Annotated in this window: 90 protein-coding genes and 1 pseudogene; 50 read left to right on the top strand and 41 right to left on the bottom strand. The window is 67.3% G+C overall.

Annotated features, from left to right (window positions below; translation table 11 throughout):
* Nucleotides 1-32: 32 nt before the first annotated feature.
* The 4 genes from ACNJ7E_RS38620 to ACNJ7E_RS38605 form a co-directional block, all read right to left on the bottom strand.
* The gene (locus tag ACNJ7E_RS38620; protein WP_280781364.1) at nt 33-461 is read right to left on the bottom strand and encodes a DUF2834 domain-containing protein; all 429 of its coding nucleotides are present in this window, start codon (nt 459-461) and stop codon (nt 33-35) included.
* 1 nt (nt 462) lies between these two features.
* Nucleotides 463-780 (bottom strand): 2Fe-2S iron-sulfur cluster-binding protein, encoded by a 318-nt coding sequence (locus ACNJ7E_RS38615; RefSeq protein ID WP_037231397.1) that lies wholly within the window; start codon nt 778-780, stop codon nt 463-465.
* Nucleotides 781-848: 68 nt separating this feature from the next.
* Nucleotides 849-2,171 (bottom strand): cytochrome P450, encoded by a 1,323-nt coding sequence (locus ACNJ7E_RS38610; protein ID WP_280781278.1) that lies wholly within the window; start codon nt 2,169-2,171, stop codon nt 849-851.
* Between the two features lie 1,179 nt (nt 2,172-3,350).
* A complete protein-coding gene (locus ACNJ7E_RS38605; protein ID WP_280781280.1) occupies nt 3,351-3,623 on the bottom strand; it encodes a lipase family protein in 273 nt (90 codons plus the stop codon).
* Between the two features lie 652 nt (nt 3,624-4,275).
* Here ACNJ7E_RS38605 and ACNJ7E_RS38600 point away from each other — a divergent pair.
* The 5 genes and pseudogenes from ACNJ7E_RS38600 to ACNJ7E_RS38580 all read left to right on the top strand — a co-directional run.
* Nucleotides 4,276-4,464 carry a hypothetical protein gene (locus tag ACNJ7E_RS38600; RefSeq protein WP_237735143.1) on the top strand — a complete coding sequence of 63 codons (189 nt, stop codon included), beginning with the start codon at nt 4,276-4,278 and terminating at the stop codon, nt 4,462-4,464.
* Entirely contained in the window at nt 4,461-4,805 is a 345-nt protein-coding gene (locus ACNJ7E_RS38595; RefSeq protein WP_268789439.1) for a hypothetical protein, read from the top strand. The genes ACNJ7E_RS38600 and ACNJ7E_RS38595 overlap by 4 nt, the downstream gene beginning before the upstream one ends.
* A gap of 69 nt (nt 4,806-4,874) precedes the next feature.
* Nucleotides 4,875-5,501 carry a hypothetical protein gene (locus ACNJ7E_RS38590; protein ID WP_418342393.1) on the top strand — a complete coding sequence of 209 codons (627 nt, stop codon included), beginning with the start codon at nt 4,875-4,877 and terminating at the stop codon, nt 5,499-5,501.
* Complete coding sequence (locus ACNJ7E_RS38585; protein WP_418342301.1) at nt 5,502-6,146, top strand: RES family NAD+ phosphorylase; 645 nt, start codon at nt 5,502-5,504, stop codon at nt 6,144-6,146. It abuts the gene before it with no gap.
* A gap of 125 nt (nt 6,147-6,271) precedes the next feature.
* Nucleotides 6,272-6,466 (top strand): annotated as a pseudogene (locus tag ACNJ7E_RS38580) (hypothetical protein); the annotation flags it as partial.
* 559 nt (nt 6,467-7,025) lie between these two features.
* On the opposite strand, the gene ACNJ7E_RS38575 reads toward ACNJ7E_RS38580, so the two are convergent.
* Together ACNJ7E_RS38575 and ACNJ7E_RS38570 are read right to left on the bottom strand one after the other, a co-directional pair.
* On the bottom strand, nt 7,026-8,435 hold the full coding sequence (locus ACNJ7E_RS38575; protein ID WP_418342300.1) for an FAD-binding oxidoreductase: 1,410 nt from the start codon (nt 8,433-8,435) through the stop codon (nt 7,026-7,028).
* 9 nt (nt 8,436-8,444) lie between these two features.
* Complete coding sequence (locus tag ACNJ7E_RS38570; RefSeq protein ID WP_418342299.1) at nt 8,445-9,641, bottom strand: L,D-transpeptidase; 1,197 nt, start codon at nt 9,639-9,641, stop codon at nt 8,445-8,447.
* 258 nt (nt 9,642-9,899) lie between these two features.
* Here ACNJ7E_RS38570 and ACNJ7E_RS38565 point away from each other — a divergent pair, with 258 nt between their 5' ends.
* Both ACNJ7E_RS38565 and ACNJ7E_RS38560 read left to right on the top strand, forming a co-directional pair.
* Nucleotides 9,900-10,352, top strand: coding sequence for a MarR family winged helix-turn-helix transcriptional regulator (locus ACNJ7E_RS38565; protein ID WP_418342298.1), 453 nt, complete (start codon nt 9,900-9,902; stop codon nt 10,350-10,352).
* Nucleotides 10,349-11,764, top strand: coding sequence for an MFS transporter (locus ACNJ7E_RS38560; protein ID WP_418342297.1), 1,416 nt, complete (start codon nt 10,349-10,351; stop codon nt 11,762-11,764). The genes ACNJ7E_RS38565 and ACNJ7E_RS38560 overlap by 4 nt, the downstream gene beginning before the upstream one ends.
* Nucleotides 11,765-11,781: 17 nt before the next feature.
* Here the strand turns inward: ACNJ7E_RS38560 and ACNJ7E_RS38555 are convergent, their stop codons facing one another.
* The gene (locus ACNJ7E_RS38555; protein ID WP_418342296.1) at nt 11,782-12,360 is read right to left on the bottom strand and encodes a TetR/AcrR family transcriptional regulator; all 579 of its coding nucleotides are present in this window, start codon (nt 12,358-12,360) and stop codon (nt 11,782-11,784) included.
* 70 nt (nt 12,361-12,430) lie between these two features.
* Here ACNJ7E_RS38555 and ACNJ7E_RS38550 point away from each other — a divergent pair, with 70 nt between their 5' ends.
* Complete coding sequence (locus ACNJ7E_RS38550) at nt 12,431-12,901, top strand: group II truncated hemoglobin (protein ID WP_011595496.1); 471 nt, start codon at nt 12,431-12,433, stop codon at nt 12,899-12,901.
* Here ACNJ7E_RS38550 and ACNJ7E_RS38545 read toward each other — a convergent pair.
* Nucleotides 12,889-14,016: a nitric oxide synthase oxygenase gene (locus ACNJ7E_RS38545; RefSeq protein WP_418342392.1), complete on the bottom strand. Its 1,128-nt coding sequence runs from the start codon at nt 14,014-14,016 to the stop codon at nt 12,889-12,891. The two genes, ACNJ7E_RS38550 and ACNJ7E_RS38545, sit on opposite strands and share 13 nt — an antisense overlap.
* 141 nt (nt 14,017-14,157) lie before the next feature.
* On the opposite strand from ACNJ7E_RS38545, the gene ACNJ7E_RS38540 reads away from it, so the two are divergent.
* The 10 genes from ACNJ7E_RS38540 to ACNJ7E_RS38495 all read left to right on the top strand — a co-directional run bounded on the left by ACNJ7E_RS38540 (nt 14,158) and on the right by ACNJ7E_RS38495 (nt 25,196).
* Nucleotides 14,158-15,132, top strand: coding sequence for an MsnO8 family LLM class oxidoreductase (locus ACNJ7E_RS38540; protein WP_418342295.1), 975 nt, complete (start codon nt 14,158-14,160; stop codon nt 15,130-15,132).
* 112 nt (nt 15,133-15,244) lie between these two features.
* Nucleotides 15,245-16,261 (top strand): LacI family DNA-binding transcriptional regulator, encoded by a 1,017-nt coding sequence (locus tag ACNJ7E_RS38535; RefSeq protein ID WP_418342294.1) that lies wholly within the window; start codon nt 15,245-15,247, stop codon nt 16,259-16,261.
* Nucleotides 16,262-17,266 carry a 2-hydroxyacid dehydrogenase gene (locus ACNJ7E_RS38530; protein ID WP_418342293.1) on the top strand — a complete coding sequence of 335 codons (1,005 nt, stop codon included), beginning with the start codon at nt 16,262-16,264 and terminating at the stop codon, nt 17,264-17,266.
* Complete coding sequence (gene manD / locus ACNJ7E_RS38525) at nt 17,263-18,480, top strand: D-mannonate dehydratase ManD (RefSeq protein WP_418342292.1); 1,218 nt, start codon at nt 17,263-17,265, stop codon at nt 18,478-18,480. The genes ACNJ7E_RS38530 and manD overlap by 4 nt, the downstream gene beginning before the upstream one ends.
* A gap of 5 nt (nt 18,481-18,485) precedes the next feature.
* The gene (locus ACNJ7E_RS38520) at nt 18,486-20,021 is read left to right on the top strand and encodes a mannitol dehydrogenase family protein (protein ID WP_418342291.1); all 1,536 of its coding nucleotides are present in this window, start codon (nt 18,486-18,488) and stop codon (nt 20,019-20,021) included.
* 50 nt (nt 20,022-20,071) lie between these two features.
* The gene (locus tag ACNJ7E_RS38515) at nt 20,072-21,451 is read left to right on the top strand and encodes an MFS transporter (RefSeq protein WP_280781293.1); all 1,380 of its coding nucleotides are present in this window, start codon (nt 20,072-20,074) and stop codon (nt 21,449-21,451) included.
* On the top strand, nt 21,448-22,062 hold the full coding sequence (locus ACNJ7E_RS38510; protein WP_418342290.1) for a bifunctional 4-hydroxy-2-oxoglutarate aldolase/2-dehydro-3-deoxy-phosphogluconate aldolase: 615 nt from the start codon (nt 21,448-21,450) through the stop codon (nt 22,060-22,062). Before ACNJ7E_RS38515 ends, ACNJ7E_RS38510 begins: the two co-directional genes overlap by 4 nt.
* The gene (locus ACNJ7E_RS38505; RefSeq protein WP_418342289.1) at nt 22,062-23,000 is read left to right on the top strand and encodes a sugar kinase; all 939 of its coding nucleotides are present in this window, start codon (nt 22,062-22,064) and stop codon (nt 22,998-23,000) included. Before ACNJ7E_RS38510 ends, ACNJ7E_RS38505 begins: the two co-directional genes overlap by 1 nt.
* A gap of 35 nt (nt 23,001-23,035) precedes the next feature.
* On the top strand, nt 23,036-24,106 hold the full coding sequence (locus ACNJ7E_RS38500; protein WP_280781296.1) for an L-idonate 5-dehydrogenase: 1,071 nt from the start codon (nt 23,036-23,038) through the stop codon (nt 24,104-24,106).
* Between the two features lie 88 nt (nt 24,107-24,194).
* The gene (locus tag ACNJ7E_RS38495) at nt 24,195-25,196 is read left to right on the top strand and encodes an MDR family oxidoreductase (protein ID WP_418342288.1); all 1,002 of its coding nucleotides are present in this window, start codon (nt 24,195-24,197) and stop codon (nt 25,194-25,196) included.
* A gap of 21 nt (nt 25,197-25,217) precedes the next feature.
* Here ACNJ7E_RS38495 and ACNJ7E_RS38490 read toward each other — a convergent pair whose 3' ends face one another.
* Genes ACNJ7E_RS38490 through ACNJ7E_RS38475 form a run of 4 tightly spaced genes read right to left on the bottom strand, consistent with a single transcriptional unit; the run spans nt 25,218 to nt 32,070 of the window.
* The gene (locus ACNJ7E_RS38490; RefSeq protein ID WP_418342287.1) at nt 25,218-28,439 is read right to left on the bottom strand and encodes an acetyl-CoA carboxylase family protein; all 3,222 of its coding nucleotides are present in this window, start codon (nt 28,437-28,439) and stop codon (nt 25,218-25,220) included.
* Entirely contained in the window at nt 28,436-30,145 is a 1,710-nt protein-coding gene (locus ACNJ7E_RS38485; RefSeq protein WP_418342286.1) for an AMP-binding protein, read from the bottom strand. The genes ACNJ7E_RS38490 and ACNJ7E_RS38485 overlap by 4 nt, the downstream gene beginning before the upstream one ends.
* Nucleotides 30,146-30,178: 33 nt before the next feature.
* Nucleotides 30,179-30,805 (bottom strand): TetR/AcrR family transcriptional regulator, encoded by a 627-nt coding sequence (locus ACNJ7E_RS38480; protein WP_280781300.1) that lies wholly within the window; start codon nt 30,803-30,805, stop codon nt 30,179-30,181.
* A 26-nt stretch (nt 30,806-30,831) separates the two neighbouring features.
* On the bottom strand, nt 30,832-32,070 hold the full coding sequence (locus ACNJ7E_RS38475) for a cytochrome P450 (RefSeq protein WP_418342285.1): 1,239 nt from the start codon (nt 32,068-32,070) through the stop codon (nt 30,832-30,834).
* Between the two features lie 250 nt (nt 32,071-32,320).
* On the opposite strand from ACNJ7E_RS38475, the gene ACNJ7E_RS38470 reads away from it, so the two are divergent.
* Nucleotides 32,321-32,881: a TetR/AcrR family transcriptional regulator gene (locus ACNJ7E_RS38470; RefSeq protein ID WP_280781302.1), complete on the top strand. Its 561-nt coding sequence runs from the start codon at nt 32,321-32,323 to the stop codon at nt 32,879-32,881.
* On the opposite strand, the gene ACNJ7E_RS38465 is transcribed toward ACNJ7E_RS38470, so the two are convergent.
* Nucleotides 32,859-33,398: a nitroreductase family deazaflavin-dependent oxidoreductase gene (locus ACNJ7E_RS38465; protein WP_280781303.1), complete on the bottom strand. Its 540-nt coding sequence runs from the start codon at nt 33,396-33,398 to the stop codon at nt 32,859-32,861. The two genes, ACNJ7E_RS38470 and ACNJ7E_RS38465, sit on opposite strands and share 23 nt — an antisense overlap.
* Before the next feature lie 181 nt (nt 33,399-33,579).
* On the opposite strand from ACNJ7E_RS38465, the gene ACNJ7E_RS38460 reads away from it, so the two are divergent.
* Nucleotides 33,580-34,047, top strand: a complete 468-nt coding sequence (locus tag ACNJ7E_RS38460) for a DUF6069 family protein (protein WP_280781304.1) — start codon at nt 33,580-33,582, stop codon at nt 34,045-34,047.
* On the opposite strand, the gene ACNJ7E_RS38455 is transcribed toward ACNJ7E_RS38460, so the two are convergent.
* The 3 genes from ACNJ7E_RS38455 to ACNJ7E_RS38445 form a co-directional block, all read right to left on the bottom strand.
* Nucleotides 34,044-34,694, bottom strand: a complete 651-nt coding sequence (locus ACNJ7E_RS38455) for a TetR/AcrR family transcriptional regulator (protein ID WP_418342284.1) — start codon at nt 34,692-34,694, stop codon at nt 34,044-34,046. The two genes, ACNJ7E_RS38460 and ACNJ7E_RS38455, sit on opposite strands and share 4 nt — an antisense overlap.
* A 91-nt stretch (nt 34,695-34,785) precedes the next feature.
* Complete coding sequence (locus ACNJ7E_RS38450) at nt 34,786-35,397, bottom strand: TetR/AcrR family transcriptional regulator (protein ID WP_005250938.1); 612 nt, start codon at nt 35,395-35,397, stop codon at nt 34,786-34,788.
* 132 nt (nt 35,398-35,529) lie between these two features.
* Nucleotides 35,530-36,480, bottom strand: a complete 951-nt coding sequence (locus tag ACNJ7E_RS38445; RefSeq protein WP_280781306.1) for a hypothetical protein — start codon at nt 36,478-36,480, stop codon at nt 35,530-35,532.
* A 141-nt stretch (nt 36,481-36,621) separates the two neighbouring features.
* On the opposite strand from ACNJ7E_RS38445, the gene ACNJ7E_RS38440 reads away from it, so the two are divergent.
* The 7 genes from ACNJ7E_RS38440 (at nt 36,622) to ACNJ7E_RS38410 (ending at nt 43,686) form a co-directional block, all read left to right on the top strand.
* A complete protein-coding gene (locus ACNJ7E_RS38440) occupies nt 36,622-37,773 on the top strand; it encodes an acyl-CoA dehydrogenase family protein (RefSeq protein WP_418342283.1) in 1,152 nt (383 codons plus the stop codon).
* A gap of 123 nt (nt 37,774-37,896) precedes the next feature.
* Nucleotides 37,897-38,691, top strand: a complete 795-nt coding sequence (locus tag ACNJ7E_RS38435) for an enoyl-CoA hydratase-related protein (RefSeq protein ID WP_418342282.1) — start codon at nt 37,897-37,899, stop codon at nt 38,689-38,691.
* Between the two features lie 29 nt (nt 38,692-38,720).
* A complete protein-coding gene (locus ACNJ7E_RS38430) occupies nt 38,721-39,455 on the top strand; it encodes an SDR family NAD(P)-dependent oxidoreductase (RefSeq protein WP_280781309.1) in 735 nt (244 codons plus the stop codon).
* Between the two features lie 26 nt (nt 39,456-39,481).
* A complete protein-coding gene (locus ACNJ7E_RS38425; protein WP_283351421.1) occupies nt 39,482-41,161 on the top strand; it encodes a class I adenylate-forming enzyme family protein in 1,680 nt (559 codons plus the stop codon).
* An 11-nt stretch (nt 41,162-41,172) separates the two neighbouring features.
* Entirely contained in the window at nt 41,173-42,315 is a 1,143-nt protein-coding gene (locus ACNJ7E_RS38420; RefSeq protein WP_418342281.1) for an acyl-CoA dehydrogenase family protein, read from the top strand.
* Nucleotides 42,316-42,404: 89 nt separating this feature from the next.
* Nucleotides 42,405-43,067, top strand: a complete 663-nt coding sequence (locus ACNJ7E_RS38415; RefSeq protein ID WP_280781311.1) for a TetR/AcrR family transcriptional regulator — start codon at nt 42,405-42,407, stop codon at nt 43,065-43,067.
* Between the two features lie 19 nt (nt 43,068-43,086).
* Entirely contained in the window at nt 43,087-43,686 is a 600-nt protein-coding gene (locus ACNJ7E_RS38410; RefSeq protein ID WP_280781312.1) for a condensation domain-containing protein, read from the top strand.
* On the opposite strand, the gene ACNJ7E_RS38405 is transcribed toward ACNJ7E_RS38410, so the two are convergent.
* Nucleotides 43,683-43,916 (bottom strand): hypothetical protein, encoded by a 234-nt coding sequence (locus tag ACNJ7E_RS38405; RefSeq protein ID WP_280781313.1) that lies wholly within the window; start codon nt 43,914-43,916, stop codon nt 43,683-43,685. The genes ACNJ7E_RS38410 and ACNJ7E_RS38405 overlap by 4 nt on opposite strands.
* A gap of 257 nt (nt 43,917-44,173) precedes the next feature.
* On the opposite strand from ACNJ7E_RS38405, the gene ACNJ7E_RS38400 reads away from it, so the two are divergent.
* The gene (locus ACNJ7E_RS38400) at nt 44,174-45,715 is read left to right on the top strand and encodes a GAF domain-containing sensor histidine kinase (protein ID WP_418342391.1); all 1,542 of its coding nucleotides are present in this window, start codon (nt 44,174-44,176) and stop codon (nt 45,713-45,715) included.
* Nucleotides 45,716-45,769: 54 nt separating this feature from the next.
* A complete protein-coding gene (locus ACNJ7E_RS38395) occupies nt 45,770-46,204 on the top strand; it encodes a response regulator transcription factor (RefSeq protein ID WP_280781314.1) in 435 nt (144 codons plus the stop codon).
* On the opposite strand, the gene ACNJ7E_RS38390 is transcribed toward ACNJ7E_RS38395, so the two are convergent.
* The gene (locus ACNJ7E_RS38390) at nt 46,182-47,801 is read right to left on the bottom strand and encodes a protein kinase domain-containing protein (RefSeq protein WP_418342280.1); all 1,620 of its coding nucleotides are present in this window, start codon (nt 47,799-47,801) and stop codon (nt 46,182-46,184) included. The two genes, ACNJ7E_RS38395 and ACNJ7E_RS38390, sit on opposite strands and share 23 nt — an antisense overlap.
* A gap of 24 nt (nt 47,802-47,825) precedes the next feature.
* Here ACNJ7E_RS38390 and ACNJ7E_RS38385 point away from each other — a divergent pair, with 24 nt between their 5' ends.
* The gene (locus tag ACNJ7E_RS38385) at nt 47,826-48,425 is read left to right on the top strand and encodes a hypothetical protein (protein WP_317569026.1); all 600 of its coding nucleotides are present in this window, start codon (nt 47,826-47,828) and stop codon (nt 48,423-48,425) included.
* An 82-nt stretch (nt 48,426-48,507) separates the two neighbouring features.
* Here the strand turns inward: ACNJ7E_RS38385 and ACNJ7E_RS38380 are convergent, their stop codons facing one another.
* Nucleotides 48,508-49,074: a peptide deformylase gene (locus ACNJ7E_RS38380; protein ID WP_280781316.1), complete on the bottom strand. Its 567-nt coding sequence runs from the start codon at nt 49,072-49,074 to the stop codon at nt 48,508-48,510.
* Nucleotides 49,075-49,120: 46 nt separating this feature from the next.
* Here ACNJ7E_RS38380 and ACNJ7E_RS38375 point away from each other — a divergent pair, with 46 nt between their 5' ends.
* On the top strand, nt 49,121-49,663 hold the full coding sequence (locus tag ACNJ7E_RS38375) for a PadR family transcriptional regulator (RefSeq protein WP_280781317.1): 543 nt from the start codon (nt 49,121-49,123) through the stop codon (nt 49,661-49,663).
* A gap of 21 nt (nt 49,664-49,684) precedes the next feature.
* On the opposite strand, the gene ACNJ7E_RS38370 is transcribed toward ACNJ7E_RS38375, so the two are convergent.
* The 3 genes from ACNJ7E_RS38370 to ACNJ7E_RS38360 form a co-directional block, all read right to left on the bottom strand.
* A complete protein-coding gene (locus ACNJ7E_RS38370) occupies nt 49,685-49,990 on the bottom strand; it encodes a WhiB family transcriptional regulator (protein WP_280781318.1) in 306 nt (101 codons plus the stop codon).
* Between the two features lie 242 nt (nt 49,991-50,232).
* Entirely contained in the window at nt 50,233-51,216 is a 984-nt protein-coding gene (locus ACNJ7E_RS38365; RefSeq protein WP_280781319.1) for an ABC transporter substrate-binding protein, read from the bottom strand.
* Between the two features lie 84 nt (nt 51,217-51,300).
* Nucleotides 51,301-52,158: an SGNH/GDSL hydrolase family protein gene (locus ACNJ7E_RS38360; RefSeq protein WP_280781368.1), complete on the bottom strand. Its 858-nt coding sequence runs from the start codon at nt 52,156-52,158 to the stop codon at nt 51,301-51,303.
* Between the two features lie 221 nt (nt 52,159-52,379).
* On the opposite strand from ACNJ7E_RS38360, the gene ACNJ7E_RS38355 reads away from it, so the two are divergent.
* Nucleotides 52,380-53,738 carry an LLM class flavin-dependent oxidoreductase gene (locus tag ACNJ7E_RS38355; protein ID WP_418342279.1) on the top strand — a complete coding sequence of 453 codons (1,359 nt, stop codon included), beginning with the start codon at nt 52,380-52,382 and terminating at the stop codon, nt 53,736-53,738.
* A 35-nt stretch (nt 53,739-53,773) separates the two neighbouring features.
* Here the strand turns inward: ACNJ7E_RS38355 and ACNJ7E_RS38350 are convergent, their stop codons facing one another.
* Nucleotides 53,774-54,529, bottom strand: coding sequence for an IclR family transcriptional regulator (locus ACNJ7E_RS38350; protein WP_283332002.1), 756 nt, complete (start codon nt 54,527-54,529; stop codon nt 53,774-53,776).
* Complete coding sequence (locus ACNJ7E_RS38345; protein ID WP_280781322.1) at nt 54,526-55,980, bottom strand: APC family permease; 1,455 nt, start codon at nt 55,978-55,980, stop codon at nt 54,526-54,528. The genes ACNJ7E_RS38350 and ACNJ7E_RS38345 overlap by 4 nt, the downstream gene beginning before the upstream one ends.
* A 422-nt stretch (nt 55,981-56,402) precedes the next feature.
* Between ACNJ7E_RS38345 and ACNJ7E_RS38340 the strand changes: the two genes are divergently transcribed.
* From ACNJ7E_RS38340 to ACNJ7E_RS38325, 4 genes are all read left to right on the top strand, one after another.
* Entirely contained in the window at nt 56,403-57,908 is a 1,506-nt protein-coding gene (locus ACNJ7E_RS38340; RefSeq protein ID WP_418342278.1) for an aldehyde dehydrogenase family protein, read from the top strand.
* Between the two features lie 169 nt (nt 57,909-58,077).
* Nucleotides 58,078-59,574, top strand: a complete 1,497-nt coding sequence (locus ACNJ7E_RS38335) for an APC family permease (protein WP_280781324.1) — start codon at nt 58,078-58,080, stop codon at nt 59,572-59,574.
* Nucleotides 59,571-61,517, top strand: coding sequence for a primary-amine oxidase (locus ACNJ7E_RS38330; protein ID WP_418342277.1), 1,947 nt, complete (start codon nt 59,571-59,573; stop codon nt 61,515-61,517). Before ACNJ7E_RS38335 ends, ACNJ7E_RS38330 begins: the two co-directional genes overlap by 4 nt.
* Nucleotides 61,518-61,522: 5 nt before the next feature.
* Entirely contained in the window at nt 61,523-61,975 is a 453-nt protein-coding gene (locus tag ACNJ7E_RS38325; RefSeq protein ID WP_280781326.1) for a hypothetical protein, read from the top strand.
* Nucleotides 61,976-61,984: 9 nt separating this feature from the next.
* Here ACNJ7E_RS38325 and ACNJ7E_RS38320 read toward each other — a convergent pair whose 3' ends face one another.
* The gene (locus ACNJ7E_RS38320; protein WP_280781327.1) at nt 61,985-62,875 is read right to left on the bottom strand and encodes an alpha/beta fold hydrolase; all 891 of its coding nucleotides are present in this window, start codon (nt 62,873-62,875) and stop codon (nt 61,985-61,987) included.
* Between the two features lie 80 nt (nt 62,876-62,955).
* Nucleotides 62,956-63,867, bottom strand: coding sequence for an amidohydrolase family protein (locus ACNJ7E_RS38315; RefSeq protein ID WP_418342276.1), 912 nt, complete (start codon nt 63,865-63,867; stop codon nt 62,956-62,958).
* 77 nt (nt 63,868-63,944) lie between these two features.
* On the opposite strand from ACNJ7E_RS38315, the gene ACNJ7E_RS38310 reads away from it, so the two are divergent.
* Nucleotides 63,945-64,763: an alpha/beta fold hydrolase gene (locus ACNJ7E_RS38310; protein ID WP_418342275.1), complete on the top strand. Its 819-nt coding sequence runs from the start codon at nt 63,945-63,947 to the stop codon at nt 64,761-64,763.
* Here ACNJ7E_RS38310 and ACNJ7E_RS38305 read toward each other — a convergent pair.
* The 5 genes from ACNJ7E_RS38305 to ACNJ7E_RS38285 form a co-directional block, all read right to left on the bottom strand.
* On the bottom strand, nt 64,738-65,964 hold the full coding sequence (locus tag ACNJ7E_RS38305; RefSeq protein ID WP_283351435.1) for a cytochrome P450: 1,227 nt from the start codon (nt 65,962-65,964) through the stop codon (nt 64,738-64,740). The two genes, ACNJ7E_RS38310 and ACNJ7E_RS38305, sit on opposite strands and share 26 nt — an antisense overlap.
* Nucleotides 65,965-66,006: 42 nt before the next feature.
* Entirely contained in the window at nt 66,007-66,837 is an 831-nt protein-coding gene (locus tag ACNJ7E_RS38300; protein WP_280781331.1) for an ABC transporter permease, read from the bottom strand.
* The gene (locus tag ACNJ7E_RS38295) at nt 66,834-67,790 is read right to left on the bottom strand and encodes an ATP-binding cassette domain-containing protein (protein WP_280781332.1); all 957 of its coding nucleotides are present in this window, start codon (nt 67,788-67,790) and stop codon (nt 66,834-66,836) included. The genes ACNJ7E_RS38300 and ACNJ7E_RS38295 overlap by 4 nt, the downstream gene beginning before the upstream one ends.
* Before the next feature lie 30 nt (nt 67,791-67,820).
* Nucleotides 67,821-68,666 (bottom strand): DUF4097 family beta strand repeat-containing protein, encoded by an 846-nt coding sequence (locus tag ACNJ7E_RS38290; protein WP_005260956.1) that lies wholly within the window; start codon nt 68,664-68,666, stop codon nt 67,821-67,823.
* 73 nt (nt 68,667-68,739) lie between these two features.
* Nucleotides 68,740-69,255: a YlcI/YnfO family protein gene (locus tag ACNJ7E_RS38285; RefSeq protein WP_280781333.1), complete on the bottom strand. Its 516-nt coding sequence runs from the start codon at nt 69,253-69,255 to the stop codon at nt 68,740-68,742.
* A 225-nt stretch (nt 69,256-69,480) separates the two neighbouring features.
* Here ACNJ7E_RS38285 and ACNJ7E_RS38280 point away from each other — a divergent pair, with 225 nt between their 5' ends.
* On the top strand, nt 69,481-70,668 hold the full coding sequence (locus ACNJ7E_RS38280; protein WP_418342274.1) for a serine hydrolase domain-containing protein: 1,188 nt from the start codon (nt 69,481-69,483) through the stop codon (nt 70,666-70,668).
* Nucleotides 70,669-70,731: 63 nt separating this feature from the next.
* Here ACNJ7E_RS38280 and ACNJ7E_RS38275 read toward each other — a convergent pair whose 3' ends face one another.
* A complete protein-coding gene (locus ACNJ7E_RS38275; RefSeq protein WP_418342273.1) occupies nt 70,732-71,409 on the bottom strand; it encodes a GntR family transcriptional regulator in 678 nt (225 codons plus the stop codon).
* 215 nt (nt 71,410-71,624) lie between these two features.
* On the opposite strand from ACNJ7E_RS38275, the gene ACNJ7E_RS38270 reads away from it, so the two are divergent.
* Nucleotides 71,625-73,403, top strand: a complete 1,779-nt coding sequence (locus ACNJ7E_RS38270) for a CocE/NonD family hydrolase (protein ID WP_418342272.1) — start codon at nt 71,625-71,627, stop codon at nt 73,401-73,403.
* Nucleotides 73,404-73,536: 133 nt separating this feature from the next.
* The gene (locus ACNJ7E_RS38265) at nt 73,537-74,676 is read left to right on the top strand and encodes a serine hydrolase domain-containing protein (protein ID WP_280781336.1); all 1,140 of its coding nucleotides are present in this window, start codon (nt 73,537-73,539) and stop codon (nt 74,674-74,676) included.
* A 20-nt stretch (nt 74,677-74,696) separates the two neighbouring features.
* Here the strand turns inward: ACNJ7E_RS38265 and ACNJ7E_RS38260 are convergent, their stop codons facing one another.
* The 5 genes from ACNJ7E_RS38260 to ACNJ7E_RS38240 all read right to left on the bottom strand — a co-directional run bounded on the left by ACNJ7E_RS38260 (nt 74,697) and on the right by ACNJ7E_RS38240 (nt 79,693).
* The gene (locus tag ACNJ7E_RS38260; RefSeq protein WP_280781337.1) at nt 74,697-75,605 is read right to left on the bottom strand and encodes an ABC transporter substrate-binding protein; all 909 of its coding nucleotides are present in this window, start codon (nt 75,603-75,605) and stop codon (nt 74,697-74,699) included.
* A gap of 11 nt (nt 75,606-75,616) precedes the next feature.
* A complete protein-coding gene (locus ACNJ7E_RS38255) occupies nt 75,617-76,372 on the bottom strand; it encodes an ABC transporter permease (protein ID WP_280781339.1) in 756 nt (251 codons plus the stop codon).
* A complete protein-coding gene (locus tag ACNJ7E_RS38250; RefSeq protein ID WP_280781340.1) occupies nt 76,369-77,019 on the bottom strand; it encodes an ABC transporter permease in 651 nt (216 codons plus the stop codon). The genes ACNJ7E_RS38255 and ACNJ7E_RS38250 overlap by 4 nt, the downstream gene beginning before the upstream one ends.
* Nucleotides 77,016-78,131, bottom strand: a complete 1,116-nt coding sequence (locus ACNJ7E_RS38245; protein WP_280781341.1) for an ABC transporter ATP-binding protein — start codon at nt 78,129-78,131, stop codon at nt 77,016-77,018. The genes ACNJ7E_RS38250 and ACNJ7E_RS38245 overlap by 4 nt, the downstream gene beginning before the upstream one ends.
* A gap of 65 nt (nt 78,132-78,196) precedes the next feature.
* Nucleotides 78,197-79,693: an aromatic amino acid ammonia-lyase gene (locus ACNJ7E_RS38240; RefSeq protein WP_418342271.1), complete on the bottom strand. Its 1,497-nt coding sequence runs from the start codon at nt 79,691-79,693 to the stop codon at nt 78,197-78,199.
* Nucleotides 79,694-79,949: 256 nt separating this feature from the next.
* Here ACNJ7E_RS38240 and ACNJ7E_RS38235 point away from each other — a divergent pair, with 256 nt between their 5' ends.
* The 4 genes from ACNJ7E_RS38235 to fdhD are packed head-to-tail and all read left to right on the top strand — an operon-like array spanning nt 79,950 to nt 84,796.
* Entirely contained in the window at nt 79,950-81,035 is a 1,086-nt protein-coding gene (locus ACNJ7E_RS38235; protein ID WP_280781343.1) for an S-(hydroxymethyl)mycothiol dehydrogenase, read from the top strand.
* Nucleotides 81,032-81,664, top strand: coding sequence for an MBL fold metallo-hydrolase (locus ACNJ7E_RS38230; RefSeq protein WP_280781344.1), 633 nt, complete (start codon nt 81,032-81,034; stop codon nt 81,662-81,664). Before ACNJ7E_RS38235 ends, ACNJ7E_RS38230 begins: the two co-directional genes overlap by 4 nt.
* A gap of 4 nt (nt 81,665-81,668) precedes the next feature.
* On the top strand, nt 81,669-83,975 hold the full coding sequence (locus tag ACNJ7E_RS38225) for an FdhF/YdeP family oxidoreductase (protein ID WP_280781345.1): 2,307 nt from the start codon (nt 81,669-81,671) through the stop codon (nt 83,973-83,975).
* Nucleotides 83,975-84,796 carry a formate dehydrogenase accessory sulfurtransferase FdhD gene (fdhD, locus tag ACNJ7E_RS38220; RefSeq protein ID WP_280781346.1) on the top strand — a complete coding sequence of 274 codons (822 nt, stop codon included), beginning with the start codon at nt 83,975-83,977 and terminating at the stop codon, nt 84,794-84,796. Before ACNJ7E_RS38225 ends, fdhD begins: the two co-directional genes overlap by 1 nt.
* Nucleotides 84,797-84,876: 80 nt before the next feature.
* On the opposite strand, the gene ACNJ7E_RS38215 is transcribed toward fdhD, so the two are convergent.
* From ACNJ7E_RS38215 to ACNJ7E_RS38200, 4 genes are all read right to left on the bottom strand, one after another.
* Complete coding sequence (locus ACNJ7E_RS38215; RefSeq protein ID WP_280781369.1) at nt 84,877-86,115, bottom strand: helix-turn-helix transcriptional regulator; 1,239 nt, start codon at nt 86,113-86,115, stop codon at nt 84,877-84,879.
* A 101-nt stretch (nt 86,116-86,216) separates the two neighbouring features.
* Nucleotides 86,217-86,708: a Clp protease N-terminal domain-containing protein gene (locus ACNJ7E_RS38210; protein ID WP_280781347.1), complete on the bottom strand. Its 492-nt coding sequence runs from the start codon at nt 86,706-86,708 to the stop codon at nt 86,217-86,219.
* Nucleotides 86,705-86,920, bottom strand: coding sequence for a hypothetical protein (locus tag ACNJ7E_RS38205; protein WP_009475274.1), 216 nt, complete (start codon nt 86,918-86,920; stop codon nt 86,705-86,707). Before ACNJ7E_RS38205 ends, ACNJ7E_RS38210 begins: the two co-directional genes overlap by 4 nt.
* A gap of 59 nt (nt 86,921-86,979) precedes the next feature.
* A complete protein-coding gene (locus tag ACNJ7E_RS38200) occupies nt 86,980-87,750 on the bottom strand; it encodes an IclR family transcriptional regulator (protein ID WP_005260937.1) in 771 nt (256 codons plus the stop codon).
* A gap of 213 nt (nt 87,751-87,963) precedes the next feature.
* Here ACNJ7E_RS38200 and dctA point away from each other — a divergent pair, with 213 nt between their 5' ends.
* The 6 genes from dctA to ACNJ7E_RS38170 form a co-directional block, all read left to right on the top strand.
* Entirely contained in the window at nt 87,964-89,397 is a 1,434-nt protein-coding gene (gene dctA, locus ACNJ7E_RS38195; protein WP_280781348.1) for a C4-dicarboxylate transporter DctA, read from the top strand.
* Nucleotides 89,390-90,172, top strand: a complete 783-nt coding sequence (locus ACNJ7E_RS38190) for an MTAP family purine nucleoside phosphorylase (RefSeq protein ID WP_418342270.1) — start codon at nt 89,390-89,392, stop codon at nt 90,170-90,172. The genes dctA and ACNJ7E_RS38190 overlap by 8 nt, the downstream gene beginning before the upstream one ends.
* A 4-nt stretch (nt 90,173-90,176) precedes the next feature.
* Complete coding sequence (locus ACNJ7E_RS38185) at nt 90,177-90,584, top strand: gamma-glutamylcyclotransferase (RefSeq protein ID WP_247250968.1); 408 nt, start codon at nt 90,177-90,179, stop codon at nt 90,582-90,584.
* A gap of 26 nt (nt 90,585-90,610) precedes the next feature.
* Nucleotides 90,611-91,432 carry a hydroxypyruvate isomerase family protein gene (locus ACNJ7E_RS38180; RefSeq protein WP_280781350.1) on the top strand — a complete coding sequence of 274 codons (822 nt, stop codon included), beginning with the start codon at nt 90,611-90,613 and terminating at the stop codon, nt 91,430-91,432.
* 34 nt (nt 91,433-91,466) lie between these two features.
* Nucleotides 91,467-92,351: a 2-hydroxy-3-oxopropionate reductase gene (locus tag ACNJ7E_RS38175; RefSeq protein WP_418342269.1), complete on the top strand. Its 885-nt coding sequence runs from the start codon at nt 91,467-91,469 to the stop codon at nt 92,349-92,351.
* Between the two features lie 36 nt (nt 92,352-92,387).
* Nucleotides 92,388-93,166, top strand: a 779-nt coding sequence (locus tag ACNJ7E_RS38170; protein WP_418342141.1) for a thiamine pyrophosphate-binding protein, incomplete at its 3' end; no start/stop codon positions are given.

Genomic DNA, 93,166 nt, shown 5'->3' with positions numbered 1-93,166 from the left:
CGCACTTCGCGTGTTGTGTACCTGCCGGCCGGCTACATGCTTTGCGTGGCGCTGGATTCGCGGCCGTCCGACGGCGGCACCGGTTGTCCGGGAGCGCGGCTCGCCAGGAACCGCTCACGAACAATGAGATAGAACGGAAAGGCCATCGACACGCCGATGTAGGACAGCAGAACGAAGACCACGCCCCATTTGCGGCCCATCCCGATCCGCACGGTGTCGGTGAGAACCCACACGATGAAGACCGCCCACGCGATCAACATGTCGATGCTCAGGAAGGCCGCCGTGCCGCCCGGTTCGATGCCGTCACCGAAGAACTCGACCGGGTTCAAGATGTTGCCGCCGTCGCCGATCCAGTCGAACGCGAACGGCCACGTCAGGAGTAGCGCCGTGATCCCGGCGACGAGGTAGCAGGCATGCCGGACGTTCATCGCCGTGCTGCGGTGTAGTTGCGTCGTCACCATGTCACCTGCTGTCTGCGACTCGGACGTGGATCTCGGCATCGCAGTCACCGACGACGAGCTGGCAGGACAAGCGGGAATCGTCGTCCGCCGCATCCAGATATGCGATCAGGTCCGTCTCCTCGTCGGTTGGTTCGGCGAAGAAGTGGGTGTACTCCTTCGGGAGATGAACGTGGCAGGTCGCGCACGCGCAACTGCCGGCGCATTCGGCAACGATGCCGGGGAGATTGTTTCGGAGCGACGCATTCATGAGCGTCTCGCCGAGTTGGACGTCGACCTGCTCGGTCGTCCCGTCGGGCAGATGGTAGGTAACTTTCGTCATGATGTGGTGGCGCTTTCTCGCGGGAAGGAGTTGCGCCGAAGCGGTTCTCGCCTCGGCGCACCACCGGGTCAGGCGAACGTCAGGTGGACGGGCAGGCGCCGGAGTCCGCCGACGAAGTTCGTCTGGATCATCTTGGGGTCACCGGTCACCTCGATGCGCCGGAGTGTGGGCAGCAGCTCCTCGAGCATGACCTTCATCTCGAGCTTGGCGAGATGCTGTCCGATGCACATGTGCGGGCCGTAGCCGAAGGCGATCTGCTTGTTCGGGCGTCGATCGATGTTGAAGGTGTCCGGATTGTCAAAGACTTCGGCATCCCGGTTGCCCGACTGGAACAGCAGCATCAGGCGGTCGCCGGCCTTGATGGTGCGTCCGCGGAGTTCGTAGTCGCTGAGAGCGACGCGGGTAAACTGCTTCACCGGCGACACGATCCGCAGTGCCTCGTTCACGAGGTGTGGAACCAGGCTGAGGTCGCCCTGGACACGCTCGAGGATGTCGGGACGTGCAGCCAGCTGTTGCAGGCATCCCGCGAGGGTGCTGGCCGTGGTGTCGTGGCCGGCGGTGGCGATGGCCACGAACCATCCGTAGGCGAAGGTCTTGGGGAAGTACTCCCCGCTCGCGTCCTTCGCGACGGCGATGAGGGTGGCCAGATCGTCGCGCGGTTCGGCGCGCCTGCTCTCGACGAGAACATCGAAATACGCGTAGAAGTCCGCGATCGCCGCCGCCCACTGCTGTGCCGCGGCGTCGGGAGAAAGGGTTTCGATGTCGTCGCGCTTCGCGTCCGGGTCGGCGACTCCGAAGAGGTCCTGCGTCAGCGCCATCATGCGTGGTTCGTCTTCCACGGGAACACCGAAGAGTGACATGATGACGTGCAGCGGGAAGAAAACCGCGAACTCGTGCACGGCATCCAGGTCTTGCTTTCCGGACACGAGGCGCGCGACGGATTCCCGCGCGGTCTCGCGAATGCGGTCTTCCCACTTCTTGAGGTTCGCCGGGCGGAACCAGTCGAACGCAACGTCCTTGATCGTGGTGTGTTCCGGCGGGTCGAGGTAGGGCAGCGCGTCGAGGATGCGGAGACTGCCACCGGTGAGTGTCTTCGTGAACTCGTCACCGGCCTGATTGGTGAGAATCGGGTTGTGCGAGCCCTTGTTCTCGCCACCACCCGCACTGAAGATCTCTGGCTGTCGCTCGATCTCCATCAGGTCGGCGTGCTTGCTGACCAGCCAGAGGGGGTCGTACCCCTCTACCCGTGCCTGCCCGAGGGGCTGGTTCTCGCGGAGCCATCGGTACGCCTCGTAGAGTTTTGCGTCGTCGCTGTGTCCCTCGGGGAGGACGATCTGCCTGCCTATCTCGTCGGGAACTGTTGTAGTGTCGGCGGATTCGACTGTCGTCATGATCAACCTTCTCTCTGGGGTGGGCTGAAGAGAGCCGGACGCATGAGGGTCACCCCCTACGTACTCATGCTCTGTGACTCGAGTCTCATGGATGGTCGAGATGGGTGCGTCACCCGGATGAGGTGTTTTGATCCCGCTTCGGAGGGGTTGAGCGGTGCTGAGTGCGCGCGGGGCGGCCTTGACTGCTTTGGTCGGATAATTTCTATACTTAGACCGAATTGAGTGGCAGAATACTGTCCATGGCGCGGACGAGGCGATGGTCGTTCTTCCTGGCAGCGGTCGTAACCGCGATCCGGTGTACTTGCGCGCGGCATCATCTCCGGCGTTCTCGCGCCGGTCATCGGCCCTCGGCTCGCGACGGTCGAACCGAAACTCGTCATGCGTGCAATTCTGCGAGGTGGTCTCGTCGACGACTCCGCTCTGACGAACGAATACTTGGACGAGCTCCTCGCGGTGGGGAAGCGGCCCGGTTATGCCTCGGTGGCCCGTGCCGTGTACGGCGCTCTGCCGAGTCTGGTCGCTGCCAGGTCCGTGTATCCACGGGTGACGGTTCCCGTGAATCTGGTCTACGGGGAACACGATTGGTCCAGGGCGTCCGACCGCGACGCGAACAACCGTGCGCTGCCCGGTGCCGAGTTCGTACAGATACCGGATGCCGGGCATTTTTTTCCCGCGAGAAGCCCGCTGTCATTGCCGCGCTGCTGGATCGGTCAGCAGTCGGGGAGGATCACGAGTACGGGTAGCTGAACCGTCCGGGGTCGAATGAAGGCCTCGCTCAGGCCACCTCGAGGACCAAGGCACACCGCCTCCTCCGCGAGACGATCGATCTGCCCCCGAACTCGAGCCAGACGTGGCTGGCGGGAGATCGCTGAGCGCGAGGCGAACGAAGGAACGCTCGCCGCGACGGAGGACGCCTACGCCGCACCGAATCGGGCTACGCGATCGGTGTCTGCGCTGAATTGGGAGCCCAGCCCGCTGTGATCACAGTGAGAGCGGCTCCGAGATAGCGGGGCTTCCTGTGTCGAATGTCCGAGACGATCTCCGGACCACGCCGACACACGCCGACACACGCCCGGAATTCGTCACCGACTTCGGTTGGCCTCATCCGCCCACTCCGTCATACCGAGCCGGCTTCTGTTGATGATCGGCAAGTGGTCAATGGTTGAACCTGTCGATGAGTCATCCGACAGCGGTCGGATTGTCGAGGAGCAGCCCGGCCGAATGCCCTGCAACCCCGGCTTGCGGGAGCAGTGGGGGCGTGTCGAGTTTTGCGACGGTCACGTCGGCACCCGCTGCACGCCAGGCGTTCGCCATTTCGTAGGTGTCCGCGGCAGGGGTGACGTCGTCGCTGACGTTCTGGGCGACGAGTACGGGTGCGGCAGGAGCGCTTCGGCCCAGGTCGAAGCTGTCGAGGACAGCCTTGATCGCGGGATAGGCCTCGAGTTCGTCCACGATCGGGCGACCGCTGACCGACAGCGAGCTGGTGGACTGAAGGCATGGAGCACGGCGGTGCCATTGCATTCGGTCGCGGTGCGGTGCAGGAAGTCGATGCCGGCGGGGTTGAGCATCGACGTGACCGTCGTCGTGAATTCCGGGTGACTCGGCGCTGGTCCGGTTCGACCACGAGCGCAAAACAGATCCGCCCCGCCGCCGAGCACGTGAACCTGCTGATGGAGTGCGACCTGGACCCGTGGGGGCCCTGGACAGGTGGTCCACCGAGAATCAGCTGATCGGGGACCAGCGGCCAGTGGACCGACTCAGCGCGCACGCGCTGACCGAGGCAGAGGTGGAGCTGATGGTGGCGGCCGAGCAGAGGGGGGATGGAGTGATCCCGGGGCACAGTGCTGCAACGGCCGGCCCGCAGACCAGGCTTATTCTCGCGGGCACCGCGCTGCACCGGATCTCGAGTACCGGGTCCGGGCACCCGCCGAACTCGTTCAAAGCCAGTGGCATCCGAGCGCCCGGTCACCCACTGCCCGGGTGGTTTGATCTGATCGACGAACTCCCACGGCGGCTACCTGTACGTCGCATTGTCCCTTGCGGGAGCCGTCACCGGCATCCTGCGCGATATGCACATCCCGCGATCGGGGACCATGCGCCGGAAATGGCTCGCCGACAAGGCACACACCCGGAGGGTGTGGATCGGTACGTCATTGCGGCGTCCCTGCTGGACGGCGACCTCCGATCGCTGAACCTGTCGGGGACCTTGGTGGGCTGTGACCGCGGTGCCTACCCCTGGTCCCGCACCACCTGCCATCAGATCCTCGACGTCAACCCCGGCGCCGACGGGTGAACTATCACTGCCGCTGCAATCCCGCCGAACTCGCCCTGATGCTGCTGGACCGCGGAACCCTCGACTCGACCGCACTCACCATCGCCGAATCCCACGACGTGCTGACCGACCCGGACACCTTCGACGAGGTGGGCGAGGTCCTCGACGAGGTCCACCACCTGAACTATGTGGGTGCGGGCAGCGCACGACAGCCTGGCACATGGTCCCGACACCGCACGAAGCCCCGCATGTGCGCCGCGGGCGGACGGGCCGAGCTGACCGGTTCTTCAGCGGCAGGCGGCATACCCCCGGCAGGAGGTCATCAGGTGAGTCGCCGGCACCAGCCGTCACGGGTGCGGTAGCGGCCCCTCCCGTTTCGCGCTATCATGAATTTGTGTGTGATAATAGATGAAAGTAAGGGGTTGGGCGTGATGAACGAGGCCACCGATGCCAGCACCGAAGCCCGCTACCTGCGCGGCGATCTCGGTTTCGAGGAGGCGCTACGAGAGGTGACCGGCACCGACGTCGGACGCCAGTTCTTCGCCCAGATCCTGCACAGCCTCTCCGACCGGAACCCGGCGGCACCGCCGCTGTCCGACCACGACGCAGCCCTGCTCGATCAGGCCGGGTTCGTCGACGACCCGGCCGCGGCGACGACCGCACGAGTGGACCGCGACATTCGCATGCAGGAACTGGTCCGCCACTCCCTGTCGATCGCGGAGGCCGCGGACCGTCTCGGGGTGACCGCGGCCCGGATCCGGCAACGCCTCGGCGAGGGCACCCTGTGGGCGTTCGCGTCGGGCCGGAACCGGTTGCTCCCGCCCGCCCAGTTCACCGACACCGGCGCGGTGCCGCACCTCGACCAGGTGATGCCGTTGCTGGCGAAGGACCTGCACCCGCTGACCGTGCAGGCGTTGCTGACCCGCCCGCAACCGTCCCTGACCGTGGAGGGCCGGCCAGTGTCGATCGTGGCCTGGTTGACCGGCAGCGCCGGAACCGCCGCCGACATCGAACAGGTCCACGACGTGATCATCGCCGCCGAATGGGAATCGGCATAGATGGGGTCGATGCTGCCCGCACCACCGACCCTCGCCGACCTTCGTGATGCCGGCGTGCGCGGCGAGGAAGTGATCGACTGGCAACCGGCCGAGGTGGTGTGGCGGGTGCATCGCACCACCGGCACCCACGTGCTGCCCTGGAACGGACTGCGCACGTTCGGTCCGATCCTGCGGTTCGACCACCACCCGCCCCCGCGCGCCGAGCATCCCGATTACGGCATCTGGTACGGCGCCTCCAGTCCCCGCGGCGGGCTGGCCGAGGCGTTTCAGAGCGCCCGGGTGATCGACCGCCACCGCGGCGACCCGTATCTGACCGGGCTGCGATTCACCCGGCCGCTGAGACTGCTCGATGTGTCCGGCATCGGCGAGGGGACGTGGGCGACACGGGTCGGCGGCAACCACGCCCTCGACTCCGCCGCGCACGGCCGAACCCAGCACTGGGCCCGCACCATTCACCAGGCCCATGACGATCTCGACGGGATCGTCTACCGCGGCCGGTTCGCCGGCGGTGTCTGCATCGCGATCACCGAACGCGCCGCCGACGCGTTCCCCGTGCTGCCGGCCTTGTCGCTGCCGTTGTCGCATCCCGGGTTGTCCGGGCCGATCGACAGCGCGGCCTGTCAGCTCGGCTACACCATCACCTGACGCTGCGATACACGCGAGGGCGAATCGGTTGGGATCGCGGCACATGGCGTCCCGGCACCGGGGCCGCGATGCTGACGCTCGTTGCGCGGCGAGTAGGAGCTCCCACCGCCAAAACGCGAGTTCCAAGAGCAGCCGTCTCCCGGTACCGGTCCGGGGAAACGAACGAGTTGCGTGCCGACGCCAGCAAGAAACTCAAACTCGTGAAGGCCCAGGAAATCATGAAACGCGCCGGAGTGTTGCGCCCGGACGGAACACCGAAAAGAGCGGTTATCCGGGTCAAGGGTGGTGTCGTGGTCCGCAACGGTGCCGACGAGGGCTACGTCGTAGGCCTCGAGAATTTCCATGATGTCCCTGTCAGACTTCTTCATGCGTCCCTCCGGTGGGAGTCGCTCAAGGTGGTCGAAGGCCTCGAGCAAAACCCCGGAGGGGCGTCGGTGTCAGGACCGACACACCGCCGGCCCCATGCCCATCGACAGGGCGATCAGCTGTCCGTCAGCAGGGACGAACGTGTCCGCCTACAGGGAGGTTGGCATGTCCGCTAGCAGTCTGCGTGTCGAAGACGGTCGGATGGCGGTGGTTCCGCGAGGCTGGCGGGGTGATGCCACAACCTCTACCTGATCGTGCTGTCGCCTCGCAGCGGTCGGGACGAGAACACCTCTCTACAGCTATCATGCGGAGGGGACGAGTTGGTCCCCGTCCCGGTCCAGACGAGTTCGTCCGTCAGGCATGTGCTGCGGGGGATGCGGTGCAGGTGGTTCGTCCCCCCGACGGAAATCGCACCGCCACTTGATCTCCGGTGCACTGGATGCGGTCGATTTTCCTCGCGGCCCGTTTCGCCGGTGTGGCTCCCGTTGACGATTGCGTGTGACACCCGGAATCTCAGAGCGGATAGTGCGTCAGCACTCCCATCGGGTCGTGACGCTGCCGCAGTTCTCGCAGTCGGCGAAGGTTCCCGCCGTAGGCCGCGTCGATCTCGGCGCCGGTCTCGGGAAAGCCCGGCCGGACTTCGACGCTGTAGACGCCGATCGTGTGGGGTGCGAGCGCGTCGAGGGTGCCGGCCGCCCACGACAGGCAGGCGGCACCGTCGTAGGGGTCGGACCAGATGGCGTTGAGCGGAATGTTCCACTCGCCGCTCCGCCCCCAGAACGCGGTGTCACCGTCACCGACGTCGGCGAGGGCTCCGCCGGTGTGCTGGAAGTCGATACGACATTCGCGCGTCGGCGCCCCGCGGATCTGGGTGGCCAACGCCTCCGCGAGTGGGGAGTCGAGGGTCGGTCCGGTGAAGACCGCCTTGCCGAAGAACGACCCCCGGCGCTCGCCCGGTCCGGGCAGCCGGATCGGTTCCGGTTCTGCGCCGCCCGGTCCGGGTGGCGCGAATTCGGGTAACCCGGTGAGGTAGGTGCCGGACAACTCCGACCGGTACAGGACGCTGCCCGACACGTCGGCGACCGCGGTGGCAGCCGCCCGGGCGCGGTCGATGTCGGATTCGTCCCCGCTCGCACATGCGGTGTACACGAAGAGGACGGGTTCGTCGGGAGACAGTGCGCTGTAGCCGAGTACCGCGCCCATCGCCGTGTCCCGCGGAAGCGTCGGGGCGACACGGAAGTAGGTGGCGAGCGCCTCGAGTCCGAGCACCATGCGGTCGACCCACACCGGACCCACCGGGTGTGTCCGCAGCACCGCCGACGTCACGACGCCGAAGCACGGCGCGCAACCCCGGACCGCCCACCACAGATCCGCCTCGTCGCCGGTGCTGGCATCGGACAGGTGGACGACCTCGCCCGACGGAAGCACGAGTTCGACCTCGACGAGCTGATCGAGCGTCAATCCCAGACTGCGAGTGAGGTATCCGACGCCGCCGCGGGTGACGAGTCCGAACCCGGCGTGGCCCACGATCCCCACCGGTACCACCCGGCCGGTGGGTGCGAGCGCGTCCAGCATGGTTCCCACGGTGGCACCGCCGGCGACGACCACCCGGTCGTCGTCGGGTCGGGCCGTGTTCAGGTGCGCCGACAGGTCGAGCATGACGGCATCGTCAGCGACGCAGTTGGAACTCAGCCCACCGCCGCGGACGGTGACGGTGCCGCCCGTCCGATGCGCGACCCTCATGACGGTGGAGATCTCCTCCACGGACACCGGTTGGACGACGCAGGACGGCCGGCGTCTCGCGGCATCGGGAAAGAACACTCTGCCCAGTGCGGTGCGGTAGTCGTCGGTGTCCGGCAGATGAACCCGGTGCGGGAGAACCGCCTTCAACTGCGCGACACATTCCGCGGATGGTGAACTCACGAGCGCCTCCTATCCGGTTGCGTTACCTGCCTGCCACTGATCCCACGGGACCTCCCAGTCCCCGTACGTGTCCCACACGGGCAGGAGCGGTCCGCCCGAGTTGGTGATCTCGACGACATCGCCGATACCGAAATGGTCGAACATCCACTGGGCGTTGGCGGGTGCCAGGTTGACGCAGCCGTGGGAGACGTTGCTGCTGCCCTGATCACCCACCGACCACGGCGCCGAGTGGACGAACTCGCCGTCGTTGGAGATCCGCAGGTTGAGATCGACCTTCTCGCGGTAGTAGTCGGGATCGCCGGCGCAGACCCCGTACGTGCAGGAGTCCATGACGATGCTCTGCTGCTTGTCGGAGATCACGTGCGGACCCTCGTGCGAGGGGTGGTCGGGGGTGCCGAGACTCATCGGCATCGCGTTCTCCTGGACGCCGTTGTGGAAGACGGTGAGCATTTTGCTCGCCCCGTCCGCCTTGGCCACCCACGAGTCGTGCACGGTGTAGTCGGCAGAGTTGTTCTCGGCGCCGAAGACGCCGTCGCCCAGATCGACGCCGTACACGTCGGCCTCGATGTGGATCTTGGTGCCGGGCGCCCAGTATCCCGACGCGCGATAGTGCGCGTTCTGGTCGTCGGTCCAATACCAGGCGCCGGGCTGCGGCGGTGTCGTCGTCACGTGCAGTCGCTGCTGCACCTCGGCCTTGTTCACGACCGGTGCGGTGAACTGGAAGACCATCGGCTGGCCGACGCCGATGCCGGTGTCGGCGACGACCTCGGGTGCCGGGACGACGTTCGCGTACGCGGTGGTGCCGGGCGTCAACGTCGTGACGGTGAAGGTCTGCTCGACCGGGGCGCCGTCGGGGTTGACTGCGTCCGCGACGACTGTGTACGTGGAGCCGTAGCCGAGTGGTTGGCTGCTCGTCCAGTTCGTGCCGTCGGGTGTGAGATTGCCGGCGACCGGGGTGTTCTGCTCCGCGGGATTCGTGACGGTCACGGCGGTCAGCTTGCCGCCTGACGCGGTCGCCACGATCGGGGTGGTCGGATTGATCGGCGCCCCGTCGGCAGCGGGGACGGCAATCGAGGCGGGCGCGGACTGTGACGTGGTCGGGGGTTCCGACGTGCCGGTGTCTCCGATGGTGCACGCCGTGGCCAGGAACGTCATGGCCACCACCGCAACAATGCCGGCTGTCCGTGTGCGAAGAGTCACGACCACCTTCTTTCGGATCTGGATCAGCGCTCGCCGTCCTCATACTGCCAGCGATAGCCTCGGAGTTTCCTGTGAGACGCGTGCCCAGCCCGCCCCACCTGCAGGAATTCGAGCGCGCGACGCCTCCCCGCGACCATTAGACAGCAGTGCTGATGAAATTCGGCCTCAGAACAACCACTATCCGCGGTAGATGAATCATTGAGGAATGCAAATAAAACAGCTAGACTGGCTAATGAACCTGACCAGTGAGAGGGAGGCAGCCACATGGACCAGAAGGTCGATCAGCTCCGCGAGGACGTCGTTCTGTTCAACCGACGTATCCGAACCCAGCGCTCCGGGCACCTGCTCACCCCCTCGCAACTCCAAGCCCTCGCGCACCTCGACCGGGAAGGTCCGATGAGCGCACGCGCTCTCGCCGATCTCGAGCAGGTCGCGCCGCAGTCCATCGCGCGGACCGTCTCGATACTCGAGGAATCCGGCATGGTTACGCGGACCGTGGATCCCCAGGACGCGCGAGCGAGCATCGTCGCGATCACCGCGCTGGGGTTGCAGACGCTCGTCGACGACCGGTCGCGGCGTAGCGAGTGGCTGACGGCCGCGCTGGCCGCCGAATGCACCGACGCCGAACGTGACCTCCTCTTCATCGCCGGACGGCTACTCCGCCGGCTCGCCGGAACTCCCGAACCGGCGCCGCAGGCGTCACTGATGAACTCGTGAGCGCGACCGTCGCCGATACCGGCCTCGCCCAGAAGTCCCCGTCCGTCCCGTTCCGGGTGAGCGGTTCCGTCGCCACGGGAAGCATCCTCCAGCCGCTGAACTCGTCGATGATCGCGGTGGCGATCGTCGGCATCGCCGCCCAGTTCGGCTCCTCGTCCGGGATCACGTGGGTGATCTCGGGGCTCTACATCGCCACGGCCGTCACCGCCCCGATGGCAGGCAAGCTCGGCGCGCTGCTCGGAGCCCGGAAGGTCTACCTCGGGGGCCTCGCCCTGGTAGCGCTTGGCTCGATCGCCGGTCTGCTCGCACCCAGCGTCGGCTGGCTCATCTTTTCCCGCATCCTCGTCGGAATCGGAACCGCGACACAGTATCCCAATGCGATGACGATGATTCGCGGGTACGCGGAGCGACATGGCGCGCAACCGCGCACCGCGATCACGACCCTCGCGATCTGCAGCCAGGCTGTCGTGGCACTGGGCCCGACGCTCGGCGGACTGCTCGTCGGGGCGTTCGGGTGGCAGTCGATCATGTGGATCAACCTCCCGATCGTCGCGTTCAGCGCGGTCGCGGTCACGAAATTCGCGAAGGTCGGCTTCGTCGGCGGCATCTCGGTCAGCGGCCGGCAACTGCTGCACGCGCTCGACGTGGCCGGGGTCGTCCTGTTCCTCGGACTCGTCTCGTCGACGATGCTGTTCCTGCTGTCGCTCACCACCGACCCCGTGTGGTGGCTGATCCCCGTGTGGGTGCTGGTGCTGGCCCTGTTCGTCCACTGGGAACGGCGGGCGGACGAACCGTTCATCGACGTTCGGGCCCTGGCCCGGAACCGTGCGCTGAGCGCCACACTCGCCCGCACCCTCCTCACCTACACCGCGTTCTACTGTGTCTTCTTCGGCATCCCGCAATGGTTGCAGTACTCCCGCGGAATGAGCGCCACCGAGGCAGGTCTGACGATGCTGCCCGTCGCCGTCGTCGGTATCGGCTCCACGTTGTTCGCGTCACGGACGTATCGGCGGTACGGGGTGCGCCGAACGCTCACCGTCGGGACATGTGCGCTCCTGGTGGGCGGGCTGCTCCTGGCGTCGGTGGAGAGCAGTACGGCCCCGATCGTCGTGCTTCTCCTGGTGGCCGCGGTGCTGGGAATTCCCAATGGATTCAACAATATCGGCAATCAGAATCTGATCAGCTCGGTCACGTCGGTGGAGGAAGTGGGCACGGCGATCGGGATGTACCGCACCGTGCAGTACATCGGAGCGAACCTGTCCGCCGTCGTGCTGCAGACCACCGCCGGTCATGTGATCGGCGACGACGGACTGCACCGCACGGGCTGGTTCATCGCCGTCGCCGGCGTTCTTCTCCTCATCGGTGTCCTGATGTCACGGAACATGGGGGACCGGCGGTCGACGAACGCGTAGACGGCGTAGCAACCGCGTCAGGCCGGCGGCGTCCCGCCGACGGCCCGCCAGATAAATGTCGCGGTCCGGGCCGGCCAATCGGCGGGTGGGCGATCACCGGCCAACGCCCGGCCGTACCAACTGCCGGTGGTCATGGTGACGGCGACGTCGAGATCGGCGTCGGCGTCGATCAGCTTCAGTTCGGCGGCGCGGTCCAGGATGGCGCGGATTCGGCGCCGGCGCGGCGCCACCACCCGGGCGCGGTACTGCGCGCGGACGTCGGTGTCCGTCGTGTCCTGCAGCATCGTGCCGACCAGCGACAACCGGCCGCTCCGCGACACCCCGCGCTGGAAGTCGGTCAGCTCGCGCACCAGATCCCCGAAGGGGTCGGCCGAGGCCCGCCCCGACCGTTCGTCGGCCAACTGCGCCACGACGGCGGCGGCGAGCTCCGACTTCGACGCCCACCGCCGGTACAGCGCCTGCCGGGTGGTGCCGGCCTCCGCGGCGATCGCGGCGATCGACATCGCGTCGTACCCGGCCCGGGACAATTGCCTGCCCGCCACTTTCAGCACGCGAGTGTCGATATCGGTGTCGCGACTGCGCCCGGCCACACTCATGCTCGATCCTCTTTTCAATTCAATACTGGTGTGTATTGTAACGGACAGACGACGGAAATCGGGAGCTCACATGAGTGATCAGGAAACACCGTCCCTGTACGAATGGGCGGGCGGTGAGCAGTCGTTCCGGCGGCTGATCGACGCCTTCTACGACCGGGTCGAGCGCGACGACCTGCTGTCCCCGATGTTCCCGGGCGGAGTGCACGAGGAGCATCGCCGCAACGTGACGCTGTGGTGGTGCGAGGTGTTCGGCGGTCCACCCGGCTACACCGACCGACTCGGGGGGTACGAACGGATGCTGCGGCACCACATCGGTCTGGGCATCACCCCGGAGCAGCGGCACCGCTTCGCTGCGACGATGAGCCTCGCCGCCGACGACGCGAAGTTGCCGTCGGATCCCGAATTTCGCTCCGCCTTCATGGCATACGTCGAGTGGGGGACCAGGCTCGCGCTGCAGAACTCGAGCCCCGGCGCCGAGGTGGTCGAGCACGCGCCGGTGCCGCACTGGGGTTGGGGCGTGGCCCCGCCCTATCGCGGCTGACCGGAGATCGGGCAACCCGAGCTGGCGGCCGGGAGAAAGTTCGGGCGGATGTCCATGTCGGGTGCGTCGTAGAGCCGGTGGAAGGTGGGCGTCAGCGCCGCCGACATCGGCGGGTTGATCCACGACCAGTCCGTCGGGCACTTCCGGCCGAGTGACTCTTCGCGTTCGACGTGGCTGATGAACTGCTTGGCAACGGTGTGATGGTCGACCATGTGCACACCGGCCTGCCGGTAACTGTGGATCACGGCGCGGTTCAGTTCGACCAGTGCGCGGTCGCGCCACAGCGTTCGCTCCGACGTCGTGTCCAGGCACAGCCGTTCGGCGATCGCGGGCAGCATGTCGTACCGATCCTGGTCGCTGAGGTTGCGGGCCCCGACCTCCGTGCTCACGTACCACCCGCTGAACGGGGCGAGGGGGTAGATCAGCCCGCCGACCGAGAAACTCATGTTCGACACGGCGGGAACGGCATGCCATTTGAGGCCGAGATCGGCGAACCAGGCGTAGTCGGGGTGCTCGATCTCGACCTCGAGGACCAGGTCCGGGGGAACGTCGTACCAGCGCAGCGTCTCGTCGGGGGTGCTGACCAGCAGCGGCAGCACGTCGAACGGCGTGCCTGCGCCCCGCCATCCCATCTTCGTCACCGTCTCGGTGATTCCGACCTGGGCGGGGTCCCCGGTCACCGTCCCGTCCGCGTGGCGGTAGCCGGCGTACCGGATCAGTTGCGGGCTGACGATCTTGTACTCGCGTCCGTCCGCCAGCGGTAGGGGACCGACCGTGATGACCGAGCGCAGGGCGCCGCCGTTCGTCGCGACCCGCAGGTGCTCCCAGCACGCCTCCGCAATCTCGTCCGCGGTGGTGACGTGCCGGGCATCGATCAGCTTCAGCGTGCGCCAGTGCTTGCGACCGACGCACCGGGCGTGGTTGCGCCACGCCAGCTGCGAGCCGACTTCCAGTTCCTCCACGGTGTGCTCGTAGCGGCCCGTCTCGGCCAGCGACTCCAGTGCGTCCGCGAGGCGGGAGGTGGGCAGGTGGGCCAGCTCGGGCTCGCTGAAGAACTCTGCGCACTCCCGCATCTGCGCTGCGGACCGCGACGTGACGTCCAGCGAGTACGACATAGTCCCCGTGCTGCTCACCATTGACCTCCCGGCGATCGTGGATCCTGCGGCGGTCAGTATGTCAGCGAAGCGCGCACACTCGTCCACCGAGTGCGGACGGGGTGAGGAAATACCGCCGGCCGGACGGCGGTTCCCCCGAGGGTGAAGCTGTCGATTCTGGACCGGTCCCGCACGCGCCAGGGTGCGCTGGACTCTGCCGCGCTGACCGGGACGATCGAGCGGGCGGTGCATGCCGAGCAACTGGGGTTCCATCGGTTCTGGGTGGCCGAGCACCACGCCGTGCCGGGCATCGCGAGTGGGTCGCCGCCGGTTCTGCTCGCTGCCCTCGGCGCCCGCACCGCCCGGATCCGGTTGGGCTCGGGTGGCGTGATGCTGCCGAATCACCAGCCTCTCGTGGTGGCCGAACAGTTCCTGATGCTCGAGGCGATGTTCCCGGGCCGGATCGACCTGGGCGTCGGACGGTCGCTGGGATTCACGAAGCCCGTACGCGAGGCGCTGCGCCGCGACCGCAACGCCCCCGACACGTTCGCCGGCGACCTCGACGAGGTGCGGAGCTACCTCGAGGGCAAGGGCGCCGTGACGGCCCGGCCCCACGTGACGAGTCCACCGCCGATGTTCGTTCTCGCTACCCGGCGCGGGCTCGACTTCGCCGCGAAGGCCGGTCTGCCGGTGGTGGTCGGTGGTCCGGTACTCGGAGGGTCGGGCGCCAACGTCCCGGAACTGGACCGGTACCGCGACAGCTTCGTCCCGTCCGCCGGAAACCGGTCCCCGTACGTGGTCGTCTCGCTGGAGGTGATGATCGCCGAGGACGCAGACCGGGCCCGTGAACTGCTGCTTCCGGAGGCGTGGGCGCTGGCACAGTCGAGCCGGACCGGCGAGTTCCCGCCGCTCGAATCGGTCGCGGACATCCGGGGGCAGGCGTGGACTCCGCGGCTGCGCGAACAGGTCGACGCCTCGATCGCGAACTCCATTCACGGCACCGCGGAGCAGGTGAGGGAAGCGCTCGAGGCCCTCGCCGCGCGCACCGGTGCGGACGAACTCCTGGCCTCGACGTCGACGTTCGACCGGGCCGCGCTGTTCGAATCCGATCGGCGGTTGTCGCTCCTGTACGTGTGAACACGCACGACGCACACGCTTGCCGCAAGCCTTGCGCAACTATTGACAATCTTGCGCAAGCAGGCGGATAGTGTGTGTCGGCAGTCACAACGAACAGCGAGGCGGTAGCACCGTGGCACCCACCTTGACCGAGGTCGCACAACGCGCAGGGGTATCCCTGTCCACCGCGTCACGGGCATTCAGTGCCCCGGACCGGATCGGACCGGACACGCTCGCGCGGATCATCGCGGTCGCCGACGAGATCGGCTACCGGGCGGCGTCACCGACCCGGACCGACGTCGTGCGCCCCGCCGCCACCACCGTCGCGGTCGTGGTACCCGACATCGGGCACACCGTGTTCGCGAGCTTCGTGAAGGCGGCGCAGGCGCAGGGGTGGCACCGGCGCCAGACCGTGCTCCTCACCGACACCGACGGCAGCGCCGACCGTGAGCGTGAGGTTCTCGGCGAGTTGCAGGGGCGCGTCGACGCACTCGTGGTCTGCGCTCCACGGCTGCCCGCATCGGACATCGTGCAGCTCGCCGGCGACACACCCTTGGTGCTCGTCAACCGCTCGTCACCCGAATGCGATTGCATCGTGGCGGATTCGGAAGACGGAATTCGCCAGGCCATCGACTACCTCGTCGCCCTCGGACACGAGCACCTCGCGTACGTCCAGGGTTCGCCGCAATCCTGGTCGAACCAGCGCCGCGTCGCCGCGGTCGAGGAATTCTGCAAGGCCCGCGACGTGCAGCTGAGTCTGCTCGGCTGGCAGCAGGAAACCCTCGCGGGCGGTCACGCCGCGGCCGCGAGCGTGATTGCGACGGGTGCGAGCGCCGTGATCACGCACAACGATCCGATGGCCATCGGAGTGATGAACGGCGTCCGCGCAATGGGCTTCTCGGTGCCGGCCGACCTGAGCGTCGTCGGCATCGACGACTCGCCGCTGGCCGAACTCGCCAGCCCCGCACTCACGAGCATCAACGTGCCGATGGCACGAGCCGGTGTGCTGAGTCTGGACCTGGTGTTCCAGCGCGCGAACGAGCCGGACTCCGATATCCGAGAAATCCATCTCCCCACTCAACTGGTCGTCCGGGCTTCGGCCGGACCGGCGCACGATCGGGTGTTTCGCCCCGGAAAAGAGAGCCGCTAGATGAAAATCGTTGTTGCCGACAGCAACCTGATCCCGCACCGACCCCGGCTCGAGGCCGCAGTTCCGTCCGATACACGGTTGTCCTGGCACGACAGCTTCGACGAGGTCGCCCTGATCGAGGATCTGCGCGACGCCGACGTCTACGTCGGGGGAAGGTTCACACCGTCCATGGCGTCGGTTGCCGAGCGGCTGCGTCTGGTCCACGTCGCCGTTGCCGGCACGGACAACATCACCTTTGATGCCCTGGCACCGGACATGCTGGTGGCGAACACCTTCCATCATGAGAAGTCGATCGCCGAATACGTCGTGGCGGCCACGGTGATGCTTCGGCGCGGCTTCGTCGCGCAGGACACGGCGCTCCGGCAGGGCGTCTGGGCGACCTCGGTCTACGACGACCGTCTCACGCAGTCGAATTCGCTGCAGGGCGCGCGAGTGGGCTTCGTGGGGTTCGGCCACATCGGCCACGCCACGTGGACTCTGTTCCGAGCATTCGGCGCGACAGGAGCGGCCGTGACCGGTCGTGGCAACGTCGACGCGCCGAGTGCGGGACTGGACTGGGCGGCCGACGTTTCCCAGCTCGGGCGTCTCCTCGTCGAATCCGATGTCGTCGTGGTGTCCGCACCGCTCGACGACCGGACGCGGGGCATGATCGGCGCCGACGAACTGCGCGCACTCGGCAGCGACGGGGTGCTGGTCAACGTGGGCCGCGGACCCCTCGTCCAGGAGCAGGCCCTGTTCGACGCACTGTCCTCGTCGACCATCGCGGCCGCTGCCATCGACGTCTGGTACGACTATCCCGGACCCGACGGTCGCGGGACACCCAGCGCTCTGCCGTTCTCCGAACTCCCCAACATCCTGATGACACCGCATTCTTCCGGGGTCTCACAACAGACTTTCGTCGGCCGGGTCGACGACATCGCCGACAACATCACTCGACTCGCGCGCGGTGAGCAACTGCGCAACGTCGTCGCACCCGCCGTCGGCTCGAAAGGATCACGAGCATGACCGACAAGATCATCTCCGCGGACGTGCTGGTCTGCAGCCCCACCCGCAACTTCGTCACCCTCAAGATCACCACCGCCGACGGCGTCGTCGGCTACGGTGACGCCACGCTCAACGGCCGTGAACTGTCGGTCGCGTCGTATCTCCGGGACCATGTCGCGCCCTTGCTGATCGGGCGTGACCCGGCGCGGATCGAGGACACCTGGCAATACCTCTACCGCGGCGTGTACTGGCGGCGCGGGCCCGTCACGATGGCCGCGATCGGAGCCGTCGACGTCGCCCTCTGGGACATCAAGGGCAAGACCCTCGGCCAGCCCGTCTATCAGTTGCTCGGCGGTGCCGTCCGCGACCGGGTGCTCTCCTACACCCACGCGACCGGGTGGGACGCGCCCGCGCTCCTCGACTCCGTCGACGCCAAGCGCGCGAAAGGCTTTCAGGCGATTCGAGTGCAGTCCGGGGTACCAGGCCTGGATTCGGTGTACGGCGTGCACCAGGGCGCCACCGGATACGAGCCCGCGAGCCGCGGCGCCCTCCCGGTCGAGGAAGTGTGGGACACCGACGCGTACCTCAACCATGCACCCCGGATCCTCGAAGCCGTCCGTGAACACGTCGGCCCCGACCTCAAATTGCTCCACGACGCCCACCATCGGCTCACCCCGCAGCAGGCCGCGCGACTGGGGAAGTCGGTCGAACACGTGGACCTGTTCTGGCTCGAGGACGTCACGCCGGCCGAGAACCAGGACGCACTGCGCCTGGTGCGCAACCACACCACCACACCCCTGGCGATCGGGGAGGTCTTCAACACGATCTGGGATTGCCAGCACCTGATCACCGAACAGCTGATCGACTTCATCCGGGTGGCCATCGTCCACGCGGGCGGAATCAGCCACGTCCGCAAGATCTTCGCGCTCGCCGAGGTGTACCAGATTCGTGGCGGCCCGCACGGCCCATCGGACGTCTCGCCGATCTCCCTGGGAGCGAGTCTGCACCTCGGTCTCGCAACGCCGAACTTCGGAATCCAGGAGTACATGGGTTACGACCCGCTCGTCAGCGAGGTCTTCCCCCACGCGTGGTCGTTCTCGGACGGGCACCTCACCCCCGGCGACGTTCCGGGCATCGGAGTGAGCATGAACGAGGAACTCGCGGAGCAGTATCCGTACGAGCAGGCCTATCTCCCGGTCGCCCGGCGCCGTGACGGCTCCATGACGGATTGGTGACGAGCATGTCCGAACCGACACTTTCGCGCCGAAACGTTTCCGCTGCGGCGTTGATTCACCGGCGGGTACCGGAGGGGACCGGGATCGTTCACCTGGGCCTCGGCAACTTCCACCGCGCACACCAGGCGGTGTACACCGCGCTCGCGATGGAACGGGAACCCGGACCGTGGGGCATTCTCGGTGTGGCGAGCCGCTCGAGTACCGTCGCCGATGCGATGAACGCGCAGGACCTTCTGTACAGCGTCGTCGAGATCTCGCCGGACGGTGCTCGTGTGAGCGTCCCGGGTTCACATACCGGAACGCTGGTGGCCGAGCAGGACCCGGAGTCCGTCGTCCGTGCGATCGCGGACCCGGCGACGAAGATCGTCACGATCACGGTGACAGAACACGGGTACACGGTGTCACCCGAGACCGGTTCCCTCGACCTCGATTCCGACGTCGTTCGCCGCGACCTCAACGAGGTGCGGACGCCCCGCACCACGATCGGGCAGATCGCTCGCGGACTGGCCCTGCGGGCGAGCACGCACGGCGCCCCGGTCACGATCCTCAGCTGCGACAACCTGCTGTCCAACGGGCGACAGACCGAAAGACTCGTCCGCGAGTTCGTCGGCACGTTCGCCCCGACTCTCCGCGATGACCTGCTGTCCTGGATGGACTCGTCCGTGACGTTCCCCAACTCCATGGTGGACCGGATCGTGCCGTCCGGCTCGGACCGCTACAACGAGACGGCACGGGCACACCTCGGCGTGCGCGACACGATCGCCGTCCCCGCGGAGCCGTTCACGATGTGGGTCATGGAGGAGCGGTTCGCCGCCGGCCGCCCCGTGTGGGAGCACGGTGGCGCGCTGTTCACCGACGACGTCGAGCCGTACGAGCTGATGAAGGTCCGGCTGCTCAACGGGACACATTCGCTCATCGCCTACCTCGGCGCACTCGACGGGCGCGCCACCATCCCCGAGTCCGTTGCGCAACCGTTCGTCGAGGCCGCAGCGCGGCGGATCCTCTGCGACGAGTACCTGCCGACGGTCACCGTTCCCGCATCGGTGGACACGGACGACTACATCCGGCAGCTGTTCTCGCGTTGGTCCAATACCGCTCTGGGACATCGCACCTCACAGGTCGGATCCGACGGATCGGTCAAACTGACGCAGCGCATCCCGATCCCCGCGCTCGAACACCTCGGCCGCGGTACGGTCCCGCAGTACCTTTCTCTGACGGTGGCGGCATACCTCTGCTGCATCGCCCCGCCGCCCGGGTTCGACCCCGGCCCCCACGCACGATCCATGACCGACCCCGCTCGACCGCGCCTGGCAGGAATGGCCGACAACGCCGCGTCCACTACCGAATTCGTTCGCTCCGTCTTCGTCGACGGAGGTCTGTTTCCCAGCACTCTCGCTTCGCACACCGACTTCGTCTCGCGGATCGCCGACTTCGTCGACATCATCGTCCGTCACGGGCCGGCAGTCGCCGCCGGCGAAGCATCCGACCCGGCCCCGGACCTCGGGACGATCACGTCGCTGCGGTCCAGCGCGACCATCTGACTCCCTCACCCCTTGCCCGGACTATTCCGGGACCACCAATGGAGGAATCCATGGACACTACACTCGACCCCACGGTGAACCCGAAAACTCCCGGCCGCGGTGGCGGTACACCCCAGACAGACCCGTCCGCGGTCCGCCGGGCGGCGTGGGCGGGGCTCATCGGCACCACGCTCGAGCAGTACGACTTCGTCATCTACGGCACCGCTTCGGCGCTGATCTTCAACACCCTGTTCTTCCCGAACATCTCGCCCGCGGCGGGCATCCTCGCGAGCTTCAGCGCCTACGCCGTCGGGTTTCTCGCCCGGCCGCTCGGCGGCCTGTTCTTCTCGCGGTACGGAGAGCGTCTCGGCCGCAAGTGGGTGCTCGTCGCGACGCTGATGCTGATGGGCGGCGCGACACTGGGTATCGGCCTGCTGCCCACCTACAGTCAGGTCGGGCTGCTCGCACCCGCTCTCCTCGTCGCATGCCGATTCTTCCAGGGGTTCGGAGCGGGAGCCGAACAGTCCGGCGGTGCAACCCTTCTGACGGAGACGGCGCAGATAGGCAGGCGAGGTAGGCTCGCCGCCCTGGTGATGACGGGAGCCGCACTGGGCACGGCGCTCGGCGCAGTCGCGTGGATCGCCGCGCAGCTCCTGCCGGAAGAGCAGCTCATGTCCTGGGGCTGGCGTCTCGTCTTCATCAGCAGTCTGTTCGTCACGGTCGCCGCGTTCGTCATTCGTCGCAAGCTCAACGAGAGCCCGGTGTTCCAGGAACTCAAGGAGCAGCACCAGGTTCCGAAGACGCCGGTGAAGGAGATCTTCGCGAACGGCAAGAAGCCTCTGTTCATCGTCATGTTCATGACCATCGGCATCAGCGCGCAGTCGTACACGTACCAGGTGTTCATGGCGTCGTACCTCAAGAACGACGTGCACGTCGACCCCACGTTCATTCCCAAGGTGCTGCTGGTCGGGGCCATCTGCGGCGGCATCGCGGCATACGGGTTCGGGCGTCTGTCCGACCGGGTGGGCCGCAAGCCGGTGTACATCTCGATCGTGATCGCCCTGATCATCCTGCCGGTGCCGACCTTCCTGGCCCTGAACACCGGCTCACACCTGCTGATCACGATGGCGATGATCGTCGGCTTCATCCTGGCCTGCCAGGGCGCCGTCGGCGTCACCATGAGCTACTTCCCGGAAATCTTCGGCTCCCGCTACCGCTACGCCGGCGTCACTCTCGGCCGTGAATTCGCCTCGATCTTCGGGGGCGGTGTCGCACCACTGATCTGCGCGGCCCTCGTCACGGCCTTCTCCGGCTCGTGGATCCCCGTGGCCGTCTACATGATCGTGATGGCCGTGACCGTTCTGATCGCCTCGACGATGGCACCGGAAACCCGCGACCGCGACCTCACGCTGGCCGCCAACTCCACCGACCGGGAGGTGACGGCGGCATGATCTCCCCCGTCATCGCGGTGCTGCGCGCCGCGCACGCCGACCGGTACGCCCCCGTGGTGACCGTCCTCGCCGAGAACGGGGTGCGCGCCGTCGAGCTGACGATGAGCACGCCCGGCACCCTCGAGTCCCTGAGCAGCATCCGGCGCGCCGCACCCGACGGCGTCGAGATCGGGGTCGGGACGGTCACCACCGTCGACCAGGCCCGCGCCGCCCTCGATGTGGGTGCCGACTTCCTCGTGACGCCGACGACCAACCTCGACGTCATCGCCACGGCCGTCCGTGCCGGAGTTCCGATCTACCCCGGCGGATTCACCCCTACCGAACTGTGGAACGGATGGGACGCGGGTGCGACTGCCGTGAAGCTGTTCCCGGCGTCGGTGGTCGGGCCGGAGTACATCGGGCACCTGCGCGGCCCCTTCCCCGACATCCAGGTGGTCCCGTCGGGTGGGGTGGGCATCGAGGACGTCCCCGCGTGGTTCGCGGCCGGAGTGGCGGCGGTCAGCCTCGGCGGACCGCTGATCGGGGACGCACTCCGCGGCGGCGACCTCGGGCAGCTGGCCGAACGATGCCGGCGCCTCGGCGACGTCGTCGCCGAACTGGAGGTCGCGTGATGACGGTGCTGACATTCGGCGAGACGATGGCCCTCACCAGGGCGGTGGACACCGGACCGCTCGCCCACACCTCCACGCTCCACCTGGGAATCGGCGGCGCCGAATCGAACTTCGCGATCGCGCTGCGGCGACTCGGCGTCGACGTCACCTGGATCGGGCGCGTCGGCCAGGACAGTCTGGGTGACCTGATCGAACGGGAACTCCGGGCCGAGGGAATCACCGCCGACGTCGTCCGCGATCCGGATGCTCCGACCGGACTGATGGTGAAGGAGCGGCGAACCGCCACCGCCACCCGCGTCTGGTATTACCGGACCGGCAGCGCGGGGTCGCGGCTCACGATGTCGGACATCGCGGACGACCGCCTCGAGTCGGCGTCCCTGCTGCACGTCACCGGCATCACCCCTGCCCTGTCCGACACCGCCAGGAAGACCACCCTGCACTGCGTCGAACGGGCGCGCGCACTGGGCATTCCGGTGTCGTTCGATCTCAACTATCGCCGCGCGCTGTGGTCGCCGGACGACGCGGCCCCCGTCTTCCGTGAGCTGATCGCGTTGTCGGACATCGTCTTCGCAGGTGAGGACGAGGCTGCGATCGCGGTGGGCGAGGGCACCCCCGCCGAACTCGTCGCCCGTGTCCGCGACCTCGGACCACGCGAAAGCATCCTGAAGCTGGGCGACCAGGGATGCCTCGCGATGGTCGACGGAGAGACGTACTCCCTGCCCGCGGTGCCGGTGAGCGTGGTCGACTCCGTCGGGGCCGGAGACGGTTTCGTCGCCGGCTACCTCGCGGAACGACTGGCCGGTGAGGCACCCGCCGACCGCCTGAGAACCGCTGTGACGGTCGGGGCGTTCGCGTGCACCGTGTCCGGCGACTGGGAGGGAATGCCGCGCCGGGACGAACTCGGGCTCCTCACCACAGCGGAACCCGTCACCAGATGACAGGCTCCGACCTCCGACAGAACTGGACTTCACCGATGAACACCAGCCCGACCGCCGCTTCACACGCCACCGAGGTTCCTACGCACGCGCAGGCGGTCGTCGCCCACGGTGCGCAGGACCTGCGCGTGGAGGAGGTGCCGATCGCCGCACCGAAACCGGACGAAGCGGTGATCCGCATAGCCTATGGCGGGATCTGCGGATCCGACCTCCACTACTGGCAGCACGGCGCCGCCGGCGAATCGATCCTTCGCGCACCGATGCGGCTCGGACACGAGGCGTCGGGAACCGTCCTGATCGGCGCGAAAGACGGAACCGGTCCCGGCGCAGGCACCCCCGTCACCATCCATCCCGCGACCCCCGGCGGCGACAGCGCGAAATATCCGGCCGATCGCCCCAACATCTCGCCCGGATGCACGTACCTGGGCAGCGCGGCACATTTCCCGCACGCGGACGGGTTGTTCGTCAGCCACGTCGCCGTCCCGACCCGCATGCTCCGGGTCCTTCCCGACGGTCTCGATCTGCGTCTGGCCTCACTGGCCGAGCCGGCGAGCGTGGCGTGGCACGCGGTCGCGCGGGCAGGGGAGGTGAAGGACCGGTCGGTCCTCGTCATCGGTGCCGGACCCATCGGCGCGCTCGTCGTGGCGGTGCTGAAGCGGGCGGGCGCCGGGAAGATCACGGCGGTGGACATGCACGAGTACCCGCTGAGGATCGCGCGTGCCGTGGGTGCGGACGCGACGCTCACCGCCACCGATGCCGACGCAGTCGCGGCGGTGGAAGCGGACGTCACCATCGAATGCTCCGGCAACCATCGCGGTCTGGCATCGGCGATCCACGGGACGGCCCGCGGTGGCCGCGTCGTGATGGTCGGTCTGCTTCCGTCTGGGGATCAGCCGGTACCCGTGTCGATCGCGATCACCCGGGAACTCGATCTGGTCGGCTCGTTCCGGTTCAACGACGAGATCGACGAGGTGGTGTCCGCCCTCGCCGACGGCTCCCTGGCGGTGGATCCGATCGTCACGGCGGAGTACGACGTCGCCGATGCGCTCACCGCCTTCGCGTCAGCCCGGGATGCGTCCTCGTCGAGCAAGGTGCTCTTACGGTTCTGATCCGGGGAACGTCGCCCCGGCCTCGTCTGCGGGACACGGCTGTCGCATGATGGTCTCGACGCACCCCCGAGGTCAGGAGAGCAAGCTGATGAAGGAATTCACCGCCTGGATCGCTCGCGAGAACGAGGGCGCCATCGGCCTCTCCCAGGAGACGGTCGACGAGTCGTTCCTGCCGCAGGGCGAGGTCACCATCCAGGTCGAGTACTCCAGCGTGAACTTCAAGGACGCCCTGGCGCTCACACCGAAGGGTGGAGTGGTCCGCGAATACCCCATCGTGCCCGGCATCGACGTGGCAGGCACCGTCGTCGAGTCGCAGTCCCCGGAGTTCTCCGTCGGTGACACGGTCGTCGCGCACGGTTACGACATCGGCACCGCCCGTCACGGCGGGTACGCGCAGTTCGCCCGCGTCCCGGCCGACTGGGCGGTGAAACTCGACGGCATGTCCACCCGCACCGCCGCCGCGATCGGGACCGCCGGTTTCACGGCCGCGATGAGCGTGGAGGCGCTGCTGTCCCGCGGAGTCGAGCCGGGCAACGGTCCGGTGCTCGTGACCGGTGCGAGTGGCGGCGTCGGCACCGTCGCCGTCGACCTGCTGTCCGCGGCGGGCTTCGAGGTCGTCGCGTCGAGCGGAAAGCCGGAGAAGGCGGAACTGCTCACCGAACTGGGCGCAAGCAAGGTGATCGGCCGCCTCCCGGAGCCCGACACGAAACCGCGTCCGCTCGGCAAGGCCCAGTGGGCCGCCGCCGTCGACTGCGTCGGCGGCGCCACCCTCGCCCACGTGCTCAGCACCATCGAGTACGGGGGCGCGGTCGCGGCGAGTGGGCTGACCGGCGGACCGAAGTTGGAGACCACGGTCCTGCCGTTCATCCTGCGCGGTGTCAGCCTGCTCGGAATCGATTCGGTGCAGTACCCGATCGAGCAGCGGCGCCGGCTGTGGGGCCGTCTCGCGTCCGACCTCGCGCCGTCCCGGCTCGAGTCGATCACCCACGACGTTCCGATCGCGGACGTCGTCTCGGTGATCGACCAGGTGCGGGCCGGCACCTACTCCGGCCGGGCCGTGGTGGGCGTCGCCCCTGTGAGTACTTATTAACGTCCCGCGGTTAATAAGTACTCACGGGTGCCGGAGGCGCACGATCCAGGCACGGGAGTCGGCCGGGTCGATCACGTCGTCGAGTTCGAAGATCGTCGCCGCGTTCAAGGCCTTCCCGTGCTGGTAGGCGGCGTCGACGAGTTGCGCGAACGCGGTGTCGCGCTCGGCGGGGTCGTCGATGGCCTCGAGTTCCTTCCGGAATCCGAGCCGCACCGCGCCCTCCAGCCCCATGGCCCCGATCTCGCCGGTCGGCCACGCGACCGTGAACTCGGACGCGTGGAAGGAGCCGCCCGCCATGGCCATCGCGCCGAGGCCGTACCCCTTGCGCAGGATGATCGTTCCGTACGGCACGGTCATCCGCGCGCCCGCGACGAACAGGTTGCCGAACCGGCGAACCGTGGCCTCCTTCTCCGAATCGGGGCCGACCATGAATCCCGGTGTGTCGCACAGTGAGACGACGGGCAGACCGAACGATTCGCACAGCTCCAGGAAGTGGGCCATCTTGTCCGCCGCGACCGCGTCGATCGCGCCGCCGAGGTGGTGGCTGCTGTTCGCGACCAGCCCGTACGGCGCACCTTCCACCCGGATCAGCGCGGTGACGATGCCGACGCCGTGGTCGCGGCGTAGTTCGAGGACCGAGCCCACATCGGCGATGGATTCCATGGCACTGCGAACGTCGTAGGCGCGCAACCGGTTCTCCGGGACGACGTGGCGTGCGAGCCGCTCGTCGGGGGCTTCCCAGTCGGGGAGTGCGCCCTGGAAGTACGACAGGTACTTCTTGGCCAGTTCGACGGCGTGCGCCTCGTCCCGGGCGAGCAGATCGATGACGCCGTTGCGCCGCTGCACGTCGACGGGCCCGATGTCCTCCGGCCGGTACACACCCAGTCCACCGCCCTCCACCATCGCCGGGCCGCCCATGCCGATGTTCGCGTCGGGGGTGGCGATGAGGACGTCGCAGACTCCGGCGAGGGCGGCGTTCCCCGCGAAACAGCGGCCGGAGACCACCGACACCAGCGGAACTTTCCCGTTCAGTGCCGCCAGCGACCGGAAGGTGTTCAGGTCCAACCCTGCTGCCGGGCCGGCATCGGTGTCGCCCGGCCGTCCGCCGCCGCCCTCGGCGAACAGGACCACCGGAACCTGCTTGCGGCCGGCGAGTTCGATCACCCGGTCCGTCTTCGCGTGGTTCCGCATGCCCTGGGTTCCGGCGAGCACCGTGTAGTCGTACGACAGCACGACCGCCTGGGCGTCGCGCGAACCGAACACGTCACCGTTGACGGTGGCGAGCCCGGCGACGAGACCGTCGGCGGGGGTGTTCTCGATCAGGTCCTGCTCGGATCGGCGGCTGCGCTGCGCGGCCAGGACGAGCGGTCCGTATTCGACGAAGCTGCCGGGGTCGACCAGATCGTCGATGTTGGCACGTGCGCTGCGCCGTCCGAGCTTCGTGCGCTTCGCGATCGCGGCGGGCCGGGCGGCGTCGAGGGTCACCTCGTGCCGCTGCCGGATCTCCGCCAGGTCCGCGCGCTCACGATCCAGATCGGTTGCGCTGTCGGCGACGTCGCCGGCCTTCGATCCCGTGCGGCGGATCACGACCAGCGGGTCGCCGGCGTTGACGTTCTGCCCGGGCGCGACCAGATTCCGCTCGACCACCGCACCGGCGGGCGCGGCGATCACGTGCTGCATCTTCATGGCCTCGAGCACCACGAGCTGAGCACCCGACTCCACGGTTGCACCTTCGCCGGCCGCCTCCACGACGGTCCCGGCCATGTGGGCGCGCAGCACGTCCTCACCCGCCCGCAACTCGAATGCCTCCGACGCCACCTCCGCCGGCTGGTGCACGTGCGCGGCGTCGACGAGCGCGCTCATCCCCTCGGCGAGATGGTCGGTGCCGACGATGCCGTCGGCGAAGCCGGGGTCCGCCAGAATCGCCCGGAGGAAGCCGATATTGGTGGGGACACCCTCGACGACGAACTCGGCGAGCGCCGCATCGGCCTTGCGCACCGCGGCCGAGAACGACGGGCCCCGCGAATGCACGATGACCTTCGCGAGGAGCGAGTCGTACCGCGGGCTCGGCGACAGTCCGGGCCGGCCGTAGGTGTCCACGCGCACACCCGGTCCCGTCGGCGGTGAGAAGACGGACAGGGTGCCCGCGGCGGGAACGGCCTGACCGTCGGGGCGCATCGTCTCCATGTTGACGCGGGCCTGGACGGCGATTCCGCGCGCGGCAGCGGGGGTGCCCGACGTGTCGAGCCCCACGGCGCTGACGCCCCCGGGCAGCGACAGGTCCCCGTAGTCCGCGCCCCGGGCGATGTCGATCTGCACGGCGACGAGGTCGATCCCCGTCACCTCCTCGGTGACCGTGTGCTCCACCTGGATTCGGGGATTGACCTCCAGGAACACGAAGCCGTCCCTGGACACCAGGAATTCGACGGTGGCGAGTCCCCGGTACCCGACACTGGCGCACAGCCGGGTCGCGGCCTCGTGCAGTTCGCTGCGCAGTCCCGGGTCGAGCCCCTGCGCGGGGGCGATCTCGACGAGTTTCTGGTGGCGGCGCTGCACGCTGCAGTCGCGGTCACCGACGGCCAGGGCCCGCGTGACACCCGCCTGAGGGGCCGCCACCACCTGCACCTCGATGTGCCGGGCGCCGTCGAGGAGTGCCTCGGCGAACAGTGCGGGGTTGCCGAATCCGAGTTGCGCCTCGGACGCGCACAGCCGGTACTCCTCCTCGATCCGGTCCGAGCTGCGGACGGCACGGATGCCGCGACCGCCGCCGCCCGCGAGCGCCTTGATCATGATGCCGCCCGGGTGTTCCGCGAAGAACGCGCGGACGCCGTCCAGGTCGGTGGGACCGTTGGTCGCGGCGAGCACCGGCACCTTCGCGGCCACCGCGGCCTCACGCGCCGACGACTTGTCGCCGAAGATGTCGAGCACGTCGGGGCTCGGACCCACGAAGGCCAGTCCGGCCTCGGCGCAGGCGCGTGCGAAAGCGGCGTTCTCGCTGAGGAATCCGTATCCGGGATGCACTGCCGTGGCACCGAACTCGGCGGCCGCGTCGAGAATGGCCCGAGGATCCAGATAGGCGGAGGGGCCGGAACCGCGGAGCGCGACCGCTTCGGTTGCCGCGCGCACGTGGGGGCTGTCCGCGTCGTCCTCCGCGTAGACGGCGACGGTGTCGACCGACATCTCCTCGGCGGTGCGGATGATGCGGAGCGCGATCTCGCCACGATTGGCGACCAGCAGGGTCACTTGTACTCCTCGGCCAGGGCGAACAGGTCGGCCTTGCGGACCTTCCCGGTCGCCGTCATGGGTAGTGCGTCGAGCACCTCGACGGTGGGCACCTTGTACGTGGCCATGTTCCGGGCGGCCCACTCCCTCAGTTCTTCGCCCGAGATCTCACGGTCGGGCAGGAGCTGAACGAACGCGAACGGCACCTGGCCTTTGCCCGGATCGGGCTTCGGCACCACCGCGGCCGACTGGATGTCGGGGTGCAGCATGAGCAGTGCCTCGACCTCGGAGGGGAACACGCTCATTCCGTTGGTCTTGATCATTTCCTTGTTGCGCGCCAGATAGTGCAGTGCGCCTTTGCCGTTCAGCTTGCCGACGTCGCCGGTCTGGAGCCATCCGTCGCGGAGAGCGGCAGCGGTGGCGTCGGGTTTGCCGTAGTAACCGGTGAGCAGCGACGGACTCCGCACGACGATCTGTCCGGCTTGCCCCACCGGCACGGGCGCCCCGGCCTCGTCGACGATCAGCACGTCCGTGCCCGGAACCGGAAGTCCGCAGAACACGGGTTCGCTGAGCAGGTCTTCGTCGTCGGTCTGGAAACCGAGTGTGATGGTGTCGGCGGTGTGCGTCTCCGTCATCCCGTAGCTGGCCTCCCGCAGCACGTGCCCGGTGGCGTCGCGCCAGCGGCCGCGAATCGCGGGGTCGAGCTTGAGCACGAACGACACGGCCATCGCGTTGTCCAGCGTGGAGAAATCACGTTCGGTGAAGCCGGGCAAATCCATCAGTTCGACATAGTTGTCGACCGTCCCGACCATCGATGTCACCCCACGACTGTCGACGAGGGTCGCCGCGGCGTCCGGGTCCCAGCGGTTGAGGAGCACCACGGTGCCGCCGTTGATCAGCGGGTACAGGATGCCGAAGTCCTCGCCGGCGATCCAGAAGATGGGCAGGAACCCGAGGACCACCGGGGGAGCCTCGCCCACCTGCCTGCCGCCGGCCAGTGTCGCGGTGGCGGCGGTGTAGACCATGTGCGCCTGCGTGTGTTCGCAGCCCTTCGGCATCCCGGTAGTGCCTCCGGTGTAGTTCAGTGCCGCCAACGCATCGGGGTCCATCGGAATAGGCTCGGCGCGTGCGGAGTTCACGATCTCCGCCCAGTCGGTGGGCGCGGAGGTGGCGGGGAACGGCGGTGCGACGCTGGGTTCGGCGGGCAGCAGGTCCGACAGGGCGGTGATCGCGACGTGCCGCAACGCCGTCTGGTCGCGCACGGAGTCGACCATGGCCTCGAACGAATCCTGCGTCAGCAGGATTTCCACGCCGGCGTCGTCGAGTTCGTACGCGAGTTCGTGCTCCCGGAACAGCGGGTTGATCGGGACGTGGACGGCGCCGATCTTCAGGATCCCGAGCATGGCGACATGGAACTGGGGACAGTTGGTGAGGTGGACGCCGACGCGGTCACCGGCGGACGCGCCCCGCTGCAGGAGCCAGCCGGCGAAGCGGTCGGAGAGTTCGTCGAGTTCGGCGTAGGTGATGGCACGACCGTAGAAGTCGATCGCGACGGTCTGCGGTCGTTCCGTTGCCCAGTGCCGCAGGTAGTCGATCACGGTGCGGCCCTCGATCGGGTACTCGACTGTCCGCGGTACCTGCGGTGGCCACGCGGCGTCCTGGAGTTCGCGTATCTCGGCGAGGGCCGATTCCAGGGCCGTGAGGTCACTCGAAGGCGAAGTGGGCATACCGAACTCCCGATTCTGTGCGGATTGTCGTTGTCAGGCGAAGCCGATGAGTCTTTCGGAGATGGCGGTCAGGTCGGCGGTGTACCGGCGTTGTTCGCGGGCGGTCGCATCGACCAGCCGGGCGGCGCCCGCGAGCTGGGCGTCGGCGAGGGTCTGCGCGATGCGGGCGGGTGGGGCGCACGGCGTGACGTCGCACGTGGCGATGATGCGCTCGATGAACCGGGTGTAGCGGCGGATGAGCCGGGTCTGCACGGTGGTCCAGCTTCTGCCGACCTCAGGGTCGAGCCGGGCGCGGTGCCTGATCAGTTCGAGGACGCGTCCGTTGGCGTACACGGCTTCCACGAACGCTTTCGTGGTGGTGCGCAGCACCTCTCGCAGGTCCTCGCTCGCCGGTCCTTCCACGTGCTGCGACTCGAGGAATTCCTCGCACACGTCGGCGGCGACGGCGTGGAACACCTCGTCCTTCGACGAGAAGTAGGCGTAGAACGTTGCCCGCGACACTTCGGCCCGAGTGGTGATCACCTCGACGGTCGCCCGGTCGTAACCGAGTTCGGCGAAGCAGGCGCTCGCGGCCCGGAGGAGTTCGCGGCGGCGGGGACCGTCGTTGTCTTTCCGCGCCGACCGCGCCCGCTCCTGAGCCTCGCTTGTGGTCACGGTCACAGTATGTGTTGATATTGACGTCAATGTCAATCGCTGCGTGTCATCTGCTCGAGTCGGAGCGGGAGCGCGCTGTGGCGCCGCACGAACAGGCTGGGGACCCACCGTGGCTCGGCGTCGACGGCGAGGGAGAAGCTGTCGGTGCGCGCGAGCAATGCGGTGGTCGCGGCGAGCGCCTCCATCCGGGCGAGCGCCGATCCGACACAGAAGTGGACGCCCTTGCCGAATGCGAGATGCGAACGGATGTGCGGCCGGTCGAGCACTATCTCGTCCGGACGCTCGAACACGGCCGGATCCCGGTTGGCCGCACCCCACAGCAGGAGTAGATGGCTACCGGCGGGCAGTTCGACGCCGGCGAGCGTGGTGTCGGCAAGCACGTGCCGGTGATGCCCGCGGAACGGGGACTCGAGACGAAGTGCCTCGTCGAGGAACGCGTCGACGAGTGCGGGTTGTTGCCGGAGCCGGGACTGCAGTCCGGGGCGGGTGGCGAGGAGACGTGCGGCGCCCCCGATCAGCCCCGCGGTCGATTCGCCGCCGGCGCCGACCAGCTGGACCAGGACGAGTGTCGCCACGTCCTCGTACAGTTCACCGGCATTGCATGCGTGCGCGAGGACGCCCAGAAGGTCGGCGCGTGGGTCCGACCTCGCCCGCGCGAGTTCGGCCCGTAGATAGCCGGCCAGTTCGGCCGCGGAGGTGACGAGGGGGCCGAGGCGATCCGCGGCGACGACCCCGCCGAGCATCTCCGTGCTGTCGTAGGCCCACGTCAGTAGCTGGGGTACGTCCGACTCGGGCAGGCCGATGAGATGCGCGACCATCGCCAGTGGCAGCCGGTCCGCCATCGCGGACGCCCAATCGATCTGCCCGTCGCGGAGGCCCTCGTCCCACAGCGTGTCGACGAGCGAGTACACGGTCGGGGTAAGGGCGCGGATGCGGCGGCCGAGCGTCGTCAGCACGAGTGTGCGGTGGTGCAGGTGCGCCGGGTCGTCGGCGGTGGCCAAGACGTGCACGGCCTGACCGCCGCCGTCCAGGTCGAACGTCGCGGGCGGTCCCGACGGCCGCTGCACCAGCACGCCGGTGAGGTTCGACGAGAAGACGTCGGTGCGGTTCGCCGCCTCGGTCACGAGATCCCACGTCGACACCAGAAAGAAGTCTGTGCCGGCGACCCGGTGGACGGGGGAGTGTTCGCGGAGGATCCGGTAGAGCTCGTTCGGTTCGTCGAGATGGACGGGATCGAAGATGTCGATTCCGTGGGTCGGCGAGTGGGCCATCGAGGACTCCTTGTTGACGAGAACCTGTTACAGATGATCACAGTTCGCGCCGAAGGAGGGTGCTGTCAAGGGTGGCCAGAAGACTGCGACTTCGCTGTTCAGCGGTAAATGTGCCCTTGTCTCAGCGTGAGTGGATCTGGAGCCATCGAGCCTGATCATGACCCCGATGTGGAAAACGTGTTCTAGAATTTCTCGGGTATCCGTCTCACTGTGAGACAAGAGGGCAACGACGTTTCGGACGGCGGCGCGGATGGAACACGCGGATTGGTTGACCGGCGGCAACCGGCGGGTGCTCGCCGTCGAGCGGATTCACGCCGCCGCGGCCGACCTCATCCGCGAGCGGGGCATCGACGGCGTCGGTGTCGACGAGGTCGCCGCGCGGGCAGGGTGCTCGCGCGCGACGCTCTATCGCTACGTCGGCGGCAAGCGGGCGCTCGTCGACGCCGTGATGTCCCGCGCCGCCGGAGCCGTGGCGGACCACGTCGAGCAGTCGCTGGAACCGTTCGAGAACTCGGAGCGGATCGTCGAGGCGATACTCGCGTCGGTGACCGCGATCCGCGCCGAGCCGACGCTGGCCCGGTGGTTCACCGGGTCACGGTCGAGAAGTACGGACGAGTACCTGGCCCGCGCACCCGAACTCGGCCGGGTGGCGATCTCTCTCACCCGCATCGCGCCCGACGAGGAGGCGGCGGGGTGGATCGTGCGCGTCGTCCTGTCGCTGTTGACCTGGCCATTGGGCGACGCGGCCGCCGAGCGTCACGCCGTCGAACGCTTCGTGGAGCCGGTCTTCAGGATTCGCGAAACTCCGTAGTCGGTCGCGTGGGCTCGAGCACGAACAGCCGGAACTCACGTCCGCCGGACCGTCGATGCTCCATGAGGTAGCCGGGCCAGTAGTCGACCACCAGTTTCCAGAGATTCTCGCGTTCGTCCCCGGTGATCATCCGGACGCTCATCCGGGATTCGTGCGACCCGGCCTTCACCTGGGCTTCGTCCGCCGCACGCAGATTGACCGACCACGTCGGATGCTCGGGACGTCCCCAATTCGAGCCGGTGACGATGTACCCGTCCCCGTACGGAATGCACAGAAGGGCCGTCGTGCGAGGGGTGCCGCTCTTGCGTCCCGGGACCGTCACCTGCACGGACTGCAGTCCGGCTATGCCGATCAGGCTCACCCGGTTGCCGGTCCACGCGCGCAGGTGCGACTCCAGCCAGATGATGATCGGCGCCATCCGCATCACCCATTCGCGGGTGCCGAGCCAGCGCGCAAGTATGCGGAGGGGATTGCGGAGCCCCCGCGGTCGGGGAGGTGTGGTGGGGGCAGAGTTCATAGTCGCCATCTTCCCTCAGATGACCGACCGGGGCCGACCGCGATGAGTTTTGCGATCCCCCCGGGTCTACCCGTTCAGGTCTCACCGACAAGACCTCGATTTCAAGCCTTGACCCAAACAATGGTTGAGGTTGCAGGATCGGTCAGTAGCACTTCGAGCCACTCGACAGGGAGAAATGAACATGTCCAGCACCGGAACCACGATTTCTGCAACCACGACCTCACGGATCAACCCGATGACGCTCGAACTGAGCCGCCCGTGGGCGATCGCCGCGACGACGATCGGCGCGCTCGTCCCCAACCTGGTGATCTGGCTGCTGGGATTGGCTGCCGGCGGTTCGTTCGAGATGACTGATGCCGGCAAGACCAGCAGCGTGGCGCCCGGCGGCGTCGTCATCCTGACGGTCGTTCCGATACTGATCGGAATGACACTGGCCGCGCTGATCTCGCTGAAATGGGTGGCCATCATCCGGCCGGCCGAAGTGATCGGCGCCCTGCTGCCGCTCGCGACGATCGCCCTGACCATTCAGGCCGACTTCGACACCGCCAGCACCATTGCGCTCTCGGTCATGCACGTGGTGATCGCCGCGGCGGTCGTCGCGGGCCTGGAAGCGATGCGGCGACCGCTGGTTCGCGCCGCGCACGTCTAGGGGGTGCTGTTCACCGGCGCATGAGCCTCGATGGTGAGTGCGATGTGCTCGACGATCCGCTTCTGCGAGATCTTCGGGCTGCCGGTGAGCCAGCGCTGGTACAGAAAGGCGATCGCCCCGAACAGGGCAATCGCGTTCAGCTGGGTGTTGACGGCGTCGCGGGGTGCGCCGTCGACACCCAGCATTGTCAGTGCCGCCGTCATGGGAGTGGTGAACTCGGTGACGAGTTGGTCGCCGCGCTGGGCCAATTCCGGCACGGATTGCGACTCGACGAACATGATGCGTCCCCGCCGCCGGTCCTGGGCGATGTAGCCGGTGAACGCCTTCACGACGTGGCGGACGAGTTCGCCCGGATCGTCGGGACCCGTCTCGAGAGCCCTGAGCAGGGTGTCCCTCGCGCCCAGGACGACGTGGTCGAGGAGTGCGACGAGCAGCGCCTCGCGATTGTCGAAACTCTCGTAGAAGTAGCGCTCGGTGAGGCCTGCCTGTCGGCAGGTCGCGCGCATCGTCGTCGCTGCCGTTCCCTCGGTTCCCATGATCTGCAGGCCGGCCTCGATCAGTGCCGCACGCCTCGCGGCGCGGCGGTCGGCCGGCTCCCGGCCACGCCATTTGCGCGGCGCTCCACGAGGGTTGTCGCTGTCGGTCACTTCGTCATCGTCTCATCGATCCCGGTAACGATCGGGGAGGCCCCGGTCCTGCGGTACCTCGGGCGCAGGCCGGACTGGAATGCCTGACAGGTCAGGTGCGACGCAGCCCGTCGAACGTCAGCTCGACGACGGCGTCCGCCAGGTCGGCGACCGTCCCGCCGGTGCGCGGACGGTACCACTCGATCAGCGAGTTGACCGTGCCGAACACGAGCCGGCTGGTGAGCGCGGGATCGATGCCTGGCCGCAGGTCTCCCTCTTCCGCCGCCGCGACGACGAGATCGCTGACGAACGCGTCGAACTCGCGGCGGCGGGCGAGCGCGCGACGCTCCACCGCGGTGTTGCCGCGAACGCGCAGCAGGAGCGTCACGTAGGGAAGCTCGGCGGCGAGGACCTCGACGCTGCGGCGGACGAGGTATTCGAGACGGTCGATGTACCTGCCGCTTGTGGCCTTCTCCTCGGTGGTGACCGCGAAGAGGGCGTTGAGCGCCCGCGACAGTGCCAGTTCGAGGAGCTCCGACTTCCCGGACACGTGGTGATAGATCGACGACTTCGTGATTCCCAGGCGCTGGGCCAGCACCTCCATGCTGGTGCCGTCGTAACCCTTGTCGTTGAAGACCTTGACTGCGACGGCGAGCAGCGAGTCGAGGTCGTAGCCGGGACGTCCGGGCGATCCGGTCTTCCGTGCGGGGCGTGCCGTAGTCATGCGCGCAATCCTTCCAGGTGCAGAACTCCACCGCATCGGTGCGCCGACATACACGGTAGCCGACCGAAGGTTCGGTTGAGGCGAGAATACCGCGACGGACGCGTCGGCGGTGAACCACGTATGACGTCCGAATCAGGCGCCGGTGGCCTGGGTCCGGCCCTCCTTGCGGGCCTTCGCCAACCCCCGCCGGGCCAGAAAACCGTTGGCGAGGAGCAGGAGGGTCTTGTTCGGCGGCGCCGCGAACCCGGTCTGGGTATGGGGTGCGTACAGCGCCTCGGTGCCCGTGACCTCGATCCAGCCGGAGTTCTGACGCGACTCGAGTCCGACGAGCTGGGCGCGATAGGCGTGGGCGAGCAGCCCTGCGCGGCGGCCGCCCTGCGGCACTCCTGCGGGCACCGTCAGGCGCACGCCCTCGCTGCTCGCAGAACTCACGTCGACCGGTACGACGGCCGGATATCCGTCCGCCTGACGGTAGGCGAGCAGCCGGTGCGACAGCTTCGCCGCGCGTTCCCCGGTCTTGGCCGCATCCACGCGGGGGCCGGTGCCCTTCTTCGGCGGGGGCTGGGGTTCCGCGTCCACCGCGGGTAACGGTGCGCCGAACACCTCGGGCGGGCCGGTCAGGTGCAGGTCGGGCCAGGCGATGACACGTGTCACCGTGACCGTCACCGGTACCCGGTCGGAGTAGTACGCGCTGAGCCATCGGTCCCAGAACACGCCTCGGCGTGGCTCGCCCGCGTAGGGGACCGAGCGTCGGCCGATCTCGTCGAGCAGTTCCGGGTCGGGGGTGGGATCGAACGTCGCGTCTCCCTGCACGAGCACATAGCGCTGATTGGTGGAGTCGCCAATCCCGTGCTCGCGGGCGTGGTAGGCGAGCGCGACCCGGGGCTCACCGGTGATGCGTTCGAGCTTGCGGCCGAACCCCAGTGAGGTGGTGAAGCCGACCGTTCCCCGCTCGCGGTCGCGCAGCCCGAGGGGCGCCACCGCTGTCACCACGGCCCCGCCTGCGGGCGTGATGTACGCGAACCCGCAGGTCAGATCGCCGCCGATGACGTCATCGACCTCGTCCGACCAGGTGACCGGCATGAGTCGAGCCTACTCAGCCGATGCGGCACCGGGCCAGTGCTCGGGGGTTGACGACACCCCGGAGTGAATATATCTTCACTTGAAGTGAGTAGTGACTCACAAATAGTGATCGTGTATTCAACACGGCATCGAGGAGCATCCATGGACCTGACACTGACCGCGGAGCAGAAGGTGTTCCGGCAGCTGGCCCGCGACTTCTTGAACAAGGAGGTCGTCCCACACCGCGCTGCGTGGGACCGCGCCGAATCGGTCGACACCGCGATCGTCGAGAAGCTCGCCGACATCGGCTTCTTCGGCATGACCATTCCGGAGGAGTACGGCGGCCTCGGCGGCGACTACATCACGTACTGCCTCGGCATGGAGGAACTCGGCCGGGCGGACTCCGCGGTCCGGGGCATCGTGTCGGTGTCGATGGGGCTCGTGGGCAAAGTGATCCTGTCGCACGGCACCGAGGATCAGAAGCACGAATGGCTTCCCCGCATCGCGTCCGGTGAGGCGCTCGCCTGTTTCGGGCTCACCGAGCCCGACAACGGTTCCGACCCCGGCAACCTGAAGACCAAGGCGGTACGCAGCGGCGACGACTACGTCATCAACGGTTCCAAGATCTTCATCACCAACGGCACGTGGGCGAAGTTGTGCCTGGTGTTCGCGCGCACCGGAGGTCCGGGGCCCAAAGGGGTTTCGGCCTTTCTGGTTCCGACGGACACCCCGGGGTTCGACTCGCGCGAGATCCACGGGAAGCTCGGATTGCGCGGGCAGGCGACGGCCGAATTGTCCTTCACGGACGTGCGCGTACCGGCGGGTTGCCTGCTCGGATCCGAGGGGCAGGGTTTCTCCATCGCGATGCACTCACTGGACAAGGGGCGCGTCTCGGTGGGTGCGGGTTGCGTCGGAATCATTCAGGGCTGCCTCGAGGCCGCCGTCGACTACTCCCGCGAGCGCACGCAGTTCGACCGTCCGCTCGCCTCGTTCCAACTCGTGCAGGACCTGATCGCCGACATGTCCGTCGACGCCGACGCGGGGCGGCTGCTCACCTGGCGGGCGGCCGACCTGATCGAGCGCGGTGAACCGTTCGGGACGGCAGCGTCCAAGGCGAAATACTTCTGCAGCGAGGCCGCGGTTCGTGCCGCCAACAACGCAATTCAGATCTTCGGGGGGTACGGGTATGTCGACGAATATCCCGTCGCCAAGTACATGCGTGACGCGCGGGTGATGACGCTCTACGAGGGTACCAGTCAGATCCAGAAACTGCTGATCGGCCGTGCGGAGACCGGGGTCAGCGCCTTCCTCTAGCGCCACCGAGCGTCGAGTGACCCTTGACACCCACTTCGGCGTGAATACACATTCATTTACATCGAATCGATATTCATACTTCATGAACATGCCCTCATTGCACAGTCCAGGAGAGGAATCACCGTGACCGACTACGAAGACATCACCTACGAGGTCGACGGCCCGGCTGCCGTCGTGACGATCAACCGACCCGCGCGCTACAACGCCTTTCGTGGCCAGACCGTCGAGGAGCTGATCAAGGCATTCCGCTCGGCGTGGGCCGACAACGCGGTGCAGGCGATCATCCTCACCGGTGCGGGGGAGAAGGCGTTCTGCACCGGCGGCGACGTCAAGCAGCGCGCGGAGACCGGCGACTACGGCCCGACCGAGAGCGGAATGTTCGAGATCGGCAACCTGCACAAGCTGATCCGCGACGTCCCCAAGCCCGTCATCGCGGCGGTGAACGGAATCGCGGTCGGCGGGGGGCATGTGCTCCATGTGCTCTGCGACCTCACCATCGCGTCCGAGACCGCGAAGTTCGGCCAGGCGGGTCCCCGCGTCGGTTCGTTCGATGCAGGCTTCGGGTCCGCGTTCCTGGCGCGAGTCGTAGGCGAGAAGCGCGCCCGGGAGATCTGGTACCTCTGCCGCCAGTACGACGCCGTCACCGCGGAACGGTGGGGCCTGGTCAACTGGGTGGTCCCCGCCGACCGACTGCTCGACGAGGCCAAGGCCGTCGCCGCGGAGATCGCCGAGAAGAGCCCCACCACCCTGCGTTTCCTGAAGCAGTCGTTCAACGCCGACACCGATCACCAGGCCGGACTGAGCAACCTCGCAATGTCTGCGCTGGACCTGTTCATGCACTCGCCCGAGGGTCTCGAGGGTGCGGCGGCGTTCGCGGAGAAGCGCAAGCCCGATTTCACCAAGTACGTGAACGCCTGAGTCCGACAGCACGGGAAGTGGGAAAAACCATGAGCAACACCATCGCAGTGGTCACCGGCGCAGGATCCGGCATCGGCCGGGCCATCGCCCTCGCGCTCGCCGAGCAGGGCGACACGGTGGTCGTCGCCGACCTCGACCTGCAGGCCGCGGAGAAGACGGCAGCCGAACGGCCCGACCGGCTCTTTCCGATGACCGTCGACGTCGCCGACCGGGCGCAGGTCGACGCCCTGCGCGACCGGGTGAGGGCCGAGGTCGGCGTCGCGAACGTCCTCGTCAACGCGGCGGGATGGGACCGCACCGACCAGTTCCTCAACGCCACGACCGAATTCGCGGAGAAGGTCGTCGCCATCAACTACCTCGGGCCCGTGCACATGTGCAGTGCGTTCCTCCCCGGCATGGTGGAGGCGGGGAACGGCGGGCGCGTCGTCAACCTCGCGAGCGATGCCGGCCGTGTCGGCAGTGCGGGGGAGAGCATCTACGCCGGTGCGAAGGGGGGCGTGATCGCGCTGTCGAAGTCGCTCGCCCGGGAGATGGCCCGATACCGCATCAACGTCAACTGCGTGTGCCCCGGCCCGACCGACACCCCGCTGTTCCAGGCTCAGGCCGAGAAGCTCAAAGAGGCTCTGGTGAAGGCCATTCCGTTCCGGCGGCTCGCCCGCCCGGAGGAAGTGGCGGCGCCGGTCCTGTTCTTCGCGTCCGAATCCGCATCGTTCATCACGGGCCAGGTGATCAGCGTCAGCGGTGGCCTCACCATGGCCGGCTGACCGGGTACCGGGACGGAGGACTCATCATGACGTACACATACGATGCCCACGCCTATCGTCAGTACTTCGAGCACGACTTCACCTATCTGAACGGCTTCCGGCGCAACACCCACCGGTATGCCGATCGACTCGCGATGCAGTCCCCGTCGACCGGCGAGAGCTGGACGTACGCCGAACTCGGCGATCGCGTCGACCGGCTCGCCACCGGGCTCGCCCGCGCCGGCGTCGCACCGGGCGACGTCGTGGCCTACCAGTTGTTCAACGGTCCCGAATTCGCCCAGCTGTACCTGGCCGGGCAGGCCTGCGATGCGGTCGGAGCGCCGATGAACTTCCGTCTCGCATCCGGGGAGACGGCGTGCATCCTCGACGCGAACCGCCCCACGGTGTTCGTCTACGACACCGAGATCGGCGAGATGGTGCGGGACGCCTTGTCGCGCGCCACACACAAACCCGCTCTCGTCGTCGCCGTCGGACCCGGAGAACCGCTGCCGAGAAACGGGTTCGAGGTGATCCGGTTCGACGAACTCGTGGCAGAGTCGGCGTCGCCGCCGAACGTGAGTCGCACGGTGTGGGACGAAACCACACGGCTGTTCACGTCCGGAACCACCGGCATGCCCAAGGGGGTTCCGCTGAACAGCATGATCGAGATCTTCAGCGCCCACGACGTGATCATGCACTTCCCGCTGACAGCGGAAGACAAGACCCTGAACATGACTCCGTGGTTCCACCGCGGCGGACTGTACTGCGCCGGGCCGAATCCCACGTTCTATCTCGGCGCCTCGCTGGTGGCGCAGCGCAGCTTCGACGCCGACGTGACCCTCGACTATGTCGAGGAATACGGGCTGACGTTCCTGATCGGTGCCCCGACCAACCTGGCGATGCTCGCTCGCGCACAGGAGAAGAAGCCCCGGGACCTGTCGACCCTCGACGGCATCGTGACGATGGGCGCGCCCCTCGAACGGGAAGCGGCACTGCACTATCAGAAGGTGCTGAATCCCCGCATCTTCAACGGGTACGGCAGCACCGAGGGATTCTGGAACACCTTTCTCCGGCCCACCGATCTGCCGGAGATGGCCGGGACCGCCGGGCGGGCCTGCATCGACGACGACGTCGCCGTGGTCAGGCTGTTCGACGACCGCCTCGCCGACGCTCACGAGACGGTAGCCAAGGACGGCACCGAGATCGGTGAGGTCATCGTCCGCTCACCGAAGGGCGCCAACGCCTACTTCGACGCCCCGGAACAGGAGAGGCAGAAATTCCGGAACGGCTGGCTCCACATCGGCGATCTGGCCACGTGGGACGACAAGGAGTTCGTGACGATCGTCGGCCGCAAGGACGACATGCTCCTGTCCGGCGGCGAGAACGTGCACCCCGTGCAGATCGAGGAAGCACTGGGCGAACATCCGTCGGTCACGGATTCGCTGGTGGTCGGGGTTCCCGACGACAAGTGGGGGCAGGTCGTCGTCGCGTACGTCGTCACCACCGCACCGGTCCCGTCCGCGGACGATCTGGACGACTTCTGCCGCAGGCACCCGATGCTGTCGCAGTTCAAGCGCCCCCGCGCCTACCGCTTCGTGGAGTCACTGCCCATGTCGGCGACGGGAAAGAAGTTGCATTACAAGGCCACCGATACCGCGCGCCGGGAATTCGAGAGCGGGGCATTCGTGGTCCCGAGTGCCCGCGCACCCCACACCCTCAGTTCGTAAAGGACACCGTCATGACCATCGAATTCGAGTCCGAGCACCACCAGTTCCGGGACAGTGTCCGCAGCTTCGTGCGCGAGCGGATCGTCCCGCGGCACGAGCAGTGGGAAAGTGAAAGCTGCCTCGACCCGGCACTGTTCACCGACGCGGGTAAGCAGGGGCTGCTCGGTTTCCCGGTTCCCGAAGCCTACGGTGGCCCCGGCGTCGAGGACTTCCGTTACAACGCGATCGTCGTCGACGAGGTCAGTCGCGCGGGCGCCGCCGCCGCGGGCATCGCGTTCTCCCTGCAGAACGACGTCGTGCTGCCATACCTGACGGACATGACGACCGAGGAGCAGAAAGCACGCTGGCTTCCCGGAACCGTCACCGGTGAAACGATTCTCGGCATCGCGATGACCGAGCCGGGCACCGGCAGCGACCTCACCGGGATCCGCACCACGGCAGTGCGCGACGGCGACCATTACGTGGTGAACGGCAGCAAGACGTTCATCTCCAACGGTCAGAACGGCACGCTCTTCGTCGTCGCCGTGCGCACGTCTGCGGACAAACACATGGGGCTCTCGCTGCTCGTCGTCGAATCGGACACACCGGGGTTCTCCCGGGGCCGCAACCTCGAGAAGATCGGGCTGCACGCCCAGGACACGAGCGAGCTGACGTTCACCGACATGCGCGTGCCGGTCGCCAACCTCCTCGGCGAGGAGGGGCAGGGTTTCTATCAGCTCGTCCACAATCTGCCGCAGGAGCGCCTGTCATTGTCCGTCGGCGCGGTCTCGGCCGCCGAGGGCGTGCTCGAGCAGACCCTGGAATACGTGAAGGAACGCAGCGCCTTCGGAAAGGCGATCGCCGGTTTCCAGAACACCCAGTTCGTTCTCGCGGAACTGGCCACGGAACTCGATCTGGCCCGCACGTATCTCGACGACTGCATCCGGCAGCACGTATGCGGAGAGCTGACCCCGGCCCGTGCGGCGCGGCTCAAGTGGTGGACCACCGAACTGCAGGTTCGCGTCGCCGACCGCTGCCTGCAGTTGCACGGCGGCTACGGGTACATGCGCGAGTACGCGGTGGCGCGCGCGTTCGTGGACGCCCGGATCCAGACGATCTACGGCGGTACCACCGAGATCATGAAGACCATCGTGGCGAAGGATCTCGGTATCTGACGCGGGCCGGACTGCGGTTCCGGCCCCGCGCGGGATACTGTGAATACTCGTTCACCGCAGGTTCTGCCAGCAAGGAGAGGTCATCTGTCATGGCGAAGGACACGTCCGCCGTTTCACTCGACGAAGCCGTCCGCGCCGTCCGCGTCAGCTCGAGGCGACGCCAGGTGCTCGACGCCGCGGTCACGGTGATGCAGCGGACCGGCTTCCACCAGATGTCCATGCAGGCACTGGCCGACGAGGCCCAGGTGAGTGTCGGACTGATCTACAAGTACTTCGGTGGCAAGGAGGACATCCTCCTCGCCACGATCGTCGACATCCTCGACGCCTTCCGCGATCAGCTCGAGCCCGCGATGGACGCAGCGGGCACCGACCCCGTCGAGCGGCTGGTGGCCGGGTTCCGGCGCTATGTGGAGATCGTCGACGAGAATCTGGATGCCGTCGTGCTGACGTACCGGGAGAGTCGGACACTCGACCAGGATGGGCGTGAGCGAATCAAGGAACTCGAGGTGGCGACGTCCAAGCCGCTCCACGACGCCCTCGACGCCGCGATTGCCGCGGGTATCGCGAGCGATCTCGACGTCGACCTGACGACGTTCGACATGATGATGCTCGCGCACGGGTGGGCGCTCAAGCACTGGCACTTCGCTGCCCGCTACACGGTGGACCAATACGTTACGGCGCAAACACGATTCATTCTCCGCGCCGTGCTGTCGGACCGGAGCGCCGCCGCGTACCGACACCTGACGGAGTGACCGCGCATACGCTGGCCGGATGACCAGATGGCGGTTCGACGGGGAGATCACGGGCCTGGGTACCGGTTCGGGCGTGCGCATCGTCGTCGGACACTGGTCGCGATCGCCGCTCGGTGAGTTCACGGATGTCATGGTCGAACTCGCCGACGGTCACCGCGTGCTCCTCGCCCCGTCGGACGCGGTCCGCGACTTCGTCACCGCGACGTACGTCTTCGACGAAACCGTGATCTCGCCTGTGCGGCGCTCGCGCTCCGGCGGCACTCGGACTGTCGAGGCCGGGGACCTGCGCGTGAGCGTCGAGGTCGGCGCCCGCACCGCGCTCGGGCGCCTGCTGAACCTGATCCCGCGGGCCGTCGCGAGTGCACCGTGGTTCTGTGTGGTCAGCGACCCGATCGCCCGCGCCGCTCTCCGTGGTGTGCGCACCCGTGGCACCGCAGGCAACGGGCGTCGCGAGTACTACGGCGCCGTCGATCAGCGGCGGCTGGTGGGAATGTCCGCATCCTGGCGCGGCCGGGACCTCGGCCCGCTGCGGCCCGTGGATCCGCCCGTCCGCTTCGGGTTCGGCTCGACGCCGCGGACCCCGGCTGTCACCTCGATCGTCACCACCATCGTCGACTAGTCGAAGAGGGTGGGGGCCTCTCCCGGCTGTTCCCGGTCGGCCGGTTCGACCTCACCGGCCGGGCTCGTCGCCTTGTGCACCACGGACAGGGTGGTCGTCCGAACCGAGAGCCGATGTCCGTCGGGATGCTGCAGCGACGCCATGCCCTTGCTGAGCTCGACCACCAGCCAGGGACCGGCGTGACCGGACGCCTGCACCAGATCGCCCACCTGTATCTGTACGGCTACCACCGCTTCCTCCCAAGGTTTACTGCATCGGCCTAGGCCCAGCGTAGCGACATCGGCGGGTGTCAGCCGAGTGACGGGAACTCGATCGGGTGAGACCGGACAGGCAGCTCGATATGATGCTCATCGAGGTCTGTCCGCGAACCCCACGACTGATCCGAGCATGCACGATGACGCGAAAGTGGTCACGGCGGTCAATCGGAGCGCTGTCCCGGCGCGGCGCGGCGTCCCCCCGGGCGGCTTTCGATTCGGACGCGCGCCAACTGCCTGCGCGTCTGATATCGCTCCTGGTGCGACCGACCACCCCTCCGTTGTGGTTGGGGATCGTGGTCGCCGCCACCGTGATCACCGTGGAGACCGTTGTGGTGCATCAGCTGAACAAGGTGGCACCGCAGAACGCCTTCGGTGCGGTGTTCCTGCTCGGGGTTCTGGTGGTCTCGGCTCGGTGGGGATTCGCGCTGTCGGTGCTGACGACAGTGGTGAGCGCCGTCATCTACGTCTACTTTCACCTGCAGGTGGAGGGCACGCTGCTTCCGGCCAAACCCGGCGACTGGGTAGCCGTCGTGGTGTTCCTGCCCGTCGCGCTGGTGGCCAACCTCATGGCGGGCCAGGCCAGATTGCGCACCGCGGAAGCGGTTCTGCGCCGCCGGGAGGCGGAGGCGAGCCGGGACGAACTCGCGATCCTCGCCGAACACCAAGCCGCACTGCGCCGGGTGGCGACATTGGCGGCCCGTGGGGAGAGCCCCTCCGAGGTGTTCACGGCGGTGGCCGAAGAACTCGCGCTCTGGCTGCATGTGGTCGACGCCGTGCTGATTCGCTACGAGGGAGACGGAACCGGGACATTGGTCGCTGTTCGATACGAGCCGGGGGAAACTCGGATGCCCGTCACCGGAGACACGATCTCGACGGAGGGCGACGACGTCGGGGCGATCGTATTGCGCACCGGCCACGGCGCCAGGATCGACAACCACGCACACGTCGGTGGGGCAGTTGCCACCCGCATTCGTGCGGAAGGCTTCGGATCGATCGTGGGAGTCCCGATCGTCGTGGACAAACGGGTGTGGGGCGCCGCGATCGTCGGATCGCGGCGCACCGAGCCGCTGCCCGCGGACACCGAGACCCGACTCGGTGACTTCGCCGATCTCGTCGCGACCGCGATCGCCAATGCTGCGACCCGTGCCGAACTGATCGCCTCGCGGGCCAGGATCGTCGCGGCCGCCGACGACGCGCGGCGTCGCCTGGAACGTAACCTGCACGATGGGGCCCAGCAGCGGCTGGTGTCGCTGGGACTCGAGGTGCGGTTGGCGGAGGCGTCGGTGCCGGCCGAGTGGGTGGACGTGCGGGAGCAGCTGTCGGCCATCGCGTCGGGGCTCACAGGCGTGTCGGAGGATCTGCGGGAACTCTCGCACGGAATCCATCCGGCGATCCTGTCGAAGGGCGGGCTGGGATCGGCGGTGCGGACGCTGGCTCGTCGTTCCGCAGTCCCCGTCGCTCTCGATGTCGCGATCGAGGGCCGGTTCACCGAATCGGTCGAGGTGGCCGCCTATTATGTGGTCGCCGAGGCGCTCACCAATGCCGCCAAGCACGCCCACGCCTCCGAGGTCGATGTGTCCCTGCGGGCGGAGGACGGCACTCTGCACGTGGTGATCGGGGACGACGGCGTCGGCGGTGCCTCGTCCGGTGCGGGCTCCGGGCTCATGGGACTACAGGACCGTGTCGAGGCACTCGGCGGCCACATGCAGATCACGAGCCCGCCCGGTCAGGGGACCACGCTGGACATCACCATCCCGGTCGCCGGCGAGTGACCGGGAGGATTTACCTGCTAGCGGGAATGCGTACCGGCAGGTACCCGGTCGACCATGGACCACATGGTGTTGCAACTCGGTCGTCTACGGTGCGTGATCGTCGACGACAGCCCACGTTTTCTGGACATTGCCCGGCGACTGCTCGAGCAGCAGGGGATCCCGGTGGTCGGTACGGCGTCGAACACTGCCGACGCGGTCCGGTCGGCCACGGAGTTGCAGCCCGACGTCATCCTCGTCGACGTCGAACTCGGACCGGAGAGCGGATTCGACCTCGCGGAGCGGCTCCACGACGAGGCGCACCCGGCCGCGGTGATCCTGATTTCCACCCACGCCGAGCAGGACCTGGCGGAGTTGATCTCCGGGAGCCCCGCGGTGGGCTTCGTGTCGAAGTCCGATCTGTCGTCCGATGCCATCCGGGATGTGCTCCGCGCCGGTGACGGAACCGAAGGGGAGCGGGTGGCCCCGGTCAGCGGGCCTCGAGGAAGGTGACGACCGCGAGTACTCGTCGGTGATCGTCGCCGGTCTCCGGGAGGTTCAGTTTGGTGAGGATGCTGCGCACGTGTTTCTCGACGGTGCCCTCGGTGACCCACAGCCGGCGGGCGATGCCGGCATTGGAACGTCCTTCCGCCATGAGGGCCAGTACCTCCCGCTCCCGCGCACTGAGTGCGGCGAGCGGGTCGTTGCGCCTGCGGGCGGAGACCAACTCCTGCACCAGCGCGGGGTCGACGACGGACGACCCCGCGGCGATGCGCTGGAGAGTATCGATGAAATCGTCCACGTCGGTGATCCGGCTCTTGAGCAGGTAGCCGATTCCCCGGCCGCTGGCCAGTAGCTCCATCGCGTGTTCGACGTCGGCGTGCGCCGACAGGACCAGGATGCCGACTTCGGGGAATTCGTCGCGGATCGCCCGGGCTGCGTCGAGCCCTTCGGTGGTGTGGGTCGGGGGCATCCGGATATCGACCATCACCAGGTCGGGCGCTCGCGCCCGGACCAGGTCGAGGAGTGTGGTTGCGTCGCCGGCCTGGTCCAGGACGTCGAAGCCGGAGCGCGTGAGCAAGCTCGCCACACCCTCGCGGAGCAGGACGTCGTCTTCGGCCAGGATCACGCGCAGCCTGGTCGGCGCCGGACGGGTCTCCGAACTTGCCGGTGCCCGAGCCGACTGTGGGTGTTCGCGGGCGTGGTCGTCGCCGGTGTCGGTGGGCACGGCCATGTCGTCGACGGTCAGGCCGTGGCGGCGTTGGATCCGCCGCAGTTCCTGCCCGAACTCGGCGGCGGTCGCGGGACGATCCTCGGTGTTGCCCGCCATCGCATGGTTGACGGCGGAGCGCACGTCGGCGGGTATGTCGGTCTGCGTGGCACCGGGCAACGTTCCGTCGGTGGTCTGCGGCACCTGAGTGGCCGTCTGCTCGGCTCGGGGGGCGTGACCGTTGAGCGCGCACAGCAGCGTGGCCCCGAGGCTGTAGAGATCCGACGCCGGTGTGGGGGTCTGTCCCTGGAGTACCTCGGGTGCGGTGAACGCGGGGGAACCGGAGATGAGGCCGGTGGCGGTCTCGAAGCCACCCGAGATTCGCGCGATGCCGAAGTCGGTGAGTTGAGGCTCCCCGTATTCGGTGAGCAGGATGTTCGCGGGCTTGATGTCGCGGTGGAGGGTGCCTCGTCGGTGTGCCGTCTCGAGTGCCCCGGCGATCTTGACCCCGATGTGCAGCGACTCCTGCCAGCTCAGCGGGCCCGCCTCGCGGATCAGCGCGTTGAGGGAATCGCGCGGGTGGTACTGCATCACGATGTAGGGTGCGCCCGATTCCGTGGTGCCGCTCTGGAAGATGCTGACGATGTTGGGATGCCCGGACAGTTTGCCCATGGCGTGCTGTTCGCGGAGAAATCGGTCGAGATTGTCCGAGTCGAGTGCGGCGGCAGTGAGCACCTTGATGGCAACAGTGCGCTCGAGGGAGCGCTGCCAGCAGCGGTAGACCGCTCCGAAACCGCCACGTCCGACTTCGTGGGCATCGTCGAAGCCGGCCGCGGCCAGCTCTACCGCAATCGTCCCGAGCGGATCGGACCGCGTCGCCGGAGGATGGAATTCGGCCATCGTCGACCCCGAGTTTCGCCGTCCGTGAGAAAAGAAAAGCGCGCGATCACCGTCGAAGTGACCGACTTCGAGAATACGTCATCGGTGCCGGGCCCGACATGCCATGACGCGGCCTCGCACACATCGAGCGGTCATGGAATTGCAGCTACCTGGAAGACCGAGATTGGCGCTGGTGGCATCCGGAAGCTCCTGCTGGCAGTGGCGACGCCGGGCCCCGTTTCCACGACGATTTACATCAATGGTCGTTCGATCATCAACCCATCACCTGCACCGCACAAGTCGGTGCGGCACAGAAAGAAAATGAAGGTGAGAACAATGAGCAAGTTCGCACTCCGCGCGGCGGTCGCCGTAGCCGCAATCGCACCCCTGGTCGCCCTCGGTGCCGGAACTGCTTCCGCCGCAACAGTACCCGATGTGGCTACTCCTGCCGCCCGCGTCGTGCCGGATGCGGGTCCTGTGACGGACCTTCCGGATTCGGGTTTCCCGTGGGGCTGGCCGGGAACGACCGGGCCTATCGGACCCGGACGCGAGGATGTGGGGCCCTTCCACGGCGGGTTCGGCGAATTCGGCGGCTTCGGTCACTTCGGTCACTTCGGTCACTTCGGCGGCCACGGTGGGTTCTAGCCGGCCTCGGCGCCCGGCCGGATCGTGCCCATCGCCGCCGCGGCGCTGAAGTCCATCGACCTCGTGACGGACGGCATGCCTGTCACCAACCGAAAGGATCACGGTCCGCCCCGGGTACCCACGTGTTGCCGGGGCCGGTCCACTGACGCCGTTTGATCATCTTGCGGGCGGCCCGGTGATTGCGTCCGATGAGCCGGTCGAGGTAGAGATGCCCGGCGAGATGGTCGGTTTCGTGCTGCAGGCAGCGGGCCAGGTAACCGGTGCCCTCGACGGAGATCGGGTTGTTGTCGATGTCCACGCCGACCACTCGCGCCCAGTCGGCCCGGCCCGTCGGGTAACGCTCGCCCGGAACGGAGAGGCATCCCTCGAGGTCGTCCGGGTCGGGCATGGTCTCGGGCAGAGGTGAAGTCTCGAGTACCGGATTGATGACGTGCCCTCGATGCCGTCGGGTGTCGTCGATCAGGTCGTACACGAAGATCGCTCTCGGGTCTCCGACTTGGTTGGCGGCCAGGCCGGCCCCGTGAGCTGCGGTGTTGGTCTCGTAGAGGTCGTCGACGAAGGCGGCGAGTGCGCTGTCGAACGCGGTGACCGGCACCGCTGGTGTGGTCAGTCTGGTGTCTCCGGCAATGAGGATCGGTCGAATAGCCATGCGAAAGAGAGTACTCAAATATGAGTACTCCGGTAGAACTGATGGCATGAATCCCACGCGGCTGTTCGTCCTCGGCGCTCTCGCCAAGCGGGGACCCATGCACGGTCACCAGCTGCGTCGCGACGCGCGTCTGGATCGAGCCGAATTGTGGTCACAGGTGAAGCCCGGGTCGCTCTACGGTGCGTTGCATCGGCTCGCGGACGAGGGTCTGATCCGGCCGTTGCGAACAGAGCAGGACGGTGCGCTGCCCGCCAGAACCGTGTACGAGATCACGGCGGAAGGCGCCAGGGAGCTTCGAGTGCTTCGTGACGAGGCGTTCACCGAGTTCGAACTCAAACCGGACCCCGTCGACCTCGCCCTGGCTGTGAGCGCGGATCTCGACCGAGAAGTACTTCGCGGCTACGTCGAGGACCGCATCGCGGTCCTCGCGGCACGCGAGCTGCAGTTCGATCACCAGCTCGATCGTCGATGGCCCGACCAGAGTGCGGCGGACGATCTCATCGTCGCCCACGCCAAGATGCGCATCCAGACCGAGATCGCCTGGCACAAGAAAGTGCTCGCCGACATCGACAAGCTGGAGGCACGGTGATCCGCGGAGGGGAGGAACCGGTCAACGGCGGCTGTCGGAGCGGAGTCGGCGGGCGTGCCGCCTGCGGTCGGCTTCGGTCATCCCGCCCCAGATTCCGTACGGTTCGTCGGCTGCCAGGGCGTGGTCGCGGCACTGGGCGAGCACAGGGCAGTCCTGGCAGATCTGCTGGGCGTTCGCTTCGCGACGGGCGCGGGCATGACCGCGCTCGCCGTCGGGAGAGAAGAACACCGACGATGCGACCCCGCGGCACGAGGCCAGCTCGCGCCAGTCCTCGGCATCGGGTGCGGCCACGGGGGCCGGTGTTCGTGACGTTTCTGCCAACAGCACTTCGGTCCTTCCGTTCCCGCCCGTGGAACAGAACCGCGTGGCGGGAAACAGATATCGATGTTCTTCGTGTGAGCGTCGGTATCGGTTACGAGCTATCCCGTTAACAAACCGGACGGCCTGTTTAAGGGTATACCGGACGACCACACGACTGCGCCACTGGGTCGGATGTCCAGTGGTGCGGCGGTGCATCGACGTGCTTGCGGACGGATTGACGAGTGTGTCGGGAGTGGCTTCCGAGGTCGTTAACGTTGCACGGCGGAGTCGAGGAGTGGAACCACCTGTCCCAGTGCCCAATCGAGGCTGGGCGGTGAGGGGAAGGCGATCGACTGCGCCAGCGTCGGTGCCAGCGGCACGTATGCGCCGCGCTCGACAGCGCCGAGCGACTGGAATGCCGGCTGCTGTTCCACACTCTCCAACGCGCCATTGGAACTCGTCGCCAGGATGAGATCGGCATCGGTGTCGGCGAGCAGTTCATTGCTGATCTGGGCTCGCCCGGGGATATTGCTGACAGGTTGCGCCGTGGCGAACGGGGTCAGCGTCAAACCCAATTGGTCCAGGAATTTCGCTCCGGCGTCGTCGGTCGAATTGACGACGTACGTCGAGTCGGGCTGCGGTCCCACGAAGAAGGTGTAGGTCTTGCCGTCGAGGGCGGGGTGGGCGGCGGCGGCGTCGTCGATAGCCGATTCGGTCTGCGCCACCACGTCGTCTCCCTGCGAGGAGATACCGAGCGCGGCGGCGATCGTCTGCGTCGCGTCTTGCCAGGTCTCGGCCGAGGGGGTGTCGGCATAGTGCACGACGGGAGCCAGTTCCGAGAGTTGGCTGTACTGAGTGTCGAGCCCGAATGACTTGGTGGCGACGATGAGATCAGGAGCCTGTGCGGCGACTTCTTCGACCGAGACATTGGTGTTGACACCCTGGAGAATGGCCGGGTGGGCGTCCCCGAGACTATCCGCCGTCCACGGCTGCACGCCCGACTCGTTCGGCGCCTTCCCGATTGCGACCGGAGTCACGCCGAGCGACAGCAGAATGTCGGCGTCGGTCCAGCTCAACGCGACGACGCGGTCCGGGCGCTCGTCGATCGTCGCCGACCCCAGCGCGCCCGTCGTGGTCACGGGGAAGGCATCACTGCTCGCGGAGGTCGCGGGTGAGTCCGTCTCGGATGACGCGCACCCGGCGACCACCGTTCCGACCAAGAGAACCGCCGCCATGATCCCTGCAACCCGCATCCGTCACTCCTCACCTCGCCACGACGTTGTAAGGGCAGGCTAACCGCTCCGGGGAATGGCGCAAGCCGGATTCCGCGATGCAGGTCATGGACGGGCCGCGACGACGAGCGATGCCATCGCCCTCAGTCCTTCGTGCGTGGGGTGCAGGGGCATCGTGAACGATCGGGGGACGAGGCCTTCGAACCACCGTAGATCGGATCCAGCGCACGCGTCGTGCCCCACCGCGGCGGCGGCCACGTCGACGAAGTACGCGCCGTTACTCCGTGCCGCGCCGGCGAGAACGCTGTTCATACTCACGAAGAACTGCACCACGAAGGCGGCGTCAGCATCGCTCGTGGGGATATAGGGCCAGCAACCGCGGTCGCCGAAGATGCCGCCGTGCCCCACCAGCAGCACGGTCGCAGCGGGGGCCTTCTCGGTGATCGCAGCCAGGGTGGCGGACACCTTCGGGCCGAGCACGGTGAGAGCGTCGTTCATGCGCCGTGCCGTGGTGGCGTCGGAGCGACAGGTCGCGTCGAGCCCCGGGGCGAGCGTGTAGCAGGGCTCCACCAACGATGACCACGCGATGTCGTTTCCCCCGATGCTGACGGTGACGAGCGTCGTGTCCGGCCGGAGTGCCCCGATCTGCGGTGGTTGCGGTCCGGTGATGGTGAATTGTGGTGTTTCCGTGATGTTTTCGGTCTTTGCTGCCGCGCACGCCCTGCTGACGTACGATTCCGCGTGCAGGGTGTCGGCGACGATCTGCGGGTACGCGTCGGATGTGCGGAAACAGCCGTCTCGAATCGACAGCGGGTCGTGAGGCGACCCGGTGGCCCGCGAATCACCCAACGCGACGTACCGGATGGCGGAGTCCGGCGCGGCGTCGGCAATGGCGACGTGCGACCACGGGAGTGCGAGCGCCACCACGCACCCGGCGAGGACCGCCGACAGCGCCGACTTCACGGGAACGCTTCGAGGACGACCGGATGGTGTGGGACCGGCGGGTTTTTCGTCATCACTCATCTTATTTCCGCGCACCGGATATCGCCTGACTTCGACGGACTCGGCTCCATGCGAGTCTGCGAAAGTCGCGGACTTCGCGTCACGCTGAGTCCAATCGGTGACATCCATCGCCGCGTTGTTGAAGGCTGAACTAAGACTTCCGACGATCAAGGAGCCACACCATGTCTCGTGAACTGCACCTCGCCGGCTTCCTCATCGCCTCGCACGTCACCCACTCCCACGCCGCGTGGCGGCACCCGGCGTCGGAGACCGACTACCTCGGACCCGATTACTACCGGCGCGTGGCGCAGACACTCGAACGCGGAAAGTTCGACTTCCTGTTCTTCGCCGATCTCCTCGCCACACCCGTTCGATACGGCAACGACATCCGTGTCCCGCTGAGCAGTGGAACGCAGGCGTCGGCAACCATCGACCCCTCGCTGGTGGCGGCGGGCCTGGCCAACGTAACCGAGAAGATCGGTCTGGCGATCACCAAGTCCACCACCTACTTCCACCCGTTCGAGGTGGCGCGGATCTTCGCCACCCTCGACCACCTGTCCCGGGGCCGGGCGGGCTGGAACGTCGTCACCTCGCTCAATCAGGCGGAGGCCCAGAACTTCGGCATCGAGAACCACCTCGGTCACGACGAGCGGTACGACCGCGCCCAGGAATTCCTGGAGGTCGCATTCAAGCTCTGGGGGAGCTGGGATCGTGACGCCCTGGTGCAGGACAAGGCGTCGGGTGTGTTCGCCGATCCCGACAAGGTGCGCACCGTCGACCACGAGGGCGAGTGGTTCAAGACGCGCGGACCGTTGACGGTGCCGCACTCACCGCAGAGCCGTCCCGTGATCATCCAGGCCGGGTCCTCCTCGGTCGGTAAGGACTTCGCTGCCCGCTGGGCGGAGGCGATCTTCGAGATCGACCCGACGAGTGAGGGCCGCAAGGCCTACTACGACGACGTGAAGTCGCGTGCATCGAACTTCGGGCGCAACCCCGACGACATCAAGATCTTCCCGTCGTTCGTGCCGTTCGTCGGGGAGACCGAGTCGATCGCACGGGAGAAGCAGGCGTTCCACAACGAACTCGCCGACCCCACCTCCGGCCTGATCACGTTGTCGGTGCACACCGATCACGACTTCTCGCAGTACGACCTCGACGCCCCGATCGAGGATGTCGTCGTGCCGGGCACCCAGGGGTTGTTCGACGTCGCGCGCCGGCTCAGCGTCGAGGACGACCTCACGTTGCGCGACATCGGCAAGCTGTATGCCCAGGGTGTGCTGCTGCCGCAGTTCGTCGGGACGGCGTCGCAGATCGCCGATCAGATCGAGGAAGGATTCCTCGGCGGGGAGGCGGACGGGTACATCCTGTCCGCGGCCCAGGCGCCGGGGTCGTTCGACGACTTCGTCGACCTCGTCGTTCCCGAGTTGCAGCGGCGTGGACTCTTCCGCACCGACTACACCGGAAGCACCCTGCGCGACCACCTCGGTCTGGGCGGCGCGAGTCTCACTCCCGCACCGCGCGGAGTGGCCGTCGGCGCCTGACGTCGGCGGCTACCTCGCCGGGTGGGATCTGAGCGCTATGCCATCAGCGGTGCCAGCCGCTCCGCGTGCTCCCGCAGCGACGGGACGTGGCGCAGCATGAGGTGTTCGTGATCGACGTGTCCCGACAGGGCCAGGCTGCCGACGAGCGACCCCGTTCCGGACCGGACGGGGACGGCCACGCAGGCCGACGCGTCCCGGAGCTCGGCGAGTTGGGTGGCGAAGCCCTGGCTTCGGATCAGGTCCAAATTCGCGAGGAGTTCGCTCCGCGCGACGATCGTGCGGGCCGTCAGCGCCCGCGGCTCCCAACGCGGAATCACGGATTCGAGTTCCGACTTCTCCGCGAGAAGGAGTTTGCCGACTGCGCACGCGTAGAGGTGCTGGTTGAGAAACGATTCGTCCTCCGGCGGCGGGTATTCGGGGTCGGCGTCGGCCGTGCGGACGGCGACGTTGGTGTAGTAGAACAGGTGGACCCCGAAGCGCACCGACAGTCGCAGTTCGGCGAGAACCTCACGCGCCGCCGCACACACGGTGGGCACGACGGCGGCGTCGACGAGGATCCCGATCTTCTGGCCCAGCGCGAACCCGGACAGATCGGGGAGCCGCACCACATAGCCTTCGCCGACGAGAATGTTGAGCAGTCGATACGTGGTCGCCGACGGCATCGACAGGCGGGCCGCGATGTCTTTCGCGGTCACACCCGAGCCGGCGCGGGCCACTTCCTCGAGCACCCGCAGCGCGCTGGTGACGGCCTTCGGCTGCCGCCCCGACAGGGCCCTGTCGTCGGGGCTCACCGGCGGACCTCCCACGGGCGGTACCGGCCCAGCAGGTCGTCGGCCACGGCCTCGTCGTACACACCCATCCGTTCTCCGATTCCGGGGGATCTCCTGGCGCGGATCGCGAAGACCGCGGCGCCGACAAGCATCAGAAGCACGTAGACGGCGGTCGCCGCGCCCGCGACATATGTGCGCGAGAACGCCGCCCACCCGACGAGGGCGACCATCGCCGTCGCCGTCAGCACGCCGACGATCAGGGGAAGCCGAGTCAGTTCGCCGATCCGCCGGAGGAACGCCGGCGTCGCGACGCACAGCAGGACGTACGCGAGGACGTAACCGTGGGCGGACACGGCGAGGAGTCCGATCAGGACGTCGCGGCTCGAACCGCTGACGAACAGGTAGAGGACGGGCACCGCGACCACGACCGGCATCGCCGCCGTCAATGCCACGTGCGGAGTGTGGAACCGGTGGTGCGTCCGGCCGAACACGCTCGGAACCACCCCTTCGCGGCCCATCGCGAACAGGGTGCGCGACAGCGCCGTCGTCGAACCGAGGACGCACGCGAACCAGGAGGCGGTGATGCCGAGTTCCATGACGATCGACAGCGCCGACGAACCTGCGCCGGACGTGTCGGGCAGCGTGAGGACGATCGGCAGCGAGTCGACTCCCTGCCGCACCGGCTCCGGCAACTGCAGGGCGGCCGCGAACACGTACAGAACGCCCAGCGCGATGGGGGTCCACCGGATGGCGCGCGGGACGGCGACGAACGGGTTGCGGGCTTCCCGCGCCACCGTGCCCGCACTCTCGAATCCGACGAACGACGTGATCGCGAGCAGCACGGCGAACCCGACCGCGGATCCTGACTTCGCGCCGCCCGCGGACGGGGTCGCGCCCTCGCGGACCGATTGCACGAACGCGACCACCAGCGCGGCGGAGGCGGCCACGATTGCGAAGACCTCGATGGCGAGCATGATCCGCGCCGACAATTGCACGCCCCGGACCATGAGGAGAAGGGCGAGCAGTCCGACGATCGCCGCGAGGACCGCGATGAGGGGCGACCCCGCCGGAAGCCCGACTCGGCCGAGCAGCGCGGCGAGGTAACTCGCGGCACCGAGTGTGCTCGCCATGGCCGCGGCCGCGTAGCCGACGAGCAGCGACCAGCCCCCGCCGAAACCGGGCACCGCCCCAAGTCCCTTCACGATGTAGCTGTAGAGACCGCTGACGGCCACCATCCGGGTGGCGAACTGTCCGATGCAGTAGCCGACCGCCGTCATCAGAATCGCCGCCGCGACGAACACCGCAATGGTCGCCCGGCCCGCGTCGGGTATGACGAGAGCAGGCAGCGTGACCATCACGGCCGACGGTGCGACCGCGGAAACGGACTGCCCGAGCACTTGGACGAAACTCAGACGCGCCCGCTCGAGACCGGCGACCGGTGATCTACTTCTGATTCTCGGTGTACCGGACACCACGCACCTGCTCTCCACACTTTCCGGCCGGCCCCGCGCGAGTGATCAACCCGGGGCTGCATGAGTTGCACGCTAGCGCAGGAGACGAGCGCGATGCGCCGATCGGAATTAATTTTCGATCACCTCGAATGAGAATGGCCGGAGAATTCGTTCCCGATTCCGGAGCCTGCGCCGGCGCACACGGCGGATCAGCTGCACCAACCCGAAAAGCCGGAATGAGAATCGGCGCCGCCGTGGCCGGAAAAGTCGAATGAGAATGACGCAGTCGCTGATTCCCATCCGGATTTAGTAGTGACCGGCGACACATTCGGGGTTTATCGTGGGTTCAGGCCGCAGCACGACGAGGCGAAAACTTCCGCCAAAAGTGTTCTGCAGAAGCCGGATTCATTCACAGATTCGTTCACTCCATCGAAGAGGACATGATGACTGCAGTCGTTCACACCCCAGCCGGACTCGACCCCCGGGTCGTCGACTTCGTTTCGTCGCCGAAGCGCATGTTCGTCGACGGCCGATGGGTTGACTCCGCGTCGGGCAGGACGTTCGAGACGGTCGATCCCGCCACCGGACAGGTGATCACGACAGTGCCGCACGCCGGAATCGAAGACGTGGACCGGGCGGTAGCGGCGGCCCGGCGGGCTTTCGAGTCCGGGCCGTGGCGCTCGCTCACCCCCGCGGCACGTCAGCGGATCCTCTGGAAGATCGGCGAGGGGATTCTGGCCCGGGCCGATCAGTTCGCACAGCTCGAGTCGATCGACAACGGCAAGTCCGTAGCGGTGGCAAAGGCCGTCGACGTGACGTGGGCGGCGGAGATCTTCTTCTACTACGCCGGCTGGGCCACCAAGATCGAAGGCCGCACCATCCCCGTGTCGGTGCCGTGGGCGCCCGGAGCACGCTTCCACGCCTTCACCACCCGTGAACCGGTCGGTGTGTGCGCACAGATCATCCCGTGGAACTTCCCGCTGGTGATGGCCGCGTTCAAGGTGGCACCCGCGCTGACCTGCGCGAACACCATGATTCTCAAGCCTGCCGAGCAGACACCGCTCACCGCGCTGCTCCTCGCCGAGGTGATCGCCGAGGCCGGCGTCCCCGACGGCGTGTTCAACGTGCTCACCGGTTTCGGCGACATCGGCGCGGCGCTGTCGAGCCACGACGACGTCGACAAGGTCGCGTTCACCGGTTCGACCGAGGTCGGAAAGAAGATCGTCACTGCCGCATCGGGGAACCTGAAGAAGGTGTCCCTCGAACTCGGTGGCAAGAGCCCGCAGGTGATCTTCTCCGACGCCGACCTCGAGGCCGCGATCCCGGGCGTGGCCGGCGGTTTCCTGTTCAACCACGGCCAGGCCTGCACGGCCGGAACGCGCCTGCTCGTCGAAGACCGGATCTTCGACGAATTCACTTCCGGTGTAGCCGATTTCGCGAAGTCCCAGAAGATCGGACCCGGACTCGACCCCACCAACGACATCGGCCCGCTGATCTCCGAGGAGCAGTTGGGCAAGGTCACCGGATACATCGACGCCGGACTCGCCGACGGTGCTCGCGCGCTCTCCGGCGGGCAGCGGCACGGCGACACCGGCTTCTACGTGGAGCCCACCCTGCTGGTCGACGTGAACCGTGACTTCAGCGTGTACCAGGAGGAGATCTTCGGACCGGTCGCGGTGGCGGTGCCGTTCAACCGGGAAGAAGGCGTCCGCGCGGCCGCCAACGACACCCCCTACGGCCTCGCCGCCAGCGTGTGGACCCGGGACGTGTCCCGCGCCCACGAGGTGGCCGCCGAGATCAAGGCGGGCACTGTGTGGGTGAACTGCCACAATGCCTTCGACACGGCGCTTCCGTTCGGCGGCTACAAGCAGTCCGGGTGGGGACGCGAACTCGGTGAAGGCGCCATCGCCGAATACACCCAGAGCAAGTCCGTCAACATCGCCCTCTAGATTCCTCGACCGGACCCGAATGAGAATCGTCCTGCGTGCGTTCTCATTTGCTGTCGACGAACTGTGACGCTTCGGCAACTGCGCCGACAACCCGCAGTCGCATGCTCGTCCCAGAGCTCACCGCGGAGCCTCCACGCAGGCCCTCTCCTCGTGAAAGTCGAAGGAAACCATGACAACCAACGCCCCCACGCACTCGAGTGCGGTCAGCGACGGCGCCCCTCGCAGACTGGCAGGCACCCTCGGTCCGGGTGCCATCGTGTTCATGGTCGTCGCAGCGGCGGCCCCGTTGACCGTGATCGCCGGAACCGTCCCTCTGGGCATCGCAGCGGGCAACGGCGCCGCCTACCCCGCGTCGTACATCGTCTGCACGGTGGTACTGCTGTTCTTCGCCGTCGGATTCACGGCGATGGCCAAGCACCTCCCCGGCGCCGGCGCGTTCTACACATACATCACGCAGGGCCTGGGCCGGCATGCCGGTCTCGGCTCCGCGTTCCTCGCGCTCGTGTCCTACACGGCCGTCCAGGGCGCGGTGTACGGATACATCGGAGCCGCCGTCAACGATTTCGTCACCGCTCACGGCGGCCCCGAACTTCCCTGGTACGTGTGGGCCCTGGCCGTGACGGCCGTGGTCGCGATCCTCGGATACCGGCACATCGACCTGTCCGGCAAGGTGCTCGGCGTACTACTCGTCTGCGAGGTCGGAATCGTCCTCGTCATCGACGCCGCCGTCATCGTCCGCGGCGGCGGCGGCGGCGACGAAGGATTCTCGACGGCGGCGTTCCACCCCGCCGAGTTCTTCTCCGGAGCACCCGGCATCGCACTGATCTTCGCCATCGCCGGGTACATCGGATTCGAGGCCACCGCCGTCTTCCGTGACGAGGCCCGGGACCCGGGCCGCACCATCCCCCGGGCCACCTACCTGGCGTTGCTGGTCATCGGCGGCTTCTACGCACTGTCGAGCTGGGCGATGGTCAGTGCGTGGGGCGACGAGGGTGCCGTGGCCATCGCGACCGAGAATCCGGAAGGGATGATCACCGAGACCGCCACCCGCTACGTGGGCGCGATCGCCGGCGACCTGGTCCAGATCTTCCTGATCACGAGCCTGTTCGCGGCCCTGCTGTCCTTCCACAACGTGCTGTCCCGGTACATCTTCTCCCTCGGGAACAGTGCGGCCCTGCCCGCGGGATGCGGCCGCTCGCACGTCAAGCACGCGTCGCCGTACATCGCGTCCGTCGTGCAGACGGCATCGGCTCTCGTCCTGATCGTCGCGTCCGCCGTTGCCGGACTCGACCCGGTGACCGAGGTGTTCGCGTGGTTCGCCGGTGTGTCCTCGGTCGGCATCGTCGCACTGATGACCCTGACCTCCGTGGCCGTCCTCGTCTACTTCGGCCGGACCCGGGTGGACCGGCGGGTGTGGAACACCGTGATCGCACCCCTGCTCGGCCTCGTCGGCCTGGCCGGGCTTCTCATCATGACCGTCGCCAACCTTCCCCTTCTCGTCGGCGGGTCGAGCACTCTCGCCGCCGTCATCGGGATCCTGCTCGTCGGAACCTTCGCCGGCGGAGCAGCCGTCGCCGTGCTCCGACCCCACGCCGCACGCCACGACACCGCTCTACCGCAGCACGACACGAACGACACCATCATCGACAAGGAGATCGCACGATGAGCACCGCCACCACCGAGACCCCGGCCACCGTCGGTTCCGCCGCCCCGGATCATCCGCTCACCCCGTTGTCTGCGGACGAGATCCGTTCGGCGAAGGCACTCCTCACCGACGAGGGACTGATCGGCGAGAACGTGCGCTTCGTCTTCGTCGCGCTCGCCGAGCCGCACAAGTCGACGGTCCTCGCGTTCACACCGGGCGACCCGATCGAGCGACGCGCCCGGATCCTGCTGCTCGACCGATCCACCGGCATCGGCACCGACCTCGTCGTGTCGGTGACGGAGAACCGCGTGATCAGCAGGGCCATCGTCGATTCCGCCACCGACGGCCACGTGCCGATCCTCGACGAGGAGTTCGAGGACATCGAGGCGTTCCTGCTCGGCAGCTCCGACTGGCTCGCGGCGATGGCCAAGCGCGGCATCGAGCCGTCGAAGGTCCGGGCGGTTCCCCTGTCGGCGGGCGTGTTCGGTCACGAGGACGAGGTCGGGCACCGCATCGTCCGCGTCCTCGCCTTCCACCAGAAGGACAAGGCGGACCTGCCGTGGGCTCACCCCATCGACGGGGTCGTAGCCTACGTCGACCTCACCGAGCGTCGCGTCGTGAAGGTGGTCGACGAGATCGAGCTACCCGTCCCCGCCGAGCGCGGCGAATGGAACGCCGAACCGCATGCCACACCCACGCGGACCGACCTCAAGCCGATCGAGATCACTCAACCCGAAGGTGCCAGCTTCTCCGTCGACGGCAACGAGATCACCTGGGCCGACTGGAAGTTCCGCTTCGGTTTCGACGTGCGCGAGGGTCTGACGCTGCACCAGCTCTCGTTCGACGACGGGGGAGTGGAACGTCCCGTGATCTATCGTGCCTCGATCGCCGAGATGGTGGTTCCCTACGCCGATCCGTCCCCGGTCCGGTACTGGCAGAACTACTTCGACCAGGGCGAGTACCTGTTCGGCCGGTACACCAACTCGCTCGAACTCGGCTGCGACTGCCTCGGCGAGATCCAGTACTTCGACGTCACGATCGCCGACGAGTCCGGTGACCCGCGCGTCATGAAGAACGCGATCTGCCTCCACGAGGAGGATTACGGCGTCCTGTGGAAGCACACGGACATGTTCAACGGCATGACCGAGACCCGCCGCTCGCGCCGCCTCGTCATCTCGTTCTTCCTCACCATCGGCAACTACGACTACGGCTTCTACTGGTACCTCTACCTCGACGGCACCATCGAACTCGAGGCGAAGGCCACCGGAATCGTCTTCACCTCCGCCTACCGCGGTGCCGACGGATTCTCCACCCAGATGGCGCCCGGGCTCGGCGCCCCGTTCCACCAGCACCTCTTCTCCGCCCGGCTCGACATGGCCGTCGACGGCAATGTGAACACCGTCGAGGAAGTGGATGCCGTGCCCGTCCCGATGGGTCCGGAGAACCCGTGGGGCAATGCCTTCCGCTGCCAGAAGACCAAGCTGACCACCGAATCCGAGGGGCAACGCACCGCCGACAACCTCAAGGCCCGGGTCTGGCACATCACCAATCCCACCAAGCAGAACCGGCTGGGGCAGGACGTCGGGTACGCGCTGCACCCCGAAGGTCAGCCGGTGCTCCTGGCGGATCCGTCCAGTTCGATCGCCTCCCGTGCCGCGTTCGCGACCAAGCACCTGTGGGTCACGCAATACGACGAGTCCGAGCGTTATCCCGCAGGCGACTTCGTCAACCAGCACCCGGGCCAGGCGGGTCTGCCGACGTTCGTGGCGGGCAACCGGGACATCGAGGGCGAAGACCTGGTGCTGTGGCACACGTTCGGGCTGACGCACTTCCCCCGGCCCGAGGACTGGCCGGTCATGCCGGTCGACTATGCCGGGTTCACGCTGAAGCCGGTCGGATTCTTCGACCGCAACCCCGCGCTCGACGTGCCGGCGAGCACCGCGACGCACTGCTGCGAAGGCTAGAAGTCGTGTCCGCCGTCTTCTCTCCGATCGCCCGCCGCGCCAGTCATTGGTTGCGGCGGGCGGCCGCGGCCCTCGCGGTTGCCGCGGCAGCGCTCCACGCCGCGTCGCTCGGTGAGCATGCGACGTCGTCGCCGATGGTCGGCATGGTGACCGCCGCGATGATCTTCGGATGCCTGTACTGCGCCCGGCACCTGTGGATGCGTGGTTCACACCGGGATTGGGGTCTCGTCGCGCTGATGAACGTCGGCATGATCGCGTTGCACGTCACCGTGATGAGTCCCGGGTCCGGTGGCGGTCACCACGGGCACGCGATGCACGCAGCGGCGTCGGCTCCGATGGGTCATTCGATGTCGACTCCGATGGCGGCGGCACTCGCGACGGCCGCACTCGAAGCGATCGTCGCCGTGACGGTGCTGTTCTATCAGACTCGGTTCGACGCCCGAGAAATCCCGGCCTGACCTAGAGGGTCAGTTTTGCACTGGCGCAAGATCGTTCGATACCAGTGCGAGAATGTCGTTCGCGTGACTGACGGCAATGAAATGACCACCACCGCTGATCGGGTGCCAGACGGCGCCCGGGGTCTTGTCCGCTACCGTCTTGTTGATGATCTCAGGCACCAGGGTGTCGGCGCTGCCCTGCCAGAAGTGCACGGGGCGCGTCACTTTCGTCATGTCGAACGGCCAGGCCTTGTAGAGCATCGTGGCGTCGACGACGAGTCCGTCCGCGCCATGCCGAAAGCACTCGCGCCCTGCCCTCAGGAACGCGTCGAGGACCTTCTCGTCAGCGAGCACCTCCCGGTCCGCGGTGCACGCCGACTGCGTGATCGCCTTAGCGTAGCGATCCGCGAAGTGGGTGGCACTGATACCGAGCACGTCGTACATCAGTGTGAAACCGGGGTGGAAGTGAAGTGCCAGGCGGCCGCCCAGCGCGTCGACGCTGCTGAGATACTTCGCGGCCCAGTTCGATCCGAACGTTCCGTAATTGCCACCGGCGATGCACACGACATCGGCCAGGCGCGCGGGGTCCAGATACGCGGCGGCCGCCAGTGCCCACGGTCCACCCTCGGACCAGCCGGTCACCGCGAATCGTTGTGCGCCGAAGGAGTCGGCCAGCAGCAGGAGGTCATCGGTCCAGCCTTCGAAGGTGCGGCCCGGTTGAGGATCGGACCCGCCCATGCCCGGCCTGTCCGCGCACACGAATCTCAGTCCATTGGCCTTCGCATGCGAATCGAACAGTTCGGCCTCCAGCCGGCTCGAGGGTCCGCCGTGGTTGTGCAGCACGAGCGGTCCGCCCGGGTCACCGGCTTCGAGATACGTGATGGTCCGGTCGCCGACCCGGATACTGCCCTCTCGCGTCACGTAGACTCCTCACAGTGTGGGCCGGACGCCGAAAGTGGATTGGCGGCGTCGAAACTGCAGGTACTCCGATCTCCCTCATACTAGGTGTCACCGGCGTACAGGCGGTACACCCGTCGTGCGGTTTCGCCGAAGAAGCGCGCTTGTTCTGACGGTGACAAGTCGCCGAGTGCTGCCTGGACGGTGGACACCATGGTTTCGGTATCCCACAGCAGATGGTCGATCGGGTAATGCGAGGCGAACATGCATCGCCCGGCGCCGAAGATGCTGAGGGCCGTCCGGACCCACCGACCGATCGCCTCCAGGGATGTTCCGAAAATGAGGGCGATTCCCTGCAACTTGAGGACGACGTTCGGAAACTGACTCACCGCCGTGAGGCGTTCTTCCCACCGGGTGAAGCCCTCGGCAGTGAGATCGACCGGCCAACCGGCCGCCTCCAGCACGAACGTGGTGTCGGGAAACGCGGCGATGAGTTCGTGCGTGGCGGGTAACTGCTCGTCGAAGACGAGCAGATCCCACACCAGCCCCGCATCGGCGACCTGCTCGAATCCATGCAACCAGGCCGGGTCTGACAGGTAGTCGCCGCGCGCACCCAGGCGCTTGGTCGGTTCGGCCGCCCAGTACAGCGGCTGACGCACAGCCCGGACCACCGGGAGATCCCGGTATTGCGCGAGAACGCCTGTCAGATCGCCTGAATCGAGCTGCACGGCCGCGATGAAGGCGTTCGGAACACCGACGCGGTCGGCGCAATGCTGAACCCAGATGGCCTCCGCGACTCCGTCTGCAGCACCGAACTCGCACGCGACCGAGGCCGTGACGGGCGTCCCCTCGAGCTGTGCCCGATAGTCGTGCGGCAGGTACCGGTGCGCAGCGTCGTAGTAGTTCGGCAGCAAGGCGGTGAGCGCGGGTGGGCGATTGTCGATCCACGGGTACGCGAGATCGGGCAGGTTGATGAAATGATGATGAGCATCGACAATGTCCACCTCACGCAGCATATTTCAGTCGTCGACGGGGGATCGGGCAATTGGTCGAGCGCGGCTCCTGTGGTCGCGTGGATCGTTAAGGTGTCGACATGGAACGCCGGATCGACGAAGCCCTGGTCCATTACGTCGAGCACGGCACCGGCGTGCCGCTCGTGGCTCTGCACGGCGCCGGCGTCGATCATCGTGAGATCGAGGCGGCAATCGAGGCCGTCGTTCCCGGCACGGGATACCGACGGATCTACCCGGACCTGCCGGGGATGGGCCTGTCGACAGCCGACGGCCTGACCTGCAACGACGATGTGGTGACGCTGCTCGGCGACTTCATCCACAGCCTGGGCGCGGGCCCGGTGATGCTGGTCGGCCATTCCTACGGCGCCTACCTGGCACGCGGGGTGGCCGCACAGCGACCGGACACGGTGCTCGGCCTGGCGTTGTTGTGCCCGGTCAGCGAGCGGTCACGACACGTGCCCGACCACGCCGTGGTTCGCCAGGACGCCGATGCCTACGACGAACTCGAACGTGCACAGTGGGCGGGGTTCGACGAGTACTTCGTCGTGCGCACGCCGGCCACTGCGCGCCGCTACCGCGACCATGTTCTGCCGGGTACGACGCTCGTCGACGAGGACGCTCTCGGGCGCATCTTCGCCGGGTGGACGGTCGACGTCGGATCGAATGCGTTCCCGGGGCCGACGTTGATCGTGGCGGGCCGCCGCGATTCGGTCGTCGGGTACACCGACGCGGCCGAATTGCTCGAGCGCTACCCGCACGCCACCCTGGCCGTCGTCGAGGACGTCGGTCATGCACTCATGCACGAGCGGCCCGAACTACTTGCCGCTCTGTTCGGCGACTGGTTGGATCGGCTGACGCGCTCGGCCGATGGTTCTACCGGGACGCTTCCGTCCAGGTGACCGGCAGGTCGTGGACGCCGTAGATGTTCATGTCGGTCCTGAGTTTCACGTCGCCGGCGGGGATGGCGAGCCCCAGGGTCGGGAAGCGGCGCAGCAGTCCCTCGAATCCGGCGCGCATCTCGAGGCGGGCCAGTTGCTGGCCCAGGCACAGATGGACGCCGTGGCCCAGGGACAGGTGACCGCGGGCCTTGCGGCGGATGTCGAGGGTGTCGGGGTTGTCGAAGCGCTGGGGGTCGCGGTTGGCGGCCAGCAACGAGACGACGACCGTCGATCCCTCGCCGATTGTTTCGCCGCCGAGTTCGATGTCCTCGGTGGCGTAGCGATAGAAGATGTCGGCGACGGACAGGTAGCGCAGGAGTTCCTCGACGGCATCGGGGAGCAGGTCGGGGTCGGCGCGCAGTTCCGCCAGCTGCTCGGGGTTCTCCAGCAGCGCGAAGGTGCCCAGCGCCAGCATGTTGGCGGTGGTCTCGTGGCCGGCCAGCAGCAGCAGGAAGGCGGCGCCGGTCAGCTCCTCGATGGTGAGGTCGTCATCGCGGGCCAGATCGGACAGTATGTCGTCTCCGGGGGCGGCGCGCTTGTGCGTAACCAGTTCGGCCAGGTACGTGCTCAGTGCGCCGTACGCGGCCATCTTCTCGTCGAGCGGCTGGTCCTTGATCAGGAACTTGGCGGAGTTGACCTGGAAGGTGTCCCGGTCCGCGTAGGGGACACCGAGCAGTTCGCAGATCACCAGCGAGGGCACCGGCAGCGCGAACTCTTTGACCAGGTCGACCGGCGGGGTCAGGCGCGCCATCTCGTCCAGTTGCCGCTCGGCGACGTCGATGATGTGGTCTTCGAGCTGCTTCATGCGTTTGACGGTGAAGGCGCCGGTGAGTGTGCGCCGCATTCGGGTGTGGTCCGGCGGGTCCATGGCGATGAACACGCCCGGCATCTGCGGGGACGGCTCGGTGGCGGTGGGCATGCCGGGGGTCTCGTACGGCACGTGGAGAATGCCGATGTCCTGGCGGGAGCTGAACCGGGTGTCGGCCATGAGCCGGCGGACCGCGTCGTAGCCGGTGACGAGCCAGCCCTCGTGACCGTCGGGGAAGACCATGGGACTGACGGGACGAGTCTCGCGCAGTCGGGTGATCTGCCGGGGCGGGTCGAAGGGGCCCGCATCGCGTTCCATGGGGAGGCCGTACGGGACGGCGACCGTGTTACTCATCGGATGTCCTTTCGTGGCAGTGTCGGTTGCGGGGCCGTGCCGCTACCGCGAGTACTCGCGGTTGAAAAGCCTTTTCGACCAGAGGTATCCGCCGAGGGCGATGACGGCGCACCAGCCGAGCGCGATCCATGCGTTGTTCCCGATCGGGGTACCCATCAGCAGGCCGCGCAGGGTTTCGATGATCGGGGTGAACGGCTGGTACTCCGCGAACCAGCGCAATCCGGCAGGCATGGAGTCGGTGGGGACGAACCCACTGCCGAGGAAGGGCAGCAGAACCAGCGGCATACCCACATTGCTCGCGGCCTCGACGGTCTTGCTCACCTGGCCGAGCGCGACGGAGAGCCAGACGAGCGCGAACGTCACCACCACCAGGAAGCCGACGGTGGCCAGCCACGCGCCCACCCCCGCGGTGGGCCGGAAGCCGACCAGCAGTGCCACGCCGATCACGATCGCGACGCTGAGCATCGCCTGGATCACGCTGCCCAGCACGTGTCCGGTCAGCACCGAGACGCGTGCGATGTGCATGGTGCGGAACCGGGCGATGATGCCCTCGGTCATGTCCATCGCGACCGAGATCGCTGTCCCTTGCACCGCGGCCGTCACGGTCATCAGGATGATCGCGGGCACAACGTAGTTGACGTACTCGGCGCGCCCGCCGGACACCCCGCCCAGCCCTGCGCCCAACGTCCCGCCGAACACGTAGACGAACAGCAGCAGGAAGACGACCGGCATTCCGACGAGAGTCACGGTCATCGACGGGTACCGCAGCATGTGATTGAGGTTGCGGCGCAGCATCGTTGCCGAGTCGCGCAGCGGGTGGAACCGGAGGTCCGCCGGGGCCGGCCCGGCGAGAGTGGGGGCGGGGGCGCTCATGAGGTCACCTTCTCGTTGTTGGGGTTGCCGGTGAGGGCGAGGAAGACGTCGTCGAGATCGGGGGTGTGCACGGACAGCTCGTCGACCTCGATGGCCTCGTCGTCGAGCCGGTCGATCAGGGTCTTGAGCGAGCGGAGGCCGCCGTCGCTGGGCACGCGGAGGGCAAGTGCGTCGGGGTCGCGCGAGACCTGGTCGAGGACGCGCTCGGCCGCTTCGAGGCCGCGTGGGTCGGCGAACTGCAGGCGGACGTGGCTCCCAGGGATGCGGCGCTTGAGCTCGTCCGCGGTTCCCTCGGCGACCAGGCGGCCGTGGTCGAGGACCGCGATCCGGTCGGACAGTTCGTCGGCTTCCTCCAGGTACTGGGTGGTCAGGAAGATGGTGACGCCGGTGGCCACCAGGTCCCGGACGATCTGCCACATTGCCCGGCGGCTGCGTGGGTCCAGGCCGGTGGTCGGCTCGTCGAGGAAGATCACGCGCGGGCTGCCGACCAGGGTCATCGCGAGGTCGAGCCGCCGCCGCATGCCTCCGGAGTAGGTCGAGACCGGCTTCGAGGCCGCGTCGACCAGGTCGAACCGTTCGAGCAGCTGGGCGGCGCGCCGCCGGCCGTCGCTGCGGGCGAGGTGGTGCAGATCCGCCATCAGCAGCAGGTTCTCCTTACCGGTGAGCAGGTTGTCCACCGCCGAGAACTGGCCGGTGACACCGATTGCGGCGCGCACCGCGTCGGATTCGCGGGTGAGGTCGTGGCCGGCGACTCGGGCGTCACCGGCATCGGCGCTGATCAAGGTGGACAGGATGTTGACCGTGGTGGTCTTCCCGGCGCCGTTCGCGCCGAGCAGGGAGAAGACCGTTCCCTGCGGGACGGTCAGATCGATGCCGTCGAGCACGACGTGGTCGCCGAACGACTTGTGTAACCCGGTCACCGCGATGGCCGGCTGAGATTGCCTGGTGGTCATGGCTTCCCTTTCTCGAGGTCCAGAAGTGGATCAGGAACGACGGATCGTGATGCCGCCGAACGAGGTGTGCGCGCGGACCTCGACGGTCTCGTCGGACGCCTCGGGCCGGGTGGTGTTGTCCAGCAGATTGCGTACCTGCCCGAACTTGGTGTTCACCTCGAGCCAGGCGGCGGTGCCCTCGGCGATGCCGATCTCCAGGTCGCCCATCGCGGTCCCGAGCTCGACCGAACCGCGGGCCACCTCGCCGAGGCGAATGCTGCCGTTGGACGTCTTCGACTCGACACTCGCGCCGGCCCGGTCGACGGAGATGTCGCCGTTCGCCGAGCGCACGTGGACGTCGCCGGTGACCGCGGCGATCGCGGTGTCACCGTTGGAGTTCTTGACGATTGCGGAGCCTTCGATCTCGCCGATGCGGACCTTCCCGGAGCCGGTGCGGATCTCGGCGTTGCCCGCGACGCCGTCCGCGGTGACGTGACCGGCCGCGGTGTCCACACGCAACGGACCGGTCTGCTCGAGCCGGACGTTCCCGGTGGAGGTCTTGAACCGGCACTGCCCGAGCCGGCCCGTGCCGCTGAGGTCTCCCACCTGCACCTCGCCGGAAACCTGCGAACCGCTGGGCAGGTCGATGGACACCTCCACCGACCTGGACTTGCGGGAGAAGTCGAGTACGCGCGCTTTCGGTCCCATGACCTGGAGCACGCCGTTCGCGTAGTCGACGCGGACCCGCTGGGCGGCCTGCACGTCGGACTCATCGGATGCGTCGCTCGGGCGCACGTCGACGGTGGTGTCGGTGCGGTCGCTCGCGGTGATCCGCACATTGCCGACGCCGAGTTCGAGCGTGACGGAAATCGGTTCGGGTGTATCGAAATTGGGCATAGCTGTCCCCTCGGGATGAGTTGGTGAAACATCCCCGCAGGTCGGGGACGTGGTGTGAGGTGAGGCGGTGCGGCTAGCGCACCCAGCCGGTGAGGCTCTGCTTGGTCTGTTTGCCGCGCTGCTGGGCGTGCTGGGCGCGGTCCGGTTGCTGCAGCGCGGACGAAGCCGCGCGGACCAGCCAGGCGTTGACCGAGCGCCCCTCCTTGGCTGCGGCCTCCTCGACCGCGGCCTTGAGCTGTTCGGGGAGGCGCACGTTGATCCGCGCGGTCGGGCCGTCCTCGGCGATAGGTGTGCCGCCGTCCGCCGGTGCGGCATCGTCCTCGGTCGCGTCTTCGATCGGCTCGGCGGGCCGTGCGGTCACGACGAAGTTCGGGTCGCGTCCGCGCAGGCGCAGCTCCACCGATCCCGGGGCCAGATCTTGGGTGATCTCGTCCGTGGCGGCGGACAGTGCGTCCAGCAACGTCATCCGGATCGCAGACTCGAGCGACCCGGTCAGGCGCTCGACCAACGCACGGGATTCGTCACCGCCGGCTTCGGCGAGGGTGGCGAATTCGCGTCCGAGGTTGCTCACATACGGTGTCAAATCCATGGTGCCATCGTGGCACAGCAATGGCACCATCGCAAGGGTTTAGTGGCTCAAATGTGGTGCCATATGGCACCACCTGGCCGTTCTCGGATGAAAAGTGCTGGTTGTTGCCGCTCGACCAGCCGATCGGATAACGGCCGGAACCTCCCTGGGCAACGACGGTCTGCGCCTAGAATCCCAGTGAGCAGCGACTCCCACTCGACCTCTGCGTACGAAGGGATCGACCCCATGAGCTTGTCGACTCGTAGCCGGCTGCGTCGAACGGCCACCGCGCTCAGCATCGTTCTTGCCCTCGCCACCGTTTCGTGCGGATCGGACGGTCGCAGCGGCGAACAGCAATCAGCGGAAAACGGTCCCGACGTCGCGCGCACCGATGATCCCAACGCCGACAAGATCGTCGCTATCGTTCGCGACAAGCTGACGGAGCTCGATCTCAGCGGCGCCGTATTCGGTGTGTGGCGCGGCGACGAGGAGATCGCCGCCGGGGCGGTGGGGGAGTCTCCGCTCGGCGTTCCCGCGACGCGTGACATGCAATTGCGAGTCGGCCAGCCGATGGAACCGATGCTGTCGACAATTCTGTTGCAGCTGGGCGAGGCCGGAACGCTGAGCCTGGACGAGCCGATCGCCAAGTGGGTGCCCGACTTTCCGCGAGCCGACAAGATCACCCCGCGGATGCTCGCCAACAGCACCACCGGCATTTCGGACTACGTGACCAACCCCGATTTCCTGAAGATCTTCTACGCAAATCCGATCAAAGGCTTTACGTCTCAAGAGATCTTCGACTTGGCGAACGCCCGCCCGCCGCTGTTCGAACCGGGGACCAGTTTTGCCTACGCGCACAGCGACCTGTGCCTGCTCGGTGTGGTACTCGAGAAGGCGGCGGGAAAGCCGTTGGGCGACCTTCTGAAGGAGCGGATCTTCACGCCGCTGGGGATGGACGCGAGCAGCGTGGTGCTGACACCCCAGATGAGTGAACCGATCCTGCACGGCTATACCAACGAACGCGGCGTCTTCGAGGACTCCACGTTCTGGAATCCCACGGCGTTCCTCAACAGCGGCAACATGAACTCGACGGTGGCCGAAGTCGCGCGGTGGGTTCGTGCGCTCGGCACCGGCGAACTCCTGTCCGACACGGCGTTCACGGAGATGATGGCGGACAAGACCGCCGGGCTGGGCCCGCTGACTGCGGACAAGTACTTCGCATTCGGAACCGTTCACCTGGGCAGTTGGCTGCTCATGAACCCGGCATTCGGGGGCTACAACGGCATCGCCCTCTACGAAACGGAGTCGAAGACCACGATCGTCGTCTACGCCACGCTCGGACCGACGGCCAATGCCAACGCCAATAACACGGTGCCGATCGGCAAGGAGATCGGCGCCCTCCTCTTCCCCGACAACCCGCCGAAGGTGCCCTGACGCTCACCGTGGAGGTGGGCGGATTGCACCCGGCGGGTCCGCGAAAACCGTTGTCGCTACGGGCTAACCGGCATCCTCTTGGGCGGCGAGCTGCACCCTGATCCGCGACGTCGCGTTGATCAACGACTCATTGTTGACGGCGGCCGCAGCGTCGGCGTCGCCCTTGCGGGCGGCCTCGACGAGACGTTCCTGGTACCTCCACAACGAGTCGTCCCCCGGCGTGTCGAGGGTGCCCTGCGCACCGACGATCTTGTAGGCACGGCAGTGCTGCCACAGGGTACGGATGGAATCGACCAGCACGGGGTTCGCTGATGCTTCGTAGAGAATCGTCAACAGCGCCTCGTCGTGATCGAGAAGCGCCACCACCCGGCGTTCGGCGATGGCGGTCTGCATGAGTTCGTACTCGGCGTGCATCCGGTCGACGTTCGCGGGGCTGATCTGCTGGGCGCCCAATCGTGCGGCTTCCACTTCGAGCAACCGTCGCACGTCGTAGACGTGGACCAGTTCGGCCAAGGTCAAGCCCTTCACGACCGCGCCCTTGTGGGGGACGCGCTCGGCCAGACCGGCTTCCTCGAGCCGCCGGATCGCCTCGCGCACAAGCATCACGCTCGTCCCGACCTGCGCGGCGATGTCGCGAATGCGCAGGCGGGAGCCGGCAGGCAGATCGCCGTTCATGATCGCCTCGTGCATCGTCTCGTAGACCTGGTCGGTCAACAGGGACGTTTCGGCGCGCTTGGTCATTACCACAGCTCAAATATAAACCGCACGAGGGGCGCAGCCGTGCGCCAGACGACCTGCGCGAGTCTGCGCGCCGCGCCGCACACCGGTGCCGCGACACACCGGCAGCCTGAGTTGGTCGTGCGTCCAGAGCGTTTACGCTCGTCGGAGGTGCTCGGGGCGGAGTGACGGACGGCGGGTGGGCTGTGAAACACAGGGCGCGTAGATCAACTCTGGCGGTGGTGACGGCGGCGGCCGCGGTACTGACACCGATCGCGGCGTCGGCCCCGGTGACAGCCGATCCGCTCGGGTTCACGAAGACCACGCTCCATTTCCAGGTTCTCGTCGGACCGAACCGGGACGAGCCGTGCGACGTGATCGGCGACGTGTACAAGCCCGACTCGGCGTCGGCGTCGAACCGGGTGCCCGCCGTGCTCACCACCAACGGCTTCGGCGGTTCCAAGAACGATCAGACCGGCATCGCGTCGTTCCTCGCGTCCCGCGGCTACGCGGTGCTCGCGTATTCCGGGCTGGGCTTCGGCGGTTCCGGTTGCAAGATTCACATGGACAACCCCGACTACGACGGGCGCGCCGCGAGTGAACTGGTGAGCTTCCTCGGCGGACGCGACGGCATGGCGTTCGTCGATCCCGCGCACACCGTCCCCGTCCCCGGTCTCGACTACGTGGTGCAGGACCCGACCGCTCACCACGGCGTCGCCGAGGCGCACGATCCGCGGGTCGGCATGGTCGGCGGCTCCTACGGCGGGGCCGTGCAGTTCGCCGCGGCCTCGGTGGACCCCCGGATCGACACGATCATCCCGATGATCACGTGGAACGACCTCAGTTACTCCCTCGCGCCCAACGGCACCGACCAGATCACCGGGGTCAGCACGTCGGTTCCCGGTGCGTCGAAGGTGGTGTGGTCGCTCATGTTCGGGGCCATCGGCGTGACCAACCCCCGGGCCGAGGGCTACGCGCAGGACCCTGTGCGGGCGTTGGGTTGCCCCAATTTCGCCGACCCCGCGTGCCCGGCGCTGACGCAGGCAGCGGTGCAGGGCTACCCGGACCCCGGGTCCGTCGACTTCCTGCGCCAGTCGTCCGTGGTGTCGTACGCGGACCGGGTGAAGGTTCCGGCGTTGATCATGCAGGGTCAGCAGGACACCCTCTTCGACCTCAACGAAGCGACGGCCACATTCGAGACCCTGCAGGCGCAGGGCAACGACGTGAAGATGATCTGGCACAGCTGGGGGCATTCCGATCTCACTCCCGCCGAGGGCGAGATCAGCATGAAGGATCCGAACCCCGACACCCAATACGAGACGGGCCGGATGGTCGACTGGTTCGACCACTACCTTAAGGATCGCGCGGTCGACACCGGGCCGGTGTTCAGCTACTTCCGCAACTGGGTCGACTACACCGGCAACGCCGCACCCGCGTACGCCGAATCCTCGGATATCGCGGTAGGCCAGGACTATTCGCTCTACCTCTCCGGCGACGGCGCACTGACCGACCGACTCGACGGCATCGTTCCCGGCGCGCAGACGCTGAACACGCTGCCCGGCGGCCTTCCCACCGACCGGGAGGCACCGGACACCCGGCCGGGGAATCAGGTCCCGCAGGGCATGATCCCCGGCACCCAGGCCGAATGGTCGTCCGGCATCCTCGACGCCCCGCTGGACGTGGTCGGCGCCCCGACGCTCGACGTCCGCGTCACCGCCGCACCCGCGGTCACCGGTGTCGAGGACTCGGTCGTGGTCTTTGCGAAGCTGTACGACGTGGCTCCCGACGGCACCGAAACGCTGATCAACGGACAGGTCGCACCGGTGCGCATCGTGGCACCCGGTGAGCCCGTCCGGGTCACGATTCCGGCCATCGTCCACCGCTTCGACGAGGGGCACCGCGTTCGCCTCGTGGTGTCCGGGGGAGACCCGAGCTTCCGCGGAAGTCTGGTGCCGCACCAGGTCACCATCGCCGCGGGCGACCCGGGGCAGGCGCTGGTGCTGCCCGTGACCGGCTGAGGTCGGGCCTCGTGCAGATGGGTCGCCACGAAACGAGTGATTGACATCACATGAGGGTCGGGATCACACTGGAACCCTCAAATTGAATCCGATGTCAAGATCAATTGCGTCGGCTGGTGGAGAGGAACCACAGGTGACCAAGCTCGGAGGAGTGTGCGACAAGCGCTTCACGGCGTTGCGGGAGGCACTGAAGGACAATCTCGACTCCGGTGAGGAACTCGGCGCGTCGATCGTCGTGACCCTCGACGGAGAGGCGGTGGTCGACATGTGGGGCGGATGGTCCGACACCGATCACGCCACCGAATGGGAGCGCGACACCATCACCAACGTGTGGTCGTGCACCAAGACGGTCACCGCGCTCGCCGCACTGATGCTCGTCGACCGTGGACTGCTGGACGTCTACGCGCCCGTCGCGAAGTACTGGCCGGAATTCGCGGCGGCAGGCAAGGACCGCGTCGAGGTTCGCCATCTCCTGTCGCACACGTCGGGTGTGTCGGGGTGGGATCAGCCGATCACGGTCGAGGACACGTTCGACCTCGCCGAGTCGACGAAACGGCTCGCCGCCCAGGCGCCGTGGTGGGAGCCGGGCACGGCGTCCGGATATCACGCGCTGAACTACGGCCATCTGATCGGTGAGGTCGTCCGCCGAATCGACGGGCGCACGCTCGGCCGTTTCGTCGCGGAGGAGATCGCCGGGCCACTGGGGGCCGACTTCCACATCGGATTGGACCCGTCGGAGTTCGGCCGGGTGTCGAACGTGGTCCCGCCGCCGCCGTTGCCGATCGATCTGGCCTCCCTCGACCCCGCCAGTGTCATCGTCAGGACGTTCACCGGCCCCGGACCGGACGCGTCCGCGTCCTGGTCCGACGAGTGGCGCCAGGCGGAGAACGGTGCGGCCGGTGGTCAGGGCAACGCCCGGTCGCTCGCCCGGATCCAGTCCGTCGTGGCCTGCGGGGGAGAACTCGACGGCGTCCGCCTGCTGTCGCCGGACACCATTTCCCTGATCTTCGAGGAGCAGTCGAACGGCGTGGATCTGGCTCTGGGGCAACCGATTCGATTCGGCATCGGGTACGGTCTGCCGACGCCCGTGTCCGTGCCGTTCGTGCCCGAGGGACGCATCTGCTTCTGGGGTGGCTGGGGCGGCTCGCAGGTCGTCGTCGACACCGAACGCCGGATGACCATGACGTACGTGATGAACAAGATGGGGCCGGGACTTCTCGGCTCCGACCGGACCGCCCAATATGCGACGGCGACGTTCGATGCGCTGAGGTGACGCGCCCGCCCGGGGCGTGATCAGGACGCCAGCCCCTTGTCCTGCAGCCATTCCCGGGCGATGTCGCCCATGTCCTCGAGGTCGGCCACCCGCTGGTTCATGTCGATGAGATCCTCGGTCGTCAGTGCTGCCGACACGTCGGCCAGGACGCCGCGGACATCGTCGCCTGCCTTGTTCTCGTTGATGATCGGGGTGATGTTCTCCGCCAGGAACAGGTGTTTGGTGTCCTCGAGTGCCACGAGGTTCTCCGACCGCATCGCCGGGTCGGTGCTGAACACGTCCGCCACTTTGATCTGACCGCTGAGCAGGGCGTTGAGCGTCAGGGGGCCGCCGGCGTCGAGTGCCAGGAACTCCTTGAACGTCAGTCCGTATTTGTCCCGCAGGCCGGCGACGCCGTTCTCCCGGGTCTTCCATTCGGGCGGGCCGCCGAGGGTGAGCTCGTCGGCGTGGGGCACGAGGTCCTCGATCGTCTGGAGCGAGTATTCGTCCGCGGTCTCCTGTCGCACCGCGAGCACGTCCTTGTCCTCGGCGGGGGACGGTTCCAGTGCGATGAGCCCGGCGGGCAGCTTGGCCTTGATCTCCTCGGTCACCTCGTCCGACGCAGTAGCGGTGGTGGCGCTGTCGAGGTATTGGAGTAACGCACCCGAGTACTCGGGCAGCAGGTCGATGGAGCCGTCCCGGATGGCCGGGACGTACACCTCCCGGCTTCCGATGTTGAGCTTCTCGGTGACGTCGATGCCGTTCGCGCGCAGCGCCTCCGCGTAGATCGTCGCGATCAGCTGGCTTTCAGGGAAGTCCGCGGAGCCGACGACGATGGCACCGTCGCTGCTTCCGCCGTCGTCGGACGCCAACGGGTCCTTGCCGATCCCGCATGCAGTCAACGACATCAGGGTGGCGCCGGTCAGCGCGACGATCAATGCCTTCTTCATGATGATGTCCTTCAGATCAGCGAGGGCTCGGGAGCGGACGCGGTTCGGGCTGCGACGGCGGTGTCTTCGGAATCGGATCGCTTGTTCGCGCCGCTCCGCTCGCGTCGCGTCAGACCGGGTGAGACGACCCGAACCGTGAGGAATCCGATCGCCAGGTCGAATGCGAGCGCGAGGAGAGACACGAGGACCGCTCCGGCGGCCATCTGCGCGTAGTCGCTCTGCGCCTTGCCGTCGATGAGGAGACGTCCCAGCCCGCCCAGCGAGATGTAGGCGGCGACGGTCGCGGTCGAGACGATCTGCAGCACGGCGCTGCGCACACCCGACAGCATCAGCGGCAGCGCGCAGGGCATCTCGACCTCGGTGAGGATGCGCATCGACCGGAACCCCATGCCCCGCGCAGCGTCCACGGCGGCCGGGTCGACCGAGCGAATGCCTGCGTACGTGTTGGTGAGAATCGGCGGGATGGCCAACAGCACCAGCACGATCAGGCTCGGAATGAGATAGGCCAGCTTGGTCGAGAACGACGGCGCGATGACGAGCACCAGCAGGATCAGCAAGCCGATGGTGGGAAGGGCGCGCAGCGAGTTGGCCAGGCCCGCGACGACGACCGCTCCGCGACCGGTGTGCCCGATGTACAAACCGAGCGGAACCGCGATCAGCGCCGCCGCGAACAGGGCGAGGAATGTGTACAGCAGGTGCTGGAGGAGGAGAGCAGGAATGCCCTCGGGCCCGGTCCAATGAGCACCGTCGAGCAGAAAGTCGATCATGATGAGACCACCTTCGGGGTCCACGGTGTGAGTAACCGATTGGCGAGCACGATGAGCAGGTCGAGAACCAGCGCCAGCAGCAGGCACAGCGCGATACCGGTGATGATCGGTGTGTAGAAACGCAACTGGAAGCCCTGGGTGAACAGGGAACCGATCTGCGGGATCCCGAGCAGCGCGGCGAGAGAGACCAGACTGACGTTCGACACGACCGCGACGCGCAGTCCGGCGCAGATGACGGGAACACCCACCGGCAGCTGAACTTTCAGCAGAGTCTGGTACGGCCGGTAGCCCATCGCCGTGGCGGCGAGCACCGTCTCCTGCGGCACCGAATCCAGGGCGTCGGCGATGACGCGCACGAGCAGGGCGACGGTGTAGATCGTCAGCGCGACGACGATGTTCATCGGATCGAGAATCTTCGTTCCGAGGATCGGCGGGAGCAGGACGAACAGCGCCAGCGACGGGATCGTGTAGAGCAGGCCGGCCGTGCCCACCACATAGGGGTTGATCCGGCGACTGCGATGCGCCAGCCAGCCGATCGGCAACGCGACGATCACACCGACGACGAGCGGCACGAGCGCGAGGAGGATGTGCCAGCCGACCAGTTCGGCGATGCGATCGGACTGGCGGCCGAGCCATTCGATGTTCATCGGGCCATCGCCTCCGTGGCTACGAGATCCGCAGACTCGATCGCCGCGACCGCCGCGTGTGCCGTCACGGTTCCCACGAGCACACCGTCGCCGTCGACGACGACACCGCGTTTGCTGGGTGCGGACAGGGCGGCGTCGAGCAGGGCCCGCATCGTTCCGTGCGCATCGGCGACCGTCCCGCTGAGATTCACGTCGTCCGGGCGGATGCGGTCGACGACCTTCGCCGGTTGCACCCAGCCGATCGGCTTGTTCGCCGGGTCGACGACGAGCAACCAGTCGTCCGTGGTCCGGGTGCGGGCATCGGACGCCGAATCACCCAGACGAGCAACGGGTTCGGCGACCGTCTCCACGCGGCCGCCGAGGTTCGAGAAACCCAGCGAACGGTAGCCGCGGTCGCGTCCGACGAAGTCGGCGACGAACTCGTCGGCGGGTTCGGTCAGCAACTCCAGCGGCGTCGCCGCCTGCGCCAGGATCCCGCCGGTCCGCAACACGACGACCTGATCGCCGAGCTTGAGTGCCTCGTCGATGTCGTGCGTGACGATGATGATCGTCTTGCCGATGTCCTTCTGCAGTCTCAGAAACTCGTCCTGGAGCTGGCTCCGGACCACCGGGTCGACAGCGCTGAACGGTTCGTCCATCAGCATGAAGGCCGGATCCGCGGCGAGGGCGCGCGCGACCCCCACTCGCTGCTGCTGGCCACCCGAGAGCTGCCACGGATACCGGTCCGCGAAGTTCGCCGCGAGACCGACCGTCTCGAGCAGCTCCATCGCCCGGGTTCGCGACTCCTTCTTCGTCTTTCCCAGCAATCTGGGCATGGTCGCGACGTTGTCCACGATGGTGCGGTGCGGGAACAGTCCGGCATGCTGGATGACGTACCCGATCCGCCTGCGCAGCAGCGCCGGATCCATGTCCGCCGTGGATTCGCCGTCGAGGGAGATGGTTCCGGACGTCGGTTCGATCAATCTGTTGATCATGCGAAGCGACGTGGTCTTGCCGCATCCCGACGGCCCGACGAGTGCTGTGATCTTCCCGCTCGGGCACTCGAGGTCCAGTTCGTTCACCGCTGTCGTGCCGTCCGGATATGCCTTGGTGACTTTGTCGAATGTGATCATCCGCGTGCTACTTTCGTGTAATCCGAGTGGAGACACACTCGGAAGTTCGGTGTCGTGGGACTGCTTTACCGAGTTGTGTCCTTCTCCGGATTCGGCATCTGTTCCAGAAACTTCACCGCTGCTTTCAGGTCGTCGCTCAGAGGACGGTCGGTCGTCCGGGGGTCCAGGCATGCGCGTGCCCGGTCCAGGTACGCGCCGAGTTCGGTGGTCGTGTCGAGTTCGTGGTTCTGCTGGCCGAGCGCGCGCACCGCCGAGATCAGTTCGCACGCGAGCACGATGCGAGACTGGGCGAGGATGTCGGTGAGCTGGGTGGCGGCCTGCGACGCGAAGCTCGCATGGTCCTCGGTTCCGCGGGAGATCACGGTGTGTCCGAGAGAGCCCGGCGCCGCGGCCATCCGGATCTCGGCGATGGCCGCGGACGTCGTGTACTCCAGCAGCATGGTGCCGCTGCTGCCCGCCGGACCGTCGGCCAGGAACGGCCGGAGACCGGTGACCACCGGATCGGAGAGATTGGCAAGCCTGCACTGCGACAACAGCGCCGCGCTCGACAGCGCGAGTTTCGCCTCGTCCACGGCGAGGGCGATCGGCATTCCGTGGAAGTTCCCGTTGTGGAACACGGCGTCGTCCTCGACGGAGATGAGGGGGTTCTCGGAGGACGAGTTCATCTCGATCGCGAGCGTGCCCCGCAACCGCTGCAGCGCCTGCCACGTCGCCCCGAGGATCTGCGGCAGGGCGCGGAACCCGTAGGAATCCTGCACGCGGGCAGCCTGTACGCGGTGGCCCGCGAGGAGCTCCCGCACCCGGCCGGCCACCTCCTCCTGGCCGAGGTGCCTGCGGGCAGCCTGCACCCGTGCCGCGAACGGTTCGACGGAACTGCGCGTCGCCAGCAGCGACAGCACACCGACGATCAGCGAGTGCTCCAGCCAGTTCGCGACGCTGTCGGTGGCCGACGCCGCGAGCGCGACCGTCATCGCGTTGGTCGAGATCAGCGGGAGTGCGTCACCCTGGTGTGCGGTCCACCGGGTGACGAATCGACCGTCCCGCAGCGGTGCCTCGCCCATCAACCCGAGCGCGATCTCGGAGAACGCGCTGAGGTCGCCGGTGCCTATCGCCCCGCGAGCGTGCACGGTGGGCTGTTCGTCCGCCGCGACGGCATCGATCAGCGCGGTCACGATGTCGGGGTGCAGACCGGATCCGCCGTTGAGAATCTGGTTGACGCGAATGATCATGGCGGCGCGGACGACGTGATCCGGCAGCGCGGGGCCCGAACCGGTGGCGTGGCTGCGGAGAAGTCGAAGGTCCTGGTCGACGCCGTCGGAGACGGAGGTGTCCCGATTGCCCCCGACACCCGTGGTGCGTCCGTAGATGGGCTGCCGTTCGGCGATGCGCACGGCTGTCTCCCACGAACGGCGTGCGTGGTCGAGCGCTGCGGGGTCGGGCTCGATCACGACGGGTTCCCGGGCCAGCGCCGTGAGTTGGTCGACGGTGAGCTGGGCGCCGTCGAGCACCACAGGAAGGGGCGGGTGCGGTTCCTCGGTCGAGCTGGAATCTCTCCGGGTCATCAGAACTCCGTGATCGCTGTGGTGTGCCTCACTCTTCGAGATGTATAGTCCTGTATATACCGCGGTGTGTCAACCGTCAGTTTCCGGCCATGACCTCTATCGCAAGACCGCGGTGAGCGGCTGGCATTCCGGCTAGGTCAACCTCTCACTTCGATCAGTCCCTCCGTGAACTTCCGGAACGTAAGGTCTCGGGAGAGGTGCATATATGGCCATGCATCGATCCCGCTATGACTGATCGACCGAAGGAATGAGTCCAATGCCGCAGCAGGTACGAGGCGTCATCGCCCGCTCCAAGGGTGCCCCCGTCGAGATCGCGACCGTCAACATTCCGGACCCCGGTCCCGGAGAGGTGGTAGTCGACATCGCGGCATGCGGTGTGTGCCACACGGACCTCACCTACCGCGACGGCGGGATCAACGACGAGTTCCCATTCCTGCTGGGCCACGAGGCTTCGGGCATCGTCGAGAGTGTCGGTGAAGGCGTCACGTCCGTGGCGGTCGGCGACTTCGTCGTCCTGAACTGGCGCGCCGTCTGCGGTCAGTGCCGGGCCTGTAAGCGCGGCCGCCCGCAGTACTGCTTCGACACGCACAACGCCGCGCAGAAGATGACGCTCGAGGACGGCACCGAACTGACTCCCGCCCTGGGGATCGGCGCGTTCGCCGACAAGACGCTCGTCCACGCCGGACAGTGCACCAAGGTGGATCCCTCCGCCGACCCGGCAGTCGTCGGACTGCTCGGCTGCGGCGTGATGGCCGGCCTCGGTGCCGCCGTGAACACCGGCAACGTCTCCCGCGGTGACACCGTCGCCGTCATCGGCTGCGGTGGTGTCGGCGATGCCGCGATCATGGGCGCCCGCCTGGCAGGCGCCGTGAAGATCATCGCGATCGACCGGGACGACAAGAAGCTCGAATGGGCGAAGGACCTGGGCGCGACGCACACGATCAACGGCGGCCAGGTGGACGCCGTCTCGGCCGTCCAGGAACTCACCGGCGGTTTCGGCGCCGACGTCGTGATCGATGCGGTCGGCCGCCCCGAGACGTGGAAGCAGGCGTTCTACGCCCGCGACCTCGCCGGCACCGTCGTGCTGGTCGGTGTCCCGACCCCCGACATGACCCTCGAGATGCCGCTGATCGACTTCTTCTCCCGCGGCGGATCCCTGAAGTCCTCGTGGTACGGCGACTGCCTGCCCGAGCGTGACTTCCCGATGCTCGTCGACCTGTACCAGCAGGGCCGGCTGCCGCTGGACAAGTTCGTCACCGAGCGCATCAAGATCGACGAGGTGGAAGCGGCGTTCCACAGCATGCACGCCGGTGAGGTGCTGCGTTCGGTGGTCGTTCTGTGAGCGGGCAGTTGCGGATCGAGCGGGTCGTCACCGAGGGAACGTTCGCCCTCGACGGCGGAGAGTGGAACGTCGACAACAACATCTGGCTGATCGGTGACGACACCGACGTCGTGATCGTCGACGCCGCCCACACCGCGCAGCCGATCATCGACGCGGTCGGAGGCCGGCACGTGAATGCCGTGATCTGCACGCACGGTCACAACGACCACGTCACCGTCGCCCCCGAATTGGCCGAGCGTTTGCATGCCCCGGTGCTGCTGCACCCCGGCGACGACGTGCTGTGGAAGATGAGCCACCCCGACGCCAAGTACTGGCATCTCGAGGACGAACAGCGGATCGCCATCGCGGGCACCGAGATCCAGGTGATCCACTCGCCCGGTCACTCGCCGGGGTCGGTGTGCCTGTACCTGCCCGAGGCCGGGGCACTGTTCTCCGGCGACACCCTGTTCTCGGGTGGCCCCGGCGCCACCGGCCGGTCGTACTCGGATTTCCCGACCATCATCGGGTCGATCCGCGACCGGCTGTTCGCTCTTCCCGAAGAAACGCTCGTCCACACCGGTCACGGTGACGGAACCACGATCGGCACCGAGGCCCCGCACCTCGCCGAATGGATTGTACGAGGAAACTGACTCCATGACCGACACCACCGACAGGTACACCTTCGACGAAGATGATGTCGTCGTCACGCACGAGAAATCCTATGCGGCAGGTGTTCCTGCGGTGTTGGTGTCGTTGCGTCGTGGGCTCGAGCAGATGGGTCCGGTGCGCACGGCCCGGACGTTGATGAAGTTGAATCAGCGGGAGGGGTTCGACTGTCCGGGGTGTGCGTGGCCGGAGACTCCGGGGCACCGCAAGCATGCGGAGTTCTGTGAGAACGGGGCGAAGGCGGTCGCGGAGGAGGCGACCACCCGCAAGGTCGGGCCGGAGTTCTTCGCGGCGCATTCGGTGTCGGACCTGCTGGGTCGGACCGAGTTCTGGTTGGGGCAGCAGGGCCGGTTGACGCATCCGATGGTGTTGTTGCCGGGAGCCTCGCATTACGAGCCGATCGGCTGGGACGCGGCGTTCGCGATGATCGCCGGCGAGCTGCGGGCGTTGGCATCGCCGCATGAGGCGGTGTTCTACACGTCCGGGCGCACCAGCAATGAGGCGGCGTTCGTGTACCAGTTGATGATCCGGGCGTTCGGGACGAACAACCTGCCGGACTGCTCGAACATGTGCCACGAGTCGTCGGGCAGTGCGTTGGTGGAGACGATCGGGATCGGGAAGGGGTCGGTGTCGGTTCCCGACCTCGAGAACGCGGACCTGATCCTGATCGCCGGGCAGAACCCGGGCACCAACCACCCGCGGATGCTCTCGACCCTGGAGAAGGCGAAAGCCAACGGGGCAAGGGTGATCGCGATCAACCCGCTGCCCGAGGCCGGGTTGATGCGGTTCAAGGACCCGCAGAAGGTGCACGGGGTGGTCGGCGACGGTGTGCAGATCGCCGACGAGTACCTGCAGATCCGGATCGGCGGCGACCAGGCCCTGTTCCAGGGATTGGGCCGGTTGCTGCTCGAGGCGGAGGACCGCAATCCCGGGACGGTGCTGGACCGGGAGTTCATCGACCGGCACACCGCGAGCTTCGAGGAGTGCGCGGCGCATCTGCGGCAGGTCGATCTGGGCACGGTGGCGGCGGCGACCGGGCTCACCCTCGCCCAGATCCAGCAGACGGCGGAGGCGTTGATCTCCTCGAAGAAGACCATCATCTGCTGGGCGATGGGGTTGACTCAGCAGACGCACGGGGTCGCGACCATCCAGGACGCGGTGAACCTGCTGCTGTTGCAGGGGATGATCGGCAAACCCGGGGCCGGGGTGTGCCCGGTGCGCGGCCACTCGAACGTCCAGGGTGACCGGACGATGGGGATCTGGGAGAAGATGCCCGAATCGTTCCTGGCCGCGCTCGACGCCGAATTCGGTATCCGCTCGCCGCGGGAGCACGGGTTGGACGCGGTCGACTCGATTCGGGCGATGCGGGACGGGAAGGCGTCGGTGTTCGTCGGGATGGGCGGCAACTTCGTCTCGGCGACCCCGGACACCGAGACCACCGAGGCCGCGTTGCGGGGCTGTGCGCTGACGGTGCAGGTGTCGACGAAACTGAACCGCTCGCACCTGGTGACCGGGCAGACCGCGCTGATCCTGCCCTCGCTGGGGCGCACCGACAAGGACGTGCAGTCCGGGAAGAAGCAGCAGGTCACGGTCGAGGACTCGATGTCGATGGTGCACCTGTCCCGCGGCAGCCTCACACCCGCGAGTGACCAGTTGCGCAGCGAGGTCGCCATCGTCTGCGGGATAGCGCAGGCCCTGTTCGGTCCCGACCATTCGGTGCCGTGGGCGGAGTTCGCCGCCGACTACGACCGGATCCGCGATTCCATCGCCCGGGTCATTCCCGGGTTCGAGGACTTCAATGCCAGGGTCCGACGGCCGGACGGGTTCGGGTTGCCGCACCCACCGCGGGACGAGCGCCGGTTCGTGACGGACACGGGGAAGGCGAATTTCACGGTCAACGAGCTGTCCTGGCTGCCGGTCCCGCAGGGGAAGCTCATCTTGCAGACGATGCGCTCACACGATCAGTACAACACCACCATCTACGGTCTCGACGACCGCTACCGCGGCGTGAAGGGCGGTCGGCGGGTGCTGTTCATCGCTGCCGAGGACATCGCCGCCCTCGGGTACGCCGACGGGGACCGGGTGGACCTGATCTCCGAGTGGGAGGCCCCGGACGGGACGGTGCAGGAGCGCCGGGCGGATGATTTCCGGTTGGTGCCGTACCCGACGCCGCGGGGGAACGTCGCCGCCTACTACCCGGAGACGAATCCGCTGATCCCGCTCGATCACGTGGCCCGCAAGTCGAACACCCCGGTGTCGAAGGCGATCACCATCCGTCTCGAACGGCGACCCTGATGGGGCGTGTGACCACCCGGACCCCGGTCACCCGGATCACCGACACCCGGCAGTCCACCCGACCGGACACCGTGGTGGTGGAGGAGCCGCTCGAGATCCGGGTGAACGGGACACCGCTGGCGGTCACCATGCGCACCCCCGGTTCCGATGTCGAACTGGCGCAGGGGTTTCTGCTGACCGAGGGCATCATCGGCGACCGCGCGGACATCGCGTCGATCCGCTACTGCAACAGCGTCGACGACAACGGTGTCAACACCTACAACGTCCTCGACGTCGATCTCGCGCCCGGGGTGTTCCTGCCCGACACCGGTATCGAACGCAACTTCTACACCACCTCCTCGTGTGGGGTGTGCGGGAAGGCGTCGCTGGATGCGATCCGGCAACGCACGAAGCACTCACCGGCCACCGACACGGTGCGGGTGCCGGCCGCGACGATCGCGGAGCTGCCCGACCGGTTGCGGGCCGCGCAGAAGGTGTTCGAGACCACCGGGGGCCTGCACGCGGCCGGATTGTTCACCCGGACCGGGGAACTGCTCGCGATCAAGGAGGACGTGGGGCGGCACAACGCCGTCGACAAGCTGATCGGCTGGGCCACCGAACAGAACCGGGTCCCGCTGCGGGGAAGCATCCTGCTCGTGTCCGGCCGGGCGTCGTTCGAGCTGGCGCAGAAGGCGGTGATGGCCGGCATCCCGATCCTCGCCGCCGTGTCCGCACCGTCGTCGCTGGCGATCGACCTCGCCCACGACACCGGGCTCACCCTCATCGGGTTCCTCCGCGGCACCACCATGAACATCTACACCCACCCGGACCGCATCACCTGACGTGAGTGGCAAAGCGTGCGCCCGCACACTTTGCCACTCACGTGCGGGGGGTCAGTGCCCGATCGGCAGCGTCGCGACGCTCATGCGTGCCTACTGGTGGTGTCGGCGCGGATGCCCGCCTCCAGGGCGATCGCGCCCGCCTCACCTCGGGACGCCACACCGAGCTTCTTCAGCACACCCGCGACATGGAATTTGACCGTGCTCTCGCTGATGCCGAGGCTGTCGGCGATCGCCTTGTTCCGCTTGCCGGTCGCGAGGTGACCCAGGACCTCGAGTTCGCGGGGGTTGAGATCGCCCAGTTGCTGTTCGTCCGGTCGCGCCACCGGTACGTCGAGGGGGATCGCGACGGCTACCCGGGACCCCCACCCGTCGACCGACTCCACGTCGATCCGGCCACCGAGCGTATGCACCCGGCCGGAGAGTTGCCGCACCAGCGCATCGGTGTCGAGACCGCCGTCGCCGTCGTCTCGAACCTCGACCAGGAGGTTCGCGCCGTCACAGTCCCAGGCGATGCGGATTCGCTCGAGGGCGGCCTGCGCCGCGAATGCCAGGACGGCGCTCCGGACGACGGCCCGGGCGGCACTGGCCACCTCGCCGGGCAGCGCGCGGCCGTCCACCGGCGGATCGACGTAGTCGACCCGCACGGGCCGGTGCTGGAGCAGCGGCCGCAGTTCGCCCTGCAGCCGGGCGAACGCGGTGGTGACGGCTTCCTCCGCGAGGTTGCGGTCGGATTCGCCCGCGGAGCGCAGGGTCACCAGCGCCGAGGACGCCGTCTCGCTCGCCGTGATCCGCGACCGACGGTCGTCGAGGTCCTTGGATCGGAGCGTCGACAGGATCGATTCGAGCGTTGCCGCGTGCAGGTCCGTCAGCTCCACGATGGTCCTGGCCCGTTCGCTCGACGCCGCCCGCGACTCCGCCAGGTATGCCGGGCTCGCTTGCGCCACCTGGTGGCGGATCGACACGGCGACGACGCCGAACGCGCCCGCCACCAGCGGGACCTCACGAATGCGCTGCCGCGGCTTGGGCAGAACGAGGAGGAGGGTCCCCGTCGCGTCCAGCAGCGCCCACACCTTCCGTTTCGCTCCGGCAATCACGGTGTGGTCGTCGAACGGGTTGCCTTCCGTCATGCGGGTGCGCAACGCGTCCAGTTCGGCGATGGTGACGCGCTCGACCACCGACGGATCTCCGCTGACCTTGCGGGGACGTCCCGTGCATTCCCGGGTGAAGATCACCAGCGCGGTGTGCGGCCAGATGTCGGCGAGGAACTTGGAGAAGCGGACGGCGATGTCGGGCAGCGGACCGTCGATGACGTCCCGCATGGAGCCGAGAACATCTGCAGGGGACACAGAAGTCGAGCTGGGAAGAACCACGTGTCGAGCCTATCCGCGCAGGCGGCGAGCACCGGGCCTGGGCCGTCCGCTCACGGTGCCGGCTCGGCGCGGGCGGCGTCGACGACGTCGGACCGGACGAGTCCCAGTGATTCCAGTGCCCGCGCCGCGGTGCCGTGCGTGATGGTGGCGACGGCTGCAACGAGGTCGGCTCCGACGATCGGTCTTCGTTCCGACTTCGCGAGCGCCACCGCATTGCGGAACGCGGCCTGGGCAGGTTCGGTCAATCGCAGCGGCCCGGTGCGGGGGCGGCTCAGTGCGCTGGTGGCGACGCCCGCGTCCGTCATGCCTGCCGCCGCGAGGGCTTCCCCGTGCACGCGAATGACCGCCTCGCGCAGTGCGTCCCGGTTCGATCCGAGACGCTCGAACACTCGGGCTGCCGTACCGTCCGGCAGTACGAACGAGGCGAGCAGCAGATGCTCGAGGCCCGGTTCCCGGTCACCCAGGCGGTCGGCCTCGGCCTCCGTTTCGGAGAACAGCGTCTTCATCGTCCGCATGTCGCGCCATGCCCGGGTGAATGTCATCGTGTGCCCCTCGTCTTCTTGTCGGAGGATCGTCCGGGACCGAGGCGTTTGTGCGCCGCCTGACCCGAGACGCCGAGAGCGTGACCGATGTCCGCCCAGGTCCAGCCCGCGGACAGTGCGTGTGCGACGGCGTCACGCTCGAGCTGATCGGCCTGACGCCGCAGCGCGACGACGGCAGCGAAAGCGGTCGCCGGGTTCGGATCGTCACTCACGGTATCAACTTAAGTTGATGAGGCGGATCCGTCAACCTTTGTTGATGGGTCGACTGGAATCAGAGCGCGGCGTTCTTGTCGAACTCGGTGCCGAGTTCCTTCGCCACGCGCTTGAGCAGCGGCACGATGTGGTCCGCCGACTCGAGGGTGACGCGGGCCGCGGGCCCGGAGACGGAGATGGCGGTGGGGGTCGGAGCGTTCGGCACCGGCACCGAGAAGCAGCGGACGCCGATCTCCTGCTCGCCCTCGTCGATCGCGAACCCGCGGTTTCGGCTCAATTCGAGATCGGCGATCAGCATGTCGGGGTCGGTCAAAGAGTTCTCGGTGTACGTCGTCATTCCGGTCCGGCCGACCAGTGAGCGCACGGCGTCATTCGAGAGTTGCATGAGGATGGCCTTGCCGACGCCGGTGCAGTGCGGGTAGACGCGTCGGCCGACCTCGGTGAACATGCGCATCGCGTGTTCGGACGGCACCTGTGCGACGTAGACGGCCATGGTGCCGTCGAGGACGGCCATGTTCGCGGTCTCGCCGGTGCCTCGTACCAGTTCGGACAGGTGCGGTCGCGACCAGGCGCCGATCAGCTGGGTGGCGCTCTCGCCGAGGCGAATGAGCTTGGGCCCGAGTGCGTACCGCCGGGTGGGTAGCTGCCGCACGTATCCGCGGTTCATCAGGGTGCGGATGAGCCGGTGAATGGTCGGGAGGGGGAGTCCGGCCAGGTCGGCGAGTTCGCTGACCCCGATGGACCCGCCGGCACTCGCCATGATCTCGAGTATGTCGAATGCGCGCTCGACCGACTGCACGCCGCCGGCCGGACTCTGACCGTTCGTCATGTCTGTCTCCATCCTCTGACTGCCCGAGAGCCCCCACATTCTTTCCGTCAGGCGGAAAGGGCGCTCCGTATGACGATAGCGCGGGATTGGGGGATCGCGACGATTCCTGCGCTACATCGGTTGACAAACGTCGGTGTGACGGCGTTCACTATATCGAGATACGAAATACAACTTCCATAATATGGAAAACACCAAGCCCCGAGGGAGGGCCCCGTGTCTGAAGTCGAAATCGCTGCGAAACCCACAAAGCAGCGTTGGTACAGATCACTTTTCGTCCAGGTCCTGATCGGAATCGCCCTGGGCATCGCCACCGGAATCCTGTTTCCGGAGTTTTCCCATCACCTGGCGCCACTGGGTGAGGGCTTCATCAAGCTGATCAAGATGGTCGTGTCGCCGCTGATCTTCCTGGTGATCGTCACCGGCATCGCCAAGGTCGGCAGCATGAAGGCGCTCGGCAAGATCGGCGGCAAGGCGCTGCTCTGGTTCACGGCCGCGACGACCTTCGCGCTCGGGCTCGGCCTGCTCGTCGGAAACCTCGTCAAGCCGGGTAGCGGGCTCAACATCGACCCGGCCACGCTGGACACCAGCGCCCTGGACGAGAAGACACAGGGCGGCCACCTGCCGGGTGGCGTCGAGTTCGTCATGCACATCATCCCGACCAGCGTGTTCGATGCGTTCGCACAGAACAACCTGCTGCAGGTGCTGCTGTTCGCGATCCTGTTCGGTGTCGCGCTGGCGTCCTTCAGTGAATCGGCTCCGCCGATCCTGATGGATGTGATCGACCAGACGCTGCACGTCATCTTCCGCATCGTCGGCTACATCATGTACCTGGCACCTATCGGTGCGTTCGGCGCGATGGCATTCACTGTCGGCAACTACGGCGCCGGCTCCCTCAAATCCTTCGGAATACTCATCCTGGCGTGCTACGGAGCGGCGCTCGTCTTCATCATCGTGCTGTCGATCGTCGTCAAGCTGATCACCGGAGTGAACGCGTGGAAGTTCATCAAGTACTGCCGCGAAGAATTCATGCTCGCCCTGGGCACCGGATCGTCCGAGGCGGTCATGCCCCGCATCATCAAGAAGTTGGACAACGCGGGATGCGACCGCGCCGTCGTCGGTCTGGTGATCCCTACCGGCTACTCGTTCAACCTCGACGGCGCCGCGATCTACCTGTCGCTGGCGATGATGTTCCTGGCGCAGGCGGTCGGGGTGGACCTCGGCTTCGGCGAGCAGCTCGCGATCATGGGCATCCTGATCCTCAGTTCCAAGGGAATGGCGGGTGTGCCGGGTTCGGCCTTCGTCGCCCTGTCCGCGACCGCTGCCGCGATCGGCGCGTTCCCCGTGGCCGCCGTCGCGTTGCTGCTCGGCGCCGACCGGCTCATGGACTCCATGCGCGTATTCACGAACCTGCTCGGCAACTGCCTCGCCACGTTCGTGGTCGCGAACTGGGAGGGCATGCTCGACAAGGACAAGATGCGAGCGGTGCTCGACGGGAAGGTCACGCCCGACGACCCGGACGACGTCACCATCCACCCGCACCCGGGGCACGAACACCTCCAGGACGCCCCGGCACGGCCGGCGATCGAGAGGCGCGAAGCGCTGACCACGAACGGGGCCTCGGAAGGACCGGTGAACCACCATGCCTGACACCCAGCCCACCGTCGCAGTGCTCGGCACCTGGGGTTACTACGGACTCCTCGACGACGCCGAGCAGGTTCGGGTCGACACCCCGTACGGGCCGACGTCGGACAGCATCGTTCTCGGGTCGTCCGGGGGCCGCCGGCTCGCGTACCTGACCCGCACCGGGCGGCACCGCGACATCCCGCCCCACCGCATCAATGCCCGCGCGAACATCTGGGCTCTGCACAGCCTGGGTGTGCGCACGATCCTCGCGCCGACCCCGTCGGGCTCGCTACGACCGGCGATCGGCGTCGGCTCGGTTGTCGTGCCCGACCAGCTGGTCGACCGCACGGGCCGCACCGACGACACCTTCCACGACGACGACGTCCACGTGTCCTTCGCGGATCCGTTCTGCGTCCGCGGACGCCAGGCGGTGGTCTCGACGCTCCGCAGGAGCGGATGGGTGGTCAACGACGGCGGCGTGATGGTGGCGATCCGCGGTCCCCGATTCTCGACCCGCGCCGAATCACGCTGGTACGCGGCCCAGGGATGGGACCTGATCAGCATGACCCCGTACCCCGAGGCGGCGCTGGCCCGGGAACTGGGCATGTCCTACACCTGCATCGCCCTGGTCACCGATCACGACGTCATCAGCGACACCCCGTGGCCGGTCACCCAGGACCTGGTGCGCGAAGGACTCGACGCGAACACCAAACGACTACGCGAAGCGCTGCTTCAGGTAGCGATCGAACTGGCGGGCAAGCCCGAAGCGGCGACACCTGCCCACGGAAGAAGGAGCTGACAAGATGGCCGAATTGTTCTGCAACGGTGGAGCGATGCGTGGCGGAAACCTGCATCACAACGTGTCTGCACACACGTTCCTCGGCACGGTCCGGACCGCCCCGAAGTACCGATTCTTCTCCGTACGTGACGAATTCCCCGCACTGCTGCTGACGGAGACCGGGGGAGCCTCGATCGAGGGTGAACTCTACGACGTACCGATCGGAGACATTCGCACCGACTTCCTCCCCGAGGAGCCCGAGGAACTCGAGCTCACCGTGATCGAACTGTCCGACGGCCGTTCGGTTCTGGCGGTAGGCCTGCGACCGGGCCTCCTCGAGAGCCGAGCCGGCGAGCTCACCGAGATCACCGATCACGGCGGCTGGCGACGCTACCGAGGCCTGCCCGAGCCCGACAACACCACAGTCTCCTGAACACCCGGAAAGTGAAAGAACAACCGATGGATACCTTGGCCTACACCCTGAACTGCTCGATCCTGCTCACCGACGTGCCGCTCCTGCAGCGCCCACAGGCTGCTCGGGATGCCGGATTCGACGCCGTCGAATTCTGGTGGCCCTTCGACACCGCCGTACCGCGGGACAGCGACGTCGACGCGTTCGTGGCCGCGATCGAGAACGCCGGAGTGCAGCTGACCGGGTTGAACTTCGCGGCGGGCAACATGCCGGCGGGGGACCGCGGACTGCTGTCCGACCCGGCGCAGGTCTCGGCGTTCCGCGACAACATCGACATCACCGTCGGAATCGGAGAACGATTGGGCACCAAAGCTTTCAACGCCCTGTATGGTAATCGTATCGACGGCACGGATCCGAAGATTCAGGACGACACGGCCACCGAGAACCTCGCCCAGGCGGGCAAGGCGGCGGATCGTATCGGTGCGGTCGTGCTCGTCGAACCGGTCAGCGGCACGCCGGCGTACCCGCTGAAGAGCGCGGCCGAGGCGATCGCCGTGATCGACCGGGTGAAGGCCGAACACGGTGTCGACTCGCTCCGGCTCCTCGCGGACCTCTACCACCTCGAGGTCAACGGCGACGACGTCGGCGCCGCGATCGACACCTACGCGGACCGCATCGGGCACGTACAAATCGCGGATGCTCCCGGCCGCGGAGAACCCGGCACCGGAACACTCGACATCGACGGCTACCTGAAGAGGCTCGCCGGACACGGCTACCGCGGATACGTCGGGCTCGAGTACAAGTCCACCCGGCCGGACACCTTCGACTGGTTGCCCCGCGAACAGCGCGCGTCCCGCGCCGGCCACTGACCCACCACCACTTTCGACGGAATCGAGGACACTCGTGAGCACTATCGCATTCATCGGACTCGGAATCATGGGCAGCCCCATGGCCGTTCATCTCGCCAAGGCCGGCCACCAGGTGGTCGGATACAACCGCTCGCCCGAGCGCACCGCGGCACTCGTCGAGGCCGGCGGCACCGCAGCGGACTCCATCGCCAAGGCCGTCGCCGGCGCCGACGTCGTGGCCGTGATGGTCCCCGACTCGCCCGACGTACAGGCCGTACTCGCCGGTGAGGACGGAGTCTTCGAGCACGCCCCGGCAGGCGCGCTGATCATCGACTTCTCCAGCATCCGGCCCGACGTCACCACCGCACTCGCCGCGCAGGCGGCCGAGCGTGGATTCCGGCTGATCGACGCCCCGGTGTCGGGTGGCGAGGCCGGGGCGGTCAACGCCGCACTGTCGATCATGGTCGGCGGCGCCCCGGAAGACTTCGAGTCGGCCCGCCCGATCCTCGACGTCGTCGGGAAGACCGTGGTCCACGTGGGCCCGAACGGCTCCGGACAGACGGTGAAGGCAGCGAACCAGCTGATCGTGGCCGGTAACATCCAGCTCCTCGCGGAGGCGATCATCTTCCTCGAGGCCTACGGTGTCGACACCGCGGCCGCCGTGGAGGTACTCGGCGGCGGGCTCGCCGGATCGGCCGTCCTGAACCAGAAGGCGCAGAAGATGCTGGACCGGTCGTTCGAACCCGGATTCCGCATCGACCTGCACCACAAGGACCTCGGCATCGTGACCAGCGCTGCCCGTGAGGCCGGCGTCGTGACACCCCTCGGCGCGGTCCTCGCCCAGCTGATGGCCTCCGCCCGCGCGAACGGTGATGGTGGCCTGGATCATTCGGGCCTGCTGCGCGGAGTGGAGCGGCTGTCCGGCCGCCCCTCCCAGTGACCCGCTTCAACTCGTAATCCTCGATGGAGAACTGATATGCCTCGTATGCGCGCCGCTGACGCAGCGGTCAAGATTCTGGAACTCGAAGGTGCCACCCAGGCCTTCGGCCTCCCCGGTGCGGCGATCAACCCGTTCTACGCAGCAATGCGTGACCACGGCGGGATCAAGCACGTCCTCGCCCGCCACGTCGAGGGCGCATCCCACATGGCCGAGGGGTACACCCGCGCCAAGGCCGGAAACATCGGTATCTGCATCGGGACGTCCGGGCCGGCCGGGACCGACATGATCACCGGCCTGTACTCGGCGATGGCGGACTCGATCCCGATCCTCGCGATCACCGGGCAGGCCCCGGTCGCGCGCCTGCACAAGGAAGACTTCCAGGCCGTCGACATCGCCGCGATCGCGGGTCCGGTCACCAAGATGGCGATGACGGTGCTCGAGCCCGCCCAGGTTCCGGGTGCGTTCGCGCAGGCATTTCACCTGATGCGGTCCGGCAGGCCCGGACCGGTTCTCATCGACCTGCCGATCGACGTGCAACTGGCGGAGATCGAGTTCGACCCGGACACCTACCAGCCGCTGCCCGTGTACAAACCGGCGGCGACCCGGGCGCAGGCGGAGAAGGCCCTCGACATGCTGGGGGCCGCCGACCGCCCGCTGATCGTCGCCGGCGGCGGCATCGTCAACGCCGACGCCGCGGATCTGCTCGTGGAACTGGCGGAACTGCTGGACGTTCCGGTGGTGCCGACGCTGATGGGCTGGGGCACCATCCCGGACGACCACCGCCTCGCCGCGGGCATGGTCGGTCTGCAGACCGC

It is taken from the genome of Rhodococcus mengyinensis (genome assembly GCF_048381435.1).
GTDB classification, from domain to species: Bacteria; Actinomycetota; Actinomycetes; order Mycobacteriales; family Mycobacteriaceae; genus Rhodococcus_F; species Rhodococcus_F opacus_D.
This window is presented reverse-complemented; position numbering and strand designations above follow the sequence as displayed.

Coding starts and splice junctions, on each gene's coding strand:
- ACNJ7E_RS38395 (WP_280781314.1), top strand. CDS start 45,770: ATGGACCACATGGTGTTGCAACTCGGTCGTCTACGGTGCGTGATCGTC.
- ACNJ7E_RS38430 (WP_280781309.1), top strand. CDS start 38,721: ATGAGCAACACCATCGCAGTGGTCACCGGCGCAGGATCCGGCATCGGC.
- ACNJ7E_RS38200 (WP_005260937.1), bottom strand. CDS start 87,750: ATGACGAACGGTCAGAGTCCGGCCGGCGGCGTGCAGTCGGTCGAGCGC.
- ACNJ7E_RS38310 (WP_418342275.1), top strand. CDS start 63,945: ATGGAACGCCGGATCGACGAAGCCCTGGTCCATTACGTCGAGCACGGC.
- ACNJ7E_RS38190 (WP_418342270.1), top strand. CDS start 89,390: ATGCCTGACACCCAGCCCACCGTCGCAGTGCTCGGCACCTGGGGTTAC.
- ACNJ7E_RS38610 (WP_280781278.1), bottom strand. CDS start 2,171: ATGACGACAGTCGAATCCGCCGACACTACAACAGTTCCCGACGAGATA.
- ACNJ7E_RS38470 (WP_280781302.1), top strand. CDS start 32,321: ATGGAACACGCGGATTGGTTGACCGGCGGCAACCGGCGGGTGCTCGCC.
- ACNJ7E_RS38545 (WP_418342392.1), bottom strand. CDS start 14,016: ATGTCGTACTCGCTGGACGTCACGTCGCGGTCCGCAGCGCAGATGCGG.
- ACNJ7E_RS38440 (WP_418342283.1), top strand. CDS start 36,622: ATGGACCTGACACTGACCGCGGAGCAGAAGGTGTTCCGGCAGCTGGCC.
- ACNJ7E_RS38340 (WP_418342278.1), top strand. CDS start 56,403: ATGACTGCAGTCGTTCACACCCCAGCCGGACTCGACCCCCGGGTCGTC.
- ACNJ7E_RS38475 (WP_418342285.1), bottom strand. CDS start 32,070: ATGGCCCACTCGCCGACCCACGGAATCGACATCTTCGATCCCGTCCAT.
- ACNJ7E_RS38185 (WP_247250968.1), top strand. CDS start 90,177: ATGGCCGAATTGTTCTGCAACGGTGGAGCGATGCGTGGCGGAAACCTG.
- ACNJ7E_RS38415 (WP_280781311.1), top strand. CDS start 42,405: ATGGCGAAGGACACGTCCGCCGTTTCACTCGACGAAGCCGTCCGCGCC.
- ACNJ7E_RS38240 (WP_418342271.1), bottom strand. CDS start 79,693: ATGACCCGGAGAGATTCCAGCTCGACCGAGGAACCGCACCCGCCCCTT.
- ACNJ7E_RS38600 (WP_237735143.1), top strand. CDS start 4,276: ATGGCTCGCCGACAAGGCACACACCCGGAGGGTGTGGATCGGTACGTC.
- ACNJ7E_RS38510 (WP_418342290.1), top strand. CDS start 21,448: ATGATCTCCCCCGTCATCGCGGTGCTGCGCGCCGCGCACGCCGACCGG.
- ACNJ7E_RS38550 (WP_011595496.1), top strand. CDS start 12,431: ATGAGTGATCAGGAAACACCGTCCCTGTACGAATGGGCGGGCGGTGAG.
- ACNJ7E_RS38615 (WP_037231397.1), bottom strand. CDS start 780: ATGACGAAAGTTACCTACCATCTGCCCGACGGGACGACCGAGCAGGTC.
- ACNJ7E_RS38445 (WP_280781306.1), bottom strand. CDS start 36,480: ATGCCGGTCACCTGGTCGGACGAGGTCGATGACGTCATCGGCGGCGAT.
- ACNJ7E_RS38295 (WP_280781332.1), bottom strand. CDS start 67,790: ATGACCACCAGGCAATCTCAGCCGGCCATCGCGGTGACCGGGTTACAC.
- ACNJ7E_RS38215 (WP_280781369.1), bottom strand. CDS start 86,115: ATGCGGGACGTCATCGACGGTCCGCTGCCCGACATCGCCGTCCGCTTC.
- ACNJ7E_RS38235 (WP_280781343.1), top strand. CDS start 79,950: ATGCCGCAGCAGGTACGAGGCGTCATCGCCCGCTCCAAGGGTGCCCCC.
- ACNJ7E_RS38330 (WP_418342277.1), top strand. CDS start 59,571: ATGAGCACCGCCACCACCGAGACCCCGGCCACCGTCGGTTCCGCCGCC.
- ACNJ7E_RS38380 (WP_280781316.1), bottom strand. CDS start 49,074: ATGGCTATTCGACCGATCCTCATTGCCGGAGACACCAGACTGACCACA.
- ACNJ7E_RS38375 (WP_280781317.1), top strand. CDS start 49,121: ATGAATCCCACGCGGCTGTTCGTCCTCGGCGCTCTCGCCAAGCGGGGA.
- ACNJ7E_RS38515 (WP_280781293.1), top strand. CDS start 20,072: ATGGACACTACACTCGACCCCACGGTGAACCCGAAAACTCCCGGCCGC.
- ACNJ7E_RS38250 (WP_280781340.1), bottom strand. CDS start 77,019: ATGAACATCGAATGGCTCGGCCGCCAGTCCGATCGCATCGCCGAACTG.
- ACNJ7E_RS38335 (WP_280781324.1), top strand. CDS start 58,078: ATGACAACCAACGCCCCCACGCACTCGAGTGCGGTCAGCGACGGCGCC.
- ACNJ7E_RS38305 (WP_283351435.1), bottom strand. CDS start 65,964: ATGAGTAACACGGTCGCCGTCCCGTACGGCCTCCCCATGGAACGCGAT.
- ACNJ7E_RS38285 (WP_280781333.1), bottom strand. CDS start 69,255: ATGGATTTGACACCGTATGTGAGCAACCTCGGACGCGAATTCGCCACC.
- ACNJ7E_RS38495 (WP_418342288.1), top strand. CDS start 24,195: ATGAAGGAATTCACCGCCTGGATCGCTCGCGAGAACGAGGGCGCCATC.
- ACNJ7E_RS38210 (WP_280781347.1), bottom strand. CDS start 86,708: ATGACATTCACCCGGGCATGGCGCGACATGCGGACGATGAAGACGCTG.
- ACNJ7E_RS38410 (WP_280781312.1), top strand. CDS start 43,087: ATGACCAGATGGCGGTTCGACGGGGAGATCACGGGCCTGGGTACCGGT.
- ACNJ7E_RS38225 (WP_280781345.1), top strand. CDS start 81,669: ATGACCGACACCACCGACAGGTACACCTTCGACGAAGATGATGTCGTC.
- ACNJ7E_RS38485 (WP_418342286.1), bottom strand. CDS start 30,145: ATGCCCACTTCGCCTTCGAGTGACCTCACGGCCCTGGAATCGGCCCTC.
- ACNJ7E_RS38620 (WP_280781364.1), bottom strand. CDS start 461: ATGGTGACGACGCAACTACACCGCAGCACGGCGATGAACGTCCGGCAT.
- ACNJ7E_RS38460 (WP_280781304.1), top strand. CDS start 33,580: ATGTCCAGCACCGGAACCACGATTTCTGCAACCACGACCTCACGGATC.
- ACNJ7E_RS38180 (WP_280781350.1), top strand. CDS start 90,611: ATGGATACCTTGGCCTACACCCTGAACTGCTCGATCCTGCTCACCGAC.
- ACNJ7E_RS38300 (WP_280781331.1), bottom strand. CDS start 66,837: ATGAGCGCCCCCGCCCCCACTCTCGCCGGGCCGGCCCCGGCGGACCTC.
- ACNJ7E_RS38355 (WP_418342279.1), top strand. CDS start 52,380: ATGTCTCGTGAACTGCACCTCGCCGGCTTCCTCATCGCCTCGCACGTC.
- ACNJ7E_RS38585 (WP_418342301.1), top strand. CDS start 5,502: ATGGGGTCGATGCTGCCCGCACCACCGACCCTCGCCGACCTTCGTGAT.
- ACNJ7E_RS38555 (WP_418342296.1), bottom strand. CDS start 12,360: ATGAGTGTGGCCGGGCGCAGTCGCGACACCGATATCGACACTCGCGTG.
- ACNJ7E_RS38590 (WP_418342393.1), top strand. CDS start 4,875: ATGAACGAGGCCACCGATGCCAGCACCGAAGCCCGCTACCTGCGCGGC.
- ACNJ7E_RS38520 (WP_418342291.1), top strand. CDS start 18,486: ATGTCCGAACCGACACTTTCGCGCCGAAACGTTTCCGCTGCGGCGTTG.
- ACNJ7E_RS38500 (WP_280781296.1), top strand. CDS start 23,036: ATGAACACCAGCCCGACCGCCGCTTCACACGCCACCGAGGTTCCTACG.
- ACNJ7E_RS38365 (WP_280781319.1), bottom strand. CDS start 51,216: ATGCGGGTTGCAGGGATCATGGCGGCGGTTCTCTTGGTCGGAACGGTG.
- ACNJ7E_RS38465 (WP_280781303.1), bottom strand. CDS start 33,398: ATGAACTCTGCCCCCACCACACCTCCCCGACCGCGGGGGCTCCGCAAT.
- ACNJ7E_RS38565 (WP_418342298.1), top strand. CDS start 9,900: ATGGACCAGAAGGTCGATCAGCTCCGCGAGGACGTCGTTCTGTTCAAC.
- ACNJ7E_RS38390 (WP_418342280.1), bottom strand. CDS start 47,801: ATGGCCGAATTCCATCCTCCGGCGACGCGGTCCGATCCGCTCGGGACG.
- ACNJ7E_RS38280 (WP_418342274.1), top strand. CDS start 69,481: ATGAGCTTGTCGACTCGTAGCCGGCTGCGTCGAACGGCCACCGCGCTC.
- manD (WP_418342292.1), top strand. CDS start 17,263: ATGACCGACAAGATCATCTCCGCGGACGTGCTGGTCTGCAGCCCCACC.
- ACNJ7E_RS38425 (WP_283351421.1), top strand. CDS start 39,482: ATGACGTACACATACGATGCCCACGCCTATCGTCAGTACTTCGAGCAC.
- ACNJ7E_RS38255 (WP_280781339.1), bottom strand. CDS start 76,372: ATGATCGACTTTCTGCTCGACGGTGCTCATTGGACCGGGCCCGAGGGC.
- ACNJ7E_RS38315 (WP_418342276.1), bottom strand. CDS start 63,867: ATGCTGCGTGAGGTGGACATTGTCGATGCTCATCATCATTTCATCAAC.
- ACNJ7E_RS38260 (WP_280781337.1), bottom strand. CDS start 75,605: ATGAAGAAGGCATTGATCGTCGCGCTGACCGGCGCCACCCTGATGTCG.
- fdhD (WP_280781346.1), top strand. CDS start 83,975: ATGGGGCGTGTGACCACCCGGACCCCGGTCACCCGGATCACCGACACC.
- ACNJ7E_RS38290 (WP_005260956.1), bottom strand. CDS start 68,666: ATGCCCAATTTCGATACACCCGAACCGATTTCCGTCACGCTCGAACTC.
- ACNJ7E_RS38420 (WP_418342281.1), top strand. CDS start 41,173: ATGACCATCGAATTCGAGTCCGAGCACCACCAGTTCCGGGACAGTGTC.
- ACNJ7E_RS38505 (WP_418342289.1), top strand. CDS start 22,062: ATGACGGTGCTGACATTCGGCGAGACGATGGCCCTCACCAGGGCGGTG.
- ACNJ7E_RS38245 (WP_280781341.1), bottom strand. CDS start 78,131: ATGATCACATTCGACAAAGTCACCAAGGCATATCCGGACGGCACGACA.
- ACNJ7E_RS38530 (WP_418342293.1), top strand. CDS start 16,262: ATGAAAATCGTTGTTGCCGACAGCAACCTGATCCCGCACCGACCCCGG.
- ACNJ7E_RS38450 (WP_005250938.1), bottom strand. CDS start 35,397: ATGACTACGGCACGCCCCGCACGGAAGACCGGATCGCCCGGACGTCCC.
- ACNJ7E_RS38275 (WP_418342273.1), bottom strand. CDS start 71,409: ATGACCAAGCGCGCCGAAACGTCCCTGTTGACCGACCAGGTCTACGAG.